At 71.2% G+C, this 115343-nt stretch carries 105 protein-coding genes and 5 tRNA genes (2 of these 110 cut by a window edge); 83 read left to right on the top strand and 27 right to left on the bottom strand.

Annotated features, from left to right (window positions below; genetic code table 11):
* The 5 genes from tig to clpX form a co-directional block, all read left to right on the top strand.
* Window positions 1–1113, top strand: partial view of a trigger factor gene (gene tig / locus ACFVHK_RS12040; RefSeq protein ID WP_129235752.1) — the 3' portion only. 297 nt of this gene lie to the left of the window's left edge; only the last 1113 of its 1410 coding nucleotides appear in the window; its start codon lies beyond the left edge, outside the window; the stop codon is at window positions 1111–1113.
* 92 nt (window positions 1114–1205) lie between these two features.
* The gene (locus tag ACFVHK_RS12035) at window positions 1206–1715 is read left to right on the top strand and encodes a tetratricopeptide repeat protein (protein ID WP_376929000.1); all 510 of its coding nucleotides are present in this window, start codon (window positions 1206–1208) and stop codon (window positions 1713–1715) included.
* Window positions 1716–1820: 105 nt separating this feature from the next.
* Window positions 1821–2411, top strand: coding sequence for an ATP-dependent Clp protease proteolytic subunit (locus ACFVHK_RS12030; protein ID WP_154347574.1), 591 nt, complete (start codon window positions 1821–1823; stop codon window positions 2409–2411).
* A 19-nt stretch (window positions 2412–2430) separates the two neighbouring features.
* Window positions 2431–3102 (top strand): ATP-dependent Clp protease proteolytic subunit, encoded by a 672-nt coding sequence (locus ACFVHK_RS12025; protein WP_376928999.1) that lies wholly within the window; start codon window positions 2431–2433, stop codon window positions 3100–3102.
* Between the two features lie 140 nt (window positions 3103–3242).
* Window positions 3243–4520 (top strand): ATP-dependent Clp protease ATP-binding subunit ClpX, encoded by a 1278-nt coding sequence (gene clpX, locus ACFVHK_RS12020; RefSeq protein WP_376928998.1) that lies wholly within the window; start codon window positions 3243–3245, stop codon window positions 4518–4520.
* A 26-nt stretch (window positions 4521–4546) separates the two neighbouring features.
* Here the strand turns inward: clpX and ACFVHK_RS12015 are convergent, their stop codons facing one another.
* Window positions 4547–4819 carry a hypothetical protein gene (locus ACFVHK_RS12015; RefSeq protein WP_376928997.1) on the bottom strand — a complete coding sequence of 91 codons (273 nt, stop codon included), beginning with the start codon at window positions 4817–4819 and terminating at the stop codon, window positions 4547–4549.
* A 145-nt stretch (window positions 4820–4964) separates the two neighbouring features.
* Complete coding sequence (gene sepH / locus ACFVHK_RS12010; protein ID WP_376928996.1) at window positions 4965–6086, bottom strand: septation protein SepH; 1122 nt, start codon at window positions 6084–6086, stop codon at window positions 4965–4967.
* Between the two features lie 193 nt (window positions 6087–6279).
* Here sepH and ACFVHK_RS12005 point away from each other — a divergent pair, with 193 nt between their 5' ends.
* A complete protein-coding gene (locus ACFVHK_RS12005; RefSeq protein ID WP_129233012.1) occupies window positions 6280–6573 on the top strand; it encodes a DUF4193 domain-containing protein in 294 nt (97 codons plus the stop codon).
* Here ACFVHK_RS12005 and ACFVHK_RS12000 read toward each other — a convergent pair.
* Window positions 6570–7034 (bottom strand): DUF3093 domain-containing protein, encoded by a 465-nt coding sequence (locus ACFVHK_RS12000; RefSeq protein WP_129233011.1) that lies wholly within the window; start codon window positions 7032–7034, stop codon window positions 6570–6572. The two genes, ACFVHK_RS12005 and ACFVHK_RS12000, sit on opposite strands and share 4 nt — an antisense overlap.
* Window positions 7035–7072: 38 nt before the next feature.
* On the opposite strand from ACFVHK_RS12000, the gene dut reads away from it, so the two are divergent.
* The 5 genes from dut to dxs all read left to right on the top strand — a co-directional run bounded on the left by dut (window position 7073) and on the right by dxs (window position 13956).
* The gene (gene dut, locus ACFVHK_RS11995; protein ID WP_376928995.1) at window positions 7073–7531 is read left to right on the top strand and encodes a dUTP diphosphatase; all 459 of its coding nucleotides are present in this window, start codon (window positions 7073–7075) and stop codon (window positions 7529–7531) included.
* Window positions 7528–8148, top strand: coding sequence for a DUF3710 domain-containing protein (locus ACFVHK_RS11990; RefSeq protein ID WP_129233009.1), 621 nt, complete (start codon window positions 7528–7530; stop codon window positions 8146–8148). The genes dut and ACFVHK_RS11990 overlap by 4 nt, the downstream gene beginning before the upstream one ends.
* Window positions 8145–8912 (top strand): DUF3159 domain-containing protein, encoded by a 768-nt coding sequence (locus tag ACFVHK_RS11985; protein ID WP_376928994.1) that lies wholly within the window; start codon window positions 8145–8147, stop codon window positions 8910–8912. The genes ACFVHK_RS11990 and ACFVHK_RS11985 overlap by 4 nt, the downstream gene beginning before the upstream one ends.
* Window positions 8913–9070: 158 nt before the next feature.
* Window positions 9071–11881, top strand: a complete 2811-nt coding sequence (gene acnA, locus ACFVHK_RS11980; protein WP_376928993.1) for an aconitate hydratase AcnA — start codon at window positions 9071–9073, stop codon at window positions 11879–11881.
* Between the two features lie 131 nt (window positions 11882–12012).
* Window positions 12013–13956, top strand: coding sequence for a 1-deoxy-D-xylulose-5-phosphate synthase (dxs, locus tag ACFVHK_RS11975; RefSeq protein ID WP_376928992.1), 1944 nt, complete (start codon window positions 12013–12015; stop codon window positions 13954–13956).
* A 45-nt stretch (window positions 13957–14001) separates the two neighbouring features.
* On the opposite strand, the gene ACFVHK_RS11970 is transcribed toward dxs, so the two are convergent.
* The 5 genes from ACFVHK_RS11970 to ACFVHK_RS11950 form a co-directional block, all read right to left on the bottom strand.
* Complete coding sequence (locus tag ACFVHK_RS11970; RefSeq protein WP_376928991.1) at window positions 14002–14532, bottom strand: dihydrofolate reductase family protein; 531 nt, start codon at window positions 14530–14532, stop codon at window positions 14002–14004.
* Between the two features lie 63 nt (window positions 14533–14595).
* Window positions 14596–16734 (bottom strand): 3-hydroxyacyl-CoA dehydrogenase NAD-binding domain-containing protein, encoded by a 2139-nt coding sequence (locus ACFVHK_RS11965; protein WP_376928990.1) that lies wholly within the window; start codon window positions 16732–16734, stop codon window positions 14596–14598.
* Window positions 16735–16745: 11 nt separating this feature from the next.
* Window positions 16746–17954: a thiolase family protein gene (locus ACFVHK_RS11960; RefSeq protein ID WP_376928989.1), complete on the bottom strand. Its 1209-nt coding sequence runs from the start codon at window positions 17952–17954 to the stop codon at window positions 16746–16748.
* A gap of 78 nt (window positions 17955–18032) precedes the next feature.
* Window positions 18033–19229 (bottom strand): ribonuclease D, encoded by a 1197-nt coding sequence (locus ACFVHK_RS11955; protein WP_376928988.1) that lies wholly within the window; start codon window positions 19227–19229, stop codon window positions 18033–18035.
* Window positions 19222–19809, bottom strand: a complete 588-nt coding sequence (locus tag ACFVHK_RS11950; protein WP_129233001.1) for a DUF3000 domain-containing protein — start codon at window positions 19807–19809, stop codon at window positions 19222–19224. The genes ACFVHK_RS11955 and ACFVHK_RS11950 overlap by 8 nt, the downstream gene beginning before the upstream one ends.
* Before the next feature lie 99 nt (window positions 19810–19908).
* Between ACFVHK_RS11950 and ACFVHK_RS11945 the strand changes: the two genes are divergently transcribed.
* A complete protein-coding gene (locus ACFVHK_RS11945) occupies window positions 19909–21090 on the top strand; it encodes an alpha/beta hydrolase family protein (protein ID WP_376928987.1) in 1182 nt (393 codons plus the stop codon).
* A gap of 45 nt (window positions 21091–21135) precedes the next feature.
* On the opposite strand, the gene ACFVHK_RS11940 is transcribed toward ACFVHK_RS11945, so the two are convergent.
* Window positions 21136–21576, bottom strand: coding sequence for a SufE family protein (locus ACFVHK_RS11940; RefSeq protein ID WP_376928986.1), 441 nt, complete (start codon window positions 21574–21576; stop codon window positions 21136–21138).
* A gap of 36 nt (window positions 21577–21612) precedes the next feature.
* Window positions 21613–22512 carry a sulfurtransferase gene (locus ACFVHK_RS11935; protein ID WP_376928985.1) on the bottom strand — a complete coding sequence of 300 codons (900 nt, stop codon included), beginning with the start codon at window positions 22510–22512 and terminating at the stop codon, window positions 21613–21615.
* A 144-nt stretch (window positions 22513–22656) separates the two neighbouring features.
* Between ACFVHK_RS11935 and zapE the strand changes: the two genes are divergently transcribed.
* The 3 genes from zapE (at window position 22657) to ACFVHK_RS11920 (ending at window position 25778) form a co-directional block, all read left to right on the top strand.
* Window positions 22657–23712, top strand: coding sequence for a cell division protein ZapE (gene zapE, locus ACFVHK_RS11930; protein WP_129232997.1), 1056 nt, complete (start codon window positions 22657–22659; stop codon window positions 23710–23712).
* Between the two features lie 231 nt (window positions 23713–23943).
* Window positions 23944–25170 carry an ammonium transporter gene (locus ACFVHK_RS11925; RefSeq protein ID WP_376928984.1) on the top strand — a complete coding sequence of 409 codons (1227 nt, stop codon included), beginning with the start codon at window positions 23944–23946 and terminating at the stop codon, window positions 25168–25170.
* Between the two features lie 41 nt (window positions 25171–25211).
* Window positions 25212–25778, top strand: coding sequence for a type II toxin-antitoxin system PemK/MazF family toxin (locus ACFVHK_RS11920; RefSeq protein ID WP_376928983.1), 567 nt, complete (start codon window positions 25212–25214; stop codon window positions 25776–25778).
* Window positions 25779–25835: 57 nt separating this feature from the next.
* Here ACFVHK_RS11920 and ACFVHK_RS11915 read toward each other — a convergent pair.
* Window positions 25836–25911 (bottom strand) — tRNA-Val (locus tag ACFVHK_RS11915).
* 290 nt (window positions 25912–26201) lie between these two features.
* On the opposite strand from ACFVHK_RS11915, the gene ACFVHK_RS11910 reads away from it, so the two are divergent.
* The 4 genes from ACFVHK_RS11910 to ACFVHK_RS11895 all read left to right on the top strand — a co-directional run bounded on the left by ACFVHK_RS11910 (window position 26202) and on the right by ACFVHK_RS11895 (window position 27731).
* A tRNA-Gly gene (locus ACFVHK_RS11910) sits at window positions 26202–26274 on the top strand.
* Window positions 26275–26326: 52 nt separating this feature from the next.
* A tRNA-Cys gene (locus tag ACFVHK_RS11905) sits at window positions 26327–26397 on the top strand.
* Window positions 26398–26429: 32 nt separating this feature from the next.
* Window positions 26430–26501, top strand: a tRNA-Val gene (locus tag ACFVHK_RS11900).
* A gap of 264 nt (window positions 26502–26765) precedes the next feature.
* The gene (locus tag ACFVHK_RS11895) at window positions 26766–27731 is read left to right on the top strand and encodes a hypothetical protein (RefSeq protein WP_376928982.1); all 966 of its coding nucleotides are present in this window, start codon (window positions 26766–26768) and stop codon (window positions 27729–27731) included.
* Window positions 27732–27915: 184 nt separating this feature from the next.
* Here the strand turns inward: ACFVHK_RS11895 and ACFVHK_RS11890 are convergent, their stop codons facing one another.
* From ACFVHK_RS11890 to ACFVHK_RS11850, 9 genes are all read right to left on the bottom strand, one after another.
* Entirely contained in the window at window positions 27916–28311 is a 396-nt protein-coding gene (locus tag ACFVHK_RS11890; RefSeq protein ID WP_376928981.1) for a hypothetical protein, read from the bottom strand.
* A 281-nt stretch (window positions 28312–28592) separates the two neighbouring features.
* The gene (locus tag ACFVHK_RS11885; protein ID WP_376928980.1) at window positions 28593–29357 is read right to left on the bottom strand and encodes a hypothetical protein; all 765 of its coding nucleotides are present in this window, start codon (window positions 29355–29357) and stop codon (window positions 28593–28595) included.
* A 23-nt stretch (window positions 29358–29380) separates the two neighbouring features.
* Window positions 29381–29815: a hypothetical protein gene (locus tag ACFVHK_RS11880; RefSeq protein WP_376928979.1), complete on the bottom strand. Its 435-nt coding sequence runs from the start codon at window positions 29813–29815 to the stop codon at window positions 29381–29383.
* A 411-nt stretch (window positions 29816–30226) separates the two neighbouring features.
* Window positions 30227–30622, bottom strand: coding sequence for a helix-turn-helix domain-containing protein (locus ACFVHK_RS11875; protein WP_376928978.1), 396 nt, complete (start codon window positions 30620–30622; stop codon window positions 30227–30229).
* On the bottom strand, window positions 30619–30846 hold the full coding sequence (locus tag ACFVHK_RS11870) for a hypothetical protein (RefSeq protein WP_376928977.1): 228 nt from the start codon (window positions 30844–30846) through the stop codon (window positions 30619–30621). Before ACFVHK_RS11870 ends, ACFVHK_RS11875 begins: the two co-directional genes overlap by 4 nt.
* Window positions 30843–31115: a hypothetical protein gene (locus ACFVHK_RS11865; protein ID WP_376928976.1), complete on the bottom strand. Its 273-nt coding sequence runs from the start codon at window positions 31113–31115 to the stop codon at window positions 30843–30845. The genes ACFVHK_RS11870 and ACFVHK_RS11865 overlap by 4 nt, the downstream gene beginning before the upstream one ends.
* Before the next feature lie 2 nt (window positions 31116–31117).
* The gene (locus ACFVHK_RS11860) at window positions 31118–31300 is read right to left on the bottom strand and encodes a helix-turn-helix domain-containing protein (RefSeq protein WP_376929123.1); all 183 of its coding nucleotides are present in this window, start codon (window positions 31298–31300) and stop codon (window positions 31118–31120) included.
* Between the two features lie 222 nt (window positions 31301–31522).
* Window positions 31523–32677: a tyrosine-type recombinase/integrase gene (locus ACFVHK_RS11855; RefSeq protein ID WP_376928975.1), complete on the bottom strand. Its 1155-nt coding sequence runs from the start codon at window positions 32675–32677 to the stop codon at window positions 31523–31525.
* Window positions 32678–32924: 247 nt separating this feature from the next.
* Window positions 32925–33779 carry a lysyl oxidase family protein gene (locus ACFVHK_RS11850; RefSeq protein ID WP_376928974.1) on the bottom strand — a complete coding sequence of 285 codons (855 nt, stop codon included), beginning with the start codon at window positions 33777–33779 and terminating at the stop codon, window positions 32925–32927.
* Window positions 33780–33934: 155 nt separating this feature from the next.
* On the opposite strand from ACFVHK_RS11850, the gene ACFVHK_RS11845 reads away from it, so the two are divergent.
* The 3 genes from ACFVHK_RS11845 to ACFVHK_RS11835 all read left to right on the top strand — a co-directional run bounded on the left by ACFVHK_RS11845 (window position 33935) and on the right by ACFVHK_RS11835 (window position 37649).
* Window positions 33935–34999 carry a metallophosphoesterase gene (locus ACFVHK_RS11845; protein WP_376928973.1) on the top strand — a complete coding sequence of 355 codons (1065 nt, stop codon included), beginning with the start codon at window positions 33935–33937 and terminating at the stop codon, window positions 34997–34999.
* 176 nt (window positions 35000–35175) lie between these two features.
* Window positions 35176–37086 carry a threonine--tRNA ligase gene (thrS, locus tag ACFVHK_RS11840; RefSeq protein ID WP_376929122.1) on the top strand — a complete coding sequence of 637 codons (1911 nt, stop codon included), beginning with the start codon at window positions 35176–35178 and terminating at the stop codon, window positions 37084–37086.
* Window positions 37083–37649, top strand: coding sequence for an HIT family protein (locus ACFVHK_RS11835; protein ID WP_129232992.1), 567 nt, complete (start codon window positions 37083–37085; stop codon window positions 37647–37649). Before thrS ends, ACFVHK_RS11835 begins: the two co-directional genes overlap by 4 nt.
* Before the next feature lie 8 nt (window positions 37650–37657).
* On the opposite strand, the gene pdxY is transcribed toward ACFVHK_RS11835, so the two are convergent.
* Window positions 37658–38509, bottom strand: a complete 852-nt coding sequence (pdxY, locus tag ACFVHK_RS11830; protein ID WP_376928972.1) for a pyridoxal kinase PdxY — start codon at window positions 38507–38509, stop codon at window positions 37658–37660.
* Window positions 38510–38516: 7 nt separating this feature from the next.
* Entirely contained in the window at window positions 38517–39857 is a 1341-nt protein-coding gene (locus ACFVHK_RS11825; protein ID WP_376928971.1) for an aminotransferase class I/II-fold pyridoxal phosphate-dependent enzyme, read from the bottom strand.
* Window positions 39858–39979: 122 nt separating this feature from the next.
* On the opposite strand from ACFVHK_RS11825, the gene pdxS reads away from it, so the two are divergent.
* The 10 genes from pdxS (at window position 39980) to ACFVHK_RS11775 (ending at window position 50271) form a co-directional block, all read left to right on the top strand.
* The gene (gene pdxS / locus ACFVHK_RS11820) at window positions 39980–40870 is read left to right on the top strand and encodes a pyridoxal 5'-phosphate synthase lyase subunit PdxS (RefSeq protein ID WP_154347553.1); all 891 of its coding nucleotides are present in this window, start codon (window positions 39980–39982) and stop codon (window positions 40868–40870) included.
* Complete coding sequence (pdxT, locus tag ACFVHK_RS11815) at window positions 40864–41508, top strand: pyridoxal 5'-phosphate synthase glutaminase subunit PdxT (RefSeq protein WP_376928970.1); 645 nt, start codon at window positions 40864–40866, stop codon at window positions 41506–41508. Before pdxS ends, pdxT begins: the two co-directional genes overlap by 7 nt.
* Before the next feature lie 109 nt (window positions 41509–41617).
* Entirely contained in the window at window positions 41618–42376 is a 759-nt protein-coding gene (locus ACFVHK_RS11810; protein WP_376928969.1) for a YebC/PmpR family DNA-binding transcriptional regulator, read from the top strand.
* A 10-nt stretch (window positions 42377–42386) separates the two neighbouring features.
* A complete protein-coding gene (ruvC, locus tag ACFVHK_RS11805) occupies window positions 42387–43019 on the top strand; it encodes a crossover junction endodeoxyribonuclease RuvC (RefSeq protein WP_376928968.1) in 633 nt (210 codons plus the stop codon).
* Window positions 43016–43636, top strand: a complete 621-nt coding sequence (ruvA, locus tag ACFVHK_RS11800) for a Holliday junction branch migration protein RuvA (protein ID WP_376928967.1) — start codon at window positions 43016–43018, stop codon at window positions 43634–43636. The genes ruvC and ruvA overlap by 4 nt, the downstream gene beginning before the upstream one ends.
* Window positions 43633–44676, top strand: coding sequence for a Holliday junction branch migration DNA helicase RuvB (gene ruvB / locus ACFVHK_RS11795; RefSeq protein WP_129233896.1), 1044 nt, complete (start codon window positions 43633–43635; stop codon window positions 44674–44676). Before ruvA ends, ruvB begins: the two co-directional genes overlap by 4 nt.
* 69 nt (window positions 44677–44745) lie before the next feature.
* Window positions 44746–45123: a preprotein translocase subunit YajC gene (gene yajC, locus ACFVHK_RS11790; RefSeq protein ID WP_129233894.1), complete on the top strand. Its 378-nt coding sequence runs from the start codon at window positions 44746–44748 to the stop codon at window positions 45121–45123.
* A 62-nt stretch (window positions 45124–45185) separates the two neighbouring features.
* Window positions 45186–46931, top strand: coding sequence for a protein translocase subunit SecD (gene secD / locus ACFVHK_RS11785; protein ID WP_376928966.1), 1746 nt, complete (start codon window positions 45186–45188; stop codon window positions 46929–46931).
* Window positions 46931–47944, top strand: a complete 1014-nt coding sequence (secF, locus tag ACFVHK_RS11780; RefSeq protein WP_376928965.1) for a protein translocase subunit SecF — start codon at window positions 46931–46933, stop codon at window positions 47942–47944. The genes secD and secF overlap by 1 nt, the downstream gene beginning before the upstream one ends.
* 74 nt (window positions 47945–48018) lie before the next feature.
* On the top strand, window positions 48019–50271 hold the full coding sequence (locus ACFVHK_RS11775; protein WP_376928964.1) for a RelA/SpoT family protein: 2253 nt from the start codon (window positions 48019–48021) through the stop codon (window positions 50269–50271).
* Here ACFVHK_RS11775 and ACFVHK_RS11770 read toward each other — a convergent pair.
* From ACFVHK_RS11770 to ACFVHK_RS11760, 3 genes are all read right to left on the bottom strand, one after another.
* On the bottom strand, window positions 50241–50825 hold the full coding sequence (locus ACFVHK_RS11770; protein WP_376928963.1) for a type IV toxin-antitoxin system AbiEi family antitoxin: 585 nt from the start codon (window positions 50823–50825) through the stop codon (window positions 50241–50243). The genes ACFVHK_RS11775 and ACFVHK_RS11770 overlap by 31 nt on opposite strands.
* Window positions 50826–50981: 156 nt before the next feature.
* Window positions 50982–52214, bottom strand: coding sequence for a DUF349 domain-containing protein (locus tag ACFVHK_RS11765; RefSeq protein WP_376928962.1), 1233 nt, complete (start codon window positions 52212–52214; stop codon window positions 50982–50984).
* Window positions 52215–52325: 111 nt separating this feature from the next.
* Window positions 52326–53093 (bottom strand): peptidylprolyl isomerase, encoded by a 768-nt coding sequence (locus ACFVHK_RS11760; RefSeq protein ID WP_376928961.1) that lies wholly within the window; start codon window positions 53091–53093, stop codon window positions 52326–52328.
* A gap of 119 nt (window positions 53094–53212) precedes the next feature.
* Between ACFVHK_RS11760 and ACFVHK_RS11755 the strand changes: the two genes are divergently transcribed.
* From ACFVHK_RS11755 to nusB, 13 genes are all read left to right on the top strand, one after another.
* Entirely contained in the window at window positions 53213–54673 is a 1461-nt protein-coding gene (locus ACFVHK_RS11755; protein ID WP_376928960.1) for a replication-associated recombination protein A, read from the top strand.
* A gap of 184 nt (window positions 54674–54857) precedes the next feature.
* Window positions 54858–55481 carry a 30S ribosomal protein S4 gene (gene rpsD / locus ACFVHK_RS11750; RefSeq protein ID WP_129235246.1) on the top strand — a complete coding sequence of 208 codons (624 nt, stop codon included), beginning with the start codon at window positions 54858–54860 and terminating at the stop codon, window positions 55479–55481.
* 137 nt (window positions 55482–55618) lie between these two features.
* Entirely contained in the window at window positions 55619–55807 is a 189-nt protein-coding gene (locus ACFVHK_RS11745) for a hypothetical protein (RefSeq protein WP_376928959.1), read from the top strand.
* Window positions 55808–55876: 69 nt separating this feature from the next.
* Entirely contained in the window at window positions 55877–58534 is a 2658-nt protein-coding gene (alaS, locus tag ACFVHK_RS11740) for an alanine--tRNA ligase (RefSeq protein WP_376928958.1), read from the top strand.
* Between the two features lie 2 nt (window positions 58535–58536).
* Complete coding sequence (ruvX, locus tag ACFVHK_RS11735; RefSeq protein ID WP_376928957.1) at window positions 58537–59007, top strand: Holliday junction resolvase RuvX; 471 nt, start codon at window positions 58537–58539, stop codon at window positions 59005–59007.
* A 238-nt stretch (window positions 59008–59245) separates the two neighbouring features.
* Window positions 59246–60889: an endolytic transglycosylase MltG gene (gene mltG, locus ACFVHK_RS11730; RefSeq protein WP_376928956.1), complete on the top strand. Its 1644-nt coding sequence runs from the start codon at window positions 59246–59248 to the stop codon at window positions 60887–60889.
* Window positions 60890–60895: 6 nt separating this feature from the next.
* Window positions 60896–61774: a shikimate dehydrogenase gene (locus ACFVHK_RS11725; protein ID WP_376929120.1), complete on the top strand. Its 879-nt coding sequence runs from the start codon at window positions 60896–60898 to the stop codon at window positions 61772–61774.
* Window positions 61775–61798: 24 nt separating this feature from the next.
* On the top strand, window positions 61799–63010 hold the full coding sequence (aroC, locus tag ACFVHK_RS11720) for a chorismate synthase (RefSeq protein ID WP_129235468.1): 1212 nt from the start codon (window positions 61799–61801) through the stop codon (window positions 63008–63010).
* Window positions 63003–63551: a shikimate kinase gene (locus ACFVHK_RS11715; RefSeq protein WP_376928955.1), complete on the top strand. Its 549-nt coding sequence runs from the start codon at window positions 63003–63005 to the stop codon at window positions 63549–63551. The genes aroC and ACFVHK_RS11715 overlap by 8 nt, the downstream gene beginning before the upstream one ends.
* Window positions 63548–64630 carry a 3-dehydroquinate synthase gene (aroB, locus tag ACFVHK_RS11710; protein WP_376928954.1) on the top strand — a complete coding sequence of 361 codons (1083 nt, stop codon included), beginning with the start codon at window positions 63548–63550 and terminating at the stop codon, window positions 64628–64630. Before ACFVHK_RS11715 ends, aroB begins: the two co-directional genes overlap by 4 nt.
* Before the next feature lie 46 nt (window positions 64631–64676).
* Window positions 64677–65117: a type II 3-dehydroquinate dehydratase gene (locus ACFVHK_RS11705; RefSeq protein ID WP_376928953.1), complete on the top strand. Its 441-nt coding sequence runs from the start codon at window positions 64677–64679 to the stop codon at window positions 65115–65117.
* 75 nt (window positions 65118–65192) lie between these two features.
* On the top strand, window positions 65193–65756 hold the full coding sequence (efp, locus tag ACFVHK_RS11700; protein WP_129235661.1) for an elongation factor P: 564 nt from the start codon (window positions 65193–65195) through the stop codon (window positions 65754–65756).
* The gene (gene nusB / locus ACFVHK_RS11695) at window positions 65756–66169 is read left to right on the top strand and encodes a transcription antitermination factor NusB (protein WP_129235662.1); all 414 of its coding nucleotides are present in this window, start codon (window positions 65756–65758) and stop codon (window positions 66167–66169) included. The genes efp and nusB overlap by 1 nt, the downstream gene beginning before the upstream one ends.
* A gap of 27 nt (window positions 66170–66196) precedes the next feature.
* Here the strand turns inward: nusB and ACFVHK_RS11690 are convergent, their stop codons facing one another.
* Window positions 66197–67501, bottom strand: coding sequence for a nucleotide disphospho-sugar-binding domain-containing protein (locus ACFVHK_RS11690; RefSeq protein ID WP_376928952.1), 1305 nt, complete (start codon window positions 67499–67501; stop codon window positions 66197–66199).
* 253 nt (window positions 67502–67754) lie between these two features.
* On the opposite strand from ACFVHK_RS11690, the gene ACFVHK_RS11685 reads away from it, so the two are divergent.
* From ACFVHK_RS11685 to pyk, 30 genes are all read left to right on the top strand, one after another.
* Window positions 67755–68279, top strand: a complete 525-nt coding sequence (locus ACFVHK_RS11685; RefSeq protein ID WP_376928951.1) for a DoxX family membrane protein — start codon at window positions 67755–67757, stop codon at window positions 68277–68279.
* A 159-nt stretch (window positions 68280–68438) separates the two neighbouring features.
* Window positions 68439–68978: a bifunctional pyr operon transcriptional regulator/uracil phosphoribosyltransferase PyrR gene (gene pyrR / locus ACFVHK_RS11680; protein ID WP_376929119.1), complete on the top strand. Its 540-nt coding sequence runs from the start codon at window positions 68439–68441 to the stop codon at window positions 68976–68978.
* Window positions 68975–69928, top strand: a complete 954-nt coding sequence (locus ACFVHK_RS11675; RefSeq protein ID WP_376928950.1) for an aspartate carbamoyltransferase catalytic subunit — start codon at window positions 68975–68977, stop codon at window positions 69926–69928. The genes pyrR and ACFVHK_RS11675 overlap by 4 nt, the downstream gene beginning before the upstream one ends.
* Window positions 69925–71271, top strand: a complete 1347-nt coding sequence (locus tag ACFVHK_RS11670) for a dihydroorotase (RefSeq protein ID WP_376928949.1) — start codon at window positions 69925–69927, stop codon at window positions 71269–71271. Before ACFVHK_RS11675 ends, ACFVHK_RS11670 begins: the two co-directional genes overlap by 4 nt.
* Complete coding sequence (locus ACFVHK_RS11665) at window positions 71264–71821, top strand: PH-like domain-containing protein (protein WP_376928948.1); 558 nt, start codon at window positions 71264–71266, stop codon at window positions 71819–71821. The genes ACFVHK_RS11670 and ACFVHK_RS11665 overlap by 8 nt, the downstream gene beginning before the upstream one ends.
* A complete protein-coding gene (carA, locus tag ACFVHK_RS11660) occupies window positions 71814–73019 on the top strand; it encodes a glutamine-hydrolyzing carbamoyl-phosphate synthase small subunit (protein WP_207207020.1) in 1206 nt (401 codons plus the stop codon). Before ACFVHK_RS11665 ends, carA begins: the two co-directional genes overlap by 8 nt.
* Complete coding sequence (gene carB, locus ACFVHK_RS11655) at window positions 73019–76312, top strand: carbamoyl-phosphate synthase large subunit (protein ID WP_376928947.1); 3294 nt, start codon at window positions 73019–73021, stop codon at window positions 76310–76312. Before carA ends, carB begins: the two co-directional genes overlap by 1 nt.
* The gene (gene pyrF, locus ACFVHK_RS11650) at window positions 76309–77184 is read left to right on the top strand and encodes an orotidine-5'-phosphate decarboxylase (RefSeq protein ID WP_376928946.1); all 876 of its coding nucleotides are present in this window, start codon (window positions 76309–76311) and stop codon (window positions 77182–77184) included. The genes carB and pyrF overlap by 4 nt, the downstream gene beginning before the upstream one ends.
* Entirely contained in the window at window positions 77177–78094 is a 918-nt protein-coding gene (gene gmk / locus ACFVHK_RS11645; protein WP_376928945.1) for a guanylate kinase, read from the top strand. Before pyrF ends, gmk begins: the two co-directional genes overlap by 8 nt.
* Before the next feature lie 61 nt (window positions 78095–78155).
* Window positions 78156–78413 carry a DNA-directed RNA polymerase subunit omega gene (rpoZ, locus tag ACFVHK_RS11640; protein WP_092669843.1) on the top strand — a complete coding sequence of 86 codons (258 nt, stop codon included), beginning with the start codon at window positions 78156–78158 and terminating at the stop codon, window positions 78411–78413.
* Window positions 78414–78432: 19 nt separating this feature from the next.
* Window positions 78433–79686, top strand: a complete 1254-nt coding sequence (gene coaBC, locus ACFVHK_RS11635) for a bifunctional phosphopantothenoylcysteine decarboxylase/phosphopantothenate--cysteine ligase CoaBC (protein WP_376929118.1) — start codon at window positions 78433–78435, stop codon at window positions 79684–79686.
* Window positions 79683–80876, top strand: coding sequence for a methionine adenosyltransferase (gene metK, locus ACFVHK_RS11630; RefSeq protein ID WP_129235783.1), 1194 nt, complete (start codon window positions 79683–79685; stop codon window positions 80874–80876). Before coaBC ends, metK begins: the two co-directional genes overlap by 4 nt.
* Before the next feature lie 20 nt (window positions 80877–80896).
* Window positions 80897–82852, top strand: coding sequence for a primosomal protein N' family DNA-binding protein (locus tag ACFVHK_RS11625; protein ID WP_376928944.1), 1956 nt, complete (start codon window positions 80897–80899; stop codon window positions 82850–82852).
* Between the two features lie 17 nt (window positions 82853–82869).
* Window positions 82870–83805 carry a methionyl-tRNA formyltransferase gene (fmt, locus tag ACFVHK_RS11620; protein WP_376928943.1) on the top strand — a complete coding sequence of 312 codons (936 nt, stop codon included), beginning with the start codon at window positions 82870–82872 and terminating at the stop codon, window positions 83803–83805.
* Window positions 83802–85268 (top strand): RsmB/NOP family class I SAM-dependent RNA methyltransferase, encoded by a 1467-nt coding sequence (locus ACFVHK_RS11615; RefSeq protein ID WP_376928942.1) that lies wholly within the window; start codon window positions 83802–83804, stop codon window positions 85266–85268. The genes fmt and ACFVHK_RS11615 overlap by 4 nt, the downstream gene beginning before the upstream one ends.
* 31 nt (window positions 85269–85299) lie before the next feature.
* Window positions 85300–85992 carry a ribulose-phosphate 3-epimerase gene (gene rpe / locus ACFVHK_RS11610; RefSeq protein ID WP_376928941.1) on the top strand — a complete coding sequence of 231 codons (693 nt, stop codon included), beginning with the start codon at window positions 85300–85302 and terminating at the stop codon, window positions 85990–85992.
* Window positions 85989–86252 carry a phosphoribosyl-ATP diphosphatase gene (locus tag ACFVHK_RS11605; RefSeq protein WP_129233314.1) on the top strand — a complete coding sequence of 88 codons (264 nt, stop codon included), beginning with the start codon at window positions 85989–85991 and terminating at the stop codon, window positions 86250–86252. Before rpe ends, ACFVHK_RS11605 begins: the two co-directional genes overlap by 4 nt.
* A 46-nt stretch (window positions 86253–86298) precedes the next feature.
* On the top strand, window positions 86299–87138 hold the full coding sequence (gene hisG / locus ACFVHK_RS11600) for an ATP phosphoribosyltransferase (protein WP_129233326.1): 840 nt from the start codon (window positions 86299–86301) through the stop codon (window positions 87136–87138).
* Between the two features lie 10 nt (window positions 87139–87148).
* Window positions 87149–87910 carry an imidazole glycerol phosphate synthase subunit HisF gene (gene hisF / locus ACFVHK_RS11595; RefSeq protein ID WP_376928940.1) on the top strand — a complete coding sequence of 254 codons (762 nt, stop codon included), beginning with the start codon at window positions 87149–87151 and terminating at the stop codon, window positions 87908–87910.
* Window positions 87907–88335 (top strand): phosphoribosyl-AMP cyclohydrolase, encoded by a 429-nt coding sequence (gene hisI / locus ACFVHK_RS11590; RefSeq protein WP_129233316.1) that lies wholly within the window; start codon window positions 87907–87909, stop codon window positions 88333–88335. The genes hisF and hisI overlap by 4 nt, the downstream gene beginning before the upstream one ends.
* Window positions 88332–89873: an anthranilate synthase component I gene (locus tag ACFVHK_RS11585; RefSeq protein ID WP_376928939.1), complete on the top strand. Its 1542-nt coding sequence runs from the start codon at window positions 88332–88334 to the stop codon at window positions 89871–89873. The genes hisI and ACFVHK_RS11585 overlap by 4 nt, the downstream gene beginning before the upstream one ends.
* Complete coding sequence (locus ACFVHK_RS11580; protein WP_376928938.1) at window positions 89870–90592, top strand: Trp biosynthesis-associated membrane protein; 723 nt, start codon at window positions 89870–89872, stop codon at window positions 90590–90592. Before ACFVHK_RS11585 ends, ACFVHK_RS11580 begins: the two co-directional genes overlap by 4 nt.
* A gap of 33 nt (window positions 90593–90625) precedes the next feature.
* Window positions 90626–90856: a DUF6704 family protein gene (locus tag ACFVHK_RS11575; protein ID WP_129233319.1), complete on the top strand. Its 231-nt coding sequence runs from the start codon at window positions 90626–90628 to the stop codon at window positions 90854–90856.
* Between the two features lie 3 nt (window positions 90857–90859).
* On the top strand, window positions 90860–91630 hold the full coding sequence (trpC, locus tag ACFVHK_RS11570; protein ID WP_376928937.1) for an indole-3-glycerol phosphate synthase TrpC: 771 nt from the start codon (window positions 90860–90862) through the stop codon (window positions 91628–91630).
* A gap of 1 nt (window position 91631) precedes the next feature.
* Window positions 91632–92837 carry a tryptophan synthase subunit beta gene (trpB, locus tag ACFVHK_RS11565; protein ID WP_376928936.1) on the top strand — a complete coding sequence of 402 codons (1206 nt, stop codon included), beginning with the start codon at window positions 91632–91634 and terminating at the stop codon, window positions 92835–92837.
* Window positions 92834–93619 carry a tryptophan synthase subunit alpha gene (gene trpA, locus ACFVHK_RS11560; protein ID WP_129233322.1) on the top strand — a complete coding sequence of 262 codons (786 nt, stop codon included), beginning with the start codon at window positions 92834–92836 and terminating at the stop codon, window positions 93617–93619. The genes trpB and trpA overlap by 4 nt, the downstream gene beginning before the upstream one ends.
* A gap of 65 nt (window positions 93620–93684) precedes the next feature.
* On the top strand, window positions 93685–94674 hold the full coding sequence (gene lgt / locus ACFVHK_RS11555; RefSeq protein WP_242492169.1) for a prolipoprotein diacylglyceryl transferase: 990 nt from the start codon (window positions 93685–93687) through the stop codon (window positions 94672–94674).
* A gap of 166 nt (window positions 94675–94840) precedes the next feature.
* The gene (gene gltB / locus ACFVHK_RS11550) at window positions 94841–99364 is read left to right on the top strand and encodes a glutamate synthase large subunit (RefSeq protein WP_376929117.1); all 4524 of its coding nucleotides are present in this window, start codon (window positions 94841–94843) and stop codon (window positions 99362–99364) included.
* A 50-nt stretch (window positions 99365–99414) separates the two neighbouring features.
* Window positions 99415–100872 (top strand): glutamate synthase subunit beta, encoded by a 1458-nt coding sequence (locus ACFVHK_RS11545; RefSeq protein ID WP_376928935.1) that lies wholly within the window; start codon window positions 99415–99417, stop codon window positions 100870–100872.
* A 68-nt stretch (window positions 100873–100940) separates the two neighbouring features.
* Entirely contained in the window at window positions 100941–102356 is a 1416-nt protein-coding gene (pyk, locus tag ACFVHK_RS11540) for a pyruvate kinase (RefSeq protein ID WP_376928934.1), read from the top strand.
* Between the two features lie 89 nt (window positions 102357–102445).
* On the opposite strand, the gene ACFVHK_RS11535 is transcribed toward pyk, so the two are convergent.
* Window positions 102446–102531, bottom strand: a tRNA-Leu gene (locus ACFVHK_RS11535).
* Between the two features lie 37 nt (window positions 102532–102568).
* Between ACFVHK_RS11535 and ACFVHK_RS11530 the strand changes: the two genes are divergently transcribed.
* The 8 genes from ACFVHK_RS11530 to uvrA all read left to right on the top strand — a co-directional run.
* Entirely contained in the window at window positions 102569–103174 is a 606-nt protein-coding gene (locus ACFVHK_RS11530) for an ANTAR domain-containing response regulator (RefSeq protein WP_129233325.1), read from the top strand.
* Window positions 103175–103251: 77 nt separating this feature from the next.
* The gene (gene ppsA / locus ACFVHK_RS11525) at window positions 103252–105612 is read left to right on the top strand and encodes a phosphoenolpyruvate synthase (RefSeq protein ID WP_376928933.1); all 2361 of its coding nucleotides are present in this window, start codon (window positions 103252–103254) and stop codon (window positions 105610–105612) included.
* Between the two features lie 53 nt (window positions 105613–105665).
* Entirely contained in the window at window positions 105666–108353 is a 2688-nt protein-coding gene (gene polA, locus ACFVHK_RS11520; protein WP_376928932.1) for a DNA polymerase I, read from the top strand.
* 90 nt (window positions 108354–108443) lie between these two features.
* Entirely contained in the window at window positions 108444–110108 is a 1665-nt protein-coding gene (locus tag ACFVHK_RS11515) for a DUF885 domain-containing protein (protein WP_376928931.1), read from the top strand.
* 228 nt (window positions 110109–110336) lie between these two features.
* Window positions 110337–111785 (top strand): 30S ribosomal protein S1, encoded by a 1449-nt coding sequence (gene rpsA, locus ACFVHK_RS11510; RefSeq protein ID WP_129233926.1) that lies wholly within the window; start codon window positions 110337–110339, stop codon window positions 111783–111785.
* 148 nt (window positions 111786–111933) lie between these two features.
* A complete protein-coding gene (coaE, locus tag ACFVHK_RS11505; protein WP_376928930.1) occupies window positions 111934–112551 on the top strand; it encodes a dephospho-CoA kinase in 618 nt (205 codons plus the stop codon).
* 67 nt (window positions 112552–112618) lie between these two features.
* Complete coding sequence (uvrB, locus tag ACFVHK_RS11500; RefSeq protein ID WP_376928929.1) at window positions 112619–114682, top strand: excinuclease ABC subunit UvrB; 2064 nt, start codon at window positions 112619–112621, stop codon at window positions 114680–114682.
* Window positions 114683–114793: 111 nt separating this feature from the next.
* Window positions 114794–115343 carry the 5' end (the start) of an excinuclease ABC subunit UvrA gene (gene uvrA, locus ACFVHK_RS11495; protein ID WP_376928928.1) on the top strand. Its footprint extends 2342 nt past the window's final position, so only the first 550 of its 2892 coding nucleotides appear in the window; its start codon is at window positions 114794–114796; the stop codon falls past the right edge of the window.

Genomic DNA, 115343 nt, shown 5'->3' with positions numbered 1-115343 from the left:
CCGAGCGAGTCCGACTTCTCGGGCGACCTCCTCCTCTCGATCGAGGTCGACGTGCGTCCCGAGATCGAGCTGCCCGAGTACGCGGGCCTCGAGGTGACCGTCGACTCGGTCGAGGTCGCCGACGACGAGGTCAGCGCAGAGCTCGAGCGCCTCCGCAGCCGGTTCGGCACCCTGATCACGGTCGACCGTCCGGCGAAGACGGGCGACTTCGTCACGCTCGACCTGGTCGCGAAGATCGAGGAGACCGAGGTCGACACGGCCAGCGGCGTGTCCTACGAGCTCGGCTCGGGCGAGCTGCTCGAGGGCATCGACGAGGCGCTCGACTCGCTGACCGCCGGCGAGACCACGACGTTCTCGTCGAAGCTGCTCGGCGGCGACCACGAGGGCGAGACGGCCGAGATCACCGTCACCGTCACCGCCGTGAAGGAGCGCGAGCTCCCCGAGGCCGACGACGACTTCGCGCAGATCGCGAGCGAGTTCGACACGCTCGACGAGCTGACCGCGAGCCTGAAGGACCAGGTCGCGAAGAACAAGTCGTTCGGCCAGGGCACCCAGGCCCGCGACCTCCTCGTCGACAAGCTCCTCGAGCTCGTCGAGGTCCCGGTCGCCGACAGCGTCATCGAGGACGAGGTGCACCGTCACCTCGAGTCCGAGGGGCGCCTCGAGGACGACGAGCACCGCGCCGAGGTCACCGAGGCGAGCACCAAGGCCTTCAAGACCCAGATCGTGCTCGACGCCATAGCCGAGGCCGAGAAGGTCCAGGTCAGCCAGGAGGAGCTCACGCAGTACCTCGTGCAGGGCGCCGCGCAGTACGGCATGGACCCGAACGAGTTCGTGCAGGTCCTGAGCCAGAACGGCCAGATCCCGGCCATGGTCGGCGAGGTCGCGCGCAACAAGGCGCTCGCGATCGCCCTGGGCAAGGCGAAGGTCGCGGATGCCGCGGGCAACCCGGTCGACCTGTCGGAGTTCACCGCCGTCGCCGGCGACGACGAGGGCGCCGAGGAGGCGCCCGCCGAGGCTGCCGCCGATGAGGCGCCCGCCGAGGCCGAGGAGGCTCCGGCCGAGAAGAAGCCGGCGCGCAAGCGCGCGTCGAAGAAGGCCGACGCCGAGTAATCGACGGTCGAGACGGACGGGGTCGGGCAGCACTGCCCGGCCCCGTCGTCGTCTCCGCGGTGGATGCGGCGTGATCGAAGGGACGAGCGGCGATGGGCGACGACTGGCAGCGACGGGTCGACGCGGTCTGGGACGCGGCATCCGAACTGGGGGAGCGGGAGGTGATCGCGCGGATCGACGCGCTCGCCGCAGAACTGCCCGACGACGACCCCCGCGGACCGTTCGAGGCGGCGGGAGCCCGCGACTCCGCAGGCCTCGAGGAGGAGGCCGAGCCGCGCTACCGCCGATCGCTCGAGCTCGGGCTGTCGGGGCGGGCCCGAGTCGAGGCGCACATCCAACTCGCCTCCACGGTCCGCAACCTCGGCCGACCGGCGGAATCGCTCGCCCTGCTCGACGAGGTCGCGGCCGACGCGGGCGACCTCGCCGACGCGGTGGCGGCGTTCCGCGCGCTCGCACTCGTCTCGACGGGCGCAGCGGATGCCGCGGCATCCGTCGCCCTGGTCGCGCTCGCGCCGCACCTCACGCAGTACCGCCGCGCGGTCGACGCCTACGCGCGCGAGCTCGTTGTACCGCCCGATGAGGTGCCGCGGACCGGCACTTGACGCAGCTCGCCGCGGCGCGGCATCCGCCGACGGCGAACAGTCCGGTTCCCGCGTGTTGCACCGGATAGATTCGAGACCAACACGCAACGGAACGGAGCGAAATCCATGGCCGAACCGACACTGCAGCCCAGTGTGTTCGATCGACTGCTGAAGGACCGCATCATCTGGCTCGGCTCCGAGGTGCGCGACGACAACGCGAACGAGATCGCCGCGAAGCTGCTGCTCCTCGCCGCCGAGGACCCGAAGAAGGACATCTACCTCTACATCAACTCACCCGGCGGCTCGATCACGGCGGGCATGGCGATCTACGACACCATGCAGTTCGTCCCGAACGACATCGTCACGGTCGGCATCGGCATGGCGGCCTCGATGGGCCAGTTGCTCCTCACGGCCGGGACGAAGGGCAAGCGCTACATCACCCCGAACGCCCGCGTGCTGCTCCACCAGCCGCACGGCGGCTTCGGCGGCACCGCGAGCGACATCCAGACCCAGGCGCAGCTGATCCTCGACATGAAGAAGCGACTCGCCGAGATCACCGCGGCGCAGACCGGCAAGACCGTCGAGCAGATCAACGCCGACGGCGACCGCGACCGCTGGTTCAACGCGCAGGAGGCCCTCGAGTACGGCTTCGTCGACCACATCCGCGAGTCGGCGCTCGACGTCTCGGGCGGCGGCGGGACCGATCAGGCTGCGTAGGAAGAGAGAGACAGTGAGCATGAACATCCCCGCCTTCGGCGGCACCGCCTTCCCGGGTGGCCGGCAGGCCCCGGGCTCGCGCTACATCCTGCCGAGCTTCGAGGAGCGCACGGCCTACGGCTACAAGCGCCAGGACCCCTACGCGAAGCTCTTCGAGGACCGCATCATCTTCCTCGGCGTGCAGGTCGACGACGCGTCGGCCGACGACATCATGGCGCAGCTGCTGGTGCTCGAGTCGATGGACCCCGACCGCGACATCATGATGTACATCAACTCGCCCGGTGGATCGTTCACCGCGATGACGGCGATCTACGACACGATGCAGTACATCCGGCCGCAGATCCAGACGGTCGTGCTCGGCCAGGCCGCGTCGGCCGCGGCGGTGATCGCCGCCGCGGGCACGCCCGGCCGTCGGCTCGCGCTGCCGAACGCGCGCGTGCTGATCCACCAGCCCGCGATGGGCGAGGCCGGCCACGGCCAGGCCTCCGACATCGAGATCCAGGCCGCGGAGATCATGCGCATGCGCAGCTGGCTCGAGGAGACCCTGTCCCGGCACTCCAACCGGACGCAGGAGCAGGTGAACGTCGACATCGATCGCGACAAGATCCTCTCGGCCGAGGAGGCGCGCGAGTACGGCCTCATCGACCAGGTGCTCACGTCGCGCAAGACGCTGCCGGCGCTGAGTCGCTAGTCCGAACGGGCTCACGAGGGGCGGGTGCGCATGACGCATCCGCCCCTCGTCGTGCCGTTTCCGCCAAACCGGGGCGGATCGGCCCCGAGCGGCCCGCCTCGGGCTAGGCTCGGAACAGACTCGGTTCGAGGGAGGAAGCGATGGCACGCATCGGGGAGAGCGCTGACCTCTTGAAGTGCTCCTTCTGCGGCAAGAGCCAGAAGCAGGTGCAGCAGCTCATCGCCGGTCCCGGCGTGTACATCTGCGACGAGTGCGTCGAACTCTGCAACGAGATCATCGAGGAGCGGCTCGCCGAGGCGGGGGAGCCCGAGTCGGGCGAGTTCGAGCTGCCGAAGCCGAAGGAGATCTTCGGCTTCCTCGAGGAGTACGTCATCGGCCAGGATGCCGCCAAGCGCGCCCTCGCCGTGGCGGTCTACAACCACTACAAGCGCGTCCGCGCGAAGGCGGCGATCACTCCCGCCGACCGCGCGCACGACGACGTCGAGATCGCCAAGTCGAACATCCTCCTCATTGGCCCGACCGGGTGCGGCAAGACCTACCTCGCCCAGACGCTCGCGAAGCAGTTGAACGTGCCCTTCGCAGTGGCGGATGCCACGGCGCTCACGGAGGCCGGGTACGTCGGCGAGGACGTCGAGAACATCCTCCTGAAGCTCATCCAAGCCGCCGACTACGACGTCAAGCGCGCCGAGACCGGCATCATCTACATCGACGAGGTCGACAAGATCGCGCGCAAGGCCGAGAACCCGTCGATCACGCGCGACGTGTCGGGTGAGGGCGTGCAGCAGGCGCTCCTGAAGATCCTCGAGGGCACCGTGGCATCCGTGCCCCCTCAGGGCGGTCGCAAGCACCCGCACCAGGAGTTCATCCAGATCGACACGACGAACGTCCTCTTCATCGTGGCGGGAGCCTTCGCCGGGCTCGAGGAGATCATCTCCTCGCGCGCGGGCAAGCGCGGCATCGGCTTCGGGGCACCGCTGCACTCCAAGCAGGACGAGGCGGAGCTCTTCAGCGAGGTCCTTCCCGAGGACCTGCACAAGTTCGGACTGATCCCGGAGTTCATCGGCCGCCTGCCCGTGGTCGCGACGGTCACCCCGCTCGACCGCACGGCGCTCATGGAGATCCTGACCGAGCCGCGGAACGCGCTCGTCAAGCAGTACCAGCGGATGTTCGAACTCGACGGCGTGGAGCTCGACTTCGACCAGGCCGCGCTCGAGGCGATCGCAGATCTCGCGGTGCTGCGTCAGACCGGCGCCCGCGGCCTCCGCGCGATCATGGAGGAGGTGCTCGGGCCGATCATGTTCGAGGTGCCGTCCTCCACCGGGGTCGCACGGGTGGTCGTCACGAAGGAGACGGTGATCGACAACGCCGCTCCGACCATCGTGCCGTCCAAGCCGCGCCGGGCCGAGAAGTCGGCCTGATCCCGCACTCGGACGCCCGACGGTAGTCAGTCGAACACGCGCAGCACGTGCCAGTGCGTTCCGTCGTGCCCGACGTCGAACACGTGGGTATCGCCCTCGGGACCGGTCGCCTGGAAGCGCCATCCGGTGATCGCGAGCGGAGCGCGCCCCGCGCCGGGGTCGTTGCCCGCGAAGGCGAGCCACCAGTCCGCCGGACCGACGAGCGGGGTGGGCGTGTCGTCGACGCGGAAGCGCTGCGCGCGCCAGACGAGCCGCTCGGGGACGCCCGTGTCGCTGGTCCACACTTCCGCCGGTTCCATCGTCCGCTGCATCCCGACCTCCGAGATTCGAAACTGTGTTCGAATGCTAGCACCGGGAGGTGCGTGACGGAACGCCTCGACCCCACGCCGCCCGGCGGGCAGCGTGGCGCGTCGCGGACCGGCGGCCGCTGACGGATCCCGTCGTCTACGCCAGGTCGTCGTCGCTGCGGGCGCCGAAGACGATCTCGTCCCAACTCGGCATCGCGGCGCGACCCTTCTTCTGCCGCGTCGCCTGGCCGGACTTGCCACCCCACAGCGCACGTGCCGCCGCGCCCGCGCGCTCCTGGGCCTCGTCCGCGTCCTCATCGGCGTCGCCATCGACGTGGAGCTCGGTCGCCGGCGACGGAACGGGAGTCGCAGGCGAGTCGGTCGGCGCCGGCGCCGTCGTGATCCGCTCCGGGATCGGGCCCACCTCGCGCTCGCCGCGCCGTCGGCGCAGCGCCTCGAGCAGGTCGGCCGTCTCGCCGGTGGGCGGTGCCGGCTCATCCGCTCGCTTGATGGCGGCACGTGTGACCGCAGCGCTCGACGCGGCGGTCGTCGTCGACGCACCGGGCCCGCTCGGCGCGGGCGTCGATCGAGCGGCGGCGAGTTCGGGCTGCGGCGCGGTGTCGTCGTCCGCGGACTCGGTGACGTCGAAGGTGAACGCGCCGCTGTCGAAGCGGGAGGCGTCGTCGGAGGTCGAGACCGCCCGCAACCGCGGAATCATCCCGCCCCGAACCTCGCCCTGCTTCGAGAGCGTCGTCGCATCGGCGTTCTGCGGGTGAAGCGCCTGCTTGCGCGGCTCGAACGACCACCGCGCGTCGTGGTCGATGCCGTCGGCCGTGAACTCGAGCTTGACCATCCAGCCCCGCTCCTCGTCCTTCCAGCTCGCCCAGCGCTCGCCGTGCGCGCCCAGCCCCGCGAGGCGCTCGCGCACCATCGATCCGAACGACATCGGCTCGTCGCCCTCGGCGGGCTCGGCGTGGGTCGGGACGGCGAGGGCGGAGGTGACCATGTGTTCGCGCTCGGCGATCACCGGCCCCTCGAATCGGCGGATGTCGTCGACCGACGCGCCCGTGAGCTCCGCGACCTCCTCGGCCGACAGGCCGGAGCGGATGTGCGCCTGCACCTCGCGCGGGGAGAGCTTCGGTCCGGTGCGCGTCTCCGGCACGGCCTGGCGGATGCGGGACTGCAGCACCTCGTCGACCTCGATACGGAATCGCGCGCCGTCGTCCGAGGCCGCGATGAGGGCGCCGCTCTCGACCCCGATCACCTTGAGTTCCTGCATGGCGAGAAGCCCTTCCGTGCCCTTGATCTCCGCCCAAGGATGCCATGCGGGTCCCGCGTGCGCTGGGAATACGCCGGGCGTGCCGTGAGTTGTGCATTCAACCGGTTCGGACGGTCGACGGATGGTTTGCTTACGCACTTGATTTCGTGCAGACTATGGCCGCCGAATCCTCGGCAATGGAAAAAGGATGGGAATGGCAACGGATTACGACGCGCCGCGGAAGACCGAAGACGACTCCGAGTCGATCGAGGCCCTCAAGGAGCGCGTGCCCGACAAGATGTCGGGAAGCGTCGACGTCGAGGACGCCGACAACCCCGGCAGCTTCGACCTGGCGGGAGCCGACCTGTCCGACGTCGAACTCGACGTCGTCGTGCTGCCGCCGCAGGCGGATGAGTTCACCTGCGTCAGCTGCTTCCTCGTGAAGCACCGCTCGCAGATCGACCACGAGACCAAGCTCGGGCCGATCTGCCTGGAGTGCGCCGCCTAGGCGGGCTCCCCACCGACACGAGGCCGTCGCGATCCGTTGATCGCGGCGGCCATTTCGTGCGGATGACGCGTCGACACGAGCCAGTACGGCGCCGGGTCCGCGGCATCCTCGATGGGCACCCGCACGACGTCCTTGACCCACCCGCGGATCACGAGGTACGCCCGGGCGTCGAGCCCGGTTCCGCGTTCGGTTCGCGCGGCCTCGCCCTCGGCGGGGATCGCCTCGCCCGTGAGCTCGAGCGGCACGGAGGCGCGCCCCGCGCGGAACCGTCCGTCGGCGACCTCGACGACCGGCGAGGTGAGCGTCAGCGAGCCGGCGACCGCCACGTAGAGGAGCACGCCGGTCGCGATGCCCGCGGGCAGCGACACCGGGGCGAGCACGAGGATGCTCGCGGGGACGAGCAGCAGGCTGATGAGGTAGATCCAGGGCGTCGGCCAGAGCCGTTCGCGGTAGTCGGGCATGGAACTATCAGACCAGACTTCTGCACTACCCTCGAACGGTGACCGATTCCGTCGATGTGCTGATCACGGCCGACCACGTCCCCGCCTACGCTCACCCGGGCGATGCCGGGGCCGACCTGCACGCCGGCGAGTCCGTCGTGCTCGAGCCCGGTGAGCGCGCCACCGTCGGCACCGGCGTCGCGATCGCACTGCCCGACGGCTACGTCGCGTTCGTGGTCCCGCGGTCGGGGCTGGCGTTCAAGCACGGCCTCACCATCGTGAACGCGCCCGGCACGGTCGATGCGGGCTACCGCGGCGAGATCAAGGTCGCACTGCTGAACACCGATGCCCGCGAGCCGTACCGGATCGAGGCGGGCGACCGGATCGCGCAGCTGGTGGTCATGCCGGTGAGCCGAGCGCGGTTCGTCGAGGTCGAGAAGCTGCCCGGGAGCCTTCGCGGCGAGGGAGGATTCGGATCCACCGGATTCGGGGCGAACCAGTCAGGAGCACACGCGTGAGCGACATCGAGAACATCGACGACATCCCCGTCGACCACCCCAAGTCCGCGCCGGAGGACCGCGCGACGAACGGCCCGCTGGACGAGTCCGAGGCCAACCCGGTCCGCCCGTACGTCGACCTCGGCGGCGTCAAGGTCCTGCCCCGCGAGGGACTGCACCTGCGCCTCGAGGTCGAGGAGGGCACGAAGCGCGTGGTGGCGGTCGGGCTCGACTACGCCAACTCGACCCTGCAGGTGCAGCCGTTCTCGGCGCCCAGGTCGAGCGGCCTCTGGCACGAGATCCGAGGCCAGATCGCCGAGCAGATCTCCCGGCAGGGCGGGTCGACGCAGGTGCGCGAGGGAACGTTCGGCCCCGAACTGCTCGCGCAGATCCCCGTGACGACCGCCGAGGGGCAGGCGGGCAAGATGCGACTCGCGCGCTTCATCGGCGTCGACGGGCCGCGCTGGTTCCTGCGCGGCGTCATCGCCGGCGAGGCCGCGGCCGATCCCGCGGCGGCCGCGAAGATCGAGGACCTGTTCCGGTCGATCGTCGTGGTGCGCGGGAACACGCCCATGCCCCCGCGCGACCTGATCCCGCTCCGGATGCCTGCGCCGTCCTCGGGCGGTCAACCCGCGTGAGCGAGGACCACGCCGCCGATCGCACCGACCGCGACCGCACCGGGAACGCCGACTCGTCGAACGGCGGCGAGGCGGATGACCCGACCGCTGAGCTCGGCCGACAGGTCGCCGCGGCCGCCGAGAAGTCCGGCCTCGGCCGGATCGCCCGCGACGAGACGCTGACCCCCGCCGACCTCGTCGGCGCGCTGGGCGGCATCCGCGGGCTCGCCGAGGCCATCCTGCCCGGCCTCGTCTTCCTCGTCGTCTACACGTTCACGCGCGAGCTCGGCTGGGCGCTCGGGGCCTCGCTCGGCCTCGCCGTCGTGTTCACGGCGCTGCGCCTGTTCACGCGGAGCCAACCGACGCAGGCGATCGCCGGGCTCATCGGCGTGGCGGCATCCGCTGCCCTCTCGCTCTGGACGGGTCGTGCCGAGGACAACTACGTCATCGGCTTCTACACCAACGCCGCGTACGCCGTCGCGATCCTCATCTCGCTCCTCGTCCGATGGCCGCTCGTCGGGCTCGTCGTCGGATTCCTGATGGGCGACGGCACCGCGTGGCGCCGCGAGCGGCGGAAGTACCGTGCGATGCAGTTCCTGACGGTCGTCTGGCTCGGCATGTTCGTCGCTCGGCTGCTCGTGCAGGTGCCGTTCTACTACGCGGGCAACGTCGAGGCGCTCGGCGCGACCCGCCTGCTCATGGGAGTGCCGCTCTACGCCCTGCTGCTCGTGTTCTCGTGGCTCGTGGTGCGCGCGGTCTACCCCGCGAAGCGCGCCGCCGAGTGATACAGTTATCTCGACATCAAGATAAATCACGGGTGCGGCCGGCGGCCTGTCGGCCGGTGACGCGGTTGGGCTAGCCTTGCTGGGGCGGCCACCGGCGAACCACCGCGGGTGACGCCGGGAAGGGCCGCGTCCGCGGCATCCGCGAAGGAGAGGACATCGTGTCTGCAGTGAACAGTTTCGGGGCGAAGGACACGCTCCAGGTCGGAGATGCCTCGTACGAGATCTACCGGATCGACACCGTCGCCGGGCACGAGAAGCTCCCGTTCAGCCTGAAGGTGCTGCTCGAGAACCTGCTCCGCACCGAGGACGGCGCCAACGTCACCAAGGAGCAGATCGAGGCCCTCGGCTCCTGGGTGCCGACCGCCGACCCCGACACGGAGATCCAGTTCACGCCCGCGCGCGTGGTGATGCAGGACTTCACGGGCGTGCCCTGCATCGTCGACCTCGCGACCATGCGCGAGGCCGTCGTCGCGCTCGGTGGCGACCCGAACCGGATCAACCCGCTCTCGCCCGCCGAGATGGTCATCGACCACTCGGTCATCGCCGACCTGTTCGGCACGGAGAACGCGCTCGAGCGCAACGTCGAGATCGAGTACGAGCGCAACGGCGAGCGCTACCAGTTCCTGCGCTGGGGCCAGACCGCGTTCGACGACTTCAAGGTCGTCCCGCCCGGCACCGGCATCGTGCACCAGGTCAACATCGAGCACCTCGCGAAGGTGATCTACCACCGCGATGTCGACGGCGTGACCCGTGCCTACCCCGACACCTGCGTCGGCACCGACTCGCACACCACCATGGTCAACGGGCTCGGCGTCCTCGGCTGGGGCGTCGGCGGCATCGAGGCGGAGGCGGCCATGCTCGGCCAGCCCGTGTCCATGCTCATCCCCAAGGTCGTCGGCTTCAAGCTCTCCGGCGCCATCCCCGCGGGCGTCACCGCGACCGACGTCGTGCTCACGATCACCGACATGCTGCGCAAGCACGGCGTGGTCGGCAAGTTCGTCGAGTTCTACGGCACCGGGGTGGCCTCCGTGCCGCTCGCCAACCGCGCGACCATCGGCAACATGAGCCCCGAGTTCGGCTCGACCGCGGCGATGTTCCCGATCGACGGCGTCACGATCGACTACCTGCGCCTCACCGGTCGCAGCGAGGAGCAGCTCGCGCTCGTCGAGGCCTACGCCAAGGAGCAGAAGCTCTGGCACGACGCCGACAACGAGGCCGTGTACTCCGAGTACCTCGAGCTCGACCTCTCGACGGTCGTCCCCTCGATCGCCGGTCCCAAGCGTCCTCAGGACCGCATCGTGCTCTCCGAGGCGAAGTCGCAGTTCGAGTCCGACCTGACCAACTACGCCGACGTCGACCACGACCTGGTCGACCTCGAGATCGCCGAGTCCTTCCCGGCATCCGACCCGCCCGGCAACTCGCCGGAGGACGAGCACAACCACCACATGCACCACCACCGGTCGCACGCGCCGAAGACGGCGTCCAAGCCGACCTCGGTCGAACTTGCGGATGGCACGGCCTACACGCTCGACCACGGTGCCGTGACGATCGCCGCCATCACCTCGTGCACGAACACGTCGAACCCGTCGGTCATGCTCGCCGCGGGCCTCCTCGCCCGCAACGCGGTGAAGCGGGGCCTGAAGGCGAAGCCGTGGGTGAAGACGACGCTCGCCCCGGGCTCGAAGGTCGTCACCGACTACTACGAGAAGGCCGGCCTGACGCAGGACCTCGAGGACCTCGGCTTCTACACGGTCGGCTACGGCTGCACCACCTGCATCGGCAACTCCGGGCCGCTCATCGAGGAGGTCTCGGCCGCCGTGCAGCAGAACGACCTCGCCGTGACCGCGGTGCTCTCGGGCAACCGCAACTTCGAGGGTCGCATCAACCCCGACGTGAAGATGAACTACCTCGCGAGCCCGCCGCTCGTGATCGCGTACTCGCTCGCCGGCACGATGAACTTCGACTTCGAGAACGACCCGCTCGGCACGGACTCCGACGGCAACGAGGTCTACCTGAAGGACATCTGGCCGGACGCGTCCGAGGTGCAGGCCACGATCGACTCCTCGATCGACAAGGACATGTTCGACCACCAGTACGCGAGCGTGTTCGAGGGCGACGAGCGGTGGCGCACGCTGCCGACGCCGACCGGCGCGACCTTCGAGTGGGACGCCGAGTCGACCTACGTCCGCAAGCCCCCGTACTTCGACGGCATGACCATCGAGACGACGCCGGTCTCCGACATCGTCGGCGCCCGCGTCCTGGCCCGGCTCGGCGACTCGGTCACGACCGACCACATCTCGCCGGCCGGCTCGATCAAGGCCGACAGCCCCGCGGGCCACTACCTCACGGAGCACGGCGTCGACCGCAAGGACTTCAACTCCTACGGGTCGCGCCGCGGCAACCACGAGGTCATGATCCGAGGCACGTTCGCGAACATCCGGCTGCGCAACCAGCTCCTCGACGGCGTCGAGGGCGGGTACACGCGCGACTTCACGCAGGAGGGCGGCCCGCAGTCGTTCATCTACGACGCGTCGATGAACTACCAGGCGCAGGGCATCCCGCTCGTCATCTTCGGCGGCAAGGAGTACGGCTCCGGTTCGAGCCGCGACTGGGCCGCGAAGGGCACGAGCCTCCTCGGTGTGAAGGCCGTCATCACCGAGAGCTTCGAGCGCATCCACCGGTCGAACCTCATCGGCATGGGCGTCGTCCCGCTGCAGTTCCCCGCCGGCGAGTCCGCCGAGTCGCTCGGCCTCGACGGCACCGAGGTCGTCTCGATCTCGGGCCTCGAGCAGCTGAACGAGGGCGTCACGCCGAAGACGGTGCGCGTCACGGCCGAGCCGAGCGAGTTCTCGCCGGAGGGCAAGCAGACGGTCGAGTTCGACGCGGTCGTCCGCATCGACACCCCCGGTGAGGCCGACTACTACCGCAACGGCGGCATCCTGCAGTACGTGCTTCGCAGCCTCGTCTGACGACGGCGCACGACGGGGGCGGCGGGCTTCGGCTCGCCGCCCCCGATCTCTGCCGGGGCTCACAGGTCGTCCGGCGTACACTCGAACGAAACCCGGGCGCACGGCGCCCCTCGCACCCGGAGGCACGACGGATGAGGCTGCTCGACACGATCCGCGGACCACGCGACCTCGATGCGCTGTCCGACGACCAGGTGGAGGAGCTCGCCCGCGAGATCCGCGAGGTGCTCGTCGCCGACGTGTCGAAGACCGGCGGGCACCTCGGCCCCAACCTCGGCGTCGTCGAGCTCACGCTCGCGATCCACCGCGTGTTCGATTCGCCGCGCGACCCCATCATCTTCGACACCGGACACCAGTCGTACGTGCACAAGCTCCTGACCGGTCGGAAGGACTTCTCCACCCTGCGCCAGACGGGCGGTCTCGCGGGCTACCCGCAGCGATCCGAGTCCGAGCACGACGTCGTCGAGAGCTCGCACGCGTCGAGTTCGCTCTCGTGGGCCGACGGCATCTCGAAGGCCTTCGAGATGACCGGACAGGGCGACCGCCACGTCGTCGCCGTCGTCGGCGACGGCGCGCTCACGGGCGGGATGACCTGGGAAGCGCTGAACAACATCTCCGACGACAACACCCGCAACCTCGTGGTCGTCGTCAACGACAACGGTCGCTCCTATGCGCCGACCATCGGCGGGATGGCGCGGTTCCTGAACTCGGTGCGCACGAAGCAGTCGTACCGATCCCTGCACCTGAAGAGTCGCAGCGCGTTCGATCGCCTCGGATCGCCGGGTCGAGCGATCTACCGAGGCGTCCGCGGCGGCCTGCACGGCTTCCTCAGCCGGGTCAGCGGCAACGAGGCGCTGTACTCGAATCTCGACATCAAGTACATCGGCCCGATCGACGGTCACGACGAGCGCGCGCTCGAAGCAGCGCTGCGCCAGGCGAAGGACTACGGTGCGCCGGTCATCGTGCACGCGATCACCGAGAAGGGGCGCGGGTACGAGCCGGCCCGACGCGATGCCGCCGACCAGTTCCACGCGGTCGGCCAGATCGACCCCGAGACGGGCGAGTCGCTCGAGACGGCGTCCGCACCGTCGTGGACGAGCGTCTTCGCCGACGAGCTTGTGACACTCGCCGAGCGCGACGAGCGACTCGTCGGCATCACCGCGGCGATGCTGCGGCCCACGGGGCTGCACCGCATGGCCGAGCGCTTCCCGAACCGGGTGTTCGACGTCGGCATCGCCGAGCAGCACGCGGTGACCTCCGCAGCGGGCCTCGCCTTCGGCGGCCTGCACCCGGTGGTCGCCGTGTACGCGACCTTCATCAACCGGGCGTTCGACCAGGTGCTCATGGATGTCGCCCTGCACCGGGCCGGCGTGACCTTCGTGCTCGATCGGGCGGGCGTCACCGGGCCGGACGGTCCCAGCCACCACGGCGTCTGGGACCTCTCGATCCTGCAGGTCGTCCCCGGCATCCGCCTCGCGGCGCCGCGCGACTCCGTCCGCCTCGCCGAGGAGCTCGCCGAGGCGGTGCGAGTCGGCGATGCGCCGACGGTCGTCCGGTTCCCGAAGGGCACGGTCGGCACCGAGTACGACGCGATCCGCCGCACGCACGACGGGGTCGACGTCCTCACGGAGTCCGATCGCCGCGACGTGCTGATCGTGACGGTCGGCCCGATGGCGGGCATCGGGCTCGAGGTCGCCCGCAAGCTGGAGGCGCAGGGGATCGGGGCGACGGTCGTCGACCCCCGCTGGGTCGTGCCGGTCCCCGAGAGCGTCGTCTCGCTCGCGGGGGAGTACCGCATCGTGGTGAGCATCGAGGACGGGATCCGCGTCGGCGGCATCGGCACCCGGATCCGCCAGGACCTGCGAGAGGCCGGAGTGGACACGGCGGTCACCGAGGTCGGTCTGCCCGACGAGTTCCTGGACCACGGTTCGCGCGGCGACATCCTCGAGCGCGTCGGCCTCACGCCCCAGCACATCGCCCGCGACGTCACTGCGATGGTGCTCGGCAGCAAGCTCCCGCACGCCCGCAACGCGGGCATCGACGTCCCGACGGGTACGGGCGCGCAGCCGCGCGTCTGAGCCGAGGATCGACCTCGCCTCGCACCGGCTCTTCCCGGCTCTGCGTCAGTCGATGCGGTAGACGTGCTCGACCGCGTCACCGAGACGGGTGAGCCCGGTGAGCGTGAGCACGGGCGTGACCTCCGAGACCGGCAGCAGCGGTCGTCCGCGGCCCAGCGCGACCGGCATGTATGTCACGAGCAGGTCGTCGAGCCGCCCCGCCGCGAGGAACTGGGCGGCGACCGGCCCACCGCCCACGACCCACACGTTCCGTCCGCCTGCGGCCGAGCTCGCGGCATCCGCCACGGCAACAACATCGCCATCGGCGAAACGGATGTCGGCGCCCTCGGGCGTCTCGAGCGTTCGGTGCGTGAGCACCCAGGTCGGCAGCTCTCCGTAGGGCCACCCGCCGCCTTCGCGGAGGATCCACTCGTAGGTCGTGGCGCCGAGGACCAGCGCGCCGACCGAGGCGAAGAAGCGTTCGTAGTGGTCGCTGAAGTCCTCCATGCCGAACTGGAGGAGCCACTCGAGCCCGTCGTGCTCGTCGGCGATGAAGCCGTCGAGTGTCGAGGCCACGTAGTACTGGATGCGCGTCACGCTGAGGAGCATACGAACGGCCCCCGACATCGCGTCGGGGGCCGTTCGGCGTTCAGCGGTCGGTCAGGACTCGACGCCCTTGACGGGCGGGTGGTGGAACGTGTCGCCGAACACGCGCTCCGAGGCGCCCACACGGTCGAGGTACGGCGTGAGTCCGCCCATCTGGAACGGGAATCCGGCACCGAGGATCATGCACAGGTCGATGTCCTCGGCCGCTGCGACGACCGCGTCGTCGAGCATCAGCCGCGTCTCGCGCGCGAGGCCGTCCTCGAGCCGGGTGAGGATCTCCTCCGCGGTCGAGGGATCGGTGCCGCCCGCGACGATCTTGAGCGCCCCCTTGTCGAAGCCCTTCGCCCGGCCCTTGTCGTCCTTGTCGAGGAGCTTGCCGTACTCGGCCAGCGCGTGCAGGTTCTCCGAGCGGTAGAACCGGTCGGGGAACGCCGCGTGGTGGGTGTCGAGCACGTGCGCGCCGACCTTCAGCCCGACGAGGTCGAGCAGCGCCGACGGCGCCATCGGCAGGCCGAGCGGCGCGATCGCCTCGTCGACCGTCTCGAACGAGGTGCCCGCGTCGACCGCGCGCATCGCCTCGCCGAGGAGCACCGCCAGGAGGCGGTTCACGACGAAGCCCGGCGTGTCGGCCGTGATCACGGCGTTCTTCTTCAGCTTCGCCGCGGTGACCATCGCGGTCGAGAGCGTCGCGTCATCCGTCTTCGACGTCTTCACGACCTCGATGAGGGGCATCACCGCGACCGGGGTGAAGAAGTGGAAGCCCACGACCCGCTCGGGGTGGTCGAGCTTCGCGCCGATCTGCTCGACCGAGAGCGACGAGGTGTTCGTGGCGAGCACCGCCTCCGGGGAGATGTACTGCTCGATCTCGGCGAAGACGTCCTGCTTGATCGCGAGCTCCTCGAACACCGCCTCGATGACCCAGTCGCAGTCCGCGAACTCCGCCTTGTCGGTCGTGCCGTGCACGAGCGCCTTGAGCCGGTTGGCCTCGTCGGAGGAGATGCGGCCCTTGCCGAGCAGCGCGTCGATCTCACCGGCGATGTAGGCGACGCCCTTGTCCACGCGCTCCTGGTCGAGGTCGGTGATGATCACCGGCACCTGCAGTCGGCGGACGAAGAGCAGCGCGAACTGGCTCGCCATGTACCCGGCGCCGAGCACGCCGACCTTGGTCACGGGCTTCGCCAGGGCCTTGTCGGGCGCTCCCGCGGGCTTCTTCGTGCGCTTCTGCACGAGGTTGAACGCGTAGATCGAGGCGTGGAACTGGTCGCCGGAAACGAGGTCCGCGAGCATCTCGTCCTCGCGGGCGAAGCCCTCCTCGCGGGTGCCCGACTTCGCCGCCTTGAGCAGCTCGAGCGCCGCGTACGGCGACTTCGGTACCGTGCCGATGCGGCTCTGCAGCATCTTCTTCGCGATGCCGATCGCGGCGTCCCACTTCACGAGGCGCTCGACCTTGCCGGGCTCGTTCGGGCGCTTGACCTTCACGCGGCCCGAGACGACGTCGTCGGCCCAGCGGATCGAGTCCTCGAGGTAGTTCACGGAGGGGAACATCACGTCGGCGATGCCGAGCTCGAGCACGTCCGGCGCCTTGACGGTGCGGTTCTGCTTGAGCGGGTTCTCGACGACGATCTTCAGCGCGTTCTCGATGCCGATGAGGTTCGGCAGCAGGGTCGCGCCGCCCCAGCCGGGGATCATGCCGAGGAAGACCTCGGGAAGCGCCATGGCCGGCAGCGACGCGTCGACGGTGCGGTAGTCGGCGTGCAGCCCGATCTCGACGCCACCGCCGAGCGCGAGGCCGTTGATGAACGCGAACGAGGGCACGCCCACGGTCGCGAGCTTGCCGAGCGCGAAGTGGCCGAGCTGCGCGATGCGCAGTCCCGACTCGCGGTCCGGCAGCTGCGACACCTTGGACAGGTCGGCGCCCGCCGCGAGGATGAACGGCTTGCCCGTCACCGCGACCGCGTGGATCTCGCCGGCCGCGGCGCGCTCGGCGAGCCCGTCGAGGGTCGCTGCGTACTCGAGCAGCGTGTTCGGGCCGAGCGTGTTCGGCCGCGTGTGGTCGCGGCCGTTGTCGAGGGTGACGAGCGCGAGGGTGCGGCCCTCAGAGATGGGGATGTCGCGCACGTACGAATGCGTGACGACCTCGTCGTCGAACATGCCCGCGAGCTCGGTGAAGTCGATCTTCGTGTAGTCGGTCATCGCGGTGCTCCTCAGGCCTTCTTCGCGGCCTTGCGCGAGTAGTTCGGGTTCTCCCAGATCATCGTGCCGCCCTGGCCGAGGCCCACGCACATCGTCGTGATGCCGTAGCGGACGTCGGGGCGCTCGGCGAACTGGCTGGCGAGCTGGTTCATGAGGCGCACGCCCGACGAGGCGAGCGGGTGGCCGACGGCGATCGCGCCGCCCCACGGGTTCACGCGCGGGTCGTCGTCGTCGATGCCGTAGTGGTCGAGCAGCGAGAGCACCTGCACGGCGAACGCCTCGTTGACTTCGAGGAGCCCGATGTCGTCCATCTTCAGGCCGGCGATCCGCAGCGCCTTCTCGGTGGCCGGCACAGGGCCGATGCCCATGATGGCCGGGTCGACCCCCGCGAACGCGTAGCTCACGAGCTTCATCTTGACGTTCAGGCCGTACTCCTTGGCCGCGTCGCCGCTGGCCAGGAGTGCCGCGGTGGCGCCGTCGTTCAGGCCGGAGGCGTTGCCGGCGGTGACGCGACCGTGCGGGCGGAACGGCGTCTTCAGCCCGGCGAGTCCCTCGAGGGTGGTCTCGGGACGCATGACCTCGTCGCGCGTCGCCAGTCCCCAGCCCTCGTTCGTGCGGATCGCCACGGGCACGAGGTCCTGCTGGATCTTGCCCGCCTCGTAGGCCGCCGCGGTGCGCTGCTGGCTTCCGAGGGCGTACCGGTCGGCACGCTCCTTGGTCAGGTGCGGGAAGCGGTCGTGGATGCGCTCGGCGGTGGCGCCCATGACGAGGGCGTCCTCGGAGACCATCTTCTCGGCCACGAACCGCGGGTTGGGGTCGACGCCCGAGCCCATGGGGTGGTGGCCCATGTGCTCCACGCCGCCGCCGATCGCCAGCCGGTACTGCCCGTACCCGATCGAGCCGGCCAGCATCGCGACCGAGGTCATCGCCCCGGCGCACATGCGGTCGATCGCGAATCCGGGGACCGACTTCGGCAGGCCCGCGAGGATCGCGGCGCTGCGGCCGATCGTGAGTCCCTGGTCGCCCGTCTGGGTGGTGGCCGCGATGGCCACGTCGTCGATCTGGTCCTTCGGCGCGTTCGGGTTGCGCTCGAGGAGCCCCACGATCGCCTTCACCACGAGGTCATCGGCCCGGGTGTTCCAGTACATGCCCTTTTCGCCGGCCTTGCCGAAGGGGGTACGGACCCCGTCGACGAATACGACGTCAGTTCGTTCAGCCACGCTGCAGCTCCCTTTCGAATGGAGGATCACCTGATCCTAGGAACGCCCTGTGCGGCCGCCGGAATCGGTTGCCGGTTCCTACGAAGCGTCGTGTGCGGCGTCTTCGAGCGATTGTGCGGCCTGCACAAACGCGATTGCGATTATCTGTGCGGTAGCGGCAATCTGCCAGGGTCGCGCACCGAGCTCCTCGAGGGCGTCGCCGATCGCCTCCGACGTCGCGTCCACGGGAGGACGCCACGCCAGTCGCCGCAGGTGGTCGGGCGTCAGCAGGTTCTCGACCGGCATGCCCATCTCCTCGGCCGCGTCGCCGACGGCCGCCTTCGCGAGCCGGAGGCGTGCGTCGGCCTCCGGATTCCGCGATGCCCAGGCCCGAGGGGGCGGCGGCGCATCGCTCGGCACGCGCGAGGCGGGCGGTTCGGCGGTCCGCGCTTCCTCGATCGCCGCCCACCAGCGGTCGATCTCGGTCCGGCTCGCGCGACCGTTGAAGGCCTTGAGGTCGGCGAGGGCGCGCTTGGACTCGGGGAGGGTCTTCGCGACCGCGAGGATCGAGGCATCCGGCACGAGGCGGCCGGGCGCGACATCCGTCTCAGCCGCCAGGTCGTCGCGGGCGTGCCAGAGCGCGCGCGCGACGGCGAGGTTCCGGGGCGAGCGCAGCGCATGGATGCCGCTCAGTCGGCGCCACGGCTCGGCGGCCGGGGGCTTCGCGGCGCGATGGACGGTCGCGTCGAACTCCTGGCGCGCGATCTCCTCCTTGCCCGCGTCGACGAGCCGCTCGGCGAGGCGGTCGCGCACGTCGACGAGGAGTTCGACGTCGAGTGCGGCGTAGCGCAGCCACGACTGGGGGAGCGGCCTGGTCGACCAGTCGGCCGCAGAATGCTCCTTGGCGAGGCGGATGCCGAGGAGCTCCTCGACCACGGACGCCAGGCCGACCCGCGGCATCCCGAGCAGTCGCGCCGCGAGCTCCGTGTCGAAGATCCCGGACGGGTCGAGGCCCACCTCGCGGAGGCACGCGAGGTCCTGGCTGGCCGCGTGCAGCACCCACTCCTCGTCGCGGATCGCGTCCTGCAGGCTCGCGAAGTCGCCGACCATCGTGGGGTCGAAGAGGAACGTCCCCGCGTCGCGGCGGAACAGCTGGATCAGGTACGCGCGCTGCGAGTAGCGGAACCCGCTCGCCCGCTCGGCGTCGACGGCGACCGGACCCACGCCCCCCGCGATGGCCTCGACCGCGTCGTCGTAGGCGTCGTGGGAGTCGATCACGTGGAACTCGTCAGCCACGTCTCCTCCTCCGTGGAAGGGCCGTCACCCCCTCCGAGCTCGGAGGCAGGCCGGCCAGCATGCACAGCAACTCACTCCACCCTTCCACATGAGGCGCGATCTCGGCGTCGAGCGGCGTCCACGACGCGCGGAGCTCGAGCTCGGCACCGTCGCCCTGCCGGGCGAGCTCGCCGTACCCCGTCGAGAGGATCTTCGTGACGGTCCCGGAGGCTGCGACGTAGCGCGCCCCGCGGGCGTCGAGCGCGTCGACGAGCCACGACCACGCGACGTCCGCGAGGAACGGATCGACGCCGATGTCGGTCTCGAGCGGGGCCTGCGCGAAGCAGACGACCCGGAAGCGCCCGCCCCACGACTCGGGCTCCGACGGGTCGTGGAGGAGGACGAAGCGGCCGGTGCCGAGGTCGGAGTCCTCCGCGTGGCGCCCGGGGATCAGGTCCGCCGCGAGTGCGACGGCCCACGGTGCCAGCGACGAGGGCGCGGCGATCTCCGACACGCGCAGTTCCGCTCGCGGTGTCGCTGCCCGCAGCGACTCCAGCGCTGCGGCGAACTCAGGGGGAGGCGTGGTCGCCGAGTCGGACACGTGAGCAGACTAGAGTCTCGATCGCAGGGGTCGGTGGCGGCGCGCCGCGCGAGCGCCTGTACCCCGGGCGATGCACGTCGGCGACGAACAGGAGGCGGGATGTCGAGGCTCGAGCACACGATGGGACCGATCGGCGCGGTGCTCGGCGGGCTCGCCATCGTGGGCGCCGCGTTCGCTGCGGCGACCGCCGCGACGGCGATCGTCTTCGCGCGCCGCGTGGTGACGCCCGAGCCGGATCGCGAGGACGACCTCCGCATCGAGCGGGTCGACCTCGCGGCCGGCGAGGTGGTGCTCTCGGGTGCCGAGGAGGCGCGGATGCGCGGACGGTACGGTCTCTGGTTCGAGCACGACTCGGGCTACGCCCGGGTGGGCGACGTGCTGCACGACGACGGTCACCGGGTGCGGCGCGCCGTCGAGTCGGTGGAGTTCGGCAGGCTCGATCGGGCCGCACGCGGCCGGATCAGCGGGTGGGTCCACCTCGGTCCGTGGGAGGTCTCGGAGCGGTATGAGAACGTCGTGGTCCCGACGCCGCTCGGTCCGGCCCCGGCCTGGTTCGTCCCGGCGGCGGATGCCGCGGGGGCGCCCTCCGCCGACTGGCTCATCGTCGTCCACGGCCGTGGTGCCAAGCGCCACGAGGGGCTGCGCGCGGTCGAGCCGGCGAGCCGGGCCGGCTGGTCCTCGCTGCTCGTCTCGTACCGGAACGACGGCGAGGCGCCTGCCAGCGAGGACCGCAGGTACGGCCTCGGCGGCACGGAGTGGGAGGACGTCGTCGCGGCGGTCCGGTTCGCCGTCGAGCGCGGTGCCCGACGCGTCGTCCTGATGGGCTGGTCCATGGGCGGTTCCATCGCGTTGCAGACCGTGCTGCGTTCCGACGAGGTCCGGGAGCACCTGGTCGGCGTCATCCTGGAGTCGCCCGCGGTCGACTGGCCCGACATCCTCCGATTCCAGGGGCGCGCGCTCGGCCTGCCCGCGGAGCTCGGCGGCGCGGTGGCACGCGTGCTCAGCGCCCCCCTCGCCGGCACGCTGACCGGCCTGGCCGCGCCGATCGACCTCGAGGCGCTCGACGCGGTCGCCCGTGCCGACGAGCTGCACGTCCCGATCCTGCTCATGCACAGCGAGGACGACGGCTTCGTCCCGATCGACGGGTCGCGCCGGCTCGCCGAGGTGCGCTCCGACCTCGTGCAGTTCGAGGTGTTCGAGGGCGCGCGCCACACGAAGCTGTGGAACCACGACGCCCGGCGCTGGACCATGCTCGTGCACGACTGGCTCGCGGCGCGCTGAGCGCGGACACCGCGCGGTCGATCGCGCGCTCGTCGGGCCCGCCGGTCAGGTGGCGATGCGCTCCGTGAGCTGGCGCTTCGCGCGGGCGAGCATGCCCGACATGCCGCGCACCCGCAGCGGCGAGACGGCCTCGCCCAGGCCGAGCGACTGCGGGTAGTCGGCGGGGATCGCGAACACCTCGTCGGGCGTGAGCCCGTCGAGTCCCTGCGCGAGGATCGACGCGAATCCGCGCGTGGTGGGCGCCTCCGCCGGTGCGGTCGCGTGCATGTGCACGAGGCCCTCCGGGTCGACCTCGACGAAGATGTAGACGGGGGACTGGCACTCCTCGACCCGCTCGAGCAGGTCGGGGTGGTCGCGGTAGCGCTCGGGAAGCTCGGGCAGTTCGTTGGAGAAGTCGAGCAGCAGCGTCAGGCGGTCCTTCACGCCGAGTGCGAGGAAGTCCTCGCGGGTCTCGGCGAGCGCCGGGGGGAGGGTCGTGGCATCCATCCGGTCCATTCTCCCACCCGGCGCCGGGCATCCGTCCTATCGGGTCGGCGCCTCGCCGCGCTCCGGGCCGGTCGCGATCGGGACGCGCACCGCGCTGCCCCACTCGGTCCAGGACCCGTCGTAATTGCGGACTCCCTGGAATCCGAGCAGGTGGGTCAGGACGAACCAGGTGTGGCTGGATCGCTCGCCGATCCGGCAGTACGCGATGACGTCGTCGCCGTCCTCGAGCCCGACCTCGTCGCGGTAGATGGCGTCGAGTTCGGCGCGCGTGCGGAACGTGCCGTCCTCGGCGGCGGCGCGCGCCCAGGGCACGGACGCCGCGGTCGGGATGTGGCCGCCGCGCAGCGCGCCCTCCTCGGGGTAGGCGGGCATGTGCGTGCGCTCGCCCGTGTACTCCTCCGGCGAGCGGACGTCGATGAGCGGGTTGCCGAAGTGGGCGAGGACGTCGTCCTTGAAGGCGCGGATGACGGTGTCGTCGCGCTCCACGACCGGGTACTCGACGGGTTCGCGTGCCGGCGCGTCGGTGGTCAGCGGGCGCCCCTCGGCGATCCACTTGTCGCGGCCGCCGTCGAGGAGTCGGACGTCCTCGTGCCCGAAGAGGGTGAAGACCCAGAGCGCGTAGGCGGCCCACCAGTTGTTCTTGTCGCCGTAGATCACGACCGTGTCGTCGCGCGCGATGCCCTTCGCGGAGAGCAGCTCGGCGAACTGCTCGCCGGAGAGGTAGTCGCGCACCACGGGGTCGTTCAGCTCGGTGTGCCAGTCGACCTTCACCGCGGTCGGGATGTGGCCGACCTCGTAGAGCAGGACGTCCTCGTCGGACTCGACCACGACGAGTCCCGGCGCCCCGAGGCGTTCGGCGAGCCAGTCCGTGGTGACGAGCCGCTCGGGGTGGGCGTACTCGGCCAGCTTGGCGGCGGGGTCGAACTCGACGGACATGGGGAACCTCCAGTGGTCGCCCGGTCGGGCGAGGCGGGATCGGGGAGCGGACTAGGCTGGTGACCCGTCCACCACCGAATCTACGCGGCATGCCGGTCGTCGTCACCGCACATGTCACGAGGTGCAACAGGAGATCCCACGCCGATGACCACTGCAGCGGCATCCGCCATCGAGCGACTCGTCGACCGCCACCCGTCGATCACGGGCGCCGAGATCGCGTCCGAGCTGGTGCCCCCGCCGCAGTTCGCGCACGCCTCGTTCGAGTCGTACCGGCCCGATCACGACTTCCCGTCGCAGCAGGCCGCCCTCGACCGGCTGAACACCTTCGCCGGCGCGTGGCGCGCCGCCCAGAAGCCCGGCGGGTTCTTCTCACGGAAGCGGCCCGCGCGCATCGAGCTCCCCGGGGTGTACCTCGACGGCGGCTTCGGCGTCGGCAAGACGCACCTCCTCGCGGCGCTCTGGCACGTCGCGCACGGCCCGAAGTACTTCGGCACGTTCATCGAGTACACCGCGCTGGTCGGCGCGCTCGGCTACGCGCCGGCCGTCGAGCTGCTGCGCGGTGCGCGCCTCATCTGCATCGACGAGTTCGAGCTCGACGACCCCGGCGACACCATGCTCATGACCCGATTCCTCGGCGAGCTCATGGCGGGCGGCACTCGCGTGGCGGCGACGAGCAACACGCCGCCGAACGCGCTCGGCGAGGGCCGGTTCGCGGCGGCCGACTTCCTCCGCGAGATCCATGCACTGTCGTCGAACTTCGAGACGCTGCGCATCGACGGCCTCGACTACCGCCGCCGCGACACCGAGGGGCACGCCGAGGCGCTCGCCGACGACGCGGCCGTGGAGCACGCGGCGACGACGCTCGCCTCCCGGGGCCATCGCGTGTCCCTCGACGGGTTCGACGACCTCCTCGCGCACCTGTCGACGGTGCACCCGTCGAAGTACATCAAGCTCATCGAGGGGCTCGAGTTCATCGCGCTCACCGGTGTCCGCGAGCTCACCGACCAGAACGCCGCACTCCGCCTCGTCGCGTTCATCGACCGCGTCTACGACGCCGAGGTGCCGATCCTGGCCAGCGGCCTCGAGCTCGACGAGGTGTTCGGCGGGGACATGCTCTCGGGCGGGTACCGCAAGAAGTACCTGCGCTCGATGTCGCGCATGATCGCGCTCACCACGGGCGAGCTCCCGCCGCACGACTGAGCCGCAGGCGAGCGAGCCGCACAAGTCCTCGGCGGCTCTTTCGGAGGCTCGTCGCGGCATCCGGAAACACGCTCGTTACATTCAGGGCGAATCCGTAACCGTTGCGAAACGCAGCGTGCCCCGTCGTCGAAACCTTCTCGCACCATTCTGAACGACGTACCTCGAGACGAGCCCCAGTCTCATCCCCCTCGCGGTACGTCCCCTGCAAACCAAGAGGTGTGAGGATTACCTATGGATAGCGGCAACATCGCGTGGGCCGTCACGGCATCCGCGCTCGTGCTCTTCATGACGCCGGGCGTCGCGTTCTTCTACGGCGGCCTGGTCAAGGCGAAGAGCGTCGTCAGCATGATGATGATGAGCTTCGGCGCAATGGGACTGATCAGCGTCCTGTGGGTGCTCTACGGCTTCAACATGAGCGCGGTCGGCAGCGCCTGGGAGTTCGCGGGCAACCCCTTCTCCGACTTCGGGCTCGCGGGCCTCGCCGGCGGTGAGTCGGCCAACGCCGACCTGCTCGGCGTCATCTTCGGCGCGACGTTCGCCATCATCACGGTCGCCCTGATCTCGGGCGCGATCGCCGACCGCGCCAAGTTCGGTGCGTGGATGATCTTCGCCGGCATCTGGGCCACCCTCGTCTACTTCCCGGTCGCGGCCTGGGTCTGGGGCGGCGGCTGGATCCTCTCGCTCGGCGACACGCTCGGCCTCCCGGGCGTCATCGACTACGCCGGTGGAACCGCGGTGCACATCAACGCCGGTGCCGCGGCCCTCGCCCTGGCACTCGTGCTCGGCAAGCGCGTGGGCTTCCAGAAGGGCATGGACAAGCCGCACAACGTGCCGCTGACCCTGCTCGGCGCCTCGATCCTGTGGTTCGGCTGGTTCGGCTTCAACGCCGGTGCCGAGTTCCTCGCCGAGGGCATGCCCGGCGTCGGCCTCATCGCCGTCAACACGCTCGTCGCAACCGCTGCGTCCATCCTCGCCTGGCTCATCGTCGAGAAGATCAAGGACGGCAAGCCGACGTCGGTCGGTGCCGCCTCCGGTGCCGTCGCGGGTCTCGTCGCGATCACCCCGGCCTGTGCCAACCTGACCCCGGGCTGGGCCACCGTCCTCGGTGTCGTCGCCGGTGCCGTCTGCGCCATCGCCATCGAGCTGAAGTTCAAGTGGGGCTTCGACGACTCGCTCGACGTCGTGGGCATCCACCTGGTCGGCGGCCTCATCGGCACGCTCTACCTCGGCTTCTTCGCGACCGGCACCGGCCTCTTCGTCAGCGATGCGGGCGCCGGTCAGCTGGCCGTGCAGGCGATCGCCGCCATCGGCGTCCTGCTCTACTCGTTCATCGTGGCCTTCGTGGTCGGCTTCGCGATCGAGAAGACCATCGGCTTCCGCGTGAAGAACGAGGACGAACTCGCCGGCATCGACACCATCGTCCACGGTGAAGAGGGCTACAAGCTCGAGACCGTCTGATCCTGCGATCACCGCGAGGGCGGTGAGGGTAGTGTGCGGGTGTGCCTGACACCCGCCGCTTCCTCACCGCCCTCAGGCGTGTCATCCGTTCGCTCCCGACGCCGTCGGGCGGGGACTCCGCCCGACCCGCGGCGGCGACGTCGTCGGATGCCGCGTGGCGGCCCCCTGCTGATGACGGCGAGGAGTGGCCGGGGCGCACCGGTCCGTCGGCGACGGTCGAGCTGGACCCCGCCGACGTGCGACGCGTCCGGTTCGCCTACACGCCGGAGCGCGACGGCGAGCCGGACCCCGGCGAGGTCGTGTGGACCTGGGTGCCCTACGAGGAACGCGACGGCCGGGGCAAGGACCGACCCGTTGCCGTCGTCGCGGCGGGCACCGAGGGCCGGTTCCTCGCGGTGCAGCTCACGAGCAAGCCGCAGAACGGGAACGGTGACGCGGTCGCGCTCGGAGCGGGCGCCTGGGACGGCGAGGGCCGGCCGAGCTGGGCGCGGATCGACCGGGTCTTCCTCGTGCATGCCGAGGGGATGCGGCGTGAGGCGGCGTCGCTCGACGCCGAGCGGTACGCGCTCCTCGTCGACGCGCTCGCCGCGCGCTACGGGTGGGGCTGACGCCCACGCGACCCCGAACGTCGAAACGCCCCCGGGGGAACCGGGGGCGTCTCGTGATGGTGGGCGATGCCGGGCTCGAACCGACGACCTCTTCCGTGTGAAGGAAGCGCGCTACCAGCTGCGCCAATCGCCCATCTCCGCGGACTCGATGGGATCGCGACCGCGGACTCGATACTAGCCCACCGAGCGGGTCGATTGCACATCGGCGCGCGAGGGTCCGGACGACCGCGTCGGGGACGGGAAACCGCGAAGCGGGGCGCCCGCCGACGGGGGTGCAGGCGAGTCGCGGTCGACCGCGACACGCCCGAGACGTTCGGCCCGATTGGTCGCGTGACCGGCCGGAATCCCGGGCGCAGTGGGCTCGGTTTGTCATTCGTTCACGGGATCGGTTATTGTCTTTCTGCACGCAGAAATGCGAGCAACGCGGATGTGGCGCAGTTGGTAGCGCATCACCTTGCCAAGGTGAGGGTCGCGAGTTCGAGTCTCGTCATCCGCTCTGACCAAGCCGGCGCAAGCCGGTTTGTTCTTTGGTGGTGAACCCAAGCAACGGTGGATTGGCCGAGAGGCGAGGCAGCGGCCTGCAAAGCCGTATACACGGGTTCGAATCCCGTATCCACCTCGAGACGAGTTCCTGGAACTCACTCACACCCCGGGCGATTGGCGCAGCGGTAGCGCGCTTCCCTGACACGGAAGAGGTCACTGGTTCGATCCCAGTATCGCCCACAAGAGAAACCCCCGGTAAAACGGGGGTTTCGTCGTTTGTAGGGGATGGTCGTGCCCCCCACGTGCCCCATCGTCCGCGCGAAGAGGCCGGAATGTCGGCCCGACATGTGCGGCTGGTGCGGCCCGCAGGGTCGCGAGGGGGACGACCCCCTCGGGTCCCGAGGTTGTCGTCGTGAAGACTGAGCCGCGCGGATGCCGTCGAGGCCCGAAGTCGATCGATATGCTCGTGCCGATTGTGACAGTCGAGTAGAGGCGGGGTGGCGCGTGTCGTTTGGTGATCTGGTCGGCTGGGGTCTCGGCATTCTCCTTTTCGTGGTCGGCATACCGGTCGCGTTCTGGGCGGGAAGGCGCAACAGACAGGTGCCGGACCTTCGGCGTGCCACGGACTTCGACCGGCTGGGCCCACTAGAACATCACTTCGGAGCAGGCGTAGCGGCGACCTTTGAAGGTCGGCCAATCGCGTCAATCTCAAGGACCTTCCTCGCTTTCTGGAACGAGCGCGGGGACCATGTTGAGGGCTCATCCATCCTGGCGACCGATCCCCTCCGCATCGAGGTTTCGGACAACGACGAGGTCCTCCAGGCCCGCGTCGTCGCGCAGAGTCGCAGCCAGATTGGGCTCAAAGTCGATGAGGTAGATGACACTCACCGCCTAGAGTTCGACTTCTTGGATCCGGGCGACGGCGGGGTCATCGAGGTATTGCACACCGGCAACTCTGGCGCGCGAATCGTCGGCACCATCCCGGGTGCCCGGCTCGGAGAAATTCGAAGAGCAGCCCTCAATCGCGGAGCTCGAGCGGCCGTTCGGGCCCCCCGCCTCGGTCGCCCGCAGTTCCTGGCGCCTCCGGGGCGGCGACGAATGGCGCGCCTCGTCGTGCTCGCCTTTACGGCACTGGGGATGCTGCTCGCTTCCGCGTATCTAGCGTTCACCTACGTTCGCGTACCGGTTCTCGTCGACGCAAGTGCTTACGATCTGGACAGCATCAGCGGCCAACTCGACTTCGCTCGCGAGGTCCGGGATCACGGAGGTTTCGAGTGGTGGGCCCCGATTCTTCCACTGGCACCAGCGCTCTTCGCATTGATCATCCTGGTCCTGGCGATTCGTCGGCTCTACAGGACTACGACCGCAGTGATTCCGCGCTCGATCGTCGAGGTGGACTTTGATCCCCTCCCCGACCGCCCAGAGTCTGTGAGGAGACGAGAGCGTCGGACCGGCTCACCTACGCCCTAGCGCATTCCGATGACCTTCAGCGCGCGGTCCTGCGTCCAGGCGTCTGCATTGCACGCCGACGTTCTTGGCGGTGTGCGCCCGTGTGCGCGCCCAACTACCACACCTAGGCTCCCTGACTTGCGCTCGGCGCAGAACCCGCTCAAAACGGCGTAGGCGGCGTCTGGCGGGCAGAACTACGCGATTGTCATTCACCACGTTCGAGGGGGAGCACGACGGACGGCGGACCGGCGGAACCGTACTGATCGGCGAAAGACTGTGCGGACACGAGCATGGCCGCGAACACGTCCCCGATCGCGTGATCGTAGGCCGGGGCGGGCGCTTCGAGCAGCCCGAGCAGCCGCGAGCGCAACTCGATCGTACGGAGCACAACCCGGGCGGCGGCCCAGTCACCTTCGAGGGCGGCGGGCATGGCGGACGTGAGCAGCCGGTCGAGCCGTGCGAGTTCCGCGTCCCGGAGTTCGGCGGCGGCGGCCCGCGGTTCGCGTTCGAGCCAGCGGGTGACGGCTTTGTGTGCCCCCGCCCGGTCGCGGTAGCCGAGTTCGGCGGCGATGTCGGCGTACGTCGCACCCGCGAGCCGCATGTCGAGCGCGCGGGCGCTCCGTTCGTTCGCGGCGAGTCGCATTCGATCCCGCGCGCCCCGCCGAGTGTCGCCGGAATGCGTGTCGTCGGTCATGTCCGTTGCCCCCTTCCGGGGTAGTCGGGACCGGGCCGGGGAGCGGCGGGCGGCGGCTCCGCGACGCCTGAGTTCCGCCGCATCGACCCGGCCCGATCTGTTGGGGCCGGACCCGGGAGGGGGACGGCCCCGCCCTCCGCTCCGCCGCGGCAAGCCCATGATGCATCCGGCGGGAGCGGGAGGGGGTTTCAGGATGCCGCAGCGGGCGCAGCGGGCGCAGCGGTGGGCATGGTGGCGGTGATTTCCGCGATCCGTGCGCCGACACGGTCCGACGGTGCGGCCGGTTCGGTCGTCGCGGGCGGGTCGGGGACGATGCCGCCGGCCTGGATCATCACGGCGTCGTCGGAGCCGGTGCCGTCGAGGGCGGCGCGGACGGCCCCCTCGCCAGCGGTCACGGTCTGTGCGGCGCGGGCCGCCCAGCGGGCGTGAGCGAGGGCGGCGGCGTAGTCGGGCGACACGTCCCGGAGCACGCGGTCGATGCCGTCGTCGATGCCGCGGGCGTCGTGGCCGCGGGCGGCGAGGTACGCGGGGACCTCTTCGAGCAGCACGGCCCGCGTCTCCGGGTCGGCGTCGCGGAGCCGGTCGAGGGCGGCGAGGTAGGCGGCGGAATCGTCGAGCCCGTCGAGCCCGCGGACGGTGCGCGCCCACACCCGCTGTGCGCGGAGTTCGGCGGCGACGGCGTCCATGCCGGTGAGGCGGGGCGGGAGCAGCGTCGCGCGGACGGCGGCGGCGTCGCGGTCGGCGGATTCGACGGCGTCGAGCACGGCGGCACGGGCGGCGTCGAGACGGCCGGTGAGCCCGGCGGCGGCGACACGGTCGGCGAGTTCGGCACGGCGGCCGTCGGCGGTGAGCCGGTCGTCGGGGTCGAGGGCGTCGCGGAGCGCGCGGTACGTGTCGAACGTGGCGCGCACGTCGGCGTGCGCCCGGTCGAAGCGGGAGCGGTTCACGGTCATGGTCGTTTCCTTCCGGGTGGGGTTCAGAACAGGGCCAGGGGTGGGGCGTCGGGGCCGCGGCCGTCACGATCGGCGGCGTTGTCGGCGGCGGTGCCGGGCCGCAGGTGGTCGGGGCGGACGCATCGCCGGTTGTTGCACCGGTGGAGGGCGAGCCGGTCGCCCAGCATGTCACCCGCCGTTTCGAGACGGTGCGCGAGCATGAGCCGGTGGACGGCGTGCCAGCGGTTCGCAACCCGCACCCGCCCGTAGCCGTCCCGGTCGAGGGGGCCGCGCCACTCCCAGCAGCGGCCCAGCCCGGGGACCCGTTCGGCGGCGAGGTCCCAGCCGACATGCACGGCGGCCTCATAGGGCGTCAGCCCGCGGCGGCGGCGGCGGGGGGCGGGCGACGGGACATGCTCGGCGGCGGCGTGCGCGGCGACACGGTCGGCGGCGCGAGGATCATCCGACGGCGCGAGCATCCGCGGCCCCCTTCGAGTTCGACCACGGGCGGGCGGCACCGGTCAGCCCGCCCGCGGGGACCCGGCCCGGGACCGGAGGGGACCCTTCCCCGGGCCGGGAGTCGAGGGCGGGGGGAAGGGGGCCCCGCGGAATGGGGGGTTGGGGGGTGGTCACGTCGTGAGCGTGAGCCGGAGTCGAAAGCGTTTCGCGTGTCGTCTCGCGTGAGCGTGAGACGGCTTCGGAGAGCAGCGACGATGCCCGAGTATTCCGGGATTCGTCTCGCGCATCGCGGATGCGGTGCGCTGTCGTTCTCATGTCGTTACTACTTCCTGTTCTCTTGTACCCGCTGTCAGCGGGGGGGCCTAACCCGCTGTCAGCGGGTGGGGGGGCCGCTGTGAGCGGGTTAGGGGGTCGGGGTGCCGGATCAGGGGTCATCGCGTCGCCCAATCGGCTTCCGTCTCGCGCTTCCCGTGAACGTCGAACGCGTGGGGTCGGGTCACGGTGCGGGCGGGCGGCTTCGGGCCGTACCACGGGAAGAAGTACCACGTACCGACGCGGGCTCCGGTGTCGGGGTTGTACTCCGCAACCCGGACGATGACGCCGTGGAGTTCGAGGGTGCGCGTGGAGCGTTCGACGGTGTCTTCACTGCACGAGCACACATCCGCAATCGCCCGGACGGTCGGCCACGCGTAGCCCTCGCGGTCGTTGTAGAACATGGCGAGCGCGAGCAGCACGGATTTCTCCGGGTGCCGGAGGGCGACCACGCGGCCGTCGGGGAGCGTGAGGTCACGATTGGCCGTGATCCGGTTGTAGAGGCGGACGCTCACGACGGCCCCCCTCGCAGCGCTTCGCGGAGCCCGACCCGGCGGGCGGCGGCGGCCAACTCGGCGTTCGTCATCGGCGGCGTGCGGCCGTCGGCCCCGACATGCTCGGCGAGCGCGAGCAGCACCCATCGTTCGTGATTCGTCAGCGGCGTTCCCGCGCGCGCCATGTCGGCGATCCGGCGGTGCGCTTCGCGGATCGCGGCCCGGCGGACGGAACGGGCGCTCATCGAACCTCACCCCCTCCGGGGGTGTCGTCGAGGGCGGCGTCGATCGCGTTGAGCGACAGCGTGACCCGGCCGTCGATGCGTTCGATCAGCCCGACGTGTTCGAGGTCGGCGAGACGGCGTGCTCCGAGCAGCGCGAGCGCGTCCGCTTCGCTGACGTCCGACGGCAGCCGCCCGTCATCGAGTCGCGCCCATGCCAACTCGATGAGCGCGACGATCGCGCCAGCACGGCGGGGCGTGAGGGCGTCGAGGGCGGCGGGGCGGTCGGGCACGGTCAGCGCTTCGACTTCGCGGGGGTGGTCGGCTGGACGGTGACGGGCGTTACCAGCGCGTCCACGTCGACCGGGCGGAGGCGGATCATCCGCGGGCCGATGCGGGAGGCGGGCAGGACACCCGCGGCGATCCAACGGCGGATCGTCTTCGGGCTCACGCCCGTACGCGCGGCGGCTTCATTCATCGACTCCCACGGCGGGGCCAGTGGGGGCGGGGTGGGGACTTTCCTGTTCATGCGTCTAGCATGCGCCCGTTGCCGGACAGCACGAATGTGGTCCGGGCGGGGGTTTGTTCGTCGGATGCGAGCGAACTAACGGTGCAGAGTCCGTCCCGGATCAGGGGTTTTGCCAATCGTCCCGATTTTGGGCGCGCACGGCAGCCCCGGGCAGCCCCGGGCGTGTCGGGGCTACTTGCGCGCCTTGCGGGGCGTGCTCATCCGGGCGGCGAGGTCGGCGTCGCGGCCGGTCGTGTGCTGGTAGCGCATGGCCGCCGCCGGGGTTGAGTGGCCCAGCCGGGTCATCGTCTCGCGGAGCGTCGCCCCGGCTTGCGCGTAACGGGTGCCCGCGAAGTGCCGGAGCGCGTGGAACGGGAGGTCGGCCCGGTCGGCGGCCCGGCGGGCGCGGTCCCAGTGTCGCCAGAACGACGATTGCGGCAGGTGCGTGGAACCGTCGAGCGCGGCGGGGAACAGCAGCGAATCGGGGAAGCGTCCGACGTAGTCGGACAGGTGCGCGAGCACGGCCGGGCCGACGTGCGGCGGCAGGGTGACCACGCGGACCCCGGCGGCGGACTTCGGGGGGCCGACGTGGAACCCGCCGCGGAGGTTCGTGACGGCCCGTTCGACCCGGACGCGAATCTCGCCGTCGGGGAGCACGAGCACGTCCCGGCGGCGGAGTTCGGTCGCTTCGCCGTACCGGAGCCCGCCCCACGCGGCGAGCAGCACGAGCGCGCGGAACCGGGCGGGGATCGCGTCGGCGATCGTGTCGAGTTCGTCGTCGGTCGGCGGGTCCACGGCGCGGCCGGTCGTCGTGGACTGTCCGCCGCGGATCGTGCAGGGGTTCGCCGGGATCAGCCCGTCGGCGGCGGCGGTGCCCATGATCGCGTTGAGCAGCCCGTACGCGCGGGCCGTCGTCGTCGCCCGCCCGGTGTCGAGCAGCGCGCTCCGCCACGACCGGATGACGGCGGGCGTGACCTGCCAGAGCGCCACCCCGGTGAGCGGGGCGAGGGGGCCGTCGAGCAGCCGCCGGTACTCGGCGACGGTGCGAGGGCGGAGCCGTTCGCCCTTCGCATTCGTGCGCTCCGCGAGCCAGCGCGCGGCGTAGTCGCCCAGCGTGACCGCGCGCGCAGCGTCGAGGTCGGCCCGGGCGGCGGCGGAGGTCCATGTGCCCGCGGCGATTGCGGCGTGCTGCGCGGCGAGCCATGCTTGCGCGTCGATCTTCGCGGTGTACGTGATCGGCCCGGTGTAGCGGAGCCCGTCGAGCCCGATGTGGGATGCCTGATACCGGCCGGACGGCAGCCGCCGAATCTTGCCCCAGCCCGCCCGCGAGCGCTTCCGTGTCGTCATCGTCCCGGCCCCTTCCGTGCCCCCCGCGTGCCCCAACGTGCCCTAACGGGTGGGGAGTTGCGGGTTGTTGTGTCCACTAATGAGTCTACCGCGGACGGCCGTCTCGCCCAGTGATGACGCGGGATTCGGGGGGATTGCCCAGTGTTCACGCGGAGGGTGCCGGAGGGCGTGCGTACTGGTTCGATCCCAGTATCGCCCACCAGCACGAAGGCCCCGGCAGATGCCGGGGCCTTCGTCGTTCCGCGGGTCAGGGGTTGCCGCCGAAGCCGCAGATCACCTCGGGGACGCACGGCGACTGGTCGAGCACCTCGACCTTCGCGTTCGAGCTCGTGCGCGTGAGCCGGAACTTCACCCACGTGAAGTTGTTCGTCTCGTCCGACTCGATCCAATGGTCGTCGGGGTCGGCGAGGTGCGTGAGGTAGTACTCGCCGTCCGGGATGTCCGTGACGTCGAGTTCCTGCAACGGAGTCGACTGGTGATACGAGTCGGCCCACCAGGACGCGAGTCCCTGCAGGTCCCCGTTGCACTCGAAGTAGGTGCGCGGCTTCTCCTTCTTCAGGGCTCCGGTCTCTCCGATGAACTCGATGTCCACGAAGCAGAAGGTGATCTTCACTCCCTCGGACCAGATCCCGGTCATCTCGGCAGGGTCGTCGGTGACCTGGCCGGGGCCGGGGCTCCGGATGTCGAACAGCGCCACCGCGGACTGGTGCCAGTGGTTGTGCTGGGGGTGGAAGACGGCTGCGCCGGCTTCGTGCGTGGCGACCACGTCACCGCTCGCGTCGAGGATCTCCTGCGTCGCGATCGTGCACTCCGCGTAGGACTGCCCGTCGATCTCGCACGGCTCGACCTGGCCGCCTCCGCGGATCTGGAGGTTGCCCACGCCGATGTTGATGTGGGTCGTCGAGAACCGGAGCGATTCGCGCTGCTGCGTGTTCTGGATCTGCAGGTGGTGCGGGACCTCCTCGACGACATCGGGCAGCAGGGCGCCCGTGGGCAGTTCGATCGGGACGTCGTCGTGGGCCTGTGCCGCCGCGCCTCCCGCGGCGACCAGGATCACCGCGGCGACGGCGGCGACGGCGTGAAGCAGGGCGGTGCGATTCATGACCACGCTCCATATTCTGAGGAAACCTCGGTATCTCCTCCCGCGAGCAGCGTGGCAGGCGCCGAGCCAGTGATGCAATATCCCGATTCGGGGGGCGCGGGGGCCGCCTGTCGGCGAGTTCGTGGGCGACGGCGACTGCGGTCGTACAGTTGAGCATGGCCGGCGTGCGACACCGAGGGAGCGCGGCATCCGGGCTGGGTGTCACCGTGATCCTGCTGCTGGGCGCGTGTGCTGGCCCGCCGGCGCCGGACCAGCGAGCGTTCGAGGAGCAGCCGACCGCTGGGATCGCGTTCACGGCCTCCGGGGATATCGGGTCGACGCCGGAAGCCGGGGCGACGCTTGCGCAGGTTCCCGTCCTCGGCGCCGAGTTCCACATCGCCCTCGGCGACCTCTCGTACGGCGACCCGGGGGAGGAGCCTGCGTGGTGCGCGTTCGTGACCGGGCACGTCGGGGCGGGATTCCCCTTCCAGCTCATCTCCGGCAATCACGAGTCCGATGGGCTCGACGGCCATATCGACGCATTCGCCGAGTGCCTCCCCGAGCGGCTGCCCGGGATGGTGGGGGAGTACGCACGCCAGTACTACGTGGACGTGCCCGCCGACGCCCCGCTCGCGCGACTCGTGATGATCTCCCCGGGCATCACGTTCGACGACGGCGCGTGGTCGTACGCCGACGGCAGCCAGCGTTCGGCGTGGACCCGGCGGGCGATCGAGGGTGCGCGGACGTCCGGCATCCCCTGGGTGATCGTCGGGATGCACAAGCCGTGCCTCTCGGTCGGCAACTACGAGTGCGACCCGGGCCCCGAGATCGCGGACCTGCTGGTCTCGGCGGGAGCGGATCTCGTGATCAGCGGACATGAGCATCTGTACCAGCGCACCGCCCAGCTCGGGCACGGCCCGCGCTGCGAATCGATCGCTCCGGACGAGATCGGCGTGGACTGCATCGTCGACGACGGTGATCATCTCGAACAGGGCGCAGGAGCGGTATTCGTCACGGTCGGCACGGGTGGCACGTCACTGCGCGACGTCCATTCCGACGACCGGGAGGCGGCCTACTTCGTCGCCTGGTCGGGGGCGAATGCGGAGCCGTCGTGGGGCAACCTCCGCGTGGGGCTCTCACGGTCGGCGCTCGACGCCGACTTCGTGCCGGCCGTCGGCGCGTTCACCGACGAGTTCAGCATCGCGGCGGTGGACACGTCGAGCGAGCCCGTCGATCGCTGAGCGCGAGACCGCGGTCTGCCCGAGGAGCGCTGTCCGGATCCGATGGGACGACCGGCGCCCCGTGCCGAGGGTCTCCCGGGCGCGACTACAGTTGAGTGGTTGCGTCTCACACAGCAGGGGAGTGGATCCACTTGGCCGACGGCTTCGAGCTCTTCACCGATCGATCCGTTGTCGCGATGCGCGTCAACGGCGAGCTGAAGGACCTCGCGACGACGGTGAGCGACACCGACGTCGTCGAGCCCGTCACGATCGACTCGCCCGACGGGCTCGCGATCCTCCGCCACTCGACCGCTCACGTGCTCGCGCAGGCCGTGCAGAAGGTCAACCCAGACGCGAAGCTCGGCATCGGGCCGCCCGTGACCGACGGCTTCTACTACGACTTCGACGTCGCCGAGCCGTTCACGCCCGAGGACCTCAAGGTCCTCGACAAGGAGATGGCGCGGATCGTCCGTTCGGGCCAACGCTTCGTCCGGCGCGTCGTGACCGACGACGAGGCCCGCGCGGAACTCGCCGCTGAGCCGTACAAGCTCGAGCTCATCGGGCTCAAGGGCCACCCCACCGGCGGCGAGGGCGGCCAGGACGACAACGAGTCGGTCGAGGTCGGCGGCGCCGAGCTCACGATCTACGACAACGTCGACCCGAGGACCGGCGAGGTCGCCTGGAAGGACCTCTGCCGGGGCCCGCACCTGCCGAGCACCCGGATGATCGGCAATGGATGGGCGCTCATGCGCGTCGCCGCGGCCTACTGGCGCGGGTCGGAGAAGAACCCGCAGCTGCAGCGCATCTACGGCACCGCCTGGCCGACCAAGGACGAGCTGCGCGCGTACCAGCACCGCCTCGAGGAGGCCGCACGCCGCGACCACCGCAAGCTCGGCGTCGAGCTCGACCTCTTCAGCTTCCCCGACGAGATCGGCTCGGGCCTGCCCGTGTTCCACCCCAAGGGCGGCGTCATCAAGCGCGAGATGGAGGACTACGTCCGCCGGCGCCACATCGAGGAGGGGTTCCAGTACGTCTCGACCCCGCACATCACGAAGGCGCACGTCTTCGAGCTGTCCGGCCACCTGCCGTACTACAAGGACACGATGTTCCCGCCGATGGAGCTCGAGAACAGCGAGTACTACCTCAAGGCGATGAACTGCCCGATGCAGAACCTCATCTACCGCTCCCGAGGGCGCTCGTACCGCGAGCTGCCGCTGCGGTTCTTCGAGTTCGGCACCGTCTACCGGTACGAGAAGTCGGGCGTCGTGCAGGGCCTCACGCGCGTGCGCGGGCTCACGCAGGACGACTCGCACAGCTACGTCACGCCCGAGCAGGCGCCCGCCGAGATCGAGCACCTGCTGAACTTCGTGCTCGGCCTGCTCCGCGACTTCGGCCTCGACGACTACTACCTCGAGCTCTCCACGCGCGATGCCGACTCCGACAAGTTCAAGGGCACCGACGAGCAGTGGGAGGTCGCGACGAACGTGCTGCGCGACGTCGCCGAGGCGTCCGGGCTCGAGCTCGTGATGGACCCGGGCGGCGCGGCGTTCTACGGCCCGAAGATCTCCGTGCAGGCGCGCGACGCCATCGGCCGCACCTGGCAGATGTCGACGATCCAGTACGACTTCAACCAGCCCGAGGGCTTCGGCCTCGAGTACACGGCCGCCGACGGCACGCACCAGCAGCCGGTCATGATCCACTCGGCGAAGTTCGGGTCGATCGAGCGCTTCTTCGGGGTGCTCACCGAGCACTACGCGGGCGCGTTCCCGCTCTGGCTCTCGCCGGTGCAGGTCGTCGGGATCCCGGTCGCCGACGAGTACGCGCCCTACCTCGGCGGCATCCTCACGCAGCTCGCGGGTGCGGGCGTGCGCACCGAGCTCGACACGAGCGATGACCGCATGCAGAAGAAGATCCGCACCCACACCACGCAGAAGGTGCCGATCCAGCTCATCGCGGGCGAGAACGACCGCACCGGCGAGACGGTGAGCTTCCGCTTCCGCGACGGCACGCAGGAGAACGGCGTGCCGATCGCCGACGCCGAGCGTCGGATCCTCGACGCGATCGCCGATCGTCGTCAGGTGACCACCCGGGACGACCTGTTCGCATGACCGATTCCTACGGGCCCGGCGAGTTCGAGGGCGTGCCGACGGATGGCGCGGCCGACCTGGCGGGCGTCCCCGACGCGTTCCAGCGGCTCTGGACCCCGCACCGGCTGGTCTACATCCAGCACGGGCAGCAGCCCGACGAGCACGCGTGCCCCTTCTGCCGAGCGCCGGAGCTCAGCGACGAGCAGTCGCTCATCGTCGCGCGCGGCGAGCACGCCTACGTGCTCCTCAACCTCTACCCGTACAACAGCGGGCACCTGCTGGTCTGCCCCTACCGCCATGTCGCGACCTACGACGAGGCGACGCCCGAGGAGGTCGCCGAGATCGGCGAGCTCACGCAGGTCGCGATGCGCACCGTGAAGCAGGTGTCGCGCTGCGACGGGTTCAACATCGGCATGAACCAGGGCCGGATCGCCGGCGCAGGCATCGCCGAGCACCTGCACCAGCACATCGTGCCGAGGTGGGCGCTCGACGCGAACTTCTTCCCGATCATCGCCGGCACGAAGGCGCTTCCGCGGCTCCTCGGCGAGGTGCGCGAGGAGATCGCGGAGGCCTGGCCGCGCTGAGCCCTCGGTCAGCGGACCCGTCGGACCTCGAACTGCATCTGCGGGTTCGCGTACGACTCCTGGGACTCGATGAGCCGCAGTTCGCGCTCTCCGGACTCGTGCGTGTTCGCGAGCAGGTCGAAGACGCTCGACGCCGTGCGGGCGAGCGCGTCGGCCGCGTCGCCGGTGCGGCGGTAGTGCGCGGAGAACAGCGCCGCCGTGACATCCCCCGAGCCGTTGGCCTTCATGGGCAGCAGCGGCGTCTGCACGATCCAGGCGCCGTCGTCGTCGACCGCGAGCATCTCGATCGTGCCGTCCTCGCGGTCGGGTCGCTCGACGCTCGTGACGAGCACGGTCCGCGGTCCGGAGGCGCGTGCGAGCTCGACCGACTCGAGCGTCGTCTCCAGCGAGTCGGGCTCGGTGCCCGTGAGGTAGCCGAGTTCGAACTGGTTCGGCGTGATGAGGTCGGCGGCGGGCACGACGTGATCGCGCAGCAGGACGGGGATGGCCGGCGCCACGAAGCATCCGCTCTTCGCATTGCCCATGACCGGATCGCACGAGTAGACCGCGTCGGGGTTGGCGGACTTGATGCGGGCGACCGCGTCGAGGATGACGTCGGCGATGCCCTCGGAGCCCTGGTAGCCGGAGAGGATGACGTCGATCGCCGGGAACGCCCCCCGGTCCTCGATGCCCGCGATCACCTCGCGGACGTCGTCGGGGCTGATCAGGGGGCCGCGCCACGCGCCGTAGCCCGTGTGGTTGGAGAAGTTGACCGTGTAGACGGGCATCACCTCGACGCCGATGCGCTGGAGCGGGAAGACGGCGGCGGAGTTGCCGACGTGGCCGTACGCCACGGCGGACTGGATCGAGAGGACCTTCACCCGTCGATCATTCCATCCCCGCCGGAGCCGGACGTCCTCCGGCGGCGCGGACGGCCGCGGCGAGGTCGGTGGCGAGCCGCTCGGCGTCGGCGTCGGAGAGATCGTGGACGGTGAGTCGAAGGCGGTGCGTCGCCGGAGCATCCGCGAGCACGAACTCGTCGCCCGTCCGCACGAGCCAGCCGCGGCGCATCAGCTGCTCCGACACGTCGCGAGCCGGAACCGGCAGGGCGACCCAGAGGTTGAGGCCGTCGCCCGCCGTCGTGGGCAGGCCGAGCTCGGTGAGGCGTCCGGCGAACGCGTCGTTTCGTGCGGCGTAGTGCGCGCCGGCCGCCGCGATGTCCGCGTCGACGTCGGGGTCGGTCACGAGCGCGAGCGTCAGGCGCTGGAGGAGGTGGCTCACCCACGTGGTGCCCGGCGTGAGCCGCATCGCGAGCCGGTCGGCGGTCTCGGGATCGGACGCGGTCACCGCGAGGCACATGTCGGGGCCGAGGAACTTCGACACCGAGCGCACGAGCGCCCAGCGACGGTGCTCGGGCCCGATGAGCGAGCGGTACGGGCGGCGCGAGAGCATCGAGAAGTGGTCGTCCTCGATGACGAGCACGTACGGGTGCTCGCGCAGGACGGCACGCAGTTCCTCGGCGCGGCGCTCGGAGAGGCTCGCACCCGTCGGGTTCTGCGCGCGGGGCGTGCACACGACCGCACGCACGCCCTGTTCGAGCGCGGCACGCAGCCCCGCGACGGTCATGCCCTCGTCGTCCACCGGGACGGGCACGGGGCGGTAGCCGCCGACCCGGACGGTGTGGATGCTCGTGAGGAAGCACGGATCCTCGAGCGCGACGGCGTCGTCGCGGACGAGCGCCTGGGCGAGGAGCCGCTCGACCGCGTCGGCCGCGCCGCTGGTGATGGTGAGTCGTACCTCTGACGGCGCGAGGTCGTCGCCGACCCAGTCGCGGGCCCACCGCTCGAGGCCGGGGTCGACGACCGGCTCGCCGTAGAGCACGGGCCGGCCGGCCATGCCCGCGAGTGCGCGGGACGGGTCGGGGATGAGGTCGGGGTCGGGGTTGCCCGTCGCGACGTCGCGGAGCACGCTGTCGGCGGCGAACCCCTCCTGGGCGACGGCCGATCGATCGGCCACGCGCGTTCCGCCGCGGCCGCGCGTGACGACCACGCCCGCGGTGGTGAGCTGCCGATAGGCCGCGACGGCGGTGTTCCGGTTGACGCCGAGATCGTCCGCGAGGTTGCGCACGGGCGGCAGCGCATCTCCGGGACGCAGCGCCCCGCGCTCGATCAGGGCGCGCACGCTCGCGGCGATGTCCGCGGCCGAGCTGCCGGTGATCTCGAGGGTCATGTCATGATCCATCACTGTTCGGGGAGGAGGACTCGGTCCATGCTATCTTTTGGCCTAGGTCAAGCCAACGCCTTGTCCGCCACGTTGCGCGAGCGCGCGCCATCCGTCGAAGGGAACCACCGATGAGCACGTCCGAGACCGGCTCGAGCCGCGTGAAGCGCGGCCTCGCCGAGATGCTGAAGGGCGGCGTCATCATGGACGTCGTCACGCCCGAGCAGGCGCGCATCGCCGAGGACGCCGGCGCCGTCGCCGTCATGGCCCTCGAGCGCGTTCCCGCCGACATCCGCGCGCAGGGCGGCGTCGCCCGCATGAGCGACCCCGACCTCATCGAGGCGATCATCGCCGAGGTCTCCATCCCGGTCATGGCGAAGGCGCGCATCGGCCACTTCGTCGAGGCGCAGGTCCTCCAGGCGCTCGACGTCGACTACATCGACGAGTCCGAGGTGCTCTCGCCCGCCGACTACGTCAACCACATCGACAAGTGGGGCTTCACCACGCCCTTCGTCTGCGGTGCGACGAACCTGGGCGAGGCGCTCCGCCGCATCAACGAGGGCGCGGCGATGATCCGCTCCAAGGGCGAGGCCGGCACGGGCGACGTCTCGGAGGCCACCAAGCACATCCGCAAGATCACCTCGGAGATCAACCAGCTGAAGTCGATGACGCGCGACGAGCTGTACGTCGCCGCGAAGGAGCTCCAGGCGCCGTACGAGCTCGTGCTCGAGGTCGCGCAGACCGGCAAGCTCCCCGTCGTCCTCTTCACCGCCGGCGGCGTCGCCACCCCGGCGGACGCCGCGATGATGATGCAGCTCGGCGCCGACGGCGTGTTCGTCGGATCGGGCATCTTCAAGTCGGGCAACCCCGAGCAGCGTGCGGCCGCCATCGTCAAGGCCACCACGTTCTACGACGACCCCAAGGTCGTCGCCGAGGTGTCGCGCGGGCTCGGCGAGGCCATGGTCGGCATCAACGTCGGCGACCTGCCCGCTCCGCACCGCCTCGCCGAGCGCGGATGGTGAGTCTCCGCGACGAGTCCCTGGGGGCGACGGATGCCGCGGGGCCGACCGTCGGCGTCCTCGCCCTCCAGGGGGACTTCCGCGAGCACGCGCGCGTGCTCGGCGAGCTCGGCGCGCGCGTCGTGCTCGTGCGGCGTCCCGAGGACGTGGAGGGTATCGACGGCCTCGTGATCCCCGGCGGCGAGTCGACCGTGATGGACAAGCTCTCGCGATCGTTCGGCGTCGCCGAGCCGCTCAAGCGGCGGATCGCCGAGGGACTTCCCGTCTACGGCACGTGCGCCGGGCTCATCATGATCGCCGACACCCTGCTCGACACGATCGACGGCCAGCAGAACCTCGGCGGGCTCGACGTGGTCGTGCGCCGGAACGCCTTCGGGTCGCAGAACCAGTCCTTCGAGACCGAACTCGACGTGCCGGCGCTCGGCGAGCCGCCGGTGCGCGCCGTGTTCATCCGCGGGCCGGTGGTCGAATCGGTGGGTCCGCGCGCCACGCCGCTCGCCTCGCTGGCCGACGGGCGGGTGGTCGCGGTCGAGCAGGGCAACCTCATCGGCACGAGCTTCCACCCGGAGATCCAGGGCGACCACCGCTTCCACGAGTACTTCCTGGGCAAGGTGCGCGCGGCGGCGGGCGCCGCGGCGTAGCGGCCCCGGGGCATCCGTCTTCTCGTGCGCCCACCCCGCGCGCGCGCCGGGCCCGGAAGAGGTACTGGCCTAGAATGTCGGGGTACAGAACCACCGTGACGGGAGAGGCATGTCCGGGCATTCCAAGTGGGCGACGACCAAGCACAAGAAGGCCGTCATCGACGCGCGCCGTGCGAAGTCGTTCGCCAAGCTCATCAAGAACATCGAGGTCGCGGCCAAGCTCGGCGGCGCCGACCTGAACGGCAACCCGACCCTGTACGACGCGGTGCAGAAGGCCAAGAAGACGTCGGTCCCGAACGACAACATCGATCGCGCCATCAAGCGCGGCGCCGGCATCGGCGGCGAGGCGGTCGAATACCAGAACATCACCTACGAGGCGTACGGCCCCAACGGCGTCGCCCTCATGATCGAGGTGCTCACCGACAACAAGAACCGCGCCGCCGCGGAGGTCCGCACCGGCCTCAACCGCAACGGCGGCACGCTGGCGGACCCGGGTTCGGTCGCCTACAACTTCACCCGCAAGGGCGTGATCGTCGTCACCGGCGAGGGCACGACCGAGGACGACGTCATGATGGCGGCGCTCGAGGCCGGTGCCGAGGAGATCGAGCCGCACGCGCAGGGCTTCGAGGTCATCACCGACCCGTCTGCGATGGTGGAGACCCGCAAGGCGCTGCAGGAGGCGGGCCTCGACTACGAGTCGGCCGACGTCGAGTTCGTGCCGAACCTCAAGGTCGAGATCGACGCCGACACCGCGCGCAAGGTGTTCCGGCTCATCGATGCGCTGGAGGACAGCGACGACGTGCAGAACGTCTACAGCAACTTCGACCTGAGCCCCGAGGTGCAGGCCGAACTCGAGGCCGAGGACTAGGCCGGTCGCCGTGCGCGTGCTCGGCATCGACCCCGGACTCACGCGCTGCGGCGTGGGCGTGGTCGACGTCGAGCCGAACCGCACGGCGAAGCTCGTCGACGTCGTCGTGCTGCGCTCGCCCGCCGACCTCGACACGCCGCGCCGCCTGGCGCGCATCGCCGACGGACTCGAGGCGATCCTCGAGGAGCACCGCCCGCAGGCGGTCGCGCTCGAGCGCGTGTTCGCACGGTCCGACGTCTCGACGATCATGGGCACCGCCCAGATCTCGGGCGTCGCGATGCTCATCGCCGCCCGCCGCGTGCTGCCGGTCGCGCTGCACACCCCGAGCGAGGTGAAGGCGGCGATCACCGGCTACGGACGTGCCGACAAGGCCCAGGTCGGTGCGATGGTCGCCCGGATCCTCGGGCTCGAGTCGGTGCCGAAGCCGGCGGATGCCGCGGACGCGCTCGCCCTCGCGATCTGCCACGCCTGGCGGACCGGGGGAGCGGCCGGCGCGGCGATCGCCGATGCCCGGTCCGGCGCCGCCGCGGCGCGCAGCGGACGCGACGGTTCCGGGGGTCCGCTCACGCCCGCGCAGCGGGCATGGCTCACCGCCGAGCGCGCCGCCGCCGTGTCGGGGGCAGCCCGTAGGGTGAAGGAGTGATCTCCTCCCTCCGCGGCCGCGTGCTGCAGGCCTCCGGCAGTTCGCTCGTCGTCGAGGTGTCCGGGGTCGGCTATCTCGTGAACGCGACGCCCGCGTTCGTGCTCGCGAGCCGGGTCGGCGACGAGGTGCTCGTGCACACCTCGCTGGTCGTCCGCGAGGACTCGCTGACGCTGTTCGGGTTCGCCACGCGAGACGAGCTCGAGGTCTTCGAACTCCTGATCGGGGTCACCGGCGTCGGTCCGAAGTCCGCCCTCGGCGTCCTGTCCGCGATGGCGCCGACCGATGTCGCACGAGCCGTCCAGGAGGACGACGACGCCGCGTTCCGCCGGGTGAGCGGCATCGGCCCGAAGACCGCCAAGCTCATCACGGTCTCCCTCGCGGGCAAGCTCGTCGCGCCGGCCTCCTCCGCCGTCGGCGCGTCGGTCGCGACCGGGGGCGTGGCCGACGACGTGCTCGCGGCGCTCACCGGGCTCGGTTGGTCCGAGAAGCTCGCCGGCGAGGCGCTCGCCGAGACGCTCGAGACCGCCGATGACGCCGCAGCGACCTCCGTGCCGGTGCTGCTGCGGCTCACGCTCGCCCGGCTCGGCCCGGCGCAGCAGGGGGTGCGGGCGCGATGACCGATGACGACCTCGACCTGACCGACCCCGAGCTCGCCTCCGAGGCCGAGCTCGCATTCGAGGGTGCGCTGCGGCCGAAGAGCCTCGAGGAGTTCGTGGGTCAGACGCGCGTGCGCGGGCAGCTGCAGTTGCTGCTCTCGGCCGCGGCGATGCAGCAGCGGACCCCCGACCACATCCTGCTCGCCGGCCCCCCGGGGCTCGGCAAGACCACGCTCGCGATGATCGTCGCGCACGAGGGCGGACGCCCGCTGCGCATGTCGAGCGGTCCCGCGATCCAGCACGCCGGCGACCTCGCCGCCATCCTGTCCTCGCTGGTGCCCGGCGAGGTGCTCTTCATCGACGAGATCCATCGGATGGCGCGGTCCGCCGAGGAGATGCTCTACCTCGCGATGGAGGACTTCCGGATCGACATCATGGTCGGCAAGGGCGCCGGCGCGACGTCGGTTCCGCTCGACCTCGCCCCGTTCACCCTGGTCGGTGCGACCACGCGCGCGGGCCTGCTGCCGAACCCGCTGCGCGACCGCTTCGGCTTCACCGCCCACCTGGAGTTCTACGACGAAGCGGAGCTCGAGCAGGTCCTCGGCCGCGCGGCCGTGCTGCTCGGGCTCGACATCGACCGGACGGCGATCGCCGAGATCGCCGGGCGCTGCCGCGGCACGCCGCGCATCGCGAACCGGCTGCTCCGGCGCGTGCGCGACTACGCGCTCGTCCACGGCGGGAGGGCCGACGTCGACGCCGTGCGCGCCGCGCTCGAACTGTACGACGTCGACCCGCTCGGACTCGATCGGCTCGATCGCGCCGTGATGATGACGATCCTCACGAGGTTCGGCGGTGGTCCGGTCGGCCTCAACACGTTGGCCGTGTCGGTGGGCGAGGAGGCAGAGACGATCGAGGCGGTCGTCGAGCCGTTCCTCGTGCGGATCGGGCTCATCACGAGGACCCCGCGCGGTCGGATGGCGACGCCCGGCGCCTGGCGGCACTTCGGACTCGTGCGCGAGGCTGAAGGCGCCGCGGTGGCGTTGCCGATCGATGACCTATAATCCTTTGAGGCTCCGGCCACCCCGCCCCTTATCGTGCGCATCGTGCGCACACCGGAAGGTTCCCACCCCATGGTCCTTGATCCGCTGACTCTCATCATGCTCGCCGTCCTGGCGGTCCTGATCTTCTTCATGTTCCGGAACTCGCGCAAGCGTCAGGCCGAGGCACGTGAACTGCAGTCGAAGGTGGCGCCGGGCGCGACGGTGATGACGAACTTCGGGGTGTTCGGCACGATCCTCTCGATCGACGAGGAGGAGAACCGGGTCGAGCTCGAGTCCTCGCCGGGCACCGTCCTCACGGTGCACCGCCAGACGATCGCCCGCGTGGTCGAGCCGGTCGACGCCCCTGCCGAGGCGACGGCCGCGATCGACGGTGAGCCCGAGTTCGGTGAGCGCGCCGACGAGTCGCCGAACGACGAGACGCCCGACACCAAGAAGTCGGACGACTGAGGCCCACCCCATAGCTCTGCCCGCGCGATGCTGCGCGGGCTCCCTGCAGAGAAGGCACAACTGTGGCTGCACCATCCAAGCGGTCCTCGCGACCGACGCCCGTCCGCAAGGCCGTGCGATCACTGACCTGGCTCGGCGTCATCATCGTCGCGCTGTTCGGCATCAACGCGGCCGGCGTCATCTGGGGCGGTGGTTCGTGGACGCCGAAGCTGGCGCTCGACCTCGAGGGCGGCACGCAGATCATCCTCGCGCCGCAACTCGCCGACGGTGAATCCGTCTCGCAGGAGCAGCTCGACCAGGCGGTCTCGATCATCCGCCAGCGCGTCGACGCCTCCGGCGTCTCCGAGGCCGACATCACGACGCAGGGCGGCCAGAACGTCGTCGTGGCGATCCCTGGGGAGCTCGACGAGCAGACGCGCAACCGGATCGAGTCGTCGGCCAAGCTCGAACTCCGGCCCGTGCTGCTCGCGGACGCCGCGGCCAACCAGTTGATCGACCCGAGCGAGAGCCCGGAGCCGACCGACGGCGCGGAGGAGGAGGAACTCTCGGCGACACCGAGCGTCGAGCCCACCGATGCGAGCGACCCGAACTGGGTGACGCCGGCCCTGCAGGACGAGTTCGACACCTTCGACTGCGCGGCGATCGACGAGAGCGGCGCGAACGTCGCGCCCTCCGACGAGCCGCTGGTCACCTGCGACTCGACGCGCACCATCAAGTACCTGCTCGGACCGGTCGAGGTCAGCGGCGAGGACATCGTCGACGCCACGAACGGCATGGTCCAGACGCAGACCGGTGCGACCACGGGCCAGTGGGCCGTCAACATCGTCTTCAACGACCGCGGCACCGAGGCGTTCTCCGAGGTCAGCCAACGGCTCTTCGCCCTGAACGGCCAGACGCCGCGCGACCAGTTCGCGTTCGTGCTCGACGGCGCGGTGCTCTCCGCGCCGCAGATGAACGGCATCATCACCGACGGCCGCCCCCAGGTCACGGGCAACTTCACGCAGGAGTCGTCCGAGGCCCTCGCCGACCAGCTGAAGTTCGGCGCCCTGCCGATCAGCTTTGAGGTGCAGTCCTCCGACACGATCTCCGCGACCCTCGGTACCTCGCAGCTCCAGTCGGGCCTCATCGCGGGCATCATCGGCCTCATCCTCGTCGTGATCTACACGCTGTTCCAGTACCGTGCGCTCGGAACCGTCACCATCGCCTCGCTGATCATCGCGGGGGTGATCACGTACCTGATGATCACGATCCTCGGCTGGTACCAGGGCTATCGACTGTCGCTGGCCGGCATCGCGGGCCTCATCGTGGCGATCGGCTTCACCGCCGACTCGTTCATCGTGTACTTCGAGCGCGTCCGAGACGAGCTGCGCGACGGGCGACCGCTCGTCGGCGCCGTCGAGGCCGGCTGGAAGCGCGCGCTGCGCACCGTCCTGTCGTCGAAGTCGATGAACCTGCTCGCGGCGGTCGTGCTGTACGTCCTCGCCGTCGGCAGCGTGCGAGGCTTCGCGTTCACGCTCGGTCTCACCACGATCATCGACGTCATCGTCGTGATCCTCTTCACGCACCCCATGCTGCAGCTGCTCGCCCAGACGCGGTTCTTCTCCAGCGGGCACTCCTGGTCGGGCCTCGACCCCCAGGCACTCGGTGCCGTCTACCGTGGGCGCGCGGAGTTCCGCAAGCCGGTCGCCGTCCCGGCGAAGAAGGCGGCATCCAGTTCGCGTGAGGCGCAGAAGCGCCAGACCATCGCCGAACGCAAGGCAGCGCAGGCCGACGCCACCGTCGGCGCCGGCGAGAGCAAGGAGTCCTGATGGCCAACCGACTCACCACGTTCGGCAACGACCTCTACACGGGCAAGCGCTCGTTCAACTTCGTCGGCGGGCGCAAGAAGTGGTACACCATCGCCGCCGTGCTCATCATCCTCTCCGCCCTGGTGCCCGTCGTCCGCGGCTTCAACTTCGGCATCGAGTTCCGCGGCGGTTCGCAGTTCCAGATCGTCGGCGTCGCGAACGCGACCGAGCAGCCGGCGATCGACGCGGTCGCCGAGGTGGTCCCGGGTGCGGTCGCGCGCGTGACGATCGTCGGCGATGACGGCGTGCGCGTGCAGACCGACCAGCTCGAGCAGGCGGAGTCACGGGAGCTCACGACCGTCCTCGCGGACGCGTACGGCGTACCCGAATCCGAGGTCACGTCGTCGTTCATCGGCGCGAGCTGGGGCGCGGACATCACGCGCCAGGCGCTCCTCGGCCTCCTCGCCTTCCTGCTGCTGGCCGCCGTCATCATGGCGTTGTACTTCCGAACCTGGAAGATGTCGCTCGCGGCGATCCTGTCGCTCCTCGGGGACCTGATCGTGACCGCCGGCCTCTACGCGGCGGTCGGCTTCGAGGTGACCCCGGCAGCGGTGATCGGCATCCTGACGATCCTCAGCTACTCCCTGTACGACACCGTCGTGGTCTTCGACAAGATCCGCGAGAACACGTCAGAGGACGGCCAGGAATCGCGTCGCACGTTCGCCGAGTCCGTCAACCTCGCCGTGAACCAGACGCTGGTCCGTTCGATCAACACGAGCGTGGTCGCGGCGCTGCCAGTCGCGGCGATCCTGTTCATCGGCGCGGGCGTGCTCGGCGCCGACACGCTGCGCGACATCTCGCTCGCGCTGCTCATCGGCATCCTCGTCGGCACCTGGTCCACCGTCTTCATCGCCGCTCCGCTGTACTCGCAGCTGCGCGAGGGGGAGCCGACGATCAAGCGTCACGACCAGAAGGTCCTCAAGGAGCGGGAGCGCGCCGGAGGGTCGACGGCCGAGGCCCTGCCGGTCGCCTGAGGCGTCCTCCGGACCTCGATGGCGCGCGACCGATTCGGAAGCGGTGATAATTGAGGTCTGGAGGTGCGGGGCTCATGACCGATACCGGTGTCAACTCGACGGCGTCACTGCGTCGACTCGTGCCACGGATCTTCTCCAAGGCGCTTCCCGCAGGGGCGGTCGACAGCGTCATGCGGACGGTGCGCATGCACCATCCGAAGGCCGATCTCTCGGTCATCGAACGGGCGTACACGGTCGCCGAGCGCGCGCACGAGGGCCAGAAGCGACGCAGCGGCGAGCCGTACATCACGCACCCGATCGCGGTCGCCCAGATCCTCGCCGATCTCGGCATCGGATCCAAGGCCGTCGCCGCGGCCCTCCTCCACGACACCGTCGAGGACACCGCCTATACGCTCGACCAGCTGCGCGCCGACTTCGGTGACGAGATCGCGATGCTCGTCGACGGCGTCACGAAGCTCGACAAGGTCAAGTACGGCGATTCGACCCAGGCGGAGACGGTCCGCAAGATGATCGTCGCGATGTCCAAGGACATCCGGGTGCTGATCATCAAGCTCGCCGACCGCCTGCACAACGCGCGCACGTGGGGCTTCGTCCCGGCGGCCTCGGCGTCGCGCAAGGCCACCGAGACGCTCGAGATCTACGCGCCGCTCGCGCACCGCCTCGGAATCCAGACGATCAAGTGGGAACTCGAGGACCTCTCGTTCGCCGTGCTCTACCCGAAGCTCTATGCCGAGATCGAGAGCCTGGTCAAGCAGCGGACGCCCCAGCGCGAGGAGTACGTCCAGTCGGTCATCGACCTGGTCTCGGACGACCTCAAGGCGGCGCGCATCCGCGGCAAGGTCGTCGGCCGGCCGAAGCAGTACTACTCGATCTACCAGAAGATGATCGTCCGCGGCCGGGACTTCGATGACATCTACGACCTGGTCGGCATCCGCATCCTCGTCAACTCGGTCCGCGACTGCTATGCCGTCCTGGGCTCCATCCACGCGCGATGGACGCCCGTGCCAGGTCGCTTCAAGGACTACATCGCGACGCCGAAGTTCAACCTGTACCAGTCGCTGCACACGACGGTGATCGGCCCGAAGGGCCGCCCGGTCGAGATCCAGATCCGCACCCACGACATGCACCAGCGTGCGGAGTACGGTGTGGCGGCGCACTGGAAGTACAAGGAGCGGATGGCGGCCGGCCACGTCGACGGCGGGGCGCGCGGTGACGCCGACATGGCCTGGCTGGCGCACATCTCCGACTGGCAGGCCGAGACGGCCGATCCCGGCGAATTCCTCGACTCGCTGCGGTTCGAGATCGGCGCGAAGGAGGTCTACGTCTTCACGCCGAAGGGCCGGGTCATCGGGCTGCCCGCCGGCGCGACCCCGGTCGACTTCGCCTACGCGGTGCACACCGAGGTCGGCCACCGCACGATGGGCGCGAAGGTCAACGGTCGCCTCGTGCCGCTCGAGAGCGAGCTCGTGAGCGGCGACGTGGTCGAGGTGTTCACGTCGAAGAACCCCGACTCGGGTCCGAGCAAGGACTGGCTGATCTTCGTCAAGAGCCCCCGCGCGCGGAGCAAGATCCGCCAGTGGTTCACGAAGGAGCGACGCGACGAGGCGATCGAGCACGGCCGCGACGCGATCGCCCGGGCGATGCGCAAGCAGAACCTCCCGCTCCAGAAGCTCATGAGCCAGGATTCGTTCGCCGAGGTGGCGGCCCAGCTGCGCTACGACGACGTGTCGGCGCTCTACGCCGCCGTCGGCGAGGGGCACGTGTCGACGCAGTCCGTCATCGAGAAGGTCATCGCCCTCGTGCGGGACGTGGACGATGCCGACGAGCCCGAGCTGCCCGCCATCCCGGTCCGCTCGCGACCGCTGCCGAGGACCAGCGATTCCGGTGTGCTGGTCCGCGGCGCCCCCGACATCCTCGTGAAGATCGCGCGGTGCTGCACGCCCGTGCCCGGTGACGACATCGTCGGCTTCATCACGCGGGGCTCGGGGGTCTCGGTGCACCAGGCGTCGTGCCACAACGTGCAGTCGCTGCTCCGCGAGCCCGACCGCATGATCGACGTCGAGTGGGCGCCGAGCTCCAAGAGCGTGTTCCTCGTCCAGATCCAGATCGAGGCGCTCGATCGCGCCGGGCTGCTCTCCGACGTGACGCGGGTCCTCAGCGAGCACCACGTGAACATACTGTCCGCGAACGTCTCGACGTCGTCGGACCGGTTGGCCATCAGTCGGTTCGTCTTCGAGATGGGTGACACCACGCACCTGGACCGGGTCCTGAACGCCGTTCGCCGCATCGACGCCGTCTACGACGTGTACCGGGTCAGCGACGGCTGAGCCCGCCGAGCGGCCTCGGCCGCCGTCAGGCGGTCGAGGGCGGCTGCCTTGTGGGGCAGTCGATGGGCGAGCTCCAGGCGTGATCGGACGCGTTCGCCCATCGACCGGTCGGCACTGAGCAGCGCGGCAACGATCCCGACCACGTCGCGGGCGGGCTCCGCATCGCGGAGGAGGTCGTAGACCGTCCGGTCGGGCGTGGTGCACCGGACGCCGCCGATCATGGCGATGTCCGCGGCCGCGATCGCGACCTCGCGCAGGAGCAGCCCGGTTGGCAGCGACCGCGTGGACACGCGTGCCGAGTGCGGTACGCAGCATTCCGCCAACGGCGGGGGAGCCGGAAGCGCTCCGTGCACCCAGGCGGCGGACCGACGCTCGACGACGAACGGCGACGACAGACCCGGCGCCACGGATGCGGCACGGAGGTCGGGCAGGTCGGGCTCGTCGACCGGGCACCATCCGTCGCCGATGCGCATCACCTCGCCGTCGAGTCGTGCAGCGCAGAGTTCGGCCAGGGGGAGGTCGTCGAGGTCGAGGACCGAGGGGAGTCGCGCCATGCGACCCATGTTCCGCGATCCGCCGGAGCGCCGGGCGGCTTCCGCCGCGGGCTGTGGATCATCGCGGTGGCCGGTCGGATGTGCAGGAGACCGCTCCGAACGGACTCGACCCGCCACCGCGAGCGCGGCGACGGGTCGGGTGAGGATTTCGGGCGGTCAGCCGCCGACGGCCTTGAGCCACGCGCGGCGTGCGTCGAGCGCCTCGCGCGCCGCGGCGATGGCCTTGGCATCGCCGGCGGCCTCGGCCTCGGCGAGCTCGGCCTCGAGCTTCGCGATCGCGTCGTGCAGCTGGCCCAGCATGCCCTCGGAACGCGCCTTCTTCTCGGGATCCTCGCGCTCCCAGCGCTCGTCCTCCAGGGCGCGAACGTGGTTCTCGACCTTGCGGAGGCGGTCCTCGACGGTGCGCACCTGGTCGCGCGGCACGCGGCCGACCTCGTCCCAGCGCCGCTGGATGCCGTTCAGCGTCGCACGGGCCGCGCGAGCGTCCTTCGAGGCGAGCAGCACGTCGGCCTCGTCGAGCAGCGCGAGCTTCTCCGTGAGGTTGGCGCGGTACTCCTCGTCGTCCTTCGCGTCGATCTCGGCCTTGGCCTGGAAGAGCACGTCGCCCGCGGCCTTGAACTTCGCCCAGAGCGCGTCGTCGACCTTCTTCCCGGCGCGGCCGGCCTGCTTCCACTCGTCGAGCAGCGAACGGTACTCGACGACGCCGTCGGCGCCGCGCGGCGCGAGGGCCTCGGCGCGCTCGATGAGCCGCTGCTTCCGCTGTCGCACCTCGCGGTGCGAGGCGTCGAGCTCGGCGAAGAACGCCTTGCGGTGCTGCTCGATCGTCGAGCGTGCGGCACGGAATCGCTTCCAGAGCTCGTTCGCCTCGCCCTTGGGCAGTCGCGGGCCCTCCTGCTGGTGCTGCTGCCAACGGGCGAACAGGGCGTCGAGCTCGGCGGAGGTCTGCTTCCACTGGGTCTTCGCGGGGTCCTGCGACGCGAGCGCCTCGGCCTCCTCGACGATGCGGGTGCGCTCGGCGATCGCTTCGGCCAGCGCGGCCTTCGCCTCGGCCTGCTGCTGCGCCGTGAGTTCCTGCGTCGTGCCGGACAGGGCCTCGAGGCGTCGGGTGAGCGCGTCGAGGTCGCCGACGGCGTGGGCATCGGCGACGCTCGCCTGGAGCGTGGCGACGGCCTTCGCGACATCCGCTGCCGGTGCACCGCGGCGGACGCGCTGCTCGAGCAGCCCGACCGCGCCCGCGAGGTCGGCGTACTTGCGCTCGAAGTACGCCAGCGCCTCTTCCGGGGTCGCATCGGGGTACTGCCCGACCTCACGCTCGCCCTCGCTGGTCCGCACGAAGACGGTGCCCGTCTCGTCGACGCGGCCCCACGGTTGCTGTGCTGAATCGGTCACGAACTCACCCTGTCGTCTCTCGGATGCCGCGTGCGCGGCGGATGACGGCATCAAGCCTATTGCACCCCCGGGGGCGGTGCCGGTCGCATCCGAACCCTGACGCAGCCGCGCTCACTCCACGACGAACGACGTGATGCTGACCGGCCGGACGGGTGCACCGTCGGTGGCGTCGTCGGCGACGCCCTGGTCGATGATGTCGGCGCGCAGCGCGTCGAGCCCGTCGGTCACGCGGCCGATCACCGTGTAGCCGCCCGCCGCGTCGGCGGGGATCGTCGAGTCCTCGTAGACGATGAAGAACTGGCTGCCCTGGCTCTCGGCGACGCCGCCCTGACGGGCCATCGCGATGGTGCCCGCGGGGTAGGCGTCGTCGCCGGGCGCGTTCTCGACCGGGCCGTAGCTGTACCCGGGGCCGCCCGAGCCGTCGCCGTTCGGATCGCCGCACTGGAGCACGAAGATGCCCTCGGTCGTGAGGCGGTGGCAGGTGAGCCCCTCGTAGAACCCGGAGTCGACGAGGTTCACCGTGCTCGCGACGGCCTGTGGAGCTGCGGCGCCGTCGAGCTCGATCGAGAGCGTGGTGTCGTTGAGCGTGAGCGCGCCGACCCACGTCCGGTCCTCGGCCAGGTCGGGTGAGGGGACCTCGGCGGCTTCGGGGCTGGCGCTCGGCGAGGGCGTCGGCTCGGCCGCGGGCGTGCCGGGACCGCCCGAGAAGTAGAAGAGCTGCGCACCCGTCGCGAGGGCGAGCACCACGACGAGCCCGATGCCGGCGAGCACGTTGTCGCGCGTGCGGCGCCGGACGGATCGGCGGTGCACCTCCTGGCGGGCCTGGTAGGTGCGGAGGCGCGAGCGCTCCTCGCGCGCCTGACGGTCGTTCGTTGCCACGCTGCTCCTTCGGGGGGATCCTGCGGAGGAGAGCCTACGCAACCGCGGCACGCCCGGGCGAATCCTGCCGGCCGCCCGCGGGGCGGGCGCTGTCGGTCGCCGCGATTACGCTGGTCCGCATGGTGGATTCGGCCCAGGGGTTGCGCGCGGGTGCGACCCCGCTCGCGGTGCGGATGCGACCGCGGAGCCTCGACGAGGTGGCCGGTCAGCGGCATCTCCTGACGCCGGGTTCGCCGCTCGTGGCGCTCGCGGCCGACCGTACCGGCGAGTCCGGTGCCGTGTCGGTGATCCTCTGGGGTCCGCCGGGCACCGGCAAGACCACGCTCGCCCAGGCGATCGCGCGGTCGTCCGGCCGCAAGTTCGTCGAGCTCTCGGCGGTCACCGCCGGCGTGCGCGACGTGCGCCAGGTGATGGAGGCGGCGCGCGCGGATCGCGACCTGTACGGCGTCTCGACCGTGCTGTTCCTCGACGAGATCCACCGCTTCACGAAGGCGCAGCAGGACGCACTGCTCCCCGGCGTCGAGAACGGCTGGGTCATCCTCGTCGCTGCGACGACCGAGAACCCCTCGTTCTCGGTGATCTCGCCGCTGCTGTCGCGCTCGCTGCTGCTCACCCTCGAGACGCTCGACGACGACGACCTCGCGCTGCTCGTGGACCGCGCGGTCGTCGATCCGCGCGGTCTCGGAGGAAGGGTCGAGCTGGCACCCGAGGCGCGCGCGGCGATCGTGCGCCTCGCCTCGGGTGACGCGCGACGCGCGCTGACCGCCCTCGAGGCGGCATCCACCTCGGCGATCAGCGAGGCGGCGCACGAGCCTGCGGATGACTCCGGCGACGCCGACCGGGCCGGCGACGCCGACGAGGGCGGCGAACGGGTCGATCCCGGCGAGGCCGACGGCGACGGGGCCCCGGGTGACGGGGCCGAGGCGGTCGGAGCGCCGCTGCCGGTGATCACGCCCGAGGTGGTCGCGCGGGCCGTGGACCGCGCGCTCCTCAGGTACGACCGCGACGGCGACGAGCACTACGACGTGATCAGCGCGTTCATCAAGTCGGTCCGCGGCAGCGACGTCGACGCCGCCCTGCACTACCTCGCACGGATGATCGAGGCCGGGGAGGACCCTCGGTTCATCGCCCGTCGCATCATCGTCCTCGCGTCCGAGGACATCGGCATGGCCGACCCGACCGCGCTCGGCGTCGCGGTCGCCGCGGCGGACGCGGTGCAGTACATCGGCATGCCCGAAGGTCGCATCCCGCTCGCCCAGGCCGTCGTGCACCTGGCGACCGCACCGAAGTCGAACGCCGCCTACCTCGGGATCGATGCCGCGCTGGCCGACGTTCGAGCGGGCCGCGCGGGTCGCGTGCCGAAGCACCTGCGCGATGCGCACTACCCCGGCGCCAAGCGGCTCGGGCACGGCAAGGGCTACGCGTACCCCCACGACGACCCGATCGGCGTCGTGGCCCAGCAGTACCTGCCCGACCCGCTCCGCGGCGCCGTCTACTACACGCCGACGGAGCACGGGAACGAGCGCGAGGTCTCAGCGCGACTCGCCAAGCTGCGTCGGATCGTGCGCGGTGAGCGTTGACCTGCCGCTCGTGGTAGGATCGTCGCTGGCCTGAAGCCAGATTCTCGCGTGCGGCTGCGCGGTCTCCACGGCGAAGGGATGCGACCTGTAGCCGGTCGCCCCGTGGCGAACCCCTCTGAACATCGTCTTTCCGGCGCCCGGCGCGCCCGGAACACACCGTTTGAGAATCCTCCGAAAGGACATCGTGACCAACCAGTCCCGAAGCAAGACCCGCCTCTCCCGTGCGCTCGGCGTCGCCCTCACCCCGAAGGCCGCCAAGTACATGGAGAAGCGTCCGTACGCTCCCGGCGAGCACGGCCGCACCAAGCGCAAGCAGGACTCCGACTACGCCGTGCGCCTTCGCGAGAAGCAGCGCCTGCGCGCCCAGTACGGCATCCGCGAGAAGCAGCTCCGCATCGCGTTCAACGAGGCCCGCCGCACCGACGGCATGACCGGTGAGAACCTGGTCGAGCTGCTCGAGATGCGCCTCGACGCGCTCGTGCTCCGCGCCGGCTTCGCCCGCACCATCTCGCAGGCCCGCCAGTTCGTCGTGCACCGCCACATCACCGTCGACGGCAAGATCGTCGACCGCCCGTCGTTCCGCGTGAAGCCGGGCCAGATCGTGGGCGTCAAGCAGCGCTCCGAGGGCACCGAGCCCTTCCAGGTCGCGGCGGCCGGCGGCCACGTCGACGTGCTCCCCAAGACCCCGGGCTACCTCGAGGTCGAGCTCGACAAGCTGCAGGCCACGCTCGTGCGTCGCCCGAAGCGCGCCGAGGTGCCCGTCACGTGTGACGTCCAGCTCGTCGTCGAGTACTACGCCGCCCGCTAGTCGGCGGTTCGCCCGAACGGGGTCGCGGTTCGCCGCGGCCCCGTTCGTCGTCTCCCCGCGGCATCCGTCGCACGCCCTAGACTGAGGAGACGCGTGCGCACCGCGCGGCGCGAGCACGACCCATCGAGGAGTGAGACGTGAAGAGCATCCTGTGGTTCACCATCGGCGTCGCGGCCGGCTTCGCCGTCGCGCACCAGGTCGACCGCACGGCCCAGGGCCGTGAGTTCTTCTCGGGGATCGACGCCAAGGCGCGTGCGTTCGGACGCGCGGTGGCCGAGGGCTACCACGCTCGCGAGGCCGAGCTCCGGGCGGCCGAGGACCACTAGTCGCGGCGCGCGACGCATCCCGCGCCATGCGCGGGACGCTCCACCATCCCCACGAACCAGAACGGAACCATGCAGACTGCCGAGATCCGCCAGCGCTGGCTTGACTTCTTCGCGGCGCGCGGCCACACGGTCGTGCCGTCGGCCTCGCTCGTGTCCGACGACCCGTCGCTGCTCTTCACGGTCGCCGGCATGGTGCCCTTCGTGCCGTACCTGACCGGGGTCGTCCCGGCGCCGTACCCGCGCGCGACCAGCGTGCAGAAGTGCATCCGCACGAACGACATCGAGGAGGTCGGCAAGACCCCTCGCCACGGCACGTTCTTCCAGATGAACGGCAACTTCTCGTTCGGCGACTACTTCAAGGAGGGGGCGATCACGGCGGCGTGGGAGCTCCTGACCACCTCCGAGGCCGAGGGCGGCTACGGCTTCGACCCGAAGGACCTCTGGGTCACGGTCTACGAGGAGGACGACGAGGCGCGCGAGATCTGGAAGCGCGTCGCCGGCCTGCCCGACGAGCGGATCCAGGGCCTCGGCAAGGACACGAACTACTGGCACACGGGCCAGCCCGGCCCGGCCGGCCCCTGCTCGGAGATCTTCTTCGATCGCGGGCCCGAGTACGGCATCGACGGCGGTCCGGCCACCGACGACGACCGGTACGTCGAGATCTGGAACCTCGTGTTCATGCAGTACCTGATCGCCGACGTGAAGTCGAAGGTCGACTTCACGATCGTGAAGGAACTGCCCAAGAAGAACATCGACACCGGCATGGGCCTCGAGCGCGTCGCGTTCATCAAGCAGGGCGTCGACAACATGTACGAGATCGACCAGGTCCGGCCGGTGCTCGACGCCGCGGCGCGCATCTCCGGTCGCCGCTACGGGGCCGACCACGAGGACGACGTGCGCATGCGCGTCATCGCCGACCACATCCGCTCCTCGCTCATGCTCATGAGCGACGGCGTGACGCCCTCCAACGAGGGTCGGGGCTACATCCTCCGCCGCCTGCTCCGCCGCAGCATCCGTGCGATGCGCCTGCTCGGCGTCGAGGGGCCGACCTTCCGCGAACTGTTCGCCGCGTCGCGGGACGCGATGAAGGACGCCTACCCCGAGGTGGCCACGAGCTACACCCAGATCGAGCAGCTCGCGCTCGGCGAGGAGGCGACCTTCCTCCGCACGCTCACCGCGGGTACCGCGATCCTCGACGGCGCGGTCGCGAAGACGAAGGCGGATGGCGCGGACCGCCTCGCAGGCGACACCGCGTTCCTGCTGCACGACACCTACGGCTTCCCGATCGAGCTCACGCTCGAGATGGCGGAGGAGGCCGGCCTCGCCGTCGATCGCCCGACGTTCGACACGCTGATGGCCGACCAGCGTTCGCGTGCGAAGGCCGATGCGAAGTCGAAGAAGAAGGTGCTCGCCGACCTCTCGGTCTACAGCGACTTCCGGGCCAGGGGCGAGACCGTCTTCACGGGCTACACCGACCTGGTGACCGACTCCAGCGTCCTCGGCATCCTGGTCGACGGGCGCCCGGTCGCCGCGGCGACCGCCGGCCAGACCGCAGAGGTGATCCTCGCGGAGACCTCGCTCTACGCCGAATCGGGCGGCCAGGCCCCCGACCAGGGCCGCATCGTGGGCGACGGCTTCGAGCTCCGGGTGCTCGACGTGCAGAAGCCCGTCAAGGGGCTCATCAGCCACACGGTGACGGTGACGAACGGCGAGGTCGGCGTCGGGGTCCCGGCGACGAGCATCGTCGACGAGGACTACCGGCGCGGGGCGACGCAGGCGCACTCCGGCACGCACCTCGTCCACGCGGCGCTCCGGCAGGTGCTCGGGCCCACGGCGCACCAGTCCGGCTCGTTCAACAAGGCGGGCTACCTGCGCCTCGACTACGGCTGGAACCAGGCGTTGTCGGCGGAGACGCGCAGCGAGATCGAGGAGGTCGCGAACGGCGCCGTGCGCGAGAACCTCGAGGTCGTCACGCGCGAGATGCCGATCGACGAGGCCAAGGCCCTCGGCGCGATGGCGCTGTTCGGCGAGAAGTACGGCGACGTCGTCCGCGTCGTCGACATCGGCGGTCCGTGGTCCCGCGAGCTCTGCGCGGGCACGCACGTCGCGCGCAGCGCCGAGGTGGGGATGATCAACATCGTCGGCGAGTCCTCGGTCGGCGCCTCGAACCGCCGCGTCGAGTCGCTCGTCGGGAAGGATGCGTTCCAGCGCTTCGCCGCCGAGCGCGCCCTCGTGCAGGAGCTGACCGGAACGCTGAAGACGCGCCCGGAGCTGCTCGTCGACCGCGTCGGCGAGCTCGTGGCCAGCCTGAAGGCCGCCGAGAAGAAGATCCAGGCGTACGAGTCGAAGGCGCTGAACGACCGAGTGCCCGCACTCGCCGCGAAGGCGGAGCGCGTGGGCGACCTGCTGCTCGTCACCGAGTCGGTGGGCGAGCTCGGCTCGGGCGACGAACTCCGTTCGCTCGCGACGGCCGTGCGCGGCAGGCTCGGCGACGCGGCATCGGTCGTCGCACTCGTCGGCGTGGTCGGCGGCAAGCCGCTCGCGATCGCGGCGACGTCGCCGGCGGCGCGCGACGCCGGTGCGAACGCGGGCGTGATCGCGAAGGCGATGGCCGCGGCGCTCGGCGGCGGTGGTGGCGGCAAGCCCGACCTCGCACAGGGCGGCGGCACGGACCTCGGCGCGATCCCGGCTGCGCTCGGCGCCGCGCGGACCGCTTCCGGAGCCTGATCGTGAGATCGGGCGCGCGACTCGGCATCGACGTCGGCCGGGCGCGGATCGGCGTCGCGAGGTGCGACCCGTCGGCGATCCTGGCGGTGCCCGTCGAGACGGTCGCTCGGAGCGCCGAGGACGACGGCACCGACATCCGCCGCGTGCTGGAGCTCGCGTCCGAGTTCGACGCGATCGAGCTCGTGGTCGGGCACCCGCTGTCCATGTCGGGCCGGCCGACCGCGTCGACCGACGACGCCGTCGGGTTCGCCGAGCGTCTCGCTGCGGCCGGGGGGACGGTGCGCCTGGTCGACGAGCGGATGTCGACGGTGAGCGCGCAGCAGGCGCTCCGCTCGGCCGGCAAGTCGTCGAGGAAGCAGCGTCCGATCATCGACCAAGCTGCAGCCGTTATCATTCTGCAACATGCCATCGATGCCGAACGGGCATCGGGTACCGCCCCAGGACGCACGATCTCCGTCGAGGAAGGCCCCTGACCTCGTGACCCAGCTCCCCCCAGAGCGCCGAAGCGGCTCCGCGCCGGTGCCGCCGTCATCCGACCCGTACGGGCGCGACGAAGCGCTCGGTGGCGCGGGACCGCAGCCCCCCGTCCCGCGGACCCGGCGGGAGTTGCGGGAGATGGAGCAGCGGCAGGCGGCGGAGGCGGCGCAGCGCGCGGCCTCAGCGGATTCGGAGCGTGCGGCGGCAGCGGAGACTGCGGAGCACGCGGCTTCCGTGGAGGCGCAGCGTGCCGCAGCGGCGAGGGCCCAGCGGGCGGCGGAAGCCGAGCGGGCGGCGGAGGCGGAGTGGCGTGCCGCTCAGGAGGCTCAGGCTCCCGCCCAGCAGGTCCGGCGGCCGCAGCAGGCGCCGCCGCCGCAGTCCGCGCGCGTCGCGGCGACCGGACCGACGGGACTCCCCGGCCAGCACCCCGACCAGCACGCAGGCCGGCAGCCGGAGCCGGGCCGGCCCGACGACCCCTGGTACGACGACGGCACGCGCGGGTACGACGACGGCACGCGCGGGTACGACGACGGCACGCGCGGGTACGACGACGGCACGCGCGGGTATGACGCGCACGAGGACGCCCGCTACGCCACCGAGGACAGGCTCGCCCCGGAACCTGCCGGACCGGTTCGCGGGCGGACGGACGAGGCGCCCGAGGAGTGGCCGCCGACCGGCGGGCGAGGTCTCATCGCGGAGGCCGACCCGCACGACCAGGACCCGTTCGCCGTCTTGGTCGACGACACGACGCGCCCCTCGCGCACCGACCGCCGCGCCGCGGCGGCGTGGGACTTCGAGGAGCACGAACGCGAGCCGAACCGTCGCCGACGCGGCGCGTGGGGCTGCCTCATCGCGCTGATCGTGCTGGGGGCGCTGGTCGCGGCCGCCGCGTTCTTCCTCCAGGGGCCGATCACGTCGCTCATGGAGCGCTTCCAGCCTCCCGAGGACTACTCCGGTGCGGGCACGGGCGAGGTCGTCTTCATGATCAACGAGGGCGACGGCGGTGAGACGATCGCGGGCAACCTCGAGGAGCAGGACATCGTCGCCTCCTCCGAGGCGTTCATCGACGAGGTCACGAGCCGCTCCGAGCAGCCGATCTTCTACCCCGGCGCGTACCGGATGGCGAACCAGATGAGTGCGGAGGACGCACTCGACGCGCTGCTCGATCCCGAGAACAAGCTCGAGAACACCTTCGTGATCCAGGAGGGGCTGTGGGCCCGCGACGCACTCGCGAACGCCGCGGCCGCGACGGGGATCCCGATCGAGGAGCTCGAGGCCGCGGCATCCGACCCGCAGGCGCTCGGCCTGCCCGCCGAGGCCACGAGCGTCGAGGGCTTCCTCTTCCCCGCGACGTACACGTTCGGACCCGACGTCACCGCCGACGAGGTGGTGCAGACGCTCGTCGACCGGTCCTTCCAGTCGCTCGACCAGGCCGGGGTCGCCCCCGAGGACCGGTGGGAGACGGTGATCGTCGCCTCGCTCATCGAGCGCGAGGCGGGCTCCGAGGCCGATGCGTACAAGGTCTCCCGGGTCATCCGGAACCGCCTCGACGCGAACCAGTTCCCGACCCAGCTGCTCCAGTTCGACTCGACCGTGCACTACGGGACGGGCGACGACACGCTCGTCACGACCACCGACGCGGAGCGCGCGGACGCCTCGAACCCGTACAACACGTACGTGCATCCCGGGCTCCCGCCAGGGCCGATCGGCAACCCGGGCGACGTCGCGATCGACGCGGCGCAGCACCCGGCCGACGGGCCGTGGCTGTACTTCGTCACCGTCAACCTCGAGACCGGCGAGACGGTCTTCTCGGCGACCTTCGAAGAGCACGAGGCCGCGGTCCAGCAGTTCCTGCGGTACCTCGATGAGAACGGGTAGCGGGTGATGGCGGCTTCCGGCGCGGCGAGCGCGGGCACGGCGGGGGAGCGCACGGTCCGGCTGGCCGTGCTGGGCTCGCCGATCGGGCATTCGAAGAGCCCGGCGCTCCACAGGGCGGCGTACGACCGCCTCGGCTTCGACTGGCGCTACGACGCGATCGAGGTCCGGTCCGGGGAGTTCGCCGGGTTCCTCGAGCGCGCACGAGGCGAGGCGGATGCCGCGTGGCGCGGCCTGTCGCTGACGATGCCGTTGAAGCACGAGGTGCTCGCCCACCTCGACGGGGCCGATCGCCTCGTCGAACTCGCCGGGGCGGCCAACACCGTCCGGTTCGCCGAGGACGGCGCGCTGCAGGGCTTCAACACCGACATCGGGGGCATCGTCCGCTCGCTCGGCGACGCCGACCTCCGCCGCGTGCACCGCGGCGTGCTGCTCGGCAGCGGGGCCACGGCGTCGTCGGCGCTCGTGGCCATGGCCGAGCTCGGCGCCGCAGAGGTCGACGTGCTCGTGCGCAATCCGGATCGGGCGGTCGGCGTGCAGGAGCTCGGCCGGCGACTCGGGCTCGTGGTCCGGGTGCGCCCGCTCGCGGAGCTCGCGGTGGCGGCATCCGCCGACCTGGTCGTGAGCACCGTCCCCGGCGGCACCGACCTGGGCGTGGCGCCGTCGGATGCGCTGGTCGGCTCGGCGCTGCTGCTCGACGTGGCCTACGATCCGTGGCCGTCCGCGCTCGCGGCGGGATGGCTCGAACGCGCGGGCCGCGTGACGCACGGGCTCGGCATGCTGCTGCACCAGGCCCTCCTGCAGGTGCGCGTCTTCGTCTCGGGCGACCCGTTCGAGCCGCTGCCCGACGAGGCGGCCGTGCTCGACGTCATGCGCGGGAGCCTCTGACGGCGCTGTGGGAGGATGGTGGGCATGCTCCGTTGGCTCACCGCCGGGGAATCGCACGGCCCCGAACTCGTCGCGATCCTCGAAGGCCTCCCCGCAGGCATCCCCGTCTCCCTCGATGACATCCGCGCCGACCTGGCGCGCCGCAAGCTCGGCTACGGCCGAGGCGCGCGCATGAAGTTCGAGCAGGACGAGCTCGCCGTCTCGGGCGGCGTGCGGCACGGCCTCAGCCTCGGCAGCCCCGTGGCGCTGCGGATCGGGAACACCGAATGGCCCAAGTGGCAGCAGGTGATGAGCCCCGAGCCGGTCGACGCCGAGGCGCTCGGACGAGGACGCGGTGCGCCGCTCACTCGCCCGCGGCCGGGGCACGCCGACCTCGTCGGCATGCAGAAGTACGGCTTCGACGAGGCCCGACCGGTGCTCGAGCGCGCGAGCGCGCGCGAGACCGCCGCGCGCGTCGCCCTCGGGGCGGTCGCGCGGTCGTTCCTCGCCGAGCTCGGCATCCGCCTCGTGTCGCACACGGTCGCGATCGGTCCCGTCCAGGTCCCCGAGGGCAGCGAGCTGCCGATGCCGTCCGACGTCGACCGGCTCGACGCCGACCCGCTGCGCTGCTTCGACGCGGCGACGAGCGAGCGGATGGTCGCCGAGGTCGACTCGGCGCACAAGGACGGCGACACGCTCGGCGGCGTCGTCGAGGTCCTCGCCTACGGCCTGCCGCCCGGGCTCGGCTCGCACGTGCACTGGGACCGCCGCCTCGACGCCCAGCTCGCCGCGGCGCTCATGGGCATCCAGGCCATCAAGGGCGTCGAGGTCGGCGACGGCTTCCTCACGACCACCCGACGCGGCTCGGCCGCGCACGACGAACTGCACCTCGCCGACGGCCGGATCGTGCGGGCGAGCGACCGCGCCGGCGGCACCGAAGGCGGCATGTCCACGGGCACCGTGCTTCGCGTGCGCGCAGGCATGAAGCCCATCGCGACCGTCCCGCACGCCCTCCCCACGATCGACGTCGCGACCGGCGAGCCGGCCCCGGCTCACCACCAGCGCTCCGACGTGTGCGCCGTCCCCGCGGCGGGCGTGGTCGCCGAGGCGATGGTCGCGCTGACCCTCGCGAACGCCGTGCTCGAGAAGTTCGGCGGCGACTCGGTCGTCGAGACCCGGCGCAACCTCGACGCCTACCTCGCGGCGATCCCCGACGCGCTCGCGAGCGAGGTCGCCGACGGCGCGATCCGTGCCTGAGCCGTCCGCTCCGAGGTCGGTGCCGGGCGACTCGGGGGCGATCCCGCTCCCGATCGTGCTCGTCGGCCCCATGGGCTCCGGCAAGTCGCGCGTCGGCGCGAGGCTCGCGTCGGCCGTCGGCGCGCCGTTCGTCGACACCGACCACCGGATCGTCGATCGCCACGGCCCCATCGAGGAGATCTTCGCTCGCGAGGGCGAGGCGTACTTCCGGGCGATCGAGCGCGAGGTCGTGGCCGAGGCGCTCCGCGAGCAGGCCGTCGTCTCGCTCGGCGGGGGCGCCGTGCTCGACGCGGACACGCGCGCCGACCTCGCCGGCCTCGCCGTCGTCCGGCTGGACGTCAGCCCGGAGGCCGTGGCGCCGCGGCTCACCGGAGGCACGCGGCCCCTGCTCGCCGACGGCGGGCTCGAGCGGTGGACCCGGATCCGCGAGGAGCGCCGCCCCCTGTACGACGAGGTCGCCGGCCTCAGCATCGACACCACGCGTCGCTCGGTCGCGAGGATCGTCGCGGAGATCACCGAGTGGGCTGGAGGACGCGCATGAGCGAGCACGAGGCGACGGTGATCCGGGTCGGAGGCGACGCCGGCTACGACGTGCGGATCGGGCGCGGAGTGCTCGACGGGCTCGGCGACGCGATCGGAGCATCTGCGCGCAAGGTGCTCGTCGTGCACCCGGCCACCCTCGGGGCGCGTGCGACGGCGCTGCGGGAGTCGCTCGCCGACCGGTTCGAGGTGCTCCTCGCGGAGGTCCCCGACGCCGAGCAGGCCAAGCGGGTCGAGGTCGCGGCGTTCTGCTGGCAGATCCTCGGTCAGGCCGACTTCACCAGGACCGACGTGATCGTCGGCTTCGGCGGGGGAGCGATCACCGACCTGGCGGGCTTCGTCGCGGCGACCTGGCTCCGCGGCGTCCGCATCGTGCAGGTTCCGACGACGGTGCTCGGCATGGTCGACGCGGCGGTCGGCGGCAAGACGGGCATCAACACGAACGAGGGCAAGAACCTGGTCGGCGCCTTCCACGCCCCGGCCGAGGTGCTGTGCGACCTCGAGGTGCTCGACACGCTGCCGAGGAACGAGATCCTCGCGGGCTTCGCCGAGATCGTGAAGGCCGGCTTCATCCGCTACCCCGAGATCCTCGACGTCATCGAGGCCGACCCGGATGTCGCGACCGACCCCGGTACGCCCGAGTTCCGCCGCGTGGTGGAACTGGCGGTCCGGATGAAGGCCGACGTCGTCAGCGAGGACTTCACCGAGCAGGGGCTCCGCGAGATCCTCAACTACGGCCACACGCTCGGCCACGCGGTCGAGCACGCCGAGCGCTACCAGTGGCGCCATGGCGCGGCCGTCGCGGTCGGGATGGCCTTCGCGGCCGAGCTCGGCCGGCTCTCCGGGCGGCTCTCCGACGAGGTGGCCGATCGGCACAAGCGCGTGCTCGACCTGCTGAGCCTGCCGACGTCGTACCCCGCGGGGCGCTGGAACACCCTCCTCGCGACCATGCAGCGCGACAAGAAGGCCCGCGCCGGGCAGCTGCGGTTCATCGTCCTGGACGACCTCGGCAAGCCCACCGTGATGCTCGCGCCAGACCAGTCGCTGCTGTTCGCGGCGTACCAGGAGATCGCGTCCTGAACCGCGACGGGCGAGGCGGCGGATGCCGCGCCGCTAGGCTTCGGGCATGACCACGATCCTCGTCCTCAACGGACCGAACCTCGGCCGACTGGGCACGCGCGAACCCGAGGTGTACGGCTCGGAGACGCTCGCGGACATCGGGGCGAGCCTCCGGGAGTCCGTTCCCGACGACGTCGTGATCGAGGTGCGCCAGACGGACGACGAGGGCGAACTCATCGGGTGGCTCCACGAGGCCGTCGATCGCCGCGTGCCGGTCGTCCTCAACCCCGCCGCGTTCACCCACTACAGCTACGCGCTCCGCGACGCGGCCGCCCAGCTGAAGACCGCGGGCGTGCCGCTCGTGGAGGTGCACCTGTCGAATCCGCACGCGCGCGAGACCTTCCGCCACACCAGCGTGATCTCCGCCGTCGCCTCCGGCGTGATCGCCGGGTTCGGGTCGGACTCGTACCGCCTCGCGGTCGACTGGCTCCTGCGACCGCCCAGCTGAGTCGACTACACTCGATCAGTCGCATGCCCTTCGGCGTGCCCGCAGACTTCCCTCCATCGAACGGAAAGCACTTCCATGGCATCCACCGCTGACATCAAGAACGGCGTCGTCCTGAACATCGACGGCCAGCTCTGGAGCGTCGTCGAGTTCCAGCACGTCAAGCCCGGCAAGGGCGGTGCGTTCGTGCGCACCAAGCTGAAGAACGTCGTGACCGGCAAGGTCGTCGACAAGACGTACAACGCGGGTGCCAAGGTCGACATCGAGAACGTCGACCGTCGCGACTTCACGTACCTGTACAACGACGGCGACGGCTTCGTGTTCATGGACGCCACCGACTACGACCAGCTCACGGTCCCGGCGGTCGTCGTCGGCGACGCCGCGAACTTCATGCTCGAGAACCAGTCGGTCACCATCGCGCTGAACAACGGCAACCCGCTCTACATCGAGCTCCCCGCGTCGGTCGTGCTCGAGATCACCTACACCGAGCCGGGCCTGCAGGGCGACCGCTCGACCGGCGGTACCAAGGCGGCGACCGTCGAGACCGGCTACGAGATCCAGGTCCCGCTGTTCCTCGAGACCGGCACCAAGGTCAAGGTCGACACCCGCTCGGGCGACTACCTCGGCCGCGTGAACGACTAGTGAGCGCCCGTACGAAGGCGCGCAAGCGCGCCCTCGACATGCTCTACTCGGCCGACATGCGCCAGGTCCCGGTCGAGCAGGTCCTCGTCGCCGAGGCCGAGCGGGCCGTGAACGAGCCCGAGCGGCAGGCGTCGTGGCTGTACGCACGCGAGATCGTCGACGGCATCGTCGACCACCGCGACGAGATCGACGAACTGATCACCACGCATTCCCGCGGCTGGACGCTCGAGCGCATGCCCGCGGTCGACCGCGCCCTGCTGAGGATCGGCGTCTGGGAGATCGTGTACAACGACGAGGTCCCCGACCCGGTCGCGATCTCCGAGGCGGTCGAGGCCGCGACGGTGCTCTCGACCGACGACTCGGCAGGCTTCGTCAACGGACTGCTCGCGGCCGTCTCGCACGCCAAGCGCTGAGGCACCGGCGGCGCCGCACCGCGGCCGTCAGGTCGCGGGCTCGTCCGTCCGCGTCGCACGGCGGCGCTCGACGAGCGCCATCGTGTGCTCGACGACCTCCCGCGGCCCGTCGTGCGCGCGCAGTTCGCGACCGATCGCCACGGCGCGCTCCCGATAGCCGGAGTCGGTCGACAGCCGTCGCCACGCGCGCAGGATCGACCTCGCCGCGGGACGACCCGTCCGCAGGTCGATCCCCGCGCCCGCCCACGCGACGCGTGTCGCGATCACGGGCTTGTCGATGTCGCCGCCGGCGACGATGAGGGGGATGCCGTGCGCGAGCGCGGCGAGCACGCCGCCCCATCCGCCGTTCGTGATCATCGCATCGGTCCGGGGGAGGAGCGCCGCGTAGTCGACGAGTCCGGCGACGTAGGCGTTCGGCGGCGCCGCGAACGGCAGGTCGGGCGCGTCGGCGCGGCCGGTCGTCGCGACGACCGAGACGGGCTGCCGGCCGAGTGCTGCGAACGCGGGCCGGATGAGGTCGTCCGGGTGGACGTTGAGCGTCCCCTGCGTCACGTGCACGATGGGACGGTCGTCGGGCAGCTCCGCCCACCAGCCGGGGGGCTTGGGCCGGATGGAGCCCGTCGGTGCGAGCGCGCCGACGAACTCGACGCGCACCGGCCAACCGCTCCGCGGGAACTCGAGCTGCGGAACGCCCGACGCGCAGACAAGGTCGGGGGAGTGCCACGCCGCGTCGAGCGGCGCATCGGTGGGCGGCAGGCCGGATGCCGCGCGCTGCGCGTCGTAGGCGCGCCGGATGCCACGTGTCGACAGGGCGAGCGCCGCGTGGAGGATGCGATCGCGGAGCCTCCCGAGCGGACCGGCGGCCGGCCGCAGCGGGAGGATCGGCGGCGGGAGCTCGGGCGTGGGGATCGAGAGGGGCACGATGCTCACCGTGACCGATGGCGTGCCGGTGCGTTCGGCGGCGAAGTGCGTACCCAGGCTGAGGTTGTCGGCGACGATCACGTCCCAGGGTCGCTCCTCGTACGCCTCGACGAGGTCGTCGCCCTGCGCCGCCCCGGTCCCGACGAACAGGTGCTCGACGTTCGCCAGCAGCTGTCGCGGACCCTTGCGGCCCCGGAGGGCGGGGAAGGTCGCGGCGAGGTCGAGCTCGTCGAAGTCGGGAGCCGCCGACCAAGGTACGGGCTCGGCGCCGAGTGCGGCGAACCGGTCGGCGTAGGCCCGACCCGTGTAGACGCGGACGTCGTGGCCCGCCTCGACGAACGCCGCGGCGACGGCCGCGAGCGGAGCGACGTGCCCGGCGAAGGGCATCACGGCGATCATGACGTCGGCCATGCGCCATTGCAGCACGCGGGGAGATGCCGTGGCCAGCCGTCGAACGGAGGATCCCCCGGACGGGGGACGGCTGCGGGCGGACCCGGAGGAGCGGCCGGGGCGCGCACCCGCCCGGAAACGGGGATGTCCCTCCGCGCCTTCCCGAGCGGGCACTGATCCGCGGGCACGCGGGCGGACGTTCACTGGGAGACGTCGCATTCCGCGGCATCCGTCACCCGGCACCCGACCTCCGCTCTGGAAGGAGCACCTCGTCATGACCACCATCTCCGCGCACGGCTTCCCGCAGGCCGGTACGCGTCGAGCGGCCGACCACCGGTCGCCCTCCGCACGCCTCGCCGACGCCGAGGGCGCACTCAAGGCCCTCCTCGAGCGGTGGAGCATCCCCGCCCTGCGCGTCGCGCTCGGCGCCGTGTTCGTCGTGTTCGGCGCCCTGAAGTTCGTCCCGGGCGCGAGTCCCGTCGAGCCGCTCGTCGAGGCGACGTGGGGCGTGCTCACGTTCGGCGCGGTGGGAGGGCACCTTGCGCTCGTGCTCACCGCCGTCATCGAGACGGTCGCGGGCGTCGCGCTCATCTCGGGCGTGTTCGCGCGCCTCGGGCTCCTGGTCCTCGCGGTCGCATTCGTCGGCATCTTCTCGCCGATCGTGTTCTTCACCGACCAGCTGGTCACGGCCGCCGGCCCGACGCTCCTCGGCCAGTACGTGGCGAAGAACGTCGTGCTCGTGGCCGCGGCGCTCGTCATCGCCTCCCGGGTCCTGCGCAGCCGGCCCGGTACGCGGTGAGGACGGCGATCCCGACCGACGGCGGAGGGGCGAGGCGCGCTGCGCCCCGCCCCTCCGCCGCGTCCGGGGTCGACGCGACGGAGGAGCGGGAGGTCGCTGGTAGGATCGAGCGACCGACAACCTTGAAGCCCGTCCCGTGAGGCGGAGAAGGGAGTCCGCATCGCTGTGCGCACCGTGCTCCAGCAGGCAGACCTCGAGCGGGCGCTGACCCGTATCGCCCACGAGATCCTCGAAGCCAATCGCGGCGCCGACGATCTCGTCCTCCTCGGCATTCCCACGCGCGGCGTGGCGCTGGCCGAGCGACTCGCCCGGATCGTGTCCCGGATCGCCGGCGTCGACGTGCCCACCGGGGCGCTCGACGTGACGATGTACCGCGACGACCTCGGCCGCAACCCCGTGCGCGCCACCCACCCGACCGAGGTGCCGGGCGACGGCATCGACGGCCGGGTCGTGGTGCTCGTCGACGACGTGCTGTACTCGGGCCGCACCATCCGCGCCGCCCTCGACGCGCTCGCCGACCTCGGCCGCGCCCGCGCGGTGCGCCTCGCGGTGCTCGTCGACCGCGGCCACCGCGAGTTCCCGATCCGCGCGGACTACGTCGGCAAGAACCTGCCGAGCTCGACCCGCGAGCGCATCAACGTGCACCTGGCCGAGGTCGACGGCGACGACGCCGTCACGATCGAGGGCGGTGACGAGTGAGGCACCTGCTCAGCACGCGCGACCTGTCGCGCGACGACGCCATCGCCCTGCTCGACGTCGCCGAGGACATGGCCGCCGTCCAGGAGCGCGAGGTCAAGAAGCTGCCCACGCTCCGCGGCCGCACCGTCGTGAACCTCTTCTTCGAGGACTCCACGCGCACGCGCATCTCGTTCGAGGCCGCCGCGAAGCGGCTCTCGGCCGACGTCATCAACTTCAGCGCCAAGGGCTCGAGCGTCTCCAAGGGCGAATCGCTGAAGGACACGGCGCAGACGCTGCAGGCGATGGGCGCCGACGGCGTCGTGATCCGCCACCCCGCCTCGGGTGCGCCCCTCACGCTCGCCACGAGCGGATGGATCGACGCGGGCGTCGTGAACGCCGGCGACGGCACCCACGAGCACCCCACCCAGGCACTGCTCGACGCCTTCACGATGCGCCGCCGCCTCCACGGCGCGGCCTCGCGCGGCCGCGACCTCGACGGCGTGCGGGTCGTGATCGTCGGCGACGTCCTGCACTCGCGGGTCGCCCGCTCGAACGTGTGGCTCCTCGAGACGCTCGGCGCCGACGTCACGCTCGTGGCGCCGCCGACGCTCGTGCCCGTCGACGTGTCCGGCTGGCCCGCCGCGATCGAGTACGACCTCGACCGAGCACTCGCCACCGGACCCGACGTCGTCATGATGCTCCGCATCCAGGCGGAGCGCATGCACGGAGCGTTCTTCCCGAACAGCCGCGAATACGCGCGCACCTGGGGGCTGGACGACCACCGGTTCGCCCAGCTTCCCGAGACTACGATGGTCATGCATCCGGGCCCGATGAACCGCGGGCTCGAGATCGCCGCCCGCGCCGCCGACTCCACGCAGTCGACGGTGCGCGAGCAGGTCGCGAACGGAGTATCAGTGAGAATGGCCGCCCTCTACCTGCTGCTGTCCGGCGAACGGGGTGAGTCCCGATGAGCGAGTCGTTCCTGATCCGCGGCGCGACCCTGCCCACGGGCGAGCGCGCCGACATCCTGCTCGACGACGGGCGCATCGCAGACGTCGGCACGGTGGCGGATGCCGCGGGCGCGACGGTCGTCGACGCCGACGGGCTGGTCGCCCTGCCCGGGCTCGTCGACCTCCACACGCACCTCCGCGAGCCGGGCTACGAGCAGAGCGAGACCGTGCTCACGGGCACCCGTGCGGCCGCGGCCGGCGGCTTCACGGCCGTGTTCGCCATGGCGAACACGTTCCCCGTCGCCGACACGGCGGGCGTCGTCGAGCAGGAGCTCACGCTCGGCGAGGCCGCGGGCTACGCGACCGTGCAGCCGATCGGCGCCGTCACCGTCGGGCTGAAGGGCGAGCAGCTCGCCGAGCTCGGCGCCATGGCCGCCTCGCGCGCCGGCGTGCGCGTCTTCAGCGACGACGGCTTCTGCGTCTTCGACCCGCTCCTCATGCGCCGGGCCCTCGAGTACGTCAAGGCGTTCGACGGCGTCATCGCCCAGCACGCGCAGGAGCCTCGTCTCACCCAGGGCGCGCAGATGAACGAGGGCGCGCTCTCGGGCGAGCTCGGCCTGGCCGGCTGGCCCGCGGTCGCCGAGGAGTCGATCATCGCGCGCGACGTGCTCCTCGCCGAGCACGTCGGGTCGCGCCTGCACGTGTGCCACGTCTCGACGGCCGGGTCGGTCGAGGTGATCCGCTGGGCGAAGGCCCGCGGCATCGACGTCACCGCCGAGGTCACGCCGCACCACCTGCTGCTCACCGAGGACCTCGTCGCCGGGTACGACCCCCGCTACAAGGTCAACCCGCCGCTGCGCCGCCAGGAGGACGTCGACGCGCTCCGCGCGGCCCTGGCCGACGGCACGATCGACATCGTCGCGACCGACCACGCACCGCACCCGGTCGAGGCGAAGGAGTGCGAGTGGGACGCCGCCGCGAACGGCATGGTCGGCCTCGAGTCGGCGCTGTCCGTGGTCCAGCAGACCATGGTCGACTCCGGCCGGATGGGCTGGGCCGACGTCGCGCGGGTGCTCTCCGCGACGCCCGCGCGGATCGGCCGCCTGCGAGGCCACGGCGAGCCCGTCGCGACCGGCTCGGCCGCAGAGCTCACCCTCCTCGACCCGAGCGCGACCGCGGACTTCGGCGTCGACCGGCTCGCCGGACGCAGCGTCAACTCGCCCTACCTCGGACGCACGCTCCCCGGGCGCGTCGTCGCGACGTTCCACCGCGGCGTGCCGACGGTGCTCGACGGCGCGGTCCGGCCCGCCGCCGAGGTCGCCGCGGCATCCGCCCGTCGTCCCGAGGGGAGCGCGCGTGGATAACCGATGGATCGGCGCGCTCGTCGCGATCGCGATCGTCGCCGTGGCCGCCTGGCTGATGTGGCGCTCCTGGCGCCGTCGCACGGTGCGCGACGAGACCCTCGCCGCCTACGGGCCGCCCGCCGACCCCGGCACCACCACGCTGGAGATCGAGGCGCTCTACGTCGCGACGACCCCGGAGGGCGACCCCCTCGAGCGGCTCGCCGTCGAGGGCCTCGCCTTCCGCGGCTCGGCGCGCGTCGAGGTGCACCGCAAGGGCGTGCTCCTCCGCATCGCGGGCGAGCTGGCGAGCTTCATCCCGGCCGACCGCATCGCGGCCGCCGGGACGGCGACCTACGCGATCGATCGCGGGGTCGAGCCCGAGGGCCTCGTGGCCCTCACCTGGATGGTCGACGACCGATCGGAGCCCGAGGTTCCGACGCGGGTCGACAGCTACCTTCGGTGCCGGTACCCGGGCGATTCCGCCCGGTTCGTGGCCGCCGTGAACGAGATCGCTGCGGCGCCCGAGGCGCCGCAGCCGGAAGCAGAGGAGAGCGAGGCCTCGGATGACTGAGACCCCGACCACCGTCGACGAGCAGGCGCCCGCCGCTGCGATCGACCTCACCAGAGCCGTGCTCGTGCTGGAGGACGGCACCCGGTACGAGGGCCGCGCCTACGGCGCCCGCGGGCGCACGCTCGGCGAGGCCGTGTTCGCGACCGGGATGACCGGCTACCAGGAGACGCTGACCGACCCGTCGTACGCCGGCCAGATCGTGCTCATGACCGCGCCGCACATCGGCAACACGGGCATGAACGACGAGGACATGGAGTCCGCACGCATCTGGGTCGCGGGCTTCGTCGTGCGCGACCCATCCCGGGTCGTGTCGAACTTCCGCTCCCAGCGGAGCCTCGACGACGACCTCGCCGCGGCCGGCGTCGTCGGCATCAGCGGCATCGACACGCGCGCGGTCACGCGGCACATCCGCTCGCTCGGGGCGATGCGCGCGGGCGTCTTCTCCGGCGAGGAGGCGCACCTCTCGCCCGGCGAGCAGCTCGACCTGGTGCAGTCCGGCGAGCAGATGACGGGCCGCAACCTGTCCGGGGCGGTCTCGACGGGCGAGCGCTACACGCTGCCCGCGACGGGCGAGCGCGTCGGCTCGGTCGCCGTGCTCGACCTCGGCGTGAAGACGTCGACGCTGAACTACCTCGCCGAGCGGGGCTTCGACGTGCACGTGCTCCCGCAGACGGTCACGGTCGACGACGTGCTCGCGCTCGAACCCGACGCGCTGTTCTTCTCGAACGGCCCCGGCGACCCGAGCGCGTCCGAGCGTCACGTCGAGCTCCTCCGCTCGGCGCTCCGCGCCGGCCTGCCGTACTTCGGCATCTGCTTCGGCAACCAGCTGCTCGGGCGCGCGCTCGGCTTCGACACGTACAAGCTGCCGTTCGGGCACCGCGGCATCAACCAGCCGGTGCTCGACCGGGCGACCGGCCGGGTGGAGATCACCGCGCACAACCACGGCTTCGCCGTCGCGGCGCCGACCGACGCCGTCAGCGAGTCGAGCCAGGGCTTCGGCCGCGTCGAGGTCAGCCACGTCGACCTCAACGACGACGTCGTCGAGGGTCTGAACTGCCTCGACATCCCCGCGTTCTCGGTCCAGTACCACCCGGAGTCGGCGGCCGGCCCGCACGACGCCAACTACCTCTTCGACCGCTTCCGCGACATGGTCATCGCGAACAGGACCACCGACGACAGCCAGGAGGCCGGGAAGTAATGCCCAAGCGCGACGACATCAACTCCGTCCTCGTCATCGGGTCGGGCCCGATCGTCATCGGGCAGGCCGCCGAGTTCGACTACTCGGGCACCCAGGCCTGCCGCGTCCTCCGGGCGGAGGGCGTCCGGGTCATCCTCGTGAACCCGAACCCGGCCACGATCATGACCGACCCCGGCTTCGCCGACGCGACGTACGTCGAGCCGATCACCCCCGAGGTGATCGAGTCGATCATCGTCAAGGAGAAGCCGGACGCCGTGCTGCCGACGCTCGGCGGCCAGACCGCGCTGAACGCCGCGATCGCCCTGCACGACGCCGGGATCCTCGACAAGCACGGCGTCGAGCTCATCGGCGCCAAGGTCGACGCGATCCGCAAGGGCGAGGACCGCCAGCTCTTCAAGGACCTCGTCATCGAGGCCGGCGCCGACGTCGCCCGCTCGCACGTCGCCACGACGCTCGAGCAGGCGAAGGAGTTCGCGCTCGACCTCGGCTACCCGCTCGTGGTCCGACCGTCGTTCACGATGGGCGGCCTCGGCTCGGGCTTCGCCTACACCGAGGAGGACCTCGTCCGCATCGTGACGCAGGGCCTGCACGACTCGCCGACGACCGAGGTGCTCCTGGAGGAGTCCATCCTCGGCTGGAAGGAGTACGAGCTCGAGCTCATGCGCGACACGGCCGACAACACCGTCGTCGTCTGCTCGATCGAGAACGTCGACCCCGTCGGCGTGCACACGGGCGACTCGATCACGGTCGCGCCCGCGCTCACGCTGACCGACCGCGAGTACCAGAAGCTCCGCGACATCGGCATCGACATCATCCGCGCCGTCGGCGTCGACACGGGCGGCTGCAACATCCAGTTCGCGGTCGACCCCGCCGACGGGCGTGTGATCGTCATCGAGATGAACCCGCGCGTCTCGCGGTCCTCGGCGCTCGCGTCGAAGGCCACGGGCTTCCCGATCGCGAAGATCGCGGCGAAGCTCGCGATCGGCTACCGCCTCGACGAGATCCCGAACGACATCACGAAGGTGACGCCGGCGTCGTTCGAGCCGACGCTCGACTACGTCGTCGTGAAGGTGCCGCGGTTCGCGTTCGAGAAGTTCCCCGCCGCCGACCCGACGCTGACGACGACCATGAAGTCGGTCGGCGAGGCCATGGCGATCGGCCGGAACTACACGACGGCGCTGCAGAAGGCGCTGCGCTCTCTGGAGAAGCGCGGATCGAGCTTCCACTGGGGCGACGAGTCGCGCTCGGTCGACGAACTGCTCGAGGAGGCCTCGGTGCCGACCGACGGCCGGATCGTGCTCGTCCAGCAGGCGCTCCGGAAGGGCGCGTCGATCGAGCAGGCCTTCGAGGCCACGAAGATCGACCCGTGGTTCCTCGACCAGATCGTGCTCATCAACGAGGTCGCCGAGCGGATCGCCGGCGCCGACGCCCTCGACACCGACACCCTGCTCCTCGCGAAGGACCACGGGTTCTCGGACGCGCAGATCGGCCAGCTCCGCGGCTTCGGCGAGGCCGACGCGCGCGAGGTCCGCCACATCCTCGGCGTCCGTCCGGTGTTCAAGACCGTCGACACGTGCGCGGGCGAGTTCCCGGCGCTCACCCCGTACCACTATTCGAGCTACGACCTCGAGACCGAGGTCGCGCCGAGCGACCGTCGGAAGGTCGTCATCCTCGGCTCCGGTCCGAACCGCATCGGCCAGGGCGTCGAGTTCGACTACTCGTGCGTGCACGCGTCGTTCGCGCTCTCCGAGGCCGGGTACGAGACGATCATGATCAACTGCAACCCCGAGACGGTCTCGACCGACTACGACACGAGCGATCGGCTGTACTTCGAGCCGCTCACGCTCGAGGACGTGCTCGAGGTGATCCACGCCGAGTCGCAGTCGGGCGAGCTCGTGGGCGTCGTCGTCCAGCTCGGCGGCCAGACCGCGCTCGGGCTCGCGAAGGGGCTCGAGGCCGCCGGCGTGCCGATCCTCGGCACCACGCCCGACGCGATCGACCTCGCCGAGGAGCGCGGGCAGTTTTCCGCCATCCTCGACGGTGCGGGCCTGCTGGCCCCGCGCAACGGCACCGCGACCGAGCTCGCGGGCGCCGTGCAGGTGGCCGAGCAGATCGGCTACCCGGTGCTCGTGCGCCCGAGCTTCGTGCTCGGCGGCCGCGGCATGGAGATCGTGTACGACACGCCCTCCCTCGTCGACTACTTCGCTCGCATCGAGGACCAGGGCATCGTGGGCCCGACCCATCCGCTGCTCGTCGACCGCTTCCTCGACGACGCCATCGAGATCGACGTCGACGCGCTCTACGACGGCACCGAGCTCTACGTCGGCGGCGTCATGGAGCACATCGAGGAGGCCGGCATCCACTCGGGCGACTCGAGCTGCACGCTCCCGCCGGTCACGCTCGGTCGTGCCGAGGTCGACCGGGTGCGCGCGGCGACGCGCGCGATCGCGGAGGGCGTCGGCGTGCGGGGCCTCCTCAACGTGCAGTTCGCGGTCGCGGCGGGCGTGCTCTACGTGCTGGAGGCGAACCCGCGCGCGAGTCGCACGGTGCCGTTCGTCTCGAAGGCGCTCGGCATCCCGCTCGCGAAGGCGGCGTCCCGCATCATGGTCGGCGACTCGATCCGCGACCTCGTCGCCGAGGGGCTGCTGCCCGAGGTCGACGGCTCGAGGGTGCCGCTCGACGCGCCGGTCGCCGTCAAGGAGGCCGTGCTGCCGTTCCACCGGTTCCGCACCCGCGAGGGCATCATGGTCGACTCGGTGCTCGGCCCCGAGATGCGCTCGACCGGCGAGGTCATGGGCATCGACCGCGACTTCCCGCGCGCGTTCGCGAAGAGCCAGCTCGCCGCGTACGGCGGGATGCCGCTGTCGGGTCGCGTGTTCGTCTCGGTCTCCGACCGCGACAAGCGCGCGATCATCCTCCCGGTGCTCCGGATGCAGCAGCTCGGCTACGACCTCGTGGCGACCGAGGGCACGGCAGAGGTGCTCCGTCGCAACGGCATCGGGGCCGACGTGGTGCTGAAGTACAGCGAGAAGCAGGGCGAGGACGCGACCTCGGTCGTGGAGCTGATCCACCGCGGCGAGATCGACGTGGTCGTGAACACGCCGAGCGGTCGCTCGGCGCGCGCCGACGGCTACGAGATCCGTGCCGCTGCGGTCGCGGCGGACATCCCGCTGTTCACCACCATCGCGGAGCTCTCGGCCGCGGTCGCGTCCCTCGACGTGAACGACGGTGGCTTCGAGGTCACGAGCCTGCAGGAGTATGCGCGCCGCCGCGCCGGAGAGGTCGCCGAGTGAACGGCCCCGCCTCGTTCGGCGAACGCCTCGACGCGGCATTCGGCACGCGCGGGCGCCTCTGCGTGGGCGTCGACCCGCACGCCTGGCTCCTCGACGAGTGGGGGCTCCCGGACTCCGGGGCGGGCGTTCGCGAGTTCGGGCTCCGGGTGGTGGATGCCGCCGCCGGGCGGGTCGGGATCGTCAAGCCGCAGGTGTCGTTCTTCGAACGCCACGGTTCGGCCGGCTACGTCGCCCTCGAGCGGGTGCTCGAGCTCGCCCGCGACGCGGGCCTCCTCGTGATCGCCGACGTCAAGCGCGGCGACATCGGCTCGACCGTGGAGGCGTACGGCGAGGCGTGGCTCTCGCACGGATCGTCGCTGCGCGCCGACGCCATGACGATCTACGCCTACCAGGGCCTCGGCTCCATCGAGGGCGTGATGCGCCAGGCGGAGGCCGCGCAGGCCGGCCTGTTCGTCGTCGCGGCGACCTCGAACCCCGAGGCGGCGGCGATCCAGCAGGCCGTGCTGCAGGGGTCGAGCCGCGAGGGCTCGTCGGTGGCCGGTGCGATCGTGTCGGGCGTGGACGCCTGGAACCGGAGCCGCGACGGCGCCGACGAGCGCCCGTTCGGCTCGGTCGGCGTCGTGCTCGGCGCCACGATCGTGCCCGAGGAGTTCGGCATCGACGTCTCGAGCGACGCCCGTCCGCGGGTGCCCGTGCTGGTTCCCGGGATCGGCTTCCAGGGCGGCGAGCTCCGCGACGTCCCGGCACGGCTGGGCTCGCTCGCCCCCGGGGCGATCCTGACCGACAGCCGGGGACTGCTCGCCGCCGGTCCCGACGGTATCGCGGACGCGATCGCGCGACGCGCCGACGAGGTGGGGGCGCTCGATGTCTGATCGCGCCGTGGCATCCGCCCCGCCCGAGGTCGACCGGGTCGCCGCATCGCGTGCCGCGGTCGCCGCCCGACGCGCCCGCGCCGCGGTCAAGCACGACGTCGCCGCCGGCGCGCGCAGCCCGCTCGACGTGCTGAGGGTCGCCTACGACGACCCGGAGGGCGTCGAGGGGCGGCTTCGCGTCTCGGAGTTCCTCACGTCGATCCCGGCCATCGGGCAGACCAAGTGCACGCGGATCATGGAGGAGCTGCAGATCGCGAACTCCAAGCGGCTCGGTGGCCTCGGCCGCCTGCAGCGACGGCGGTTGCGCGAGTTCACCGCCGGTTGGATCGCCGACCACGGCGGCACCGGCGACCGGCTCGTCGTGCTCGCGGGTCCGACCGCGGTCGGCAAGGGCACCGTCGCGGGCTACATCCGCGAGCACCACCCCGAGGTGAAGCTGTCCGTGTCGGCCACGACGCGCGCACCGCGGCCGGGCGAGGTCGAGGGCGAGCACTACTTCTTCGTCTCCGACGACGAGTTCGATCGGATGATCGCGGACGGCGAGCTGCTCGAATGGGCGACCGTGCACAACGCGTACCGGTACGGCACTCCGCGCGGCCCCGTCGAGGAGGCGATCGCCACGGGCAGCAGCGTCCTGCTCGAGATCGACATCCAGGGCGCGCGCTCCGTCCGCCGGGCGATGCCCGAGGCGACGCTCGTGTTCCTGCTCCCGCCGACGTGGGATGAACTGGTGCGGCGGCTCGTCGGGCGCGGCACCGAGAGCCCCGCCGAGCAGCAGCGCCGTCTCGAGACCGCCAAGGTCGAACTCGCGGCCGTGGAGGAGTTCGACCACCAGGTCGTCAACCACGAGGTCCGCGAGGCCGCGCAAAAGGTCGTAGACTTGATGAGGCCTCGCCGGGGCCGGCGTTAGCCTGCCTCGCGCCACGATCTTCCGCGCACCAGGCGTGCGCCCCACCTGAAGGAGTCCCTCCATGGCTGAGAAGCTGTCCGGCATCATCGACCCGCCGATCGACGACCTGCTGTCGAAGGTCGACTCGAAGTACCAGCTGGTCATCTTCGCCTCCAAGCGGGCGCGCCAGATCAACGACTACTACGCCGACCTGCACGAGGGCAGCCTGTTCGACAACGTCGGCCCGCTGGTCGACTCGTCGATCGACGACAAGCCCCTGTCGGTCGCACTCCACGAGGTCAACGAGGACAAGCTGCGCCTCCGCCCGATCGGCGAGTAGCCGGCAGGCCCGGATGCCGCTGAACATCGTCGTCGGCATCACCGGCGGCATCGCGGCGTACAAGGCCGTGTCGGTGGTGCGTTCGCTGGTCCTCGCGGGCCACGACGTGCACGTCGTTCCGACCGAGTCGGCGCTGCGGTTCGTCGGGCGCCCGACGCTCGAGGCCATCTCGCGCAACCCGGTCCACGTCGACCTCTTCGAGGGCGTGGCCGAGGTGCGCCATGTCGCGATCGGCCAGGCGGCCGACCTGATCGTGATCGCGCCCGCGACGGCGAACTCCATCGCGAAGCTCGCCACGGGCCTCGCCGACGACCTGCTCGGCAACACCGTGCTCGCCAGCGAGGCGCCGGTGGTGGTCGCTCCCGCGATGCACACCGAGATGTGGCGGCATCCCGCGACGCAGGCCAACATCGCGACGCTCCGCGACCGCGGCGTCACGATCGTCGGACCGGCGGTCGGCCAGCTCACCGGCGCCGACAGCGGCCCCGGCCGGCTCGAGGAGCCCGACGTCATCGTCGCGGCGGCGCTCGAGGTCGCGGCACGGCACGGCCTCGGCGCCGGTGCCCGTGACGACTTCGCCGGTCGCCGGGTCGTGGTGACCGCCGGCGGCACGCGCGAACCCCTGGACCCGGTGCGCTTCCTCGGCAACCGCTCGAGCGGCAAGCAGGGCGCGGCGATCGCCGAGGCGGCAGCCGCGCGCGGCGCCGAGGTGACGCTCATCGCCGCGAACCTCGAGGTCGCCTCACCCGGCGGATGCCGCGTGGTGCCCGTCTCGACCGCGCTCGAGCTGCAGGAGGCCGTGACCTCCGCGGCCGGCGACGCCGACGTGGTCGTGATGGCCGCCGCGGTCGCCGACTTCCGCCCGGCCGACGTGAGCGACGTGAAGATCAAGAAGGTCGACGGCCAGGAGCGCATGTCGATCGACCTCGTCCGCAACCCCGACATCCTCGCAGGCCTCGGCGCCGCGCCGCACGACGGCACGGTGCTCGTCGGCTTCGCGGCGGAGACCGAGTCCGACCCCGTGCGCCTCCTCGAGCTCGGGCGGGCGAAGCGCCGCGCGAAGGGGGCCGACCTGCTCGTCGTCAACCGCGTCGGCTGGAACCACGGCTTCGCCGCCGACGAGAACGCCGTGAGCGTGATCGGAGCAGACGACACCGTCACGGCAGAGGCATCCGGCACCAAGATGTCGGTGGCGCACGCCATCCTCGATGCCATCGCCGCGCGGATCGCGCCCGGCGCCGAGCCCACCACGAAGGACACCCACCCCAGATGAGCGCACTGCGCCAGTTCACCTCCGAGTCCGTCACCGAGGGTCACCCCGACAAGATCTGCGACCAGGTGTCCGACGCGATCCTCGACGCGCTGCTGACGGTCGACCCGACGGCGCGCGTCGCGGTCGAGACGCTCGTGACGACGGGCCTCGTGCACGTCGCCGGCGAGGTCTCGACCGAGGGATACGTCGAGATCCCCGCCATCGTGCGCAACCGGATCACCTCGATCGGCTACGACTCGTCCGACGTGTGGTTCGACGGCCGTTCCTGCGGCGTCTCGGTCTCGATCGGCGGGCAGTCGCCCGACATCGCGCAGGGCGTCGACGACGCGTTCGAGACGCGCGAGCGCGCGAGCCTCGACGAGCTCGACCGCCAGGGGGCCGGCGACCAGGGCATCATGTTCGGGTACGCCGTGCGCGAGACCCCCGAGCTCATGCCCGTGCCGATCTGGGTCGCGCACCGCCTCGCCGAGCGGCTCGCCGAGGTCCGCAAGCAGGGCGAGCTCGACTACCTGCGCCCCGACGGCAAGACGCAGGTCACGGTCGGCTACGAGGGCCAGGTGGCGCGCACCATCGAGACCGTCGTGCTCTCCACGCAGCATTCGCCGAAGGTGTCCACCGAACAGCTGCGGGCCGAGGTCGAGGAGCTCGTGATCCGTCCGACGCTCGACCGGGTCGAGCTCGCGCGACCCGACCTCAGGGTCCTCATCAACCCGACCGGTCGCTTCGAGATCGGCGGTCCGCAGGGCGATGCCGGGCTCACCGGTCGCAAGATCATCATCGACACGTACGGCGGCGCGAGCCGGCACGGCGGCGGTGCCTTCAGCGGCAAGGATCCGTCGAAGGTCGACCGCTCCGCCGCGTACGCGATGCGCTGGGTCGCCAAGAACGCCGTCGCCGCGGGCCTCGCCGATCGGCTCGAGCTGCAGGTCGCCTACGCGATCGGCGCGGCGGCGCCGGTCGGCCTGTACGTCGAGACCTTCGGCACGGGCCACCTGCCGGAGGAGCGCATCACCGAGGCGATCCGGGAGGTGTTCGACCTGCGCCCGGCCGCGATCATCCGCGACCTCGACCTGCTCCGCCCCATCTACGCGAACACGGCGACGTACGGCCACTTCGGTCGCGAGCTGCCCGACTTCACGTGGGAGCGGCTGGACCGCGTCGACGACCTCCGCTCGGCCGCCGGGCTCTGACACGACGGGCGGGCGCCGAGGTGACCGACCTGTCGGTGGCACGCGTCCTGGTCGACTCGCCGCTGCCGCAGCTCGACCAGCTGTTCGACTACCGCGTCCCCGAGCGACTCGCCGATGCCGCGTCGCGCGGCGTCAGGGTGCGCGTTCCGCTTCGGTCGGGCGGGCGCATCGCCCAGGGCTGGATCGTCGAGCTCGTCGAGCGCTCGGAGTACCGGGGCGAGCTGAGCGAGATCGACGACGTCGTCTCCGACGTCCCGGCGCTCATGCCCGACGTGTGGGGGCTCGCGCGTGCGGCGGCCGACCGGGCGGCCGGCAACGCGAGCGACATCCTGCGGATCGCCATCCCTCCGCGCTACGTGCGTGCGGAGCGGGCGTGGCGTTCCGCCGAACCCGATCCCGGCCCGCTGCCGGAGACGTCGGCGGCGATCGACGGGTACGCGCCCGGCCGCGTCGAGCAGGGCATCGCGGCGGGCGAACGGATGTCTCTTGCCGCCGACGCCCGGCCGGTGCAGCTGGACTCGGGTGTCTGGGTCGGCGGCTGGGCGCGCACGGTCGCGCGGGCGGCCGCGCACGCGCTCGCCCACGACCGCTCGACGGTGGTCGCCGTGCCCGACTACCGCGACCAGGAGCAGCTCGAGGCCGCGCTGGCCGAGTTCGTCGATCCGCGTCGCGTGCTGCGGACGGATGCGCGGCAGACGGGGCCCGCGCGGTACCGCGCGTTCCTCGATGCCACCGCCGACGCGGCGCGCGTCGTCATCGGCAACCGGTCGACGGTCTACGCGCCGGCCGCTCGCCTGGGGCTCATCGTCGTCGTCGACGACGGCGACGGCCTGCACTCCGAGCCGCTCGCCCCGGGCGTCCACAGTCGCGATGCCGCGCTCATCAGGCAGGAGCAGTCCGGGGCCGCGCTGCTGTTCCTCGCCCACAGCCGGAGCGTCGAGGTGCAGCGGCTCGTCGAGCTCGGCTGGGTCCACGACGTCCCGCTGCGTCGCGGCGGTCGTCCGCGGGTCGTGCTCACGGAGCAGCAGGCGGCGCCGGAGAGCGGTGGCGCCCGGATCCCGTCGGCGGCGTGGCGCGAGGCGCAGGCCGCGGTCGCGGAGGGCCCGGTGCTCGTGCAGGTCGCCAGGCCCGGGCACACCCCGATGCTCGTGTGCGACCGCTGCAGGGAGCCCGCGCGGTGCGCGGCGTGCGGGGGAGCGCTCGTCGTGCCGCGCACGGGCGGCGCGGCGGCGTGCGGGCTGTGCGGAACGGCCGCGACGGCGTGGCGGTGCGGCGTGTGCGAGGGCACGAAGCTGCGCGCGGCGGTCGTCGGCGCGACGCGCACCGCCGAGGAGCTCGGCCGGGCGTTCCCGCGCTCGCGCGTCGTCGTGTCCGACGGCGATCGGCCGCTCCTCCGCGTCGGCGCCGAGCCGCAGCTCGTCGTGGCCACGCGCGGCGCCGAGCCGATCGCCGACGGCGGGTACCGAGCCGTCCTGCTGCTCGACGGCGAGCGGATGCTCCTCCGCGAGTCGTTGCGCGTCGCCGAGGACTGCCTGCGCTGGTGGTCGAACGCCGCCGCGCTCGCGGCGCCCGGGTCGCCTGTGTTCCTCGTCGGCGTCGGCGGCGCGCTCGGCACCGCGCTCGCGACCTGGCGGCAGCCCGCCTGGGCGGCCGAGGAGCTCGAGACGCGTCGCACCCTCCGGTTCCCTCCTGCGGTTCGGATGGCGTCGGTCGTGTCCTCGCACGACCGCCTCGCCGCGGCGCTCGAACGCGTGGGCACGATCGACGGCGTCGACGTGCTCGGTCCCACTCCGATCGACGAGGCGCTCGAACGGGCGATCGTGCGATTCGGCTACGGCGCCGGAGCCGAGGTCGCCCAGCGGCTGAAGGGCGAGGCGATCCGCGCCGCGACCGAGCGCCGGCGACCGGTCGCGGGGCGTCGGCCCGGACGTCCGCCGGTGGTCCGGGTCCGGATGGACGACCCCGACCTCCCGTGACACTGGGACAATGGGGTGTGCCCCACCTCCGGATCGTGTTCGCTGGAACCCCCGCCGTCGCCGTGCCCACCCTCGAACGACTCCAAGCGTCCGGCCACGAGGTGGTCGGCGTCGTGACGCGGCCGCCTGCTCCGCTCGGCCGCAAGCGCGTGCTGACGCCTTCGCCCGTCGCGCAGGCCGCCGAGCGCATGGGCCTCCCGGTGATCGACGCCGTTCGGCTCGACGCCGAGGCGACCGGACGCATCGCGGCGCTCCGTCCCGACCTCGGCGTGGTGGTCGCCTACGGCGGCCTGGTCCGCGAGCCGCTCCTGTCGATGCCGGCGCACGGCTGGATCAACCTGCACTTCTCGGCACTGCCGTCCTGGCGTGGCGCCGCACCCGTCCAGCGCGCGATCATCGCCGGCGACGCCGAGCTCGGCGCGAGCGTGTTCCGGCTCGTGCCCGAGCTCGACGCGGGCGACGTGTACGCGTCACGCACGCGTCCGGTCGAGCCGGGCGAGACGGCCGGTGCGGCGCTCGAATCGCTCGCCGTGACCGAGGCGGAGCTCGTGCTGCAGGTCGTGGATGCGATCGCGGCCGGCAGCGCCGTCGCGACCCCGCAGGCGGGCGAGCCGTCGTTCGCGCCCAAGCTCGGGATCGAGGACGGCCGGATCGACTGGACCCGCTCGACCGCCGAGGTCGACGCCCGCATCCGCGGCGTCACGCCCGAGCCGGGCGCGCACACCGAGGTCGACGGCACCCGGCTGAAGGTGCTCGATGCGGCTCCCGCATCAGGCGCAGCCGAGGCGCCGCGACTCGGGCCGGGCGAGCTCCGGCTCGACCGCAAGCGACTGCTCGCGGGCACGGCCGACGGCGCGATGGAGCTGCGGCGCGTGCAGCCTGCCGGGCGCAGCGCCATGCCGGCGGCCGACTGGTGGCGCGGCCTGGGCGTCGAGCGGGCGGACGCGCGATGAGCGGGACGACGTCGGGGAGCGGCCGCTCCGGGCGGTCGGACCGCGCTGGGCGAGGCCGGGGACGAGGCTCGGATCGTCGCGGGGGCGGCCGCCCTCGGCCCGAGCGGGTCTCGCCGGCACGCCTGGTGGCCTATGACGTCCTCGCCGCGGTCCGGGATTCCGACGCCTACGCGAACCTGCTGCTGCCGACGCGGATCGAGCGGGCCGGACTGAGCCCGGCGGATGCCGCGCTCGCGACCGAGCTGACCTACGGCACGCTGCGCCTGCTCGGGAGATACGACGCCGTCATCGCCCTGGCCGCGGGCCGCGACGTCGCCGCGATCGACCCCCCGGTGCTCGACGTGCTCCGTCTCGGTGCGCACCAACTGCTCGCCACCCGCGTTCCCACGCATGCGGCGGTGAACGAGTCCGTCGCCCTCGCCCGCAGAGTGGCGCCGTCGGCGGCGGGGTTCGTGAACGCCGTGCTGCGCACGGTCTCGCGGCGCGAACCAGCGGACTGGCTCGAGCTCGTCGCCGAGGAGGCCGACTCGCCCGACGCCGCACTGGCGGCCGTGCACTCGCACCCCGTGTGGGTGATCCGAGCCCTCCGCGCCGCGCTGGAGCGCGAGGGCCGGGGCGACGAACTGCTCGCGCTCCTCGAGGCCGACAATGCGTCGCCGCGGGTGAACCTCGTGGCCCTGCCCGGCCTCGCCGACGATCCCGCGGAGCTCGGTGAGCCCGATCGCTACGCGCCGACCGGCCTCACCGCGGGCGCGCCGTTCGAGCTCGTCGCCGCACACGAGGGCCGGGTCCGCGTGCAGGACGAGGGGTCTCAGATCGCCGCACTCGCCCTGAGCCGGGCCGCTCCGGTGCGGGCGGGCGAACGATGGCTCGACCTGTGCTCGGGCCCCGGCGGGAAGACCGCGCTGCTCGCGGCCGAGGCGCTCGCCGCCGGCGCCTCGCTCCTCGCGAACGAGGTCGTGCCCGCGCGGGCCGAGCTCGTCCGGAAGGCGGTCGCGCCCGTCCCGCTCGACGTCCCGGTCCTCGTGGGCGACGGCCGGGAGCTCGATCCCGTCGCGCCCGGCGGCGAGCGCGGCTTCGACCGGATCCTCCTCGATGCGCCGTGCACGGGCCTCGGCGCGCTGCGCCGCCGTCCCGAGGCGCGGTGGCGGAAGTCGCCGTCGGATGTCGCCGAGCTGACCCGGCTGCAGGGCGAACTGGCGGATGCCGCGTTCGCGGCGCTCGCCCCCGGCGGCGTGCTCGCGTACGTCACGTGCTCGCCGCACACCGCCGAGACCCACGGAACGCTCGGCCGCGCGCTCGATCGATGGGGCGACGCGGCGGAGGCGCTCGACACGGCCGCCGTCGTGCAGGGGCTGGTGCGGCATCCGCTCGACCTCGCCGGCGACGGCCGTGCGGTGCAGCTGTGGCCCCACCGGCACGGCACCGACGCGATGTTCATCGCCCTCGTGCGCAAGCGCTGAGTCGGTCGCCGCTCGCCGGTAGGGTTGCGGCATGGCGACGCGCATCAACCCGAGCATCCTCTCGGCCGATTTCGCGAACCTCGAGCGGGAACTCGGGCGGATCAGCACCGCCGACCTCGTGCACGTGGACATCATGGACAACCACTTCGTGCCGAACCTCACCTTCGGCCTGCCGATGGTGCAGCGGCTCCAGCAGGTGAGTCCGATCCCGCTCGACGTGCACCTCATGATCGACGACCCCGACCGCTGGGCGCCCGGCTACGCCGAGGCGGGCGCGGCGTCCGTGACCTTCCACGCCGAGGCGGTGAACGAGCCCGTCGCGCTGGCTCGGCACTTGCGGGCGATCGGCGCGCGCGCGGGCATCGCCCTGAAGCCGGGCACGGATGCCGCGCCCTACCTCGACCTCCTGCCCGAGTTCGATCAGGTCCTCATCATGACCGTCGAGCCGGGCTTCGGCGGGCAGTCCTTCATCTCCGAGACGATGCCGAAGCTCCGCCGCGTCGCGGACGCGGTGGCCGCGGCCGGACTCGACGTCTGGCTCCAGGTCGACGGCGGGATCACCGTCGACACGATCGGGATCGCCGCGGAGGCCGGCGCCGACACGTTCGTCGCCGGGTCCGCGGTGTATCGCGGCGTTCCCGAGGAGCGGATCGCGGAACTCCGCGCCGCGGTCGCGTCACACCGCCACGAGCCCCGGCGCGACCCCGCTAGTCTGGACGGGTGAAGACCTTCGACGACCTCTTCGTCGAGCTCCAGGACAAGGCCCGTACCCGCCCCGAGGGCAGCGGCACCGTTCGTCAGCTCGACGCCGGCGTGCACGCCATCGGGAAGAAGATCGTCGAGGAGGCGGCCGAAGTCTGGATGGCCGCCGAGTACCAGAGCGACGACGAGACGGCGGAGGAGATCTCGCAGCTCCTCTACCACCTGCAGGTGCTGATGCTCGCCAAGGGCCTGGCGCCTGCAGACGTGTACCGACATCTCTGATCACGCCATGACCGCAGATCAGTTCCGTCGACACGAAAGCCAGGGAATGCTCCGAATCGCCGTGCCCAACAAGGGTTCGCTCTCCGAGACCGCCGCGCAGATGCTCCACGAGGCCGGGTACACCGGCCGCAGGGACTCACGCGAACTCGTGGTCGCCGACCCCCGCAACGGGGTCGAGTTCTTCTACCTCCGTCCCCGCGACATCGCGACCTACGTGGGATCCGGCGCGCTCGACGTCGGCATCACCGGGCGCGACCTGCTGCTCGACTCCGGCAGCGAGGCCGTCGAGATCGCCCCGCTCGGCTTCGGCGACTCGACCTTCCGGTTCGCGGGCCCGCCCGGCGCGTACGCCGAGCTCGCCGACCTCGAGGACGTTCGCGTCGCGACGAGCTATCCCGGCCTGGTCGGCGACTTCCTCGCCCGCCACGGCGTGACGGCGAAGCTCGTGAAGCTCGACGGCGCCGTCGAGTCGGCCGTTCGGCTCGGCGTGGCCGACGCCGTCGCCGACGTCGTCTCCACGGGGTCGACGCTGCGGAAGGCGGGCCTGGACATCTTCGGCCCGGTGATCCTCGACTCCGAGGCCGTGCTCATCGGCTCCGGCGTGGAGCGGCCCGGCACGCAGACCCTGGTGCGGCGGCTGCAGGGCGTCCTCGTCGCCCGCCAGTACGTCCTCGTCGACTACGACGTGCCCGTGGCCAAGCTCGAGGCGGCGACCGCCGCGGCGCCCGGGTTCGAATCGCCCACGGTGTCGCCCTTGCACGATCCCGAGTGGGTGGCCGTCCGCGTGATGATCCCCAGGATCGAGACGAACCACGTCATGGACGCCCTGTACGAGCTGGGCGCGCGCGCGATCCTCGTGAGCGCGATCCACGCCGCCCGGTTGTAGGGAGCAAGGCATGTCCCTCGCCGTCCGTGTGATCCCGTGCCTCGACGTGGCCGGCGGCCGCGTCGTCAAGGGCGTCAACTTCCTGAACCTCCGCGACGCCGGCGACCCCGTCGAACTCGCCGCACGGTATGCCGAGCAGGGGGCCGACGAGCTCACCTTCCTCGACGTCACGGCGACGGTCGACGACCGCTCCACGACGTTCGACATGGTGCGCCGCGTCGCCGAGCAGGTGTTCATCCCGCTCACGGTCGGCGGCGGTGTCCGCTCCGTGGGCGACGTCGCACGTCTCCTCGGCCACGGCGCGGACAAGATCGGCGTGAACAGCGCGGCGATCGCGCGCCCCGAGCTCATCGCCGAGATCGCCGACCGGTTCGGCGCGCAGGTGTGCGTGCTCTCGCTCGACGTCAAGCGGTCCGACCGCACCGAGTCGGGCTTCGTCGTGACGACCCACGGCGGCCGCACCGAGACCGACCTCGACGCGCTCGCCTGGGCGCGCCGGGCGATCGAGCTGGGTGCCGGCGAGCTGCTCGTGAACTCCATCGACGCCGACGGCACGAAGCAGGGCTTCGACCTGGAACTCGTCCGGCTCATGCACGAGCTCTCGAGCGTCCCGGTGATCGCGTCCGGGGGCGCCGGCGGGCTCGAGCACTTCGCGCCCGCGATCGAGGCCGGTGCCGACGCCGTGCTCGCGGCATCCGTCTTCCACAACGGCGAACTCACCATCGGCGAGGTCAAGCAGGCCCTCGCCGCCGACGGAAGGGTCGTGCGATGACCTACCACGACGACGAGGAGCTCGAGCGCGACGCGGAAGCCTGGGCGCCCGACGCGACCGCGGTCGATCGCGCCGCGTTCAACGCCGACGGACTGCTGCCCGCCGTCATCCAGCAGTGGGACACGGGCGAGGTGCTGATGCTCGGCTGGATGGACCGCGAGGCCATGCGACGAACCCTCACCGAGGGCCGCGTCACCTTCTGGTCGCGGTCGCGCCGGGAGTACTGGAGGAAGGGCGACACGTCCGGTCACGCGCAGTACGTGCGATCGGCGGCGCTCGACTGCGACGCCGACACCCTGCTCGTGCAGGTCGAGCAGGTCGGCGTCGCCTGCCACACCGGCACCCGCACGTGCTTCGACGGCGACCCGCTGCAGGTCGTCGCCGGCGCGCCCGACCCCGACCAGCCGCCCGGAGGAGCACGATGACGGCCGCCCGCACCGCCACGACCCGGTTCGACGAGTTCACGACCCTGCTCCCGGGGCGGCGCGTGGTACCGGTCGTGCGCGAGCTCTTCGCCGACGGCGAGACGCCGGTCGGCATCTACCGGAAGCTCGCCGGGGGCCGCCCCGGCACCTTCCTGCTCGAGTCCGCCGAGCAGGGGGGCATCTGGTCGAGGTACTCGTTCGTCGGGGCGGCGTCCCACGGCGTCCTCACCGACCGTGACGGCCGCGTCGAATGGCTCGACTACGGGATGTCGCGCGAGCGCGCCCTCGGCGAGGCATCCGACGACCTCGCCCCGCTCGCCGCGCTCGAGTCCCTCTACGCGCGCTGGCGGACGGAGGACGTCCCGGGCGCGCCGCCGCTCACCGGCGGGCTCGTCGGCTTCATCGGCTGGGAGGCGATCCGCCAGATCGAGCACCTGCCGAACCGCCCGCCGGCCGACTACGACGTGCCGGGACAGGCGTTCGCGTTCGTGTCCGAGCTCGTCGTGATGGACCACCGCACGGGGACCGTGCAGCTCGTGGCATCCGTGCTCAACGACCGCGACGAGCCCGCCGACCGGCTCTGGAGCGACGCGCAGGCACGGCTCGACCGCATGCAGGCGGCACTCGCCGAGCCGGCTGAGGCGCACCTCGCCGAGATCGACCTCTCGCGCGCGGCCGAACCGCGGTACCGCACCGAGAAGGCCGACTTCCTCGCGGCGGTCGAGCGCTCGAAGGAGTACATCCGCGAGGGCGACATCTTCCAGGTCGTCGTCTCGCAGCGCTTCGAGCAGGAGGCGACGGCCCACCCGATCGACGTCTACCGCGTGCTCCGCAGCCTCAATCCGAGCCCGTACATGTACCTGCTGCACCTCGAGGACGTCGCCGGGGATCCGTACTGGATCGTCGGTTCGTCGCCCGAGGCGCTCGTCAAGGTCGAGGACGGTCGCGTCTACACGCATCCCATCGCCGGCTCGAAGCCGCGCGGCGCGACCCCAGAGGACGACGCCGACCTCGAGGCCGAGCTCATCGCCGACCCGAAGGAGCAGGCAGAGCACCTCATGCTCGTCGACCTGGCCCGCAACGACCTCGCGAAGGTGTGCACCGCCGGGACGGTCGAGGTCACCGAGTTCATGCGCGTCGAGCGGTTCAGTCACATCATGCACCTCGTCTCCTCCGTCGAAGGCGACCTCGCGCCCGACGCGAACGCGGTCGACGTGTTCCGCGCGACCTTCCCGGCGGGCACGCTCTCGGGCGCCCCGAAGCCGCGGGCGCTCGAGATCATCGACGAACTGGAGCCCGCGCAGCGGGGCGTGTACGGGGGAGTCGTGGGCTACTTCGGCTTCGGCGGCGATGCCGACCTCGCGATCGCGATCCGCACGGCGACGATCATCGGCGGCGTCGCGCGCGTGCAGGCGGGAGGCGGTCTCGTGGCCGACTCGAACCCCGAGTCGGAGTACCAGGAGTCGGTGAACAAGGCCGCCGCGCCGCTCCGCGCGGTCGCGGTCGCGAACGCGATGCGGCCGGTCGAGCGGGCGTGATCGTGCACGCGCGACGGGTGAAGCTGCTCGCGATCCTCGGGATCCTCGTCGGGTCCGGGCTCGCGCTGCTGGCCTGGAGCCAGGCCTGGTACTCGGCGACCCTCGTCGACGGTGCGGCCACGGGCTCGGCGACGACCCTCGAGGTGAGCGGCCAGTCCGCATCGCCCGCGCTCTCCGCGCTCGCGTTGGCCGGGTTCGCGCTCGCGGGCGCGCTCACGATCGCGGGTCCCGTGATCCGGGTCGTGCTCGGCCTCCTCGCCGCCCTGCTCGGCGGGTGCGTCGTGCTCGCCGCATCGATCACGATCTCCGGCCCCGTGGCGGCCGTGTCGTCGGCGGTGGCGGAGGCCACCGGCGTCGCCGGCGCCGAGTCGATCGCAGGGCTCGTCGCGGACGTCGTCGCGTCGCCATGGCCGACGATCGCGGTCATCGGGGGCGTCATCGTGGTCCTCGCGGGGGTGACGGTCGTCGTGACCGCGCGCGCCTGGCCGACGTCGCGCCGGTACGGGGGCGGTGTGCGGATGACTGCCGACGGCGACGCCGCCGTTCCGGCATCCGATCGCGCCGTCGACGCGTGGGACGACCTGAGCCGTGGCGACGACCCGACCGAGTCACCCGCGCCGGCGACCGACGACGGACCCGACCGCGCTGCCGACGTCGCGCACGACGCCGCGTCGGACGGCCCGGCCGATGGCGACGAGCGTGCCGGGACCACCCGCTAGACTCTTCCCGGACCCCCGCACAGAAGGAGCACCATGAGCACTGAGCACGTTGACCCCGGCCACGGACACTCGCCCGCGGCGTGGACGGCCGTGGTGATCATGCTCCTCGCCTTCACGATCGGCACCGTCGCCTTCTTCCTCGACGTGCAGTGGCTCGTGTGGGCGTCGGTGGTGCTCCTCGTCGTCGGTCTCGTGGTCGGGTGGGCGCTCGCCCGCGCGGGCTACGGCGTCGACGGCGACAAGGTCGCGCCCAAGGCGCACTGACGCGTGCTCGCCGAGCTCACCGCGAACGCCGTCGCCGACGCCGAAGCGCGTCGTGCCGTCCGGCCGATGGCCGAGGTCGAGGCCGCAGCACTCGCACGACCGGCCGCGCTCGACGCGCTCGTCGCCCTCGCGCCGTCCGACCGGGTCAAGGTCATCGCCGAGATCAAGCGATCGAGCCCGTCGCGCGGCTCGCTCGCCGCGATCGACGACCCCGCCGCACTCGCCCGCACGTACGAACTCGGCGGCGCGAGCGCCATCAGCGTGCTCACGGAAGGACGCAAGTTCGGCGGCTCGCTCGCCGACCTCGAGTCGGTCCGGGCCGCAGTCTCGCTCCCGATCCTCCGCAAGGACTTCATCGCGACGGCCTACCAGGTGTTCGAAGCGCGCGCCGCAGGCGCCGACATGGTGCTCCTCATCGTCGCCGCGCTCGACGATGCGACCCTCGCCGAGCTCCACGGGCTCATCACCGAGCTCGGCATGACGCCGCTCGTCGAGACGCACTCCGCGGAGGAGCTCGACCGCGCCGCCCGGATCGGCGCGAAGCTCATCGGCGTCAACGCCCGCGACCTCACCACGTTCGAGCTCGACCGCGACCTGTTCGGCCGCATCGTCGATCGCTTCCCTGACGGGGCGATCAAGGTCGCCGAGTCGGCCGTGCTCTCGGCGGCCGATGTCGCGCACTACCGTGCGGCGGGCGCCGACGCGGTCCTCGTGGGCGAAGCGCTGGTGACGGGCGACCCCATCTCGAACCTCTCTGCATTCCTGGCGGTGTGACATGGCCCTGCGTGCTCAGACCGGTCCCTACTTCGGCGAGTTCGGCGGGCGCTTCGTGCCCGAATCCCTCGTCGCGGCCCTCGACGAGCTCTCCGAGGCGTACTCGCTCGCGAAGCTCGACCCGGCGTTCGGCGACGAGCTCGCCGACCTCGGTCGCAACTACACGGGGCGACCGTCGATCATCACCGAGGTGCCGCGCTTCGCCGAGCACGCGGGCGGTGCGCGGATCATCCTCAAGCGCGAGGACCTGAACCACACCGGCTCGCACAAGATCAACAACGTGCTCGGCCAGGCGCTGCTCACCAGGCGGATCGGCAAGAAGCGCGTCATCGCCGAGACCGGGGCCGGACAGCACGGCGTCGCGACCGCGACCGCGGCAGCGCTCTTCGGACTCGACTGCACCATCTACATGGGCGAGGTCGACACCGAGCGCCAGGCGCTGAACGTCGCGCGCATGCGCCTGCTGGGTGCCGAGGTCGTCGCCGTGAAGACGGGCTCGCGCACGCTCAAGGACGCGATCAACGATGCGATGCGCGACTGGGTCACGAACGTCGAGACGACGAACTACATCTTCGGCACGGTGGCCGGCCCGCACCCGTTCCCCGAGATGGTCCGCGACTTCCAGAAGATCATCGGCGAGGAGGCGCGCCAGCAGGTGCTCGACCTGACGGGCGCCCTGCCGACCGCGGTCGCCGCGTGCGTCGGCGGCGGGTCGAACGCGATCGGGATCTTCCACGCGTTCCTCGACGACGCCGACGTCGCGCTCTTCGGGTTCGAGGCGGGCGGCGAGGGCGTCGAGACGCCGCGGCATGCGGCGACCATCTCGAAGGGACGACCCGGCGTGCTCCACGGCGCGCGCAGCTACCTCCTGCAGGACGAGGACGGCCAGACCATCGAGTCGCACTCGATCTCGGCCGGGCTCGACTACCCGGGCGTCGGTCCCGAGCACTCGTGGCTCGCGGCGCTCGGCCGCGCGACCTACCGGGCCGTGACCGACGACGACGCGATGCAGGCGCTGCGCCTGCTCACGAGGACCGAGGGCATCATCCCCGCCATCGAGTCGGCGCACGCGCTCGCGGGCGCGCTCGAGCTCGGCACCGAGCTCGGGTCGGATGCCACGATCCTCGTGAACCTCTCGGGTCGCGGCGACAAGGACATGGACACCGCCGCCCGGTACTTCGGGCTGTACGACGGAGGCGAGCGGTGAGGAACGTCGGCGACGTCATCGCCCGGCGCAACGAGGAGGCGGCCGGCGCGCTGATCGGCTACCTGCCCGTCGGCTTCCCCACGCTCGACGCGAGCGTCGACGCGGCGGTCGCGCTCGTCGAGAACGGCGTCGACGTCCTGGAGCTCGGCCTGCCGTACTCCGACCCCGTCATGGACGGCACCGTGATCCAGGCGGCCACCCAGCAGGCGCTCGCCGGCGGGTTCCGGCTGGGGCACGGGTTCGAGGCGGTCCGGCGCGTCACCGAGCGCGTGGATGCGCCGGTGCTCCTCATGACCTACTGGAACCCGGTCGTGCAGTACGGCGTCGACCGGTTCGCCGACGACCTCGCCGCGGCCGGGGGAGCGGGACTCATCACGCCCGACCTCATCCCCGACGAGGCCGCGGACTGGATCGCGGCATCCGAGCGCACCGGGCTCGACCGCGTGTTCCTCGCGGCGCCCACCTCGACCGACGCGCGACTCCGGAAGACGATCGACGCCAGCCGAGGGTTCGTCTACGCGGTCTCCACGATGGGCATCACCGGCGCACGCACCGACGTCGACCGGGCCGCACGCACGCTCGTCGGCCGGCTCCGCGACGCCGGCTCGAAGGCCAGCTGCGTCGGTGTGGGCATCTCCACCGCGGAGCAGGTCGCCGAGGTCCTGGAGTACGCCGAGGGCGCGATCGTCGGCTCGGCGCTCGTGAAGGCCCTCGCCGACGGCGGGGTCGACGCGGCCGGCGCACTCGCGGCGGAGCTCGCGCGCGGCACGTCTCGACAGTGAAGTAGTCTCGACGAGGCCGCCCCTCACGGCGCGCCCCGCAGCATCGACGAAAGGCAGAGCCCGGCGTGATCGCACCGCTCAGCATCCCGAGTCCCGACCCGGCGTGGCGCACGCTGGAGATCCCCGTCTTCGGACTGACGCTCAACATCCAGATGTACGCGCTGTGCATCCTCGCGGGCATCATCCTCGCCACGATCATCACCTCGCGCCGCCTCACCAAGCGCGGCGCCGAGCCGGGGATCGTGCTCGACGTGGTGCTCTGGGCGGTGCCGCTCGGCATCATCGGCGCGCGGCTCTACCACGTGTTCACGCACCCCGACGACTACTTCGCCGGTCAGGAGTGGTGGAAGGTCTTCGCGATCTGGGAGGGCGGCAACGCCATCTACGGGTCGCTGATCGGCGGCGCGGTCGGCGTCATCATCGCCTGCCGCCTCACCGGGCTCCGCTTCTGGTCCTTCGCCGACGCGCTGGCCCCGGGCCTGCTCGTCGCGCAGGCCGTCGGCCGCCTCGGCAACTGGTTCAACCACGAGCTCTTCGGCTGGCCGACCGACCTGCCCTGGGGCCTCGAGATCGGCAGCGACAACCCGGCCTTCCCGGCCGGCCTGCCCGAGGGCACGCTCTTCCACCCGACGTTCCTCTACGAGATCGTGTGGAACCTCCTCGGCGTCGTCGTCCTGCTGGGCCTCGAGCGCACGTTCCGCCTCCGTTGGGGCAAGATGTTCGGCGCCTACCTCATCTGGTACGGCGCGGGCCGCGCCGTCTTCGAGACGATCCGCGTCGACCCGAGCGAGATGTTCCTCGGCATCCGTTCCAACGTCTGGGCATCGTTCGCGGCGATCATCATCGGCATCGTCATCATCGTCGTCCAGAGCCGCCGGCACACCGGGATCGAGCCGAGCGTGTACCGTCCCGGGCGTGAATGGGTGCCGGCCGATGCTGAGGTAGACTCTGACGACACCGAGTCCGACACCGACTCTCTCGACGATGGCGTCGAGGGCGAGAACGCACACGGCGAGCCGGCTGCCACAAGCTCGAGCCGCTCGGCCTCCGAATAGGGGCCACGCCGATACCGCGTTCCCCATCGCTGCGCCGCACCTCGCGCCGCGTATCCTCCATCGTGGGCCGACGACGTCCCCGTTGCCACCGAGATACCGAGGACGGTCCAACGTGTCGCTTCCCCCTCCCCACTCCAGGTTCGGTCTGACCCCGCCCGCACAGGGCATGTACGACCCTGCCGCCGAGAAGGACGCCTGCGGGCTCGCGATGGTCGCGACCCTGCGCGGCACCGCAGGGCATGACATCATCACCGCGGCGCTCGACGCGCTGCGCAACCTCGAGCACCGGGGCGCGGTCGGCTCCGACGCGGGCACGGGCGACGGGGCGGGCATCATCACGCAGGTGCCCGACGCGTTCCTGCGCGAGGTCGTGGACTTCCCGCTCCCCGAGGCGGGCGCCTACGCGGTCGGCAACGCGTTCCTGCCCGTCGACCCGACGGCTCGCAGCCAGGTCAAGCAGCAGTTGCGTCGGATCGCGGCGTCCGAGGGCCTCGAGGTCCTCGGATGGCGCGAGGTCCCCGTCCGGCCCGACGAGCTCGGCACGCTCGCGCGGGCCGCGATGCCGGTCGTCCAGCAGATCTACGTTCGCAGTTCCGCGACGACCTCGGAGGGCGCCCACGTCACGGGCATCGCCCTCGACCGCCTGACGTTCCGGTTGCGCAAGCGCGCCGAGCGCGAGCTCGAGCTGTACTTCGCGTCGCTCTCGTGCCGCACGCTCGTCTACAAGGGCATGGTCACGACGCTGCAGCTCGAGCCCTTCTACCCCGACCTCTCCGACGAGCGGTTCGCCTCGAAGCTCGCGCTCGTCCACTCGCGGTACTCGACGAACACGTTCCCGTCGTGGCCGCTCGCGCAGCCGTTCCGGATGATCGCGCACAACGGCGAGATCAACACCATCCAGGGCAACCGCAACTGGATGCGCGCGCGTCAGTCGCAGCTCGAGTCCGAGGTCCTGGGCGACCTCGGCCCGGTCATGCCGATCGTCACGCCCGGGGCGAGCGACTCGGCATCGTTCGACGAGGTCGTGGAACTGCTCACCCTCGCTGGCCGGAGCCTTCCGCACGCCGTCATGATGATGGTGCCCGAGGCGTGGGAGAAGCAGGCCGAGATCGACCCGGCGCGACGGGCGTTCTACGACTACCACTCGATGCTCATGGAGCCGTGGGACGGCCCGGCGGCGATCGTGTTCACCGACGGCACGCTCGTCGGCGCGACGCTCGACCGGAACGGGCTTCGTCCCGGCCGCTACCTCGTGACCGACGACGGGCTCGTCGTCCTCGCGAGCGAGATCGGCGTCATCGACCTCCCGCAGCGCCGCGTCGTGCGCAAGGGCCGCCTGCAGCCCGGTCGGATGTTCCTCGTCGACACGGAGGCCGGCCGCCTCATCGAGGACGACGAGATCAAGGCCGAGCTCGCGGCATCCGCCCCCTGGCAGGACTGGCTCGACGAGGGCCGCATCCGCCTGGCGGACCTGCCGGAGCGCGAGCACATCGTGCACCCGCCGGCCTCCGTCAACCGCCGGCAGCGCACGTTCGGGTACACGGAGGAGGAGGTCAAGGTCCTCCTCGCGCCGATGGCGAAGGTCGGCCAGGAGCCGATCGGCGCCATGGGCTCCGACACCCCGATCGCCGTGCTCTCGCAGCGGCCGCGCCTGCTCTTCGACTACTTCACCCAGCAGTTCGCCCAGGTGACGAACCCGCCGCTCGACTCCATCCGGGAGCAGGTCGTCACCTCGCTGTCGACCTCGCTCGGGCCGGAGCGGAACCTGCTGACCGCGGGGCCCGAGCACGCCCGGCAGGTGTCCCTCGACTTCCCGGTCATCGACAACGACCAGCTCGCGAAGATCGTGCACATGACCGCGCCGTCCGGCGCCCGTGCCGCGCGGACGCTCCGAGGGCTCTATCGCGTCGACGAGGGCGACGCCGGCCTCCGGGAGCGGATCGAGGAGCTCTGCCGCGAGGTCGACGAGGCGATCGAGGAGGGCGCGTCGTTCATCGTCCTGAGCGACCGCGACACGACCAAGGACCTCGCGCCGATCCCGTCGCTGCTCATGCTCTCGGCGGTGCACCACCACCTCATCCGCTCCGAGACGCGCATGAAGGTCGGCCTGGTCGTCGAGGCCGGCGACGTCCGCGAGGTGCACCACGTGGCGCTCCTCGTCGGCTACGGCGCATCGGCCGTGAACCCGTACCTCGCGATGGAGACGTGCGAGGAGCTCGTCCGCTCGGGCGTGCTCACGGGCATCACCCCCGAGCAGGCGGTGCGCAACGTCATCACCGCCCTCGGCAAGGGCGTGCTCAAGATCATGTCCAAGATGGGCATCTCGACCATCGCGTCGTACGCCGGTGCCCAGGCCTTCGAGGCCGTCGGGCTCTCGCAGGAGTTCATCGACGAGTACTTCACGGGCACGACCTCGAAGCTCGGCGGCGTCGGCATCGACGTGATCGCCGACGAGAACCGGTCGCGTCACGCCGTGGCCTACCCGGCGGATGTCGCGGTGCGGGCGCACGAACGGCTGCAGACCGGCGGCGAGTACCAGTGGCGTCGCGACGGCTCGCCGCACCTCTTCAACCCCGAGACGGTCTTCCGCCTCCAGCACTCGACGCGCAACCGCCGCTACGACGTGTTCCGGGAGTACACCGACCTGGTCGACACGCAGGCGGAGCAGCTCATGACGCTCCGCGGCATGTTCGCCCTGCGGACCGGGGTGCGCCCTGCCGTGCCGATCGACGAGGTCGAGCCGGTCGAGTCGATCGTCAAGCGCTTCTCGACGGGCGCGATGAGCTACGGCTCGATCTCGAAGGAGGCGCACGAGACCCTCGCGATCGCCATGAACCGGCTCGGCGCGAGGTCGAACACCGGAGAGGGCGGCGAGGACCTCGACCGCCTGCTCGACCCGGAGCGCCGCAGCGCGGTCAAGCAGGTCGCCTCGGGCCGGTTCGGCGTGACGAGCATGTACCTCACGCATGCCGACGACATCCAGATCAAGCTCGCCCAGGGCGCCAAGCCCGGCGAGGGCGGGCAGCTGCCGCCGACGAAGGTCTACCCGTGGGTCGCGCGCACGCGGCACGCGACGGCGGGCGTGGGCCTCATCTCGCCGCCGCCGCACCACGACATCTACTCGATCGAGGACCTCAAGCAGCTGATCTTCGACCTCAAGCGCGCGAACCCGGGCGCACGGGTGCACGTCAAGCTCGTGAGCCAGTCGGGCATCGGGGCGGTCGCCGCAGGTACGGCGAAGGCCCTCGCCGACGTCATCCTGGTCTCCGGCCACGACGGCGGCACCGGCGCGAGCCCGCTGAACTCGCTGAAGCACGCGGGAACGCCGTGGGAGCTCGGCCTGGCGGAGACGCAGCAGACGCTCATGCTGAACGGCATGCGGGACCGGGTGGTCGTCCAGGTCGACGGGCAGCTCAAGACGGGCCGCGACGTCGTGATCGGCGCGCTGCTCGGGGCCGAGGAGTTCGGCTTCGCGACCGCCCCGCTCGTCGTCGAGGGCTGCGTGATGATGCGCGTCTGCCACCTCGACACGTGCCCGGTCGGCGTCGCGACCCAGAACCCGGAGCTGCGCAAGCGCTTCACGGGCAAGCCCGAGTTCGTCGTGAACTTCTTCGAGTTCATCGCGCAGGAGGTCCGCGAGTACCTCGCCGAGCTCGGCTACCGTTCGCTCGACGAGGTCATCGGACGCCGCGAGCTCCTCGACGTCGAGCGTGCCGTGCACCACTGGAAGGCCTCCGGCCTCGACCTCACGCCCGTGCTCGTCGGGCCCGATTTCTCCGACTCCGAGCCGCGTCGCAACGGTCGTCGACAGGACCACGAGCTCGACGAGCACTTCGACAACGAGCTGATCCGCCGGAGCTCGCTCGTCTTGGAGCAGGGCGGCCGGGTCGAGATCGAGCTGCCGGTCCGGAACACCGAGCGAGCCGTGGGCACGATGCTCGGGCACGAGGTCACCGTCCGCCACGGCGCCCAGGGCCTGCCCGAGGGCTCGATCGACGTGACGCTGACCGGCAGCGCCGGCCAGTCGCTCGGCGCGTTCCTCCCGAGCGGCATCCGACTGCGTCTCGAGGGCGACTCCAACGACTACGTCGGCAAGGGCCTCTCGGGCGGGCAGATCATCGTGCGCCCGGCGCGCGAGGCGGGATTCGTCGCGGAGCGCAACGTGATCGCGGGCAACGTGATCGGGTACGGCGCGACGCAGGGGAGCATGTTCATCCGCGGCATCGTGGGGGAGCGGTTCCTCGTCCGCAACTCGGGGGCGACCGCCGTCGCCGAGGGCGTCGGCGACCACGCGCTGGAGTACATGACGGGCGGACTCGCCCTGATCCTCGGCCCGACCGGTCGGAACCTCGGCGCGGGCATGTCGGGTGGCACGGCCTACGTGCTCGACCTCGCCGAGGTCAAGGTCAACCGCGAGTCGCTCTCGAGCGGCGAGCTGGAGCTCCACGAGCTCGGCAGCGCCGACCACGAGATCGTCCGCGACCTGCTCGAGCAGCACCTCGAGCACACGGACTCGGCGGTCGCCGCGACCCTCCTCGCCGAGGGGGACGCCGCGTTCGACCGCTTCACGAAGGTGCTTCCGCGCGACTACGCCGCGGTGCTCCGGACACGACAGAGCGCCGTCGACGAGGGTCTCGACCCCGACGGCGACGTCGTGTGGAGCCGCATCCTGGAGGTGACCGGTGGCTGAGCGCGAGACGCCCTGCCGCACGGTCCCGAACGACTGCATGGAGGTGACGGGTGGCTGACCCGAAGGGCTTTCTGAAGGTCACCGAGCGGGAGCTTCCCAAGCGTCGCCCCGTCCCGGTGCGCATCATGGACTGGAAAGAGGTCTACGAGCAGGGCGACTCCGCCCAGCTCCGACGTCAGGCCGGCCGCTGCATGGACTGCGGCATCCCGTTCTGCCACCAGGGGTGCCCGCTCGGCAACCTGATCCCCGAGTGGAACGACCTCATGTGGCGCGGCGAGGGCCGCGCCGCGATCGAGCGACTGCACGCGACGAACAACTTCCCGGAGTTCACCGGACGACTCTGCCCGGCACCCTGCGAGTCGGCGTGCGTCCTGGCCATCAACCAGCCGGCCGTCACGATCAAGCAGGTCGAGGTCTCGATCATCGACCAGGCGTTCGGCAGCGGTTGGGTGCAGCCGCAGCCGCCCGGACGACTCACCGGCAAGACCGTCGCGGTCGTCGGCTCGGGCCCCGCCGGCCTCGCGGCCGCGCAGCAGCTCACGCGCGCCGGCCACACGGTCGCGGTGTACGAGCGGGACGACCGCATCGGCGGCCTGCTGCGCTACGGCATCCCCGACTTCAAGATGGAGAAGAAGCACCTCGAGCAGCGGCTCGCGCAGATGACGGCGGAGGGCACCCGCTTCCGCGCCGGCGTCGAGATCGGCGTCGACCTCTCGTGGGACGAACTGCGCCGGCGCTACGACGCCGTCGTGGTCGCGACGGGCGCACTCGTGCCCCGCGACCTGCCGATCCCCGGTCGCGACCTGCCGGGCGTGCACTTCGCCATGGAGTTCCTCACGCAGTCCAACCGCGTGGTCGCGGGCGACGACGTGTTCGACCAGATCAGCGCGGAGGGCAAGCACGTCGTCGTCCTCGGTGGCGGCGACACGGGCGCGGACTGCATCGGCACCGCCCACCGCCAGGGTGCGCTCTCCGTCACGAACCTCGCGATCGGCAAGCAGCCGAGCACGACCCGGACGGCGGACCAGCCGTGGCCGATGCACCCGAACGTGTTCGAGGTGCAGAGCGCCCACGAGGAGGGCGGCCAGCGGCAGTACCTCGCCTCCACGGTGGAGTTCCTCGCGAACGACGTCGGCGAGGTCCGCGCGATCCGCGTCGCCGAGACCGAGTACCTCGACGGTCGCCGCGTGCCGAAGGCGGGCACCGAGCGGGAGATCCCGGCCGACCTCGTCCTGCTCGCCCTCGGCTTCACCGGCCCGGAGACCGAGGCGGCGACCGACCAGCTCGGCCTCCGGCCGACGGAGCGCGGGAACTTCGCGCGCGGCGACGACTACGCGACCGAGGAGCCCGGCGTGTTCGTCGCGGGCGACGCGGGCCGCGGGCAGTCGCTCATCGTCTGGGCCATCGCCGAGGGGCGGGCTGCGGCGGCATCCGTCGACCGGTACCTTGAAGGTGAGACGCAGCTGCCGAGCCCCATCCCGGCGACGGCGCGAGCCTTCGCCGTGTGACCGGCGCAGACGGCGCCCTCAGACCCCGATCCAGCGCTTCGGCGCGCAACCCCTGGAGCACACAGCACATGAGAAGAGCGAAGATCGTCGCCACCCTCGGGCCGGCGACATCGAGCTATGAGCAGATCCGCGCGATCATCGATGCGGGCATCGACGTCGCGCGGATGAACCTCAGCCACGGCAGCTACGACGTCCACGAGGGCGTCTACCAGAACGTGCGGAAGGCGGCGAACGACTCGGGTCGGTCGGTCGCGGTGCTCGTCGACCTCCAGGGGCCGAAGATCCGGCTCGGCAAGTTCGCCGACGGGCCGCACGAGCTCGCCGAGGGCGACATCTTCAAGATCACGACCGAGGAGATCCTCGGGACGAAGGAGATCGTCGGCACCACCTTCAAGGGCCTGCCGCACGACGTCGAGGCGGGGGACCACCTCCTCATCGACGACGGCAAGGTCCGCGTCCAGGTGCTCGAAACCGACGGCACCGTCGTCACGACCAAGGTCGTCGTGGCCGGACCGGTCTCGAACAACAAGGGCATCAACCTCCCGGGCGTCGCGGTGAACGTGCCGGCACTCTCCGAGAAGGACGAGGCCGACCTGCGCTGGGCGCTCAAGCTCGGTGCCGACCTCATCGCGCTCTCCTTCGTGCGCAATGCGGCCGACATCGACCGCGTGCACCAGATCATGTCGGAGGAGGGCCGGCGCCTTCCCGTGATCGCGAAGATCGAGAAGCCCCAGGCCGTCGACGCGCTCGAGGGCATCATCGAGGCGTTCGACGCCATCATGGTCGCTCGCGGCGACCTCGGCGTCGAGCTGCCCCTCGAGGCGGTCCCGATCGTGCAGAAGCGCGCCGTCGAGATCGCGCGCCGGCTGGCCAAGCCGGTGATCGTGGCGACGCAGATGCTCGAGTCGATGACGCACTCGCCGGTGCCGACGCGCGCCGAGACCTCGGATGTCGCGAACGCCATCCTCGACGGCGCGGATGCGGTCATGCTGTCCGGCGAGACGAGCGTCGGCGAGTACCCGGTGCAGACCGTGACGACCATGTCGCGGATCGTCGAGTCGACCGAGAAGCACGGACTCGACCGCATCCCCCCGCTCGGCACCAAGCCCCGCACGCAGTCGGGCGCGATCACGCTGGCGGCGGTCGAGGTCGCCGACTTCGTCGAGGCGAAGTACCTCTGCGTGTTCACCGAGACCGGCGAGTCGGTTCGGCGGATGGCGCGCATCCGCTCCGTGATCCCCATCCTGGCGTTCACGCCCGACCCCGCGATCCGTCGCCGCATGGCGCTCTACTGGGGCGTCGAGTCGTACGTCGTCGATCGCGTCACCCACACCGACCAGATGGTCGGCCAGGTCGACGAGGTGCTCGAGAAGACGGGCAAGGCCTCGGTGGGCGAGAAGGTCGTCATCATCTCGGGCTCCCCTCCCGGCATCCCCGGCACGACCAACGACGTGCGCGTGCACATCGTCGGCGAGGTGCTCTGACCCGACGGTCCGTCCGAACGGCCCGGTCGCTCGATGCGGCCGGGCCGTTCGGCGTGCTCGGACGGCCCCGACCGGGGCATCCGACCGAATGGTGCCGGTGGTGGGGGTCGAACCCACACGCCCTCACGGGCAAAGCATTTTGAGTGCTCCGCGTCTGCCATTCCGCCACACCGGCCTCAGGGCCCCGGCCAGAATACCGTAGGCTTTTCAGCGTGACAGACACCGAAGACACCCAGCCGGCTCCGCGTCGCGTCGTCGTCGCGGAGGACGAGTCGCTCATCCGCCTCGACATCGTCGAGATCCTGCGCGACAACGGCTACGAGGTGGTCGGCGAGGCCGGCGACGGCGAGACCGCGGTCCAGCTCGCGACCGAACTGCGACCCGACCTGGTCATCATGGACGTGAAGATGCCCCAGCTCGACGGCATCTCGGCTGCGGAGCGACTCTCGAAGGGCCACATCGCCCCGGTCGTCCTGCTGACCGCGTTCAGCCAGAAGGAACTCGTCGAGCGTGCGAGCGAGGCGGGCGCGCTGGCGTACGTCGTCAAGCCGTTCACCCCCAACGACCTCCTTCCCGCGATCGAGATCGCGCTCGCCCGCCACGCCCAGATCATCGCGCTCGAGGCCGAGGTCGGCGACCTCGTCGAGCGCTTCGAGACCCGCAAGCTCGTCGACCGTGCGAAGGGCCTGCTGAACGAGAAGATGGGGCTCACCGAGCCCGAGGCATTCCGCTGGATCCAGAAGGCGTCGATGGACCGGCGCCTCACCATGAAGGACGTCTCGCAGGCGATCATCGAGCAGCTCGCGCCGAAGAAGTAGGCCGTGGGCCCTCCGGCCCTAGGCCGGCGCGCCCGCTCGCGGGCAGGATGTGTGCGCACCGGGGCGACGCGGCCCGGGTGCCGAGCGAACCGGAGCGCACCATGCTGCACGATGTCACGTCCACCCTGGTCAGCCGATTCGAGGACGTGCGCCTCGGCGACGCGGCATCCGTCGGCGGCAAGGGGGCGAACCTCGGCGAGATGACCGCGGCGGGCCTGCCCGTCCCGCCGGGCTTCGTGGTGACGGCCGAGGCCTACCTCGAGGCGATCGAGCACGCCGGGATCCGCGCCCGGCTGGTCGACGGCTTCCGTGCCGCGGCTGCGGCGGTCGACGATCCGGCCGCCCTGCCGCGCGCGGCGGCGGAGCTCCGCGACGCCGTGGGGACCGTGACGTTCCCCGAGCGCGTGCGCGATGCCGTCCTGGGCGAGTACCGGCGCCTCGGCTCGGGCCCCGTGGCAGTCCGCTCGTCGGCGACCGCCGAGGACTCGGCGGGAACCTCGTTCGCGGGAATGCACGAGACGTACAACAACGTCGTCGGCGAGGACGCGCTCCTCGAGCGCATCCGCGACTGCTGGGCCTCGCTGTACGGCGACCGGGTCATCGCGTACCGCGCGAGCCAGCGGATGGACGACGAACCCGTGCTCGCGGTCGTGGTGCAGACGCAGGTGGCCTCCGACCGATCGGGCGTGATGTTCACGGTCGACCCGTCGACCGGCGCCCTCGACCGACTCGTGATCGAGGCGGCGCTGGGCCTCGGCGAGGTCGTCGTCTCGGGCCTCGTCGAACCCGACACGTACATCGTGGCGAAGGACGGGCTGCGCCTGTCGTCCGTTCGCGTCGGACGCCAGGCGCTCCGCCTCGTCCCCGGACCCGGGGGGAGCGTGGAGCGCGAGGACCTGTCCGCCGCCGACGCCGATGCCCGGGTGCTGAGCGACGCGGAGGTGATCGAGGTCGCCGAGCTCGGCCTGCGGGTCGAGGCGCACTACGGCGAGCCGCAGGACACCGAGTGGGCGTACTCCGGCGGCCGGTTGTGGATGCTGCAGTCGCGGCCGGTGACGACCCTCGGCGGGCCCTCGGCCGCGTCGGCGGACGACGCGTCGCCTGCCGACGGACCGGCCGTCGGGTCCGTGCTGCTGCGCGGCCTCGGCGCCGCGCCGGGCCGGGTCGCGGGTCGCGTGCGGATCCTGGGGACCCCGGCCGAGGGCGGGAAGCTGCAGGCGGGCGAGGTCCTCGTCGCGCCGATGACCAACCCCGACTGGGTTCCGACCATGCGGCGTGCCGCCGCGGTGGTGACCGACGGCGGCGGCATGACGTGCCATGCGGCGATCGTCGCGCGCGAGCTCGGCGTGCCCGCGGTCGTCGGCGCACGCACCGCGACGACGGTCCTCCGCGACGGCGAGCTCGTCACCGTCGACGGTGCCAAGGGCGAGGTGGTCGAGGGGGCGGACGCCTCGACCCGGCCGAGCGCCGTGTCGCCGGCGACGGCCGCGCCGGTCGCGGCGCCCGGGGGATCGGTGGCGCCCGTCCCGCTGGCCACGAAGCTCTACGTCAACCTCGCGATCGCCGAGCGCGCCGAGGAGGTCGCCGCGCTCGACGTCGACGGCGTCGGCCTGCTGCGTGCGGAGTTCATGATCACCGACGCCCTCGGCGGCCTGCATCCGCGCGAGATGCTCGCACGTGGCGAGCGCGACGAGTTCGTGCGCCGGATGACCGAGTCGCTGCTCGCGGTCACGCGCGCGTTCGGGCGGCGCCCCGTGGTCTATCGCACGATCGACTTCCGCACGAACGAGTTCCGCGGACTCGAGGGCGGCGACCGGTTCGAGCCGCAGGAGAACAATCCGATGATCGGGTACCGCGGCGCGTACCGGTACGTCAGGGAGCCGGAGCTGTTCTCGCTCGAGATGGAGCTCCTCGCCCGGGTCCGCGAGGAGACGCCGAACCTCCACGTCATGCTGCCGTTCGTCCGGACGCGCTGGGAGCTGGAGGCCTGCCTCGAGCTGATCGATGCGAGCCCCCTCGGCCGCCAGCGGGGCCTCAAGCGCTGGGTGATGGCCGAGGTGCCGTCGATCGCGTACCGCATCCCCGAGTACGCGGCACTGGGGATCGACGGCGTCTCGATCGGCTCGAACGACCTCACGCAGCTGATGCTGGGCGTCGACCGCGACTCGGAGATCTGCGCCGAGCTGTTCGACGAGTCCGACGCGGCGGTGCTGGACGCGATCGAGCGGATCATCGGCGCGTGCCGCAGGTCGGGGATCACGTCGTCCCTGTGCGGCCAGGCTCCGTCGAACGATCCGGCGTTCGCCGAGCACCTCGTGCGGTTCGGCATCGACTCGATCTCGGTCAACCCGGATGCCGCGGACCGCACTCGACGGGTGGTGGCGGCCGCGGAGCGGCGCATCCTCCTCGACGCCGCGCGGGGTGCACCGGCGGGCTGACCGGGGCCGGGCGCGGGCCCGGTCGTGTCGGTGCCCGCTTGTAGTCTTGTCGGGTGCCCGACCCCACCCCCGTGAAGCCCACCCTGCTCGTCGTCGATGGCCATTCGCTGGCCTACCGCGCGTTCTACGCCCTCCCGGTCGACAGCTTCAGCACCCGCGACGGGCAGCACACGAACGCCATCCACGGCTTCCTGTCGATGCTGCTCATGCTGCTGCGGAACGAGAAGCCGACCCACCTGGCGGTCGCCTTCGACACGTCGCGGCAGTCGTTCCGCACGCGCGAGTACACCGAGTACAAGGCGAACCGCAGCGAGACGCCGCAGGAGTTCAAGGGCCAGATCGGCCTCCTCAAGGAGGCGCTGCGCGCCATGCGGATCGCGGTGCTCGAGAAGGAGGACTACGAGGCCGACGACATCCTCGCCACCCTCGCCACGCGCGGCGCGGCCGAGGGATTCGACGTGCTCGTCGTCTCGGGCGACCGCGACACGATCCAGCTCGTCGACGATGACGTGACCCTCCTGTACCCGAACGTGCAGGGGGTGTCGCAGCTGAAGCGCTACGACGCCGAGGCGGTCGTCGAGCGATACGGCGTGCGGCCCGAGCAGTACCCCGAGGTCGCGGCGCTCGTCGGCGAGACCAGTGACAACCTGCCCGGCATCACGAAGGTCGGCGAGAAGACCGCGGTCAAGTGGCTGGGCCTCTACGGCAGCCTCGACGGCATCCTCGAGCACATCGACGAGATCAAGGGCGTGGTCGGCGACAACCTGCGACGCGAGCGCGAGAACGCGATCCGCAACCGACGCCTCAACCGCCTCGTGCGCGACCTCGAGCTCGACGTCGAGATCCCCGACCTCGCGGCCAGGCCGATGGACGAGGCGGCCGTGCGCGAGCTGTTCGACCGGCTCGAGTTCAAGACGCTGCTCGATCGCGTCACCAAGATGGCGGCCGAGTCGAACGGGCTGACGGCCGACGGCACCGCCGCCCTGTCCGCCGAGGCGGAGCCCGCGGCGGTGGCGCCGGTACCGCAGGCGCTGCGCGGCGACGAACTGGCCGACTGGCTCGCGCGGTCGACCGCGGCCGAGCCGGCGGGCCTCGGGCTCAGCCTCGAGGTCCTCGACGGCCGGGTGATCGGCGCGGGCATCGCGAGCACGACCGAGAGCGTGCGGCTCGACTGGGCGGCGGGCGAGCCCGACCTCGCCCCGTTCGAGGCGTGGCTGGCCGGTGCGGACCCGAAGGTGATGACCGACGCCAAGCCGCAGCTCAAGGCCCTGCGCCGCTCGGGCCTCGCGTTCGACGGCCTCGTCGTCGACACGCTGATCGCCGGGTGGCTCGTGCGTCCGAGCCTGGCGGAGAAGGACCTCGTCGACCTCGTCACCCGGTACCTCGGCGAGACCGTTCCGATGGCCGACCCGTCGCAGCTGGTGCCCGACGCCGACAGCACGGCCGGCGCGCCGGAGTTCGCGTGGTACTCGCTGCGCGTCGCGCCGCACGTCCTGGCGGCGCTCTCCGAGGGGTCGCGTCGCGTCCTCGCCGACATCGAGATCCCGATCGTCGGCGTCCTCGCCGAGATGGAGCTCCGCGGGGTCACGGTCGAGCACGCGAAGCTCGCGGAGCTGTCGAGCCAGCTCGGGGACCGGGCCGCGGCGCTCGCGCAGTCGGCGTACGACGTGATCGGCCGCGAGGTGAACCTCGGTTCGCCGAAGCAGCTCCAGGAGGTGCTGTTCGACCAGCTCGGCATGCCGAAGACCCGGGCCACCAAGACCGGCTACTCGACCGATGCGGGGGCGCTCGCCGACCTCCAGGAGACGAACCCGCACCCGTTCCTCGGGCTCCTGCTCGAACACCGCGACGCGACGAAGCTCCGGCAGATCGTCGAGACGCTCGACAAGTCGATCCAGTCCGACGGCCGCGTCCACACCAGCTACGTGCAGGTGGGCACCACGACCGGCCGCATCTCGTCGACCGATCCCAACCTCCAGAACATCCCCGTCCGCACCGAGGAGGGCCGGCGCATCCGCGCCGCGTTCACGCACGGTCCGGAGTACGTCGAGCTGCTCACGGCCGACTACTCGCAGATCGAGATGCGGATCATGGCGCACCTCTCGCAGGACCCGGGCCTGATCGAGGCCTTCCACTCCGGGGAGGACCTGCACCGCTTCGTGGGTGCGCGGATCTTCGACGTCGACCCGGCCGACGTCACGCCGGTCATGCGGACCAAGGTCAAGGCCATGTCGTACGGCCTCGCGTACGGCCTCAGCGCCTTCGGCCTCTCGAAGCAGCTGCGCATCGACCGCGCCGAGGCGACGCAGCTCATGAAGGACTACTTCGAGCGGTTCGGCGCGGTCCGCGACTACCTCCGCGGCGTCGTCGCGCAGGCCAAGCTCGACGGCTACACCGAGACGATCTTCGGTCGACGCCGTCCGTTCCCCGACCTCAACAGTCCCAACCGGGTGCTTCGCGAGAACGCCGAGCGTGCGGCGCTCAACGCCCCGATCCAGGGCTCGGCCGCAGACATCATGAAGTTCGCGATGATCGGCGTCGAGGGCGAGCTGCGTGCCCGCGACCTGCGCTCGCGCATGCTCATGCAGGTGCACGACGAGCTCATCTTCGAGGTGGCGGAGGGCGAGGGCGACGAGCTCGAGGCGCTCGTGCACGACCGGATGTCGCATGCGGCCGACCTGCTCGTGCCGCTCGACGTGCAGGTCGGCCGGGGTCGTGACTGGGAGGACGCGGCGCACTGAACGCCCGGGGCTCGACGACCGCGAGTGCCCGGACGCGAGGCCGGCTCACGGCTTCGCGGCCGCAGCGTCCGCTCGTCTAGGCTCGCCGTCATGGTCACCGCAGTCCGCACTCCCACCCCCATCGATCGCATCGCGGAGGAGTGGGTCGACACGCTCGTCGAGCTGAACCCCACGGTCGGCACGTACATCGGCCGTACCGACGAGGACCACCGGCTCCCCGACTTCTCGCCTGGCGGTCACGACGCGCGCATCGAGGCCGTGCGGACGGCACGAGCCGCGCTGGAGTCGGCGGCGATCGCCGACGACGTCGACCGGATCACGGTCGCCGACCTCGGCGCCGAACTCGGGCTCGAGCTCGAGGCGGACGCCGCCGGCCTGCACCTGCGCGACCTCAACGTCATCGCGAGCCCGGCCCAGGAGATCCGCGAGGTCTTCGACCTCATGCCTCGGACGGCGGAGGCGGACTGGGTGCGGATCGCGACGAGGTTGTCGGCGGTCCCCGACGCGATCGAGGGGTACGTCGAGACCCTGCGCCTCGGAATCGAGCGCGGAGTCGTCCCCGCCGTCCGCCAGGTGCGCGAGGTCGCGGTGCAGGCACGCCGGCACGCACGGCCCGACGGGTTCTTCGCCATGCTCGTCGGCGGGGCCGGCGAGGCCGCGGGGGAGCCGTTGCGGCGCGACCTCGACGCCGGAGCCGCGGCCGCGGCATCCGCCTACGGTCGCCTCGCGGAATTCCTGGAGGGTGAACTCGCCCCGAGGGCGGGCTCGGAGGACGCCGTCGGCCGGGAGGTCTACTCGCTCCGGTCGCGCCACTTCCTCGGTGCGGTCGTCGACCTCGACGAGACGTACGAGTGGGGCATCGAGGAGCTCGCGCGCATGGTCGCGGAGCAGGAGGCCGTCGCGGACGAGATCCTGCCGGGGGCGAGCGTCGAGGAGGCCGTCGCGCACCTCGAAGCGGATCCGGCGCGCAAGCTGGTCGGCACCGAGGCGCTGCGGCGGTGGATGCAGGAGACGAGCGACCGCGCCGTCGCGGAGCTCGGGGCCACCCAGTTCGACATCCCCGAGGAGATCCGCGCACTCGAGTGCCGCATCGCGCCCACGCAGGAGGGCGGCATCTACTACACGGGTCCGAGCGACGACTTCACGCGTCCCGGACGGATGTGGTGGTCGGTCCCGGAGGGCGTCACGGAGTTCGACACCTGGCGAGAGAAGACCACGGTCTACCACGAGGGCGTCCCGGGCCACCACCTCCAGATCGGCCAGGCGGTCGTGAACCGCGGCTCGCTGAACACCTGGCGGCGACAGCTCGCGGGCACGTCGGGGCACGCAGAGGGGTGGGCGCTCTACGCGGAGCGGCTCATGCAGGACCTCGGATACCTCGACGATCCGGCCGACCGGCTCGGAATGCTCGACGGGCAGCGCATGCGCGCCGCGCGCGTCGTGCTCGACATCGGCGTGCACCTCGGCAAGCAGCGTCCCGACGGCGAAGGGGCCTGGACGGGGGAGTACGCATTCGACTTCATGGGGCGGAACGTCAACATGCCTCCGGAGTTCGTGCGCTTCGAAGTGCACCGCTACCTGGGCTGGCCCGGGCAGGCGCCGTCGTACAAGGTCGGGCAGCGGATCTGGGAGCGGCTGCGCGATGACGTGCGCCGGCGAGAGGGCGCGGCCTTCGACATCCGCGCGTTCCACCGGCGGGCGCTCTCGCTCGGCGGCGTCGGCCTCGACACGTTGAGGGCGGCGCTGGCGGCCTGAACGCGCGCGCGTCGGACTGCGCGCCGCGCCCGGGTGCGGCGTCCGCCGCCCGTCCGAAGGTCGTGGAGCGGCGGTCCACGACACGCCCGGGTTGCCGCATGCCTCCGCGCACGGCTAGGATGGACTGTCACTCGTGTGACAATCCTGTCCGCCTGCCCGTCGCGGACCACCAAAGACAACGCTCTTTCCGCGTCGGGCCCGATATTGTCCATTCGGAGCATCCACTACATGACAACCGCAACGACCAAGGCGCCCAAGCAGGTCGCGATCAACGACATCGGATCTGCTGACGATTTCCTCGCCGCGGTCGAGAAGACGCTCAAGTTCTTCAACGACGGCGACCTCATCGAGGGCACCGTCGTGAAGATCGACCGCGACGAGGTCCTCCTCGACGTCGGCTACAAGACGGAGGGTGTCATCCCCTCCCGCGAACTTTCCATCAAGCACGACGTCGACCCCAGCGAGGTCGTCGAGGTCGGCGACTCCGTCGAGGCCCTCGTTCTCCAGAAGGAGGACAAGGAAGGCCGTCTGATCCTGTCGAAGAAGCGCGCGCAGTACGAGCGCGCGTGGGGCGACGTGGAGAAGATCAAGGAGAACGACGGCGTCGTCACCGGCTCGGTCATCGAGGTCGTCAAGGGCGGCCTCATCGTCGACATCGGCCTCCGCGGCTTCCTCCCGGCCTCGCTCATCGAGCTGCGCCGCGTCCGCGACCTCACGCCGTACCTCGGCCAGGAGATCGAGGCGAAGATCCTCGAGCTCGACAAGAACCGCAACAACGTGGTCCTGTCGCGTCGCGCCCTCCTCGAGCAGACCCAGTCCGAGTCGCGCTCGACCTTCCTGCAGAACCTCCACCCGGGCCAGATCCGCAAGGGTGTCATCTCGTCGATCGTCAACTTCGGTGCGTTCGTCGACCTCGGTGGCGTCGACGGTCTCGTCCACGTCTCGGAGCTCTCGTGGAAGCACATCGAGCACGCGTCCGAGGTCGTCGAGGTCGGCCAGGAGGTCACCGTCGAGGTGCTCTCCGTCGAGCTCGACCGCGAGCGCGTCTCGCTGTCGCTGAAGGCGACCCAGGAGGACCCGTGGCAGGTCTTCGCGCGCACGCACGCGATCGGCCAGGTCACCCCGGGCAAGGTCACGAAGCTCGTCCCGTTCGGCGCGTTCGTCCGCGTCGCGGACGGCATCGAGGGCCTCGTGCACATCTCGGAGCTGTCGGGCCGTCACGTCGAGCTCGCCGAGCAGGTCGTGTCGGTCGGCGAAGAGGTCTTCGTCAAGGTCATCGACATCGACCTCGAGCGTCGCCGCATCTCGCTGTCGCTCAAGCAGGCGAACGAGGGCGTCGACCCCGAGGGCACCGAGTTCGACCCGGCGCTCTACGGCATGCTCACCGAGTACGACGAGCAGGGCAACTACAAGTACCCCGAGGGCTTCGACCCGGAGACCAACGAGTGGCGCGAGGGCTTCGAGGCCCAGCGCGAGAAGTGGGAGCAGGAGTACGCTGCCGCCCAGGCTCGCTGGGAGGCGCACAAGAAGCAGGTCGCGGCCTCGCTCACGGCGCAGGCTTCGGACGACTCGTTCTCGGCGGGCGCCTCGTCGTTCTCGAGCGAGACCGCCGGTGCGGGCACCCTCGCCGACGACGCCTCGCTGGCGGCGCTGCGCGAGAAGCTCTCGAGCAACTAGTCGCATCGCACAGCCTCGCGCTGTTCGAACGGCATACGGAAGGCCGGTCCCCTCGGGGGCCGGCCTTCCGGCGTTCCGACCTGTTCCGCCTCCCGTGTCCGGGAGGTCCCGTGTCCGGGAGGAGCACCGTCACCAATAGAGTGGGCGTGTGTATCTGATCGGCCTCACCGGCGGCATCGCGTCGGGCAAGTCCACTGTTGCGCGCCGGCTCGTCGAGCACGGCGCCATCCACCTCGACGCGGACCAGCTCGCCCGACGCGTGGTCGAGCCGGGAACGACGTGTCTTCAGGCGATCGTCGACGAGTTCGGCGAGGACGTGCTCCGTTCGGACGGCACCCTCGATCGTCAGCGGCTCGGCGAGATCGTGTTCGGCGATGACGAGGCGCGCACGCGGCTGAACGCGATCGTGCACCCGGCGGTGCGAGAGCTGTCCGGGAGACTCATCGCCAAGGCCGAGCAGGAGGACCCCGACGCGGTGATCGTGTACGACGTCCCACTCCTCGTCGAGGCCCAGGTCGACCATCCGTTCGACCTCGTGGTCGTCACGAGCGCGCCGAAGCGCGCACAGGTCAAGCGCCTCGTGGAGGAGCGCGGCCTCGATCCGATCCAGGCGGAGGCCCGCGTCGACGCGCAGGTCGGTGATGCCGAACGACGTGCCGTGGCGGATGTCGTCATCGACACCGGGGGCACGATCGCGCACACCATGAGCCAGGCCGATGCCCTGTGGGTGGACATCGAGCGAACACGGCACGCGAACCACGGCTGAGCCGGTCGGCGCGGGGGTCGGGCCTTCTCGGGCCGCGGTGTCGGTTGCCGAACCTAGACTGGAATCCATGCAGTCCACCCGTTCCGTGCGCCCGTTCGAGGTCGTCAGCGACTACGCCCCGAGCGGAGACCAGCCGAAGGCGATCGCCGACCTGGCGGCCCGGATCAACGCCGGCGAGACCGACGTGGTGCTGCTCGGCGCGACCGGCACCGGCAAGTCCGCGACGACGGCGTGGTTGATCGAACAGGTGCAGCGGCCGACGCTCGTGCTCGCCCACAACAAGACCCTCGCGGCCCAGCTCGCCAACGAGTTCCGCGAGCTCATGCCGAACAACGCGGTCGAGTACTTCGTCTCGTACTACGACTACTACCAGCCCGAGGCGTACGTGCCGCAGACGGACACGTTCATCGAGAAGGACTCCTCGATCAACGCCGAGGTCGAGCGGCTCCGGCACTCGACGACGAACTCGCTGCTCAGTCGCCGCGACGTGGTCGTGGTGTCGACCGTCTCGTGCATCTACGGCCTCGGCACGCCCGAGGAGTACCTCAGCGCGATGATGCCGCTGCAGGTCGGCCAGCGCGTCGACCGCGACTGGCTCATCCGGAAGTTCGTGTCGATGCAGTACCAGCGCAACGACGTCGACTTCTCACGGGGCACCTTCCGCGTGCGCGGCGACACGATCGAGATCATCCCGGTCTACGAGGAGCACGCGATCCGGATCGAGATGTTCGGCGACGAGGTCGAGGCGCTGCACAGCCTGCATCCGCTCACGGGAACCGTCGTGGCGAAGCTCGACGCGGTGCCCGTGTTCCCGGCCTCGCACTACGTGGCGAGCGTCGACGTCATGCAGCGGGCCATCGGGACGATCCGCGACGAGCTCGACGAACGACTCCAGGAGCTCGAACGCGAGGGCAAGCTGCTCGAGGCGCAGCGACTGCGCATGCGGACGACGTTCGACCTCGAGATGATGGAGCAGATCGGCTTCTGCTCGGGCATCGAGAACTACTCGCGGCACATCGACGGGCGGGCGCCGGGCGAGGCGCCGCACTGCCTCCTCGACTACTTCCCCGACGACCTCCTGGTCGTGATCGACGAGTCGCACGTGACCGTGCCGCAGATCGGCGCGATGTACGAGGGCGACGCCTCGCGCAAGCGCACGCTGGTCGAGCACGGGTTCCGCCTGCCGAGCGCACTCGACAACCGGCCGTTGAAGTGGGACGAGTTCAAGGACCGCGTCGGGCAGACCGTGTACCTGTCGGCGACGCCCGGCCGGTACGAGATGGGCATCGCCGACGGCGTGGTCGAGCAGATCATCCGTCCGACCGGTCTCGTCGACCCCGAGATCGTCGTGAAGCCCACGAAGGGGCAGATCGACGACCTGCTCGAGGAGATCCGGGCGCGCGCCGAGCGCGACGAGCGCGTGCTCGTCACGACGCTCACCAAGCGCATGGCGGAGGAGCTCACCGACTTCCTCACCGAGGCGGGCGTCCGCGTGCGCTACCTCCACTCCGACGTCGACACGCTCCGCCGCGTCGAGCTGCTGACCGAGCTGCGGGCGGGCGTCTACGACGTGCTCGTGGGCATCAACCTCCTCCGCGAGGGACTCGACCTGCCCGAGGTCTCGCTCGTCGCGATCCTCGACGCCGACAAGGAGGGGTTCCTGCGCTCCTCGACCTCGCTCATCCAGACGATCGGGCGCGCGGCACGCAACGTCTCGGGCCAGGTCCACATGTACGCCGACGTGATGACCGACTCGATGCAGCTCGCGATCGAGGAGACCAATCGGCGTCGCGACAAGCAGCTCGAGTACAACCGCGTCAACGCGATCGACCCGACGCCGCTCCGCAAGCGGATCGCCGACATCACCGAGGTGCTCGCGCGGGAGGAGGCCGACACGGCCGCGCTCCTCGCCGGTCGCGACGGGCGGAAGACCTCGCCGGTGCCGATCAAGCGCGATGGCATCGCCGCTGCGGGGGCGAACGACCTCGAGGAGCTCATCCGCGACCTCAACGACCAGATGCTCGAGGCCGCCGGCGAGCTGAAGTTCGAGCTCGCCGCACGACTGCGCGACGAGGTCTCCGAGCTGAAGCGGGAACTCCGCCAGATGGAGAAGGCGGGGCACCTCGGCTGACCTGCCGCGCCGGGGCCGGAGCGCCGAGTCGACCCGTCGATCGAACGTGTGTTCGCTCTCAGCAGGTGCACGCGCGGCGTCGGTGTCGGAGGCCGTTCGTAGACTCGTAGGGTGCCAGTTTCACGTCTCGATGCCCATTCGCGCCTGAGTGTCCGCGGGGCACGCGTCCACAACCTGCGCGACGTCGATGTCGAGATCCCACGGGATGCGATGGTCGTGTTCACCGGTCTCTCGGGCTCGGGCAAGTCGTCGCTCGCATTCGACACGATCTTCGCCGAGGGCCAGCGTCGATACGTCGAGTCGCTCTCCGCGTACGCGCGGCAGTTCCTCGGCCAGGTCGATCGGCCCGACGTCGACTTCATCGAGGGCCTGAGCCCGGCGGTCTCGATCGACCAGAAGTCGACGAACCGCAATCCGCGATCGACGGTCGGCACGATCACCGAGATCTACGACTACATGCGACTGCTCTGGGCGCGCATCGGCGTGCCGCACTGCCCGGTCTGCGGCGAGCGGATCCAGCGCCAGACCGTGCAGCAGATCGCGGATCGACTGATGGAGCTCGAGACCGGCACTCGGTTCCAGGTGCTGAGCCCCGTCGTCTCGCAGAAGAAGGGCGAGTTCGTCGACCTCTTCCGCGAGCTCTCCGGGCAGGGGTACTCCC

The organism is Agromyces binzhouensis, assembly GCF_042672355.1.
GTDB classification, from domain to species: Bacteria; Actinomycetota; Actinomycetes; order Actinomycetales; family Microbacteriaceae; genus Agromyces; species Agromyces binzhouensis.
This window is presented reverse-complemented; position numbering and strand designations above follow the sequence as displayed.

Bases quoted from the DNA above. Each gene is read 5' to 3' on its own strand.
- gmk (WP_376928945.1), top strand. From the start codon at position 77,177: ATGTCTGATCGCGCCGTGGCATCCGCCCCGCCCGAGGTCGACCGGGTC.
- uvrB (WP_376928929.1), top strand. From the start codon at position 112,619: ATGCAGTCCACCCGTTCCGTGCGCCCGTTCGAGGTCGTCAGCGACTAC.
- ACFVHK_RS11850 (WP_376928974.1), bottom strand. From the start codon at position 33,779: ATGAATCGCACCGCCCTGCTTCACGCCGTCGCCGCCGTCGCCGCGGTG.
- ACFVHK_RS11885 (WP_376928980.1), bottom strand. From the start codon at position 29,357: ATGACCGTGAACCGCTCCCGCTTCGACCGGGCGCACGCCGACGTGCGC.
- hisF (WP_376928940.1), top strand. From the start codon at position 87,149: ATGTCCCTCGCCGTCCGTGTGATCCCGTGCCTCGACGTGGCCGGCGGC.
- gltB (WP_376929117.1), top strand. From the start codon at position 94,841: ATGTACGACCCTGCCGCCGAGAAGGACGCCTGCGGGCTCGCGATGGTC.
- thrS (WP_376929122.1), top strand. From the start codon at position 35,176: ATGCGCGTCAACGGCGAGCTGAAGGACCTCGCGACGACGGTGAGCGAC.
- pyk (WP_376928934.1), top strand. From the start codon at position 100,941: ATGAGAAGAGCGAAGATCGTCGCCACCCTCGGGCCGGCGACATCGAGC.
- ACFVHK_RS12025 (WP_376928999.1), top strand. From the start codon at position 2,431: ATGAACATCCCCGCCTTCGGCGGCACCGCCTTCCCGGGTGGCCGGCAG.
- ACFVHK_RS11965 (WP_376928990.1), bottom strand. From the start codon at position 16,734: ATGACCGACTACACGAAGATCGACTTCACCGAGCTCGCGGGCATGTTC.
- pdxT (WP_376928970.1), top strand. From the start codon at position 40,864: ATGGTGAGTCTCCGCGACGAGTCCCTGGGGGCGACGGATGCCGCGGGG.
- pdxS (WP_154347553.1), top strand. From the start codon at position 39,980: ATGAGCACGTCCGAGACCGGCTCGAGCCGCGTGAAGCGCGGCCTCGCC.
- ACFVHK_RS11670 (WP_376928949.1), top strand. From the start codon at position 69,925: ATGAGCGAGTCGTTCCTGATCCGCGGCGCGACCCTGCCCACGGGCGAG.
- ACFVHK_RS11705 (WP_376928953.1), top strand. From the start codon at position 64,677: ATGACCACGATCCTCGTCCTCAACGGACCGAACCTCGGCCGACTGGGC.
- ACFVHK_RS12035 (WP_376929000.1), top strand. From the start codon at position 1,206: ATGGGCGACGACTGGCAGCGACGGGTCGACGCGGTCTGGGACGCGGCA.
- hisG (WP_129233326.1), top strand. From the start codon at position 86,299: ATGCTCCGAATCGCCGTGCCCAACAAGGGTTCGCTCTCCGAGACCGCC.
- ACFVHK_RS11945 (WP_376928987.1), top strand. From the start codon at position 19,909: ATGTCGAGGCTCGAGCACACGATGGGACCGATCGGCGCGGTGCTCGGC.
- carB (WP_376928947.1), top strand. From the start codon at position 73,019: ATGCCCAAGCGCGACGACATCAACTCCGTCCTCGTCATCGGGTCGGGC.
- ACFVHK_RS11870 (WP_376928977.1), bottom strand. From the start codon at position 30,846: ATGAGCGCCCGTTCCGTCCGCCGGGCCGCGATCCGCGAAGCGCACCGC.
- aroC (WP_129235468.1), top strand. From the start codon at position 61,799: ATGCTCCGTTGGCTCACCGCCGGGGAATCGCACGGCCCCGAACTCGTC.
- rpsA (WP_129233926.1), top strand. From the start codon at position 110,337: ATGACAACCGCAACGACCAAGGCGCCCAAGCAGGTCGCGATCAACGAC.
- ACFVHK_RS12005 (WP_129233012.1), top strand. From the start codon at position 6,280: ATGGCAACGGATTACGACGCGCCGCGGAAGACCGAAGACGACTCCGAG.
- ACFVHK_RS11755 (WP_376928960.1), top strand. From the start codon at position 53,213: ATGGTGGATTCGGCCCAGGGGTTGCGCGCGGGTGCGACCCCGCTCGCG.
- sepH (WP_376928996.1), bottom strand. From the start codon at position 6,086: ATGCAGGAACTCAAGGTGATCGGGGTCGAGAGCGGCGCCCTCATCGCG.
- ACFVHK_RS11890 (WP_376928981.1), bottom strand. From the start codon at position 28,311: ATGCGGCTCGCGGGTGCGACGTACGCCGACATCGCCGCCGAACTCGGC.
- ACFVHK_RS11810 (WP_376928969.1), top strand. From the start codon at position 41,618: ATGTCCGGGCATTCCAAGTGGGCGACGACCAAGCACAAGAAGGCCGTC.
- dxs (WP_376928992.1), top strand. From the start codon at position 12,013: ATGAGGCTGCTCGACACGATCCGCGGACCACGCGACCTCGATGCGCTG.
- ACFVHK_RS11860 (WP_376929123.1), bottom strand. From the start codon at position 31,300: ATGAATGAAGCCGCCGCGCGTACGGGCGTGAGCCCGAAGACGATCCGC.
- secF (WP_376928965.1), top strand. From the start codon at position 46,931: ATGGCCAACCGACTCACCACGTTCGGCAACGACCTCTACACGGGCAAG.
- ACFVHK_RS11925 (WP_376928984.1), top strand. From the start codon at position 23,944: ATGGATAGCGGCAACATCGCGTGGGCCGTCACGGCATCCGCGCTCGTG.
- ACFVHK_RS11825 (WP_376928971.1), bottom strand. From the start codon at position 39,857: ATGACCCTCGAGATCACCGGCAGCTCGGCCGCGGACATCGCCGCGAGC.
- zapE (WP_129232997.1), top strand. From the start codon at position 22,657: ATGACCACTGCAGCGGCATCCGCCATCGAGCGACTCGTCGACCGCCAC.
- rpe (WP_376928941.1), top strand. From the start codon at position 85,300: ATGGCGACGCGCATCAACCCGAGCATCCTCTCGGCCGATTTCGCGAAC.
- ACFVHK_RS11775 (WP_376928964.1), top strand. From the start codon at position 48,019: ATGACCGATACCGGTGTCAACTCGACGGCGTCACTGCGTCGACTCGTG.
- metK (WP_129235783.1), top strand. From the start codon at position 79,683: ATGAGCGCACTGCGCCAGTTCACCTCCGAGTCCGTCACCGAGGGTCAC.
- ACFVHK_RS11880 (WP_376928979.1), bottom strand. From the start codon at position 29,815: ATGCTCGCGCCGTCGGATGATCCTCGCGCCGCCGACCGTGTCGCCGCG.
- ACFVHK_RS12015 (WP_376928997.1), bottom strand. From the start codon at position 4,819: ATGGAACCGGCGGAAGTGTGGACCAGCGACACGGGCGTCCCCGAGCGG.
- ACFVHK_RS11845 (WP_376928973.1), top strand. From the start codon at position 33,935: ATGGCCGGCGTGCGACACCGAGGGAGCGCGGCATCCGGGCTGGGTGTC.
- hisI (WP_129233316.1), top strand. From the start codon at position 87,907: ATGACCTACCACGACGACGAGGAGCTCGAGCGCGACGCGGAAGCCTGG.
- ACFVHK_RS11835 (WP_129232992.1), top strand. From the start codon at position 37,083: ATGACCGATTCCTACGGGCCCGGCGAGTTCGAGGGCGTGCCGACGGAT.
- ACFVHK_RS11935 (WP_376928985.1), bottom strand. From the start codon at position 22,512: ATGTCCGTCGAGTTCGACCCCGCCGCCAAGCTGGCCGAGTACGCCCAC.
- ACFVHK_RS11855 (WP_376928975.1), bottom strand. From the start codon at position 32,677: ATGACGACACGGAAGCGCTCGCGGGCGGGCTGGGGCAAGATTCGGCGG.
- ACFVHK_RS11770 (WP_376928963.1), bottom strand. From the start codon at position 50,825: ATGGCGCGACTCCCCTCGGTCCTCGACCTCGACGACCTCCCCCTGGCC.
- efp (WP_129235661.1), top strand. From the start codon at position 65,193: ATGGCATCCACCGCTGACATCAAGAACGGCGTCGTCCTGAACATCGAC.
- ruvB (WP_129233896.1), top strand. From the start codon at position 43,633: ATGACCGATGACGACCTCGACCTGACCGACCCCGAGCTCGCCTCCGAG.
- ACFVHK_RS11940 (WP_376928986.1), bottom strand. From the start codon at position 21,576: ATGGATGCCACGACCCTCCCCCCGGCGCTCGCCGAGACCCGCGAGGAC.
- ACFVHK_RS11615 (WP_376928942.1), top strand. From the start codon at position 83,802: ATGAGCGGGACGACGTCGGGGAGCGGCCGCTCCGGGCGGTCGGACCGC.
- trpB (WP_376928936.1), top strand. From the start codon at position 91,632: ATGGCCCTGCGTGCTCAGACCGGTCCCTACTTCGGCGAGTTCGGCGGG.
- ACFVHK_RS11515 (WP_376928931.1), top strand. From the start codon at position 108,444: ATGGTCACCGCAGTCCGCACTCCCACCCCCATCGATCGCATCGCGGAG.
- ACFVHK_RS11690 (WP_376928952.1), bottom strand. From the start codon at position 67,501: ATGGCCGACGTCATGATCGCCGTGATGCCCTTCGCCGGGCACGTCGCT.
- ACFVHK_RS11585 (WP_376928939.1), top strand. From the start codon at position 88,332: ATGACGGCCGCCCGCACCGCCACGACCCGGTTCGACGAGTTCACGACC.
- yajC (WP_129233894.1), top strand. From the start codon at position 44,746: ATGGTCCTTGATCCGCTGACTCTCATCATGCTCGCCGTCCTGGCGGTC.
- carA (WP_207207020.1), top strand. From the start codon at position 71,814: ATGACTGAGACCCCGACCACCGTCGACGAGCAGGCGCCCGCCGCTGCG.
- aroB (WP_376928954.1), top strand. From the start codon at position 63,548: ATGAGCGAGCACGAGGCGACGGTGATCCGGGTCGGAGGCGACGCCGGC.
- alaS (WP_376928958.1), top strand. From the start codon at position 55,877: ATGCAGACTGCCGAGATCCGCCAGCGCTGGCTTGACTTCTTCGCGGCG.
- ACFVHK_RS12000 (WP_129233011.1), bottom strand. From the start codon at position 7,034: ATGCCCGACTACCGCGAACGGCTCTGGCCGACGCCCTGGATCTACCTC.
- ACFVHK_RS11575 (WP_129233319.1), top strand. From the start codon at position 90,626: ATGAGCACTGAGCACGTTGACCCCGGCCACGGACACTCGCCCGCGGCG.
- ACFVHK_RS11685 (WP_376928951.1), top strand. From the start codon at position 67,755: ATGACCACCATCTCCGCGCACGGCTTCCCGCAGGCCGGTACGCGTCGA.
- rpoZ (WP_092669843.1), top strand. From the start codon at position 78,156: ATGGCTGAGAAGCTGTCCGGCATCATCGACCCGCCGATCGACGACCTG.
- ACFVHK_RS11725 (WP_376929120.1), top strand. From the start codon at position 60,896: ATGGCGGCTTCCGGCGCGGCGAGCGCGGGCACGGCGGGGGAGCGCACG.
- clpX (WP_376928998.1), top strand. From the start codon at position 3,243: ATGGCACGCATCGGGGAGAGCGCTGACCTCTTGAAGTGCTCCTTCTGC.
- ACFVHK_RS12030 (WP_154347574.1), top strand. From the start codon at position 1,821: ATGGCCGAACCGACACTGCAGCCCAGTGTGTTCGATCGACTGCTGAAG.